The sequence below is a fragment of the Endoryza foliicola genome (assembly GCF_050589245.1).
GTDB classification, from domain to species: domain Bacteria; phylum Bacteroidota; class Bacteroidia; order Chitinophagales; family Chitinophagaceae; genus Endoryza; species Endoryza foliicola.
In genome coordinates this window covers 115,344-227,399 of record NZ_JBOBEW010000009.1, presented here as the reverse complement: position 1 = coordinate 227,399, position 112,056 = coordinate 115,344, and the positions used below count along the sequence as shown (strand labels likewise).

The window sequence follows — 112,056 nt, the reverse complement described above, 5'->3', positions numbered from 1 at the left end:
CCCCCTGTTCCTCCCCCTGTTCTTTCTTGATCTCGCCGGCTGTTCAATTATTAATTATTACTTATTAATTATTAATTACCCTGGCTGTTCAATTATTAATTATTACTTATTAATTATTAATTAACCTGGCTGTTCAATTCTTAATTCTTACTTCTTAATTCTTAATTGATTCTGCTTCACTCCCAAGTTTTCACTACTTTCACACCTCCAAGCTGCTAAATTAAATTTCTTTTATGTCGCCAGCGTTATTATTCAGTTTTGTTATTGGTTATTTTCTGATTTTATTGGTAGTTGCTTATTTCACTTCGCGAAATTCTAACAACGACTCGTTCTTCATCGGGAATAAAAGCTCCAACTGGATGCTCGTGGCCTTCGGAATGGTGGGCACCAGCCTTAGCGGCGTTACCTTCGTAAGCGTGCCCGGAGGCGTTGCCAAAGAATCTTTCGCCTATTTCCAAATTACACTCGGTTATCTCATCGGATACATCACCATCGGTTACGTACTCTTACCACTCTACTACCGATTGAACCTTACCAGTATTTACGATTATCTTTCCGGCCGACTCGGCTTCTACTCCTATAAAACCGGCGCCTCCTTTTTCATACTTAGTCGCGTGTTAGGCGCCACCGCTCGTTTATACCTCGTTGTAAAAATATTGCAAGATGTTATTCTGTCCGACTTCCACGTACCCTTCTGGGTTACCACGCTCATCATCTTACTGATGATCTTGCTCTATACCTACGAAGGTGGCGTGAAAACCATCGTATACACTGATACCTTGCAAACTTCTTGCATGCTTATTGGACTGGTGCTTTGTGTGATCTATATTCTCAATAACATGGATTTGAGTATGGGCGCGGCCATGCAACAAATGGGAGAGAAGAACTTCTCTAAAATTTTCTTCACCGAACCGGGATCCAAACTCTTTTTCATCAAACAAATATTGGCCGGGGCATTCATCACCATCACCATGACCGGCATGGATCAGGAAATGATGCAGAAAAACATCAGCGTTAAAACCTTGAAAGATGCTCAAAAAAACATCGTTACCATCGGTTTTGTATTGCTAGGTGTCATCTTACTTTTCTTATTCCTCGGTGGACTCTTACACCTCTATGCTTTCCAACAAGGTGCACAATGGCAAACCATTGTTGAAAATGGAAAAGAAGTGACCAAACTGATGCTAAATGGTGTAGATGTTACGGCCGATAAACTCTTCCCCGCCATTGCCATTGGCTACATGCCCAAGATCATGGGAGTGATATTCATCATCGCTTTGATCTCAGCATTGTTCCCTAGTGCCGATGGAGCCATTACAGCTTTAACCTCTTCTTTCTGTCTCGATATTTTAGGAATGAAACGCAACACCACTCAAACCGAGGAAGAAAAGAAAAAGATTCGTCAACGAGTGCACCTTGCTTTCGCTGCTATCTTTTTGGTTTTTGTTCTCATCTTTAAAGAAGCAAATAATCCAAGTATGATCGGTGTGATCTTGCGCGTAGCAGCCTATACCTATGGGCCCATCTTGGGTCTCTTCACCTTCGGGTTGGTTACCAAAAGAGCCGTACATGATAAATGGGTTCCCTGGATTTGCGTTGTGTCACCCATCTTGTGTTACATCTTCGATATCAACCAAGCCAAGCTTTTGCATGGCTACGAAGTAGGTCCGGAAATGCTCATCATTAACGGCGCGCTTACCTTCTTCGGTTTGTTAATTATCTCCAAAAAACAAGTAACTGCATAAACGAAACCCTGATTTTCAGCGTTTAATAGAGTAGATTGCCAAAGTTGATGCACTTGATACAGGGCATTCAACCTTATTTTCGTCTAGATAACTCGATTGCGATAACCCCCTCACCGGGCTTGGTTTTCATTACCTCTCGAAATCAAGCTGATCTAGCAAATCCCTTTAATCCTTTGTGATATGAATGATTCTATTAAATTGTCGAAACAACGCCGCTGGTCCGAATCCAAAGCTCATTCCAGCTGGCAGATCTTTAAAATTATGGCCGAATTCGTTGACGGATTTGAAGCACTCGCAAAACTCGGCCCTTGTATTTCCATCTTTGGTTCTGCACGCACACAACCCGGTCATTTATACTATGAACTCGCCACAGAAATAGCGCGCGGCCTTGCAGAGGAAGGCTTCGGTATTATCTCCGGTGGCGGCCCCGGTATCATGGAAGCCGCTAACAAAGGCGCTCAATTAGGCGGTGGAAAATCAGTTGGACTCAACATTGAACTTCCATTCGAACAACACGCCAATCCATACATTGATCGTGATGCCAATTTGAACTTCGATTACTTCTTCGTTCGAAAAACCCTGTTCACCAAATACTCTCAAGGCTTCATCATGATGCCCGGTGGCTTTGGTACCATGGACGAATTCTTCGAAGTAGCTACCCTTATTCAAACCGGAAAAATGTTGCAAGTACCGTTGATACTGGTGGGTTCTGAATATTGGGGAGGACTGATGGACTGGTTGAAAGAAACCATGCTCCAACAAAGCAACAATATTTCGAAAGAAGACCTCGACTTGCTTCAAGTGGCCGATACGCCAAAAGAAGTGGTTGAGCAAGTGCTACACTTCTATACCAAGCACCCACTTCAACCGAATTTCTAAGAATTTTAACTTGAAAGGCCTGTATATCAGGCCTTTCTTCATTTATAGGCCTTATTTTTGCAAAAATGAAAGCGCCCATGGACATGATCCACCCGCTGGCACAGGAGTATGCAGAGAAATTTACCTCGGCTCCCGATGGGGTGCTGGACGAATTGGAAGCGCAAACCCGCTCCATTCATCCCCAAGCCCATATGATCAGTGGAAAAGTTCAGGGCCGTTTCTTGGAAATGATCAGCTGCATGATGCAGCCCAAACGCATCCTCGAAATAGGAACCTTCACCGGTTACAGCGCCCTTTGCCTCGCCAAAGGACTCCGAAAAGATGGACAACTGCATACCATCGAAGTACGCGAGTCTGAAACCGTGATGGCCAAGTCTTATTTCGACCTCTCCGTATGGCGCGACCAGATAATTTTGCACCACGGAAATGCGTTATCTATCATTCCGGAACTCAATGAATTATGGGATATCGTGTTCATTGATGCCGATAAAGTGCACTACATCGATTATTACAATCTAGTACTGCCAAAATTGAGACCCGGGGGCGTGATCATCGCAGACAATGTCCTCTTTCACGGACAAGTGCTCGAAGATCCCGTAAAAGGAAAAAATGCAAAAGCCATGCAGGCTTTTAATGAATATGTTTCGAACGATGATTCAGTAGAGAAAGTGCTGTTGACGGTGAGAGATGGAATTCTGCTGATTCGCAAAAAGTGATCCTTCAATCATGAAAAAACTATCGCTCGTATTGACGCTTTGCTCAATGATGCTCTCCATTTCACTATTCGCTCAAAAAAGTGAATACGTGATGGAGTATATCAATACCTACCGCCAATTGGCGATCGAAGAAATGCTTCGCACCGGTGTGCCTGCATCTATTACACTCGCTCAAGGCATTCATGAAACTGAAGCGGGTAGGAGTGAACTGGTACTTAAATCAAACAACCATTTTGGCATCAAGTGCAAAAGCAATTGGGACGGTGGACGCGTTTACCACGATGACGACGCCGAAGGAGAATGCTTCCGCAGTTATGGCAGCCCCAAAGACTCTTATGCCGATCATTCCGATTTTTTAAAGAAGAATCAACGCTATTCGTTTCTATTTGAACTAGATCCCGAAGATTATAAAGGTTGGGCCTACGGTCTTAAAAAGGCCGGCTACGCCACCAATATCAAGTACTCTCAAATATTGATCAAATTAATTGAAGATTATAACCTTCAAGACTATACGCTCATCGCCCTCGGTAAACTAAAACCGAGCGATGATTTCTATGTTACCACAGCACCCGGCCCCGCCATGCCTGTACTAACATCTTCTTCTCCCTCCTCCGTCCTACCTCCTCCATCTTCCAACCTCCCTCCTCCCTCCTCCGCTCTCCCCCCTCTTTCCTCCATCTACCCCTCGGGAGAGTTCCAAATCAACGCCACCCGCGTTGTAGTAGCTACAGCCGGTACGGCATGGCTATCTATTGCACAGAAATACGACATTCCTTTGGCGCGCTTGTTAGATTTCAACGATGCCAAGGAAGAAGAAATTTTGATCAATGATCAACTCGTATTCTTGCAACGCAAACGTAAGAAAGGTGAAAAGCAAGAACATGTAGTAGTAGAAGGCGAAACACTTTACAGCATTGCCCAATCGGAGGGCCTTCGCCTTGAGTCACTCTTGGAGTACAATAAAATGGATGTGAGTATGCAACCTGCTCCGGGTGAAAAATTGCAATTGCAAGAAGCCGCCACCCAACGTCCCAAACTTTTAAAAGAGTGGTTGGCTCAATTCAAATCTCAAAAAGCATCCGCAGAACCGCAACAGGTAACAGCTCCAAAAGCGGCTATGAATTCAGCTTCCGAAACAAAATCGAAGGCAAGTGCAACGCGCCACACCGTTCAAACAAAAGAAACTTTGTATAGCATCGCCAAAAAATACAATGTAACCGTAGAGCAAATCAAAGATTGGAATCGGATGGAATCGAACAGTCTGAAAATTGGCCAGGAATTATTGATCTATCAAAACTAATCGCATGAAAATTCGTGTACACGACAAAGAGTTCGAACCATATTTAACTGCTGACATGATCAGCAAACGAATCAAAGAGATCGCTGCTGATTTAAGCAAAGACTACAAAGATAAAAAGCCCCTTTTCATCGCTATCTTGAACGGCTCTTTCATGTTTGCCTCCGACTTGTTCAAAGAACTGAACATCGATGCAGAAATCTGTTTCATCAAATTAGCCTCGTACAAAGGAACCAAATCAACCGGACATGTGATCACAGCTATTGGTCTTGATATGGACATCATTGGCCGTGATATTGTAATAATCGAAGACATTGTTGATACCGGTAAAACCCTCAGCGAGTTCCTTCCTCAAATTCAACACCAGCAACCGGCATCTGTAAAAATCGTTTCACTTTTACACAAACCGGAAGCTACTGTATATCCTATTACCATTAGTTATCTCGGATTCTCCATTCCTAATAAATTTGTAGTGGGCTATGGCCTCGATTACGACGGATTGGGGAGAAACATTCGCGAGATCTACCGATTGGCAGAATAAGGTGTACCTTAGGTAAGTTGTTTCGATCGTAGTCCAATAATATCAGTCCATTTGAAAACCACGCTTGTCATATTTGCTTCCTGTTTCTTGTACTTTTCAGTACAAGCCCAGTATTATTTGCGTGGAGAGGTGCAAGACGAGAAAGGCAGCCTGATCACGAATGCACGTATTATTTTACACTCCACAGGCTTTTTATACTCAAGTGGAAGTGATGGTTCTTTTGGAATTGTTTCTTCCCGACAAGTAGATAGCGTCACGGTAAGTCAAGAAGGATACCAACCTAAGGTTTTTGTGTTAACCAATGGAGTTTACCAGGTGTTGAAGCTAAAACAGCTTCAAGCGGCGGCAAACGCTACCCGCGCTCGATTGGTTTCGGTTACCAAAAACTTTCGTCCGCAAGATCGTAAAGGCTGGGTGGTAGGTGGAGAAACCTATAGCTCACTCATAGAAAACGAATTCATCCCTGCGTCTACCTATCCGGAGTCAGGTTTCGCCATTCATACCGACAAAGCCTCTTACAGCAATATTCGACGCTTTCTCAACATGAATACCATGATCCCTCCCGATGCCGTGCGCACAGAAGAGGTCTTGAATTATTTTGATTTCGATTACAAAGCGCCACCCAAAGACAGTGTGTTTGGATACGAATCGGTAGTAACCGATTGCCCTTGGAACGATCAAAGCAAATTGCTGTTGCTCAAAGTGGATGCACGCAAATTGGAACCGGAAAAAATACCTCCTAGTAACTTGGTGTTTTTAATTGATGTGTCGGGATCGATGGATCTACCCAATCGACTACCCCTATTAAAATCGGCGTTCAAATTACTAGTTAACAATCTTCGCGATAAAGACACTGTTTCTATTGTGGTATATGGAAGCGCAGTAGGCGTGTGGCTGCCACCAATAAGTGGCAAAGAAAAGGACAGTATTCGCAGATCCATTGAAGGACTCTTTCCGGTGGGTTCTACACCCGGAGAGTCGGGTATTCGAACAGCCTATCAACTGGCAAAAAATACCTTTATCAAAGGCGGAAACAACCGCGTTATTTTAGCAACAGACGGCGATTTCAATGTTGGCCAATCTACAGAAGACGAACTCGATAAACTCATCACTCAACACCAACAACTCGGTATCTATCTTACTTGTTTGGGCGTTGGAATGGGAAATTATAAAGATTCAAAATTAGAAGTGCTAGCTAAAAAGGGAAATGGAAATTTTGCCTACCTCGATAATGAAGCAGAAGCTGAAAAAGTACTGGTGAAAGAATTAACACAAACCCTTTACACCGTAGCCGACGATGCTTATTTAAACATTTCTTTCAATAGCAAGTGGGTTCAAGACTATCGACTGATCGGATACGATAATAAAACCCGCGCACTGGCCGATTCATTGAGTCAAATTGAAGGGGGAGAAGTTGGATCAGGGCATTCTTTGATGGCACTTATTGAATTGAAAACAACAGACGATATACAATCCATTACTGCTCGAGATAAACAATACCTCGGGTCTGTTTCCATATCTTATAAAAACCCCGGCGATTCAATCATTCGATATAGCGGATACGTAGTTCCGTTAGTGTACACTCCTTATTCAGAACTGCCTCAATCTTACCGATTTGCTACCTCCCTAAGCATGTTCACTGCGATGCTCAAAGAATCGGAATATGCTAAGAAAATCACTTGGTCGCAAGTAATCGATTCCTGCAACAAATCCATCGATCCCAACAACAGCCTTCAAAAAGAATTCCTTCAAATTGTAGAAAAAGCAAGGAAGATTTATTTGCGCCAGAGGAAGAGAAAAGCGGGAGCTAATTAATAATTAAGAATTAATAATTAACAATGAAACAGCCAGGGTAATTAATAATTAATAATTAACAATGAAACAGCCAGAGCACAGGAGCGAGGATAAGAGGAAACGAGGAACGAGGAACGAGGAAATACAGATAGACTGTCAGCGCTGCGTTACCGCTGCGAACTTGTCCTGAGCTTGTCGAAGGATCGCCGCGCCGCCGCGGTAAAAAACTGAATAAAATAAACTAGTCAGGCAACAATTGAGCCGGCAGTCAGGTTGATTAGAATTAGAAGGCTAATCTGTGTTAATCCATAAAAATCTGAGCTATCTGTGGTCAAAAAAACCTAAAGCCTAACACCTAAAGCCTAACACCTACCCCCTAACTAAACATCTCCCTCACCTTATCAAAAAAGCTCTTCTCCGATTTATCAGGTTTCGGTTGAAAATTCTCTGACTTCGCCAATTTCTCCAACATCGCTTTTTCGTCTGAACTTACCTGTTGTGGAGTCCACACGCTCACATAAATCAACTGATCTCCTTTTTCATAGGAGTTAATTGCAGGGAATCCTTTTCCTTTCAAACGGAAGATCTTACCACTTTGCGTTCCTGCAGGAATTTTAATTTTAGCTCTTCCATCAATTGTTGGAACCTCTACTTGAGTACCAAACACTAAATCAGTAAAACTCACATGCAATTCAAACACTACATTCAATCCATCACGGTGCAATTCCTTATGTGCTTCTTCTTCAATTAAGATAATCAAATCTCCGTTCGAACCGCCTCTTTCTCCTGCATTGCCCTTTCCGTTCACACTCAATTGCATGCCCTCTTGAACACCTGCCGGAATATCAATGCTCACTGTTTCCTCACCATACACTCTGCCTTCCCCTTTACAACTTCCACATTTTGCAGTAATGGTAGTTCCTTCTCCGTTACAAGTTGGACAAGTAGTTACGGTTTGCATTTGACCTAAAAAGGTATTGCTCACTTTACGCACTTGACCACTGCCACCACAAGTTGAACAGGTTTGTACACTACCTTTATCCTTCGNTCCGTTACAAGTTGGACAAGTAGTTACGGTTTGCATTTGACCTAAAAAGGTATTGCTCACTTTACGCACTTGACCACTGCCACCACAAGTTGAACAGGTTTGTACACTACCTTTATCCTTCGCTCCACTACCACTACAAGTAGTACAAGGAACGTATTTTTTAACCTTGATTTGCTTGGTTACGCCTTTTGCAATTTCTTCATAGGTCAATTTCAGCTTTACACGTAGGTTGCTTCCTTTCACACCTCTGGCTCGCTGACCACGGCCACCACCGCCTCTTTGACCACCACCAAAAAAGCTTCCAAAAATATCATCCCCAAATATGTCACCAAATTGGCTGAAGATATCGTCCATATTACCACTACCACCGCCAAATCCACCACGTCCGCTATTTCCCATTCCGGCATGTCCATATCGATCGTATTGCGCTTTCTTATCAGCGTCACTCAATACCTCGTAAGCCTCGGCAGCTTCTTTGAACTTCTCCTCGGCTGCTTTATCACCCGGATTTCTATCGGGGTGGTATTGCATCGCTACCTTACGGTAGGCTTTCTTAATTTCATCTGTGCTAGCGCCTTTGCTTACTCCTAATACCTCGTAATAATCTCTTTTTGTTGACATACGGTCCTAATATTATTGTGCCTTTGATTCTTATTTACCAACAATCACTTTTGCAAATCGAATGATCTTGTCATTCATATAATACCCTTTTTCTACCTGATCAATCACCTTACCCTTCATTTCTTCGGTAGGAGCAGGAATTTCAGTGATCGCTTCATGAATGTCTGCATTGAATTCGGTTCCAACCGTTTCCATAGCCTTTACACCCTTGGCTTGCATGGTGTTACGAAGCTTTTGAAATACCAACTGGATACCCTCTTTAATTTGAGTTAAATCGGTACTCGATTGCAATTGTTTTTCGGCTCTGTCGCAATCATCCAAAACTTCCAAAAGTGATACTACAACGTCTTTACCGGCTGTTTGGATCAGGTCTAAACGTTCTTTTGCGGTTCTTTTGCGAAAATTATCGAATTCCGCTACCTGTCTTAAATATTTGTCTTTCAGAGAGTTAACTTCATCTTTCAATTTTTCGATTTCCGATTCATCGGCTACCGGGTCATTCAGATGGCTGGTTCCACTCATGTTTTCATCGGTATTAATGTCCATCGGAGTCATTTCGTCTTGCTGCGTGCTCATATCACTGATTTTTTGTCTTCGTTTTGCTAAAAATAGGTGCGAAGGTAAGAAGACAATTTACTTGCCAATGGAATTTTTCAGTCAAAAAGGCAGCCTTTTATAACTTAAGTGGCAAAACAAAAAGGGGGGTAAAAAGTGAGGGGAAAGGGTGCTGAAAAAAAAATTGCAAAATCGATGCAGCATATTTGCAAATTGTTAACTCTTTACCATGGTAGCGAGATCAGTAATGTGTAAATTTTACACAACTAACTGTTAGTGAAAATTTGAGTACAAGACGATGAAAGTCAATAGGGTATTGAGTTGTGACGGGGTGTGATTTTTCATCTGACGATTGCCAAGAAAATGAGTCAAAAAAAATCTTAACAAAATCTTAATTTTTTTTGATTCAGGTTTCAAAATAGTGTTAATTTGAAACGCCATATTTTTTATATCACACAACCTTAATCAAAATTCAATCATTATGCCCTCAAAGCTAACTGTCGTTAGGTTGTGGCTAACTGCGATTGCGCTCATGTTTGCCACAGTAACTTTCGCACAACAGAAAACTATTACCGGTAAGGTAACTAGTGACAAAGACAAAACGCCCATCTTCGGGGCTACGGTAACGGTAAAAGGATCAACTACCGGTACCCAAACAAATGCGGATGGTAATTTCTCCATCCAAGTTCCCAATTCAAATGCGGTTTTAGTAGTGACTTTCGTTGGTTTTGAGACTCAAGAAGTTTCAGTAGCTAACAAAGCCGTTATGGAAATTGCTTTGAAAGAAAAATCTACAACGTTAACAGACGTTGTAGTAACCGGTTATTCTTCTCAAGCGAAGAAAGACATCACCGGTTCAGTATCAGTTGTAAAAGTTGCCGACATGGTAGCTGTTCCAAGCGGAAGCGCTGAACAACAGTTGCAAGGTCGTGCTTCTGGTGTTACCGTAACTTCTTCGGGTCAGCCTGGCGATGGAGCCAGCGTTCGTATCCGTGGTTTCGGTTCTTTCTCTAACAACAATCCTCTCTATGTAATTGACGGAGTACAAACCGACAACTTGGGTGATATCAACCCTAATGATATCGAAAGCATCCAAGTATTGAAAGATGCCTCTGCGGCATCTATCTACGGTTCTAAAGCTTCGAACGGGGTAATCATCGTTACAACTAAGAAAGGCCGCACCAATGGTGGTGTTAAAGTAAGCTACGACGCATATTATGGCGTGCAAGGTCGTGGTAAAGGATTCGACATGTTGAATCCTCAAGAAATGGCTAATTTAACTTGGTTGGCTTTGAGAAACTCTGGTCAAGTAGAAGCAAATGGTAACCCTAAGCACCCTCAGTATGGTAACGGTGCTACTCCTGTATTACCTGATTACATCCTCGCTGGTTCTTTAACCGGTGTTATGAACGGAAACCCTGCTGCTGATCCCAGCAAGTATTTCTTGAACTTGGATGATCCTAACAGTTCTTATTTGATTCACAAAGCAAATAAAGCAGGTACAAACTGGTACAATGAAGTGTTCAGCACAAAACCGTTGACCAACCATAACCTGTCTGTAACCGGTGGTGGTCAGAACAGCCGTATCTATTTTGGTTTGAACTATTTCGACCAACAGGGTACCGTAATGACTACCTACTACAAGCGTTACACTGCTCGTTTCAACTCTGAGTTTACAGTAAAAAATAAAGTTAGAATCGGTCAGAACTTCCAAATGTCTTACAGCAACAACATCAAAATCGGTAACCAATCAGAAGGTAATGAAATCTCTCTTTCTTATCGTATTCAACCGATCGTTCCTGTATACGACATCGCTGGTAACTTCGCTGGTCAAAAAGGTGCCGGTTTGGGTAACGCATTGAACCCGGTTGCTTACCGCATGCGTGCGAAAGACAACCGCAACAACGATTACAAATTCCTCGGTAACGTTTATGCTGAAGCGGATATCGCTAAGCACTTCACTGTTAGAACAAGCTTCGGTGGTGAACAATACTTGAACAACTACTGGTACTACAACTTCAAAACATACGAGAACGCTGAGAATAACTCTACCAACGATTATAACGAAGGTTCTCAAATGTATAGAAGCTGGATCTGGACAAACCAAGTGTCTTACAAACAAACTTTTGGAGAGCACAGTGTGAATGCATTGGCTGGTACAGAAGCAATTGAAGACTGGGGTCGTTCTATCTACGCTAAGCGTTTGGGTTATTTCGTAGACGATCCAAACTATCGAGCATTGAATACCGGTTCTGGTGTTCAAACCAACAGCGGTGCTCCTTACGCTCAACGCGCTCGTTTCTCAGTATTCGCAAAAGCTGATTACAACTACGCAGATAAATACTTGTTTGGTGCAACTGTACGTCGCGACGGATCTTCTGTATTCGGTCAAGACAATCGTTACGGTGTGTTCCCTTCATTCTCTGCTGGTTGGAGAGTTACACGCGAAAACTTCATGAAAGGCGTGAAATTCCTCAGCGAATTAAAAATTCGTGGTGGTTGGGGTCAAATGGGTAACCAAAACATCGATCCTTACAACGCTTATTCAACTTTCGGCGGTAGTCTTGGTTCTTCATTCTATGACCTCGGTGGTACTTCTAACAGTGCGATCCAAGGTTTCCAACAATTTAGAATTGGTAACCCCAAAGGTAAATGGGAAGCGAACGAATCTGCCAATATAGGTTTCGACGCGGTATTGAACGGCGGTTGGGAGTTAGTACTTGACCTCTATCAGAAGAAAACAATTGGTTTGTTGTATACAGTGTCCCCTGTTGTCCCAACTCAAGGTACTGCTACTGCTCCTTTCGTAAACATCGGTAGTATGAAAAACAGTGGTATCGATTTGGCTCTTACAAAACGTGGTTCTGTTTTGAACAAAAAGTTAAAATACGATGTTACTCTTACAGCGACGAAGTATAAAAACGAAATCATTGCAATTGCAGAAGGTGAATCTTTCTTCAGTTCTGGTGGTTCTCGTATCGGTGATTTCGCTCGTAACCAAATCGGTCATCCGGTTTCTGCGTTCTACGGTTACAAAGTGATCGGTATCTTCCAAGATGCTGCTGACGTTGCGAAATCTCCAACACAAACAGATGCTAAAGAAGGTCGTTACAAGTATCAAGATACCAACGGCGATGGCAAAATCGACGACAACGACCGTACTTTTTATGGTAACCCTAACCCTAAGTTAACGTATGGTTTGAACATCAACCTCCAATACGAAGGATTCGACTTAAGCGCTTTCTTCTACGGAGTACAAGGTAAAGATGTGATCAACTATACAAGATGGTGGACTGACTACTACGCGTCATTCCAAGGTGGAAAAGCTAAGGCTGCTCTTTACAACGCTTGGAGCCCAACTAACAAAGGCGGTACTTTACCAATCGTTGAAAACAGCTCAAACTTCTCTAACCAGGCAGTACCTAACTCTTCTTTAATGGAAGATGGTTCTTACCTCCGTCTGAAGTCTTTGATCCTCGGTTATACTTTACCTAAAACTACGATCGCTAGACTCGGAATCGACAAGTTCCGCATCTACGCTCAGGCTGCTAACCTCCTTACTTTCACTAAGTACAGCGGATTGGATCCTGAGTTCATCGGTGGAGATACTGCATTCGGTATCGACTACGGTAACTACCCTAACCAAAAACAATTCTTGTTCGGAGTAAACGTAACATTCTAATTTATCTAAAGATTAAAAGCATATGAAAAGAACACTCTTTAACGCCATCTTGATAACACTCACTGGAGTGGTTATCTACTCGTGCAGTAAGAGCTTTCTGGAAAGAAGTCCTTTAGGTTCGCTCGACGAAAACGTTCTTGCGAATAAAAAAGGTGTAGAAGGCCTATTGATCGGTGCTTACTCATTACTCGACGGCTACGGTGCCGGTGGTAACTGGGACGCATCTGGTAGTAACTGGGTTTACGGTTCGGTTGTAGGCGGCGACGCTCACAAAGGTTCCGATGCCGGTGACCAACAGGATATCAACCCAATGGAAAGATATTCTGCTGTATCTACCAACGGTTATTTCAACAACAAATGGAGAACAGTTTACGAAGGTGTAACCCGCGCAAACAACGTTCTGAAAATCATGGCCAAAGCAACAGATATCTCTGCTGCTGATCAAAAAAGAATCAGTGCTGAAGCACGTTTCTTGAGAGGTCATTACCATTTCGAAGCTAAAAAAATGTGGAACATGGTTCCTTATGTAGATGAGAAGAACACCACATTGAAATTAGCCAACGATAAAGACATCTGGGCAAACATCGAAGCAGATTTCCAATATGCTTACGATAACTTACCAGAAGCTCAAGACCTTATCGGTCGCGCTAACAAATGGTCTGCCGGCGCTTTCTTAGCAAAAGTTAAGATGTTCCGTAAAGACTATGCTGGTGCATTGCCAATCTTGAATGCAATCATCGCTAGCGGTAAAACTCCAAAAGGAACTAAATACGCATTGAACGCTAAATTCCACGATTCTTTCGATGCTGATACTAAGAACAGCCCTGAAGCGGTATTCTCAGTTCAGTACTCTGTAAACGATGGTGCCAACGGTGACAACGCCGGTTGGGGTGATGTATTGAACTTCCCTTACGGTGGTGGTCCTGGCGGTTGCTGCGGATTCTTCCAACCTACTCAAGACCTCGTTAACTCTTATCAAGTTGACGCTACAACTGGTCTTCCTAACCCAGATGCTTACAACAGCACTGAAGTGAAAAACGACCAAGGTGTTGGCGCTGCTGATCCTTTCGTTCCTCACACAGGTACGTTGGATGCTCGTTTAGACTGGACTGTAGGTCGTCGTGGTATTCCTTACCTCGATTGGGGTAAACACCCTGGTGTTACCTGGATCCGTGACCAAGCTTATTCTGGTCCTTATTCTCCAATCAAGAATACATACAAGAAATCTCAAGAAGGTGTGTTAACCGACAAATCTTTCTGGACTTCTGGTGTAACTGCGAATAACTACACACTCATCCGTTTCGCTGACGTATTGTTGTGGGCGGCTGAAGCTGAAGTAGAAGCAGGTTCTTTGGAAAATGCTCGCGCATTGGTAAACCAAGTACGTGCTCGTGCAGCTAACCCTGCAGGTTTCGTTAAAGATGGTGCAGTAAATGCAGCTAACTACAAAGTTGGTTTGTACACTACTCCATGGACTGACAAAGTGGTTGCTCGCAAAGCAGTACACTTCGAACGAAAATTGGAACTTGCTATGGAAGGTCACCGTTTCTTCGACCTCGTACGTTGGGGTGAAGCAGCTGCTACTTTGAACTCTTATTTGAACTATGAGAAAACAAAGCGTAGCTATTTGAATGGTGCAACATTCACTGCTGGTGTAGACGAATACTTCCCAATTCCTCAGGCGCAAATTGATCGTCATGTTGAAAACGGAACTTCTACCTTGAAGCAGAATCCTGGTTACTAATCTTAGCTAATCATTATAATAAAAGACAGCGATACTCATCGCTGCCTTTTGTTTTTTTGTAAATTGTGCAACACTATTTTGATACTTGCGTATGAGAGCCGTGAACTTCTATATTGTAGCTGCAAGCCTTACTCTGTTGACTATTTCTTGCAACAATTCAACCACCCTTTTTGAACAAATACCTGCTAATAAATCAGGCATTCAATTTGAAAATACCATTACCAAAACGGATTCCATCAATGTACTCGATTTCGAAAACGTGTACAACGGCGGCGGTGTGGGCGTAGGCGACTTTAACAACGACGGATTACTCGATCTCTACTTTACAGGCAACCTCGTTTCCAATAAGCTGTACTTAAATAAAGGCGATTTCAAATTCGAAGATATTACCGAAAAAGCACAAGTAAGCGGTGATAACAAATGGAGTAGAGGCGTTGCTGTTATTGATATCAATAACGACGGATTGTTAGATATGTATGTTTCGGCTACTCTTAAACGTAATCCCGTTCTCAGAGAACACATGCTCTTTGTGAATCAAGGAAACAATAAAGAAGGTATTCCAACATTCAAAAATTTAGCAAAGGAATACGGTCTCGCCGATACTACTCAAGGCACGCAAGCTGCTTTCTTCGACTACGATAACGATGGCGACTTGGATGTTTACATGGTTAACAATGAAATTATCAGAGGCGATTATCCCAACCGTTTCCGCCCCGCCATGAAAGATGGAAGCCATCCCAATACAGATCGCTTGTTTAGAAATGATTGGAACGAAAATCTCAAACACCCGGTGTTTACAAACGTATCAAAAGAAGCCGGTATCTTGATTGATGGTTACGGTCATTCTGTTGTGATCAACGATTTTAATAAAGATGGTTGGAAAGACATCTACGTTACCAACGACTACCTCTCGAACGACCTTCTTTGGATCAATAATAAAAACGGCACTTTTACTGAATCGCTAAACCTTTATTTCAAACATACGTCCGCCAATGCCATGGGTACCGACGTGATTGACGTAAACAACGATGGTCTCGATGATGTGGTAGCACTCGATATGAATCCGGAAGACAATTACCGGAAGAAAATGATGATGAACCCCAATAGCTACCAAACGTATCAGAACAGCGATTACTTTGGTTACGGCTATCAATACGTAAGAAATACCCTTCAAATAAATCAAGGCCCTAGAGTACTCGGAAACGACTCCATAGGTGCCCCCATTTTCAGTGAAATCGCTTTCTTCTCCGGAATCGCTGAAACTGATTGGAGCTGGACGCCTGTAGTGGCCGATTTTGATAACGATGGCAACCGCGATATCATCATTACAAATGGATTCCCCAAAGATGTTACCGATCACGATTTTGTAGCCTTTCGAAACGAAGCCTTCGCGGTAGCAAATAAACGGCAATTGCTCGATCAAATTCCTGAAGTGAAATTGCACAACTATGCCTATCGAAACAAAGGCAATTTGCAATTTGAAAACAAAACCAATGACTGGGGACTCACCATTCCAACCTTTTCTAATGGCTCTGTATATGCCGATTTAGACAACGACGGAGATTTAGACTTGGTACTCAACAACATCAATGATAAAGCAGGACTCTATAGAAATACCTTGCGAGATAAAACTCCTGAACAAGCACATTTTGTAAAAGTTGTTTTGAAAGGAGATGCACAGAATGTAAATGGAATTGGAGCCAATCTCACCTTATTTGCCAATGGCACCAAGCAAAGCTGGGAACATACACCCTATAGAGGTTATCTTTCCTCTGTTCCATTGCAAGCTTTTTTTGGATTGGGAGCTAGTTCAAAAATTGATTCGCTGTTAGTTTATTGGCCCAACGGAAAATTTCAAAAGCTCATGTCTTTGAAAGTTGACTCAATAAATGAAATCAATATTCAAAATGCTGTTGCGCTTCCTACTACAACTCCTACTATTTTTGATACAACGGCTTTGTTTAGTGATGTTACCAAAGCTAGAAATATCAATTTCATTCCGCAAGAAAGAGACTATGTTGATTTCAACGTTCAAAAACTACTTCCGCATAAACTTTCTGAATACGGTCCGGGATTAGCTGCAGGTGATTTGAATGGAGATGGTTTAGACGATTTTGTGAGTGCAGGGTCTTTTTCAAATAGCGGCGAGCTCTTTTTCCAATCTAAAAATGGCAGCTTCATTCAAAAGAAATTGCTAGAGAAAGACGGAAATGATCACAAACGTTGGGAAGAATTGGGGATGCTGCTGATTGATATTGACGGCGATAAAGACCTCGATATTTATGCTGCAAGCGGTGGATACGAAAACCCCAAACAAACCAATAGCTATCAAGATCACTTATACTTAAATGATGGAAGAGGAAACTTTTCAATGGACACCACATGGTTGCCAACTAACTATACTAGTAAGAGCTGCGCACGCGCAGTAGATTTTGATCACGATGGCGATCTCGATATAGTGGTTGCGGGTAGAGTAGAGCCTTGGTTTTATCCCAAACCCGTTTCAAGTTTTGTTTACAGAAACGATAGTAAGCCGGGTGCTATCAAACTTACCGATGTTACTTCTTCTGTTGCTGCAGACCTAAACAACGCCGGCTTGGTTTGTGATATCTTAGTTACCGATGTAGACAAAGACGGATGGGACGATCTATTATTGGCAGGTGAATGGATGCCTGTTACCCTTCTGAAAAACACCAATGGTCGTTTTCAAAAAGCCGACAACGGACTTTCGAAATATACCGGTTGGTGGAACTCAATAGTTGGAGCCGATTTCGATAACGATGGAGACATCGACTATATAGCGGGCAATATGGGGCAAAACAGTTTCTACAGAGCTACGCCTGAATTTCCAGCTCATATCACTGCAAAAGACTTTGATAACAATGGAAGCTACGATGCATTTCCTTCATTGTTTCTTCCTGATATCAATGGCGTGAAAAAGGAATTCCCTGCTCAAACACGCGATGATATTGTGAAGCAAATGATTGGTATGCGAACCAACTTCCAAAATTATAAGCAATACGCCATGTCTACAATGGACGAAGTGATCACTCCTGACATGCGCAAGAATGCCATCCGTTTAGAAGCGAATACTTCTCAAAGTGTTTTTCTTCGAAACGATGGAACGGGAAAGCTTACGATGGAGCCCTTACCAATGCAAGCGCAATGGTCGATGCTAAATGGAATGGTGGTTGACGATTTTAACAACGATGGAAATCTAGACCTTTGTATCAATACCAATGATTACGGCACAGAAGTTTCAGTTGGTAGATACGATGCACTCAATGGCTTAGTGTTCTTGGGGAATGGAAAAGGAGGCTTTGCTGTTCAATCTATTTTGCAAAGTGGCATCTTTATTCCGGGTAATGGAAAAGCACTGGTACAGCTAGCTGATTTCAATGGCAATCCTTTGTTAGCGGCATCTCAAAACAGAGGTCCGTTCAAATTGTATAAATTAAGAGCTTCGAAGAAATTAGTGCGGTTGAATGCGGATGAAACCGTAGCCGTTATAACCTTAAGAAATGGAACCAAACAAAGAAGAGAATTTCCATATGGTGCCTCTTTTCTATCTCAATCGTCTCGTATCATTTGGTACGATAACAATATCACTGCTATTGAATTGTATTCTGTAAAGGGAAAAACCAGAACGATCACACAACCTTAATCAATGAACATGAACCGCTTTACAAAATTGCTCACCGTTTTGGCTGTTGTTGGAGCAAGCTATGCATGTAACACCAATTCAGCCGTTCGACCAGATGATGCTCAATTACAACACAACAATCAGCATCAGCTCACCGAAGTTATTATCTATGATGGCTTCACGCCGCCGGTTGCGAGTAGAATTTACGTGTACTCGTCGTTGGCAGCTTATGAGGCTGTGCGATATTTGGATCCTAAATCAGTTTCCATCGCCGAAAAATTAAATGGCTTCGGAAAAATGCCTGTTCCTGAAAAAGGAATGGTGTATGATTATTCCCTTGCTTCACTCAAAGCCTTTTTTACAGTAGTTAGAAATGTAAAAGTATTTTCGGTAGACTCATTGAAGGCTTATGAAGAGAAAAACTATAAAGCTTACGAAGCACTGATGGATAAATCGGCATACGATCGATCCATTGCTTTTGGTGATACCATTGCAAAAGCAATTTTAGCCAGAGCGAAGAAAGATGGCTATGCAGCTTCTCGTGGAAAGGAAAAATTCTTGGGTAGCAATGATCCCGGCATGTGGCGACCCACACCTCCCGACTACCTCGATGGTGTAGAATGGTGCTGGAATACCATGAAATCAATGACCTTGGATTCAGCTTCACAATTTATGCCTCCACGACCACCTGCTTTTAGCAAAGATCCTAAAAGCGAATTCTATAAATACGCTAAAGAGGTATACGATATCAATAAAGGCCTAACTGAAGAACAAAAAACCATTGCGAAATATTGGGATGACAATCCATTTGTAATTGAACACAGTGGTCATATGATGTTCGCCAACAAAAAGATTACACCGGGCGGACATTGGATGGGCATAGCAGGCATTGCGAGCGCCCTCACAAAAGCCGATCCCGTAAAAACCGCTCGTGCTTATGCGCTTACAGCAATTGCTATGTTCGACGGGTTCATTGCCTGCTGGGATGAAAAATACAGAAGCAAAGTGGTACGTCCCGTAACGGTTATCAATGAATGGTTTGATCCACATTGGGCCCCTTTCTTACAAACGCCTCCTTTCCCCGAATACACCAGTGGACATAGTACTATTTCCGCTGCTGCTGCAACGGTACTGACTGATTTGTTTGGCCCGGCCATTACATTTAAAGACACCGTAGATTTGAAATACATTGGCATGCAACGCGAATTCAATTCATTTTACCAAGCTGCCGATGAAGCTTCTATCAGTCGCGTGTACGGTGGTATTCACTACAGAACCGGTGTAGATGCCGGAGGTGCTCAAGGAAGACAAGTGGGAGTGTGGGTGCTGACTAAATTAAGAATGAATAATTAATAATTATTAATTCAAAACCCGCTTTGAAAAAGAGAATTTTTTCAAAGCGGGTTTCATGTTATAACGAGATAGATAATATTTGCTATTGTTTTACTTCGTTACTTTGAACTAATTAAAAAAGTAGGCATTTAGAGCAGTGACCTCATTTGTTAAATTAAAACGAACACCAGTGCCCCAATTATTAATTATTAATTGTTAATTATTAATTACTCCTCACACTACCTGCGTAATCAAAAACTTCAAATACTTTGTATTCTCCCATTCATTTATGATTGGGTGATCGGCAGATTGAGCCTGAAAACATACTTGACGTAGTTTACGTCGAGCGTCTTTGGCGGCCATTTGAATGATCTCCATAAACAGATCAGATTGAACGAGGTTGGTACAACTGGAAGTAACGAGAAAGCCTCCGGGCTTTACCAATTTCATTCCTCTTAAATTGATCTCTTTGTAACCTGTGATGGCTTTTTGGATATTATCACGGGTTTTGGTGAAAGAAGGTGGATCGAGCATTACTACATCGTATTGGCGACCGTCTTTACCCCATTGCTTCAATACATCGAATGCGTTCACCGCTTCGAACTTGCACCTGTCTTGAACCCCGTTTAATGCAGCATTGTCATTGGCTTGTTTCACGGCCAGTTCAGAAATATCTAAACCTAACACAGATTTTGCACCATAAGCTGCTGCATGAATCTCAAAGGTTCCGGTATAGGTGAAAGCACCCAATACGTCGGCACCTTTTACTATATGTTGTATGGCGCGACGGTTGTCTTGTTGATCTAGAAAATAACCGGTTTTTTGGCCGTTCTCTATATCAACATTGAACTTCAAACCATTTTCATTGATTTGAATAAAAGTATTGAAAGGAGCACTTAAGAATCCCTTCTGTTGAGGCAATCCTTCTAATTCACGAACAGGAACATCGTTGCGCTCATAAATACCTTTGGGCTTGAAAATTTTATTGATGGCATCTACAATAGCCGGTTTCCAAACATCGATACCAAGGGCAAGCGTTTGGATAACGAAGTAATCGTTGAATTTATCGATGATCAATTGTGGTAGAAAATCTGCTTCTCCAAAAATCAATCGACAGTTTTCAACATAGCCGAGCTGTTGACGGTATTGCCAAGCTGATAGGAGGCGGTTGTAAAAGAATTGATCATCAATACTTTCTTGTTTGTTCCGAGTGAGCAAACGAACCAGAATTTGCGATTTTGGATTGATGTATCCCCGTCCTAGAAACTTTTTGTCGTAGGTTACTACCTCAACAATTGTGCCGCCTGTTGCATCGCCTTCCACACTTTGAACCTCGTTTGCAAAGATCCAAGGATGACCATTCAATACGCGATGGCCAATTTTCTTCTTTAGAATTACCGTTGTCATGGCCGCAAAGCTACTGAAATAAAAGGGTTAAGCCGAATCGGATGAGTTTTAGAGTAGCGAGTTCAATAAAATGTTACAGGGCAATAAACAACTAGGAGCAATGGGTTTCCATTGACGAATTATCAAATCAACGCATTAGCAAATTACTTAGATACTTGGAACTTACCGGAATCCACTACTTTCCCGGATTTGTCGCGAAGTTGAAAAATATACACCCCTCTGTAGAAATCACTGAGGTTTACGGTGGTCTTAGAATTAGAATTGATATTATTTACTTCGTACACTTTCTTTCCCAAGAAATTATAAATCTGGAAATTCAGGTCTTTTTCGTTGGTGTTTTGAAGTTCGAAGTTGATAAATGAAGTGGCAGGGTTAGGGTAGAACTTGATCAATTTGGGCAACACATCACCTGCAGGTGTAGAAGGGGTATTTCTATCCTGGCTTTTCGCCGCAAGTGTCGATATGAGGAAGATGGATAATGTGTAAAAAATCTTCATCAGCGATGATATTTTACATTTTGTGATCAAGATATATCCTTTTGAACAAATTTACAACCCTGATCGGTAAAAAGATAAGTCCGGTTCACCTTTTATTGTGCCCGGACTTATCTAACTATCTGATTATCAATAGTAAATTTTGTTAAAATTTACTTAATTGCTTCTAAAGTTGCATTGATAGCTTCAAAGTTGGGCAATTCACCGGCGTTTTCCAATACTTCTGCATACTGGATGGTTCCGTTACCGTCGATTACAAATGCTGATCTTTTGGATACTCCCTTCATGTCGAAAACGAAATTCTCATACAAACAATTGTATGCAGCTGATACTTCTTTGTTGAAGTCGCTTAACAAGGGGAAGTTCAATTGTTGATCCTCTTTGTATTTTCCTAGGGTAAAAACGGAATCAACACTGATCCCTAACACTTGAGCGTTCACGCCGTTGTAAAGAGCGATTCCATCTCTTACCGAGCAAAGCTCTTTGGTACATACCCCGGTGAAAGCTTGGGGGAAGAATAAAAGAAGAACTGATTTACCTTTAAAATCAGCCAAGCTTACTTTTTGCTTGTCGGTATTGAATAACTCGAAATGAGGCGCTGCTTGTCCTTTTTCTAATGCCATTTTTAAAAATTTGATTGCAAAAAAAGTGTACCCGAGCCAGATAACAAAAAATAAGTGCATTTGTTCAGGAACAAATGCACTTAAATCAATTTGAGTGTTGTAGTATTAGAACTTGGGACAGAGTACTTTGTATTTGCTGCTATTCTCTCGGTCGAGAAAGCCGGAATAAACAATGGAAAGTTCAAAACCTCCACGGCCTTGACTGGCGGTTTTCAGTGCGGAAACGTTTACATCGTAACTGATCGCAAAGGCTGTGTTCATTACATCCAGTTTTACCACCGGAATGAATGCGTCTTTCCAGCGCAAATAACCACCAACATGGATAGTATAAAGTGCCGCATCGGGATCCAAACCTAATTTGTAGCTATACATAGCACCTCCAATTATTTCTTGAGCACCTCCTTGTTTTGACACGTCTGCTTGAAGTGTTAAATAAGAATATTCGTCAACTGCTAATTTCATTCCCATGTTCACAACAAATTTTGGGTTGATTTCAACAGCCGGATCTCGATAAAAGGAATTCTTGGGTCTGTTCAAATGGTGATAGGCAAGTCCAAAAAAGTAGCTATTTGTAAGTTTCTCACCAAAAGCAGCATTGTAAGCCATCCCTACACTGGCATCCCAAGTAGTGAAATTGGGATTGGTAAAAGTTTCACCGGTGGGCAATCCCGGATTGTAAGTACCGCCGCTGTACTGATTGTCGGTGGTCATTTTACTCGCATCAATACTTTTGCGGATCATACCACCCATGAAACCTAAACTTAAATATGAGGTCTTGTAATCACTTAGTGATTTATGGTAGTTAACAGCGGGCAATAATTGAGTTGTTGTTAAGCCTGCGGTACCTGATTTATCAAAGAAGGCTTGCAAACCGGTAGTGATGTAGTCATTATCGCCTCCAACCGGCATTTTGTATTCTCCATTGAAGGAACCGGTTCTATAGGCGTTTGTAAAGCTATTCCATTGATCTCTATAAACACCTTGTATGCGGTAATCGCCGGTAAAGATACCCGCTAAGGAAGGATTCCTCAAAAGAGGTGCCTCAAAGAATTGAGAGAAATGTAAATCTTGCGCACGCGCTTCCTGCAAGCAAAAGCTTGCGATCAGCATCACCACTACTTTTAAAGAAGTGTTGATCCGCGATTTGATCTTCCAATTACCTGTGTACATTTGTTTCATGTTACCTGATTAATGTTACGTTTCCTTTATAGGGTAGGATCGCGGCGTTTTCACAAACAAATTCTACATAGTAGACATACGTGTCGATATCAGCTTTTATTCCATTGATAGTTCCATTCCAGCCTTTACTAGCATCGTTCGCGTCAAAATCCTTACGTTCAAATACCATTTGCCCCCATCTGTTAAAGATGCGCAATACTTGTACTCTTGCCAATCCAACTCCTCTAGGATAGAACACGTCGTTCACCCCATCCCCATTTGGTGAAAATGTATTGGGAACGAAATAATTCTTTTCATTGCAAAGTGCGTTTACCAATATACTTCCGGTTGCGGTACATCCATTACTGTCTACTACCGATACCGTATAAGTTATTTTACGTTTTGCTATTATGGAAGGTATTGCACAATTGGTACATGTAATATTCGTATCCGGTGACCAAGTATAACTTGCCATCGGTCCACTATAGCTTACCGGCATAGGAACGGTGGTACCAATTGGTAGGGTAATTGGGCCATTAAAAGTAATAGTAGGGTTGGGCGTTACTTTAATTGATTTGGTAGCATTACCAATACATCCCAGTTTATTCGTTGCTTTTACGCTCACTGAATACGTGCCCGCTGCAGCGTATTTCACCGTAGGGTTTATAATTGTTGAAGTATTAGTTCCTCCTAAATTCCACAAATAAGTAGCATTCGGATCCGGCGTTGGAAGGCTTACGAGCAATTGCCCTGTTTCATTGATACATAAAATAGAATCACCATTAATGGCGGGCTTTGGAGTAGCATATACATTTATGGTATCAGTAGTTGAACTGTTGCAACCGGCTTGTGTGGAAACATTTAAACTTACAATGTACCTGCCCGGTGCAACATATGTGTGGGTAGGGTTGGTGGCTGTACTGGTATTGCCATCACCAAAATCCCAAACACTTGATGTAATAGGATCGTTCTTGATAGTAAAGTTTCCAAAGTTTACCGTTCCTACATCACAAAATTCCTTTTTGTCTACACCGAAGAAAGGTAGCGCTCCCAATACTTTAACGGTAGTGTTGGCATTTCTGAAAGCAATACAACCGGAACTGTCTTTTATCTGAAGATAAGGAGCATAGGTTCCAATTGTTTTATACAAATAGGTAAAGCTCTTGGTTCCACTTGAGTCTATATAACCATCACCACTTCCAAAGTATAATTTGGCAATCGCATTTGCAGGGGCCGTTATGGTAAAGTTTGCCAACAAGGTATTACAACTTTGAGTGGGTGTAATCTGTATATCCGTTGCCGTGCTGGCATTGTAAACATTCACAGGCGTGCTGGCACTGTCTAAACAACCGCCATACCCCACTAATACCAACCTTGCATTGAAACTGCCATAGGCATTATAGAAATGGTTAGGGTTTGCCAAATTGCTACTTGTTCCGTCTCCAAAATTCCAATAGAAGGATTCATAATCTTGACCTAAGAAAGTGAACTTGGTTTCCAAAGGCGGACAAAAAGAAGAGGCATTTACAACCGATAGTGCCGGTTTGGGCTTGATTACATTTATATAATTTGTTTTCGTGATCGAATCCTTGCAGCCCAATGAATCTGTAATCACCAGCTTTACCGAGTAGGTGGCATCTGGCCCTGCATATTGATACGAAGGATTTTTTACCGTACTAGATCCTCCATCCCCAAAATTCCAATTATACGTTAAGCCATAACCCCTTGAAGAATCGGTAAACTGCATGGGCGTTGCCGGGCATATTTTTAAATATTTCGATCCAAAGTTGGCAACAGGGGCCGTTACAAACTGAGGTCCTTTTGTAATTGAATCTTTACATCCCAAGTTATCCGTAATAATAAGCTTCACTTGATAACGCCCAGTATCAGCATAAGAGTGAGAGAAAGGTGGTGCTGTGTACGTTTGAGTATTGCCATCACCCCAAACCCATTTCCATTGCACTATTGGCAAGGTTCCGCTAGAATTGTCTGTAAAATTGATAGCGGCTCCTTTACAAGGCGGTGTGCTGCCAATTGAGAAAGCTGCAGTAGGTCCTTCTACCGTTACTACATTAACTTTTGTGATGGAATCTTTACAACCACTTACGGCAGTAATCACCAATTTAATGGTATGTGGTCCAACCGTAGTGAAGGTACGAGAGATATTTCCCGGTGCCGGTTCAGCCGGTCCACCATCGAAATACCATTCAAATTTTGCAATATTAGCAATGTTGGCAGTTGTATTAATATTGATCGATTCGTTTTTACAAATCAATGTTTTACTGACGGTGAAATCGGCTACTTCAGCTACCAACCGAACCACTTTTTTGATTGTGCTGGTGCAGGATCCATTGGTTACGGTTAATGTAACCTGATAGGTTCCTAATGCCGGATAATTAAACGTTGGATTGTTTAGGGTAGAAGTGTTGTTGCCCGGATCTCCAAAATTCCAAGCATATGTTATAGGGCCATAGGCTGTTGAAGCTTTCGACGCATCTGCAAAACTTACCAGTGTTTTATTGGTACAATCTACATTGAAATTAAAGCGAGCTACCGGAGGAATAATTTGAACCACATTTGCTTTGGTCACAGCAGTAGAACACCCTTGATTGATTGCTACTAAGCTAACGCTGAAATAGCCCGTGTCTTGAAATAAGTGTTTAGGATTTTGAAGTGCAGAAGTACTTCCATCACCAAAATCCCAAAGCCATTCATCTGCTGTACCCGACAAATTCGTAAAACTCACCGAATCTTTAGCGCAGGAGCTAGGCACACTTACACTAAAGTTGGCCGTGGTAGGTGTTCCCACTTTTACTCCGTTTACATATACAACAGAATCAGTGCAACCGCCTTTGGTAGTGATGTATAATTTAACCGTGAATTTTCCGGTGGTTGTATAATTATGAGAAGGAGTTTTTGCAGTACTGGTAAACCCATCGCCAAAATCCCACAAATAGGAGATCACCGGGTCTACTGTTTGAACCGTATCAAGCGGAGAATAAAGAAACGGTACGCAACCGCCCACATTGATATTCTTTATTCCAACAATCGGCTTCTGTATCTTAATATAGGCCGGTTTAGTTAAGGTGTTAGAACAACCCTTTGAAGTAGTAACGGTCAGTGTTACATTGTAGTTGCCATTGGCCGCATAAATGTGTGATGGATTCTTAACAACCGCTGTTCCTCCATCGCCAAAGTTCCAATTCCATGCCGCTGCTCCAACGGTCGCATCTGTAAAGTTCACTGTGAGCGGAGCTTTACATGCAGCCGTATCAAGGGTTGAGAAATTGATAGTGGGAGGAGCTAATATCACGAGATTCTTTGTAATGGAATCAGCACAACTTGCGTATTGGTTTACCAATTTCACCGTGTAGGTTCCTGCAGTGCTGTACAAACTAGAATCGTTTAAATTAAATGAACTACTTCCATTGCCAAAATTCCAGATAGAAGAAACAGGCGTTGCGCTTGATGAATTTTGAAAAGAAACATAGGAATTCAAACAAGCAGTATCCGGACTGTTAATAGCAGTAGTAATAGGACTAATGGTAGTTGTTTTCTGAACAGTTGCCGAACATCCATATTCACTCGTAGCGGTTAGCTTAATTGTATAGGTACCCGCAGTTGCATAAACGGTTGATGGATTGAAAGCAGTGCTTGTTGTGGCATTCCCTAAGTCCCAATTATAGGTGATGGATCCGGGTCCACTGGTTTGATTGCTTAGTGTAACGGGAAAAGGTGCTTTACAAGACGTTGATGGAGGAACAATGAAATCAGCGGTAACTCCCGAAACCACTCGAATATAATTGTACCTGCCAATACTGTTGGAGCATCCAGTAGTACTGGTAACTGTTAAGTTAACATTATAGAATCCAAGATTGGTGTATGAGTGGGTAGGACTGGCTTGGTTCGAAGTATTGCCATCTCCAAAATCCCAAGCATAACTGGCAATGCTTCCGGCTCCGGGTGTAGATTTATCTGTAAACTTAATTACTGCAGGTTGACATGCAATCGTTTTGTCTGTAGAAAAATCGGCAACCGGTGATGGGTTCGCAACGATGTAGTTTGTTTTTGTAATGGAGGCTGTTCCGTTTGAATTACGCACCACAAGTGTGATAGTATAGGTTCCGGGTGTTGAATAAATTCCCACCGGATTTTGGGCCGTTGACAATTGCCCATTGCCTAAATCCCAGTTCCAGAAAGTTGGGTTATTGGTACTTTGATCGGTAAATTGAACGCCTAATGGTGCACAGCCCGAAACAATATTTGCAGTGAATTGAGCAACCGGTACTTGAGCATAGGCATTACTACGGCTTATTAAAAGCAGTATTGTTAGCATGATTGCTAACTTTGAAATGAATTGTTTGATACTATTTATATCCTTGCTCAATTTCATGAATCTTATCTAATTAGTGATACATTTCCGTGATACCTGATCACAGTATTGTTTTCACATACAATTTCCATCGTGTATACATATACGTCTTGGGCTGCCGCTTTTCCTTTGAAACTTCCATTCCAACCCGCACTCATATCGTTGGGTAAGAAATTCGATTTTTCAAATACAGCTTCTCCCAAACGGTTGTATATCCTCACATAACGAATGATGTACAAACCATGACCTCTGGGATAGAATACGTCATTGGCGCCATCCCCGTTGGGGCTAAATGTATTGGGTACGAAAATATTTGCGTTGTTACAAAAAACATTGATCGTTACTTCATCACTTGATGTACAAGAGCCTAAATTGGAGACTTCCAATTTATAAACAGTCGTTTGTTTTGGCTGTGCAATCGGTGTTGGGCAATCTGAGCAACTCAATCCTATGGCCGGGGTCCAGGTATATTTTGAAACATCGCTTGAATAGGTTGGCTTCAAGGTTAGTGAAGTTCCTACCGATAGTTGAAGGTCTGCTCCAAGATCTACTTTGGGATAGTTGTATACCTGAATGGGAATATACGCCGTATCCTTGAAACAACCATTACTATCTGCACCAATTACTTGGTAAACAGTGGTTAGGGTTGGCGACGCTTTTGGATTGGCAATACTCACCCCACTTAATCCGGCAGACGGCGACCAATTGTAGCGATCTGTTCCACTCGCGTTCAATTGCAACACTGACCCTACACATATCGTATCCCCTGCACTGGCACTGAGTTTTTGGGGCTGTTGAACCCTCACCAAAACCGAGTCTGTTTTCGAACACCCTACTTCGTTTGTTCCCAGCACATAATAACGTGTGGTTTGTTGCGGTATTGCAAGCGGGCCGGCACAATTTGTACACGAAAGACTGGAATTTTGCGTCCACTGATAAGTAGTAGCTCCGGAAGCCTGTAGCTGTACCGGACTGTTTAAACAGGCCGTTAAATCAGCCCCTGCTTCTACAACAGGAACGGGGAGGGCCTGAAATACTTTTAAGGTAGTATCAGCACAGCCTGAGCTGTTTACCGTGATCAGTTTTACCGAATAGGTTCCGGCAGTTCCATATACAATACCGGTGGGGTTTTGAATCGATGAGCCCAACCCGTTTCCAAAATCCCAATTCCAAGATAGTTGAGAAGTGTCGGCCACTGTAATCACACCTGAAAAAGATGCGGTGCTCGGGATACAGCCTGAACTATCGCCTACTATATCTATTTTCGGACTGTTTACTATAGAAATGGGGAACTGAATGCTAGCCGTATCACTGCATCCTCTTGCCGTATTTACAATGAGCTGAATCGGGTAATTTCCGGTTTTTTTGTAGAAGTGGCTGGGGTTTAAATCCGACGACTCGGTGCCATCTCCGAATTTCCATTTTCTACCCGTTACTAGGTCATTTGAAATGGTGGAGTCAGTAAACTGTACGAATCCCGAGTCACAAAGTACTTGACTGCTCAACCCAAATTTAGCGGCTGCCCCATAAATATGCACTGTATCTACACCAGAAACTACCACCTGACAACCGGCGGGGTCACGTAAGATCATTCTAGGCAAATAGGTACCAATTCTACTATATGTATGATTTACTAATGAGTCACTAGTTTGTATAACCGAACCGTCATTGAAGTCCCAGATAAAAGTAACCGTATCCTTTGTAAACCCTTTAAAAGGAATGGTAGTGGGTTCGCATCCTTCGTATACAGAATAGTTGAAACTACCTTGTGGTCCCCTAACAGTGATGTTTTGGAACGCAGTATCGGTACAGCCCCCAGGGCTGGTAACAATTATTTTTGATTTGAACACGCCCGGTGTATTGTAAAAATGGATTGGATTGCTGATCATAGCACCGGTAGCATCGCCAAAATCCCATTCAAACTTATTGAAGTTCAACGATTGGTTGGTAAAGTTAACTACCAAGGGCGGGCAGGTAGCCAAAGTGTCGCTTGCTTTTAGTGCTGCTACAGGATTCTTGATACTAATATAACTGATGCGCTCTAACGAGTCTTTACATCCATATACATCAGTAGCAATTACTTTAACTGTGTAGTTTCCTTCTGCATTATATCGAATAACAGGTTGTTGTTGGTTTGAACCCGACCCATTTCCGTAGCTCCACTGATAGGAGATTGGCCCGTTACCAAAACTTGCATTAAAAATGGGAACCGCGGCTCCCACGCAAGAAAGGGTATCGGCAGTGCTGAAATTGACACTGGGTTTAGAAATCAAGATTTGACCATAAACCGTTTTCACATCCAAACAACCTAATGTGTCTTCAACCATCAGCTGAACATTGTAATTGCCGGCAGTTGAATACAAATGACTGAATGGCCCGGATAAAAGGGTGTCGATTTTACCATCTCCATAATTCCAAATCCATCGTTTCAACGGGTTGGTTCCGTCCGATGTTGAAGCGTCGGTAAAATGAATGGTGGTATTGGTACAAACGGGTGGTGTGTTCACGCTAAAAGACGCTGTAGGTCCGAACACCTGCATGTATTGAGTTTTGACAGTGGTGTCTCTGCAACTGTATCGATCAATTGTAATCAGTTGAACATCGTAGGTTCCGTTAGAATAATATACGGTGGTTGGCGCACCACTGGTTGCTTCGCGCCCATCTCCAAAGCTCCAATAGTATTCGGTTACGAAAGGATTGTTTCTACTGGCAGCCTCAAAATGAACGACTCTTCCCTTGCAAACTGTTGTGTCTTCTGCTGTAAAGTCGGAGGCTTCATTTATCACAACAACTTGCTGTGTTAAGGAGTGTTCGCAAGTATCATTCTTAACGGTCAAGGTTACAAAATACTGACCCGGACTCGCATATTTGTGAGAAGGGTTAGCATCAGTAGAGCTGCTGCCATCGCCAAATTGCCAGTACCATTCTTTTGCATCAATGCTTAGGTCCTTGAACCAACGTGTCAATCGATCCGAACAATGCAGCGAATCACGGAAACGAGCAATGGGTGCTTTGATATAAATGAAATTGGGAATGCTCAATGAATCGGAGCATCCATTACTGGTAACCACAAGGCTTACCTTAAAATATCCGGTGTCTTGATAAATGTATTGTGGATTTTGAGCAGGTGAAGTACCACCTTCTCCAAAACTCCAAAGCCATTGGTCTCCCGGTGCTCCTGTGCTCAAATCCTTAAAACTGATGGGTTTGAAGGCACATCCCTGTTGGGGAGTTGCGGTAAAATTCACGATCGGCTTATTACCTACTTTTACAGCCGAATTCACTTGCAAGGTGTCGGAACAACCATCAATCGTAAAATAGATCAACCGTACAGTATAAACGCCGGCTTTTGTATAGGTATACGATGGGTTGGCTGCAGTTGAACTACCTCCATCCCCAAAGTCCCATTGGTAGCTAGCAATAGTAACAGGTGTTGTAATTTCAACACCGGCGGTTAAGGTTCTCGGTAAACATCCTTCCATTGGTACTCCCGTTATTTTTACAATCGGTTTTTCAACTCGAATATAATTGGGGAGTTTCAGCGTATCAGTACATCCATTGGCGTTGTAGGCAATCAAGACTACTGAATAGCTTCCATAATTTTGATAGATATGTGATGGGGCAGCGAGTGTTGATGAATCGCCATCACCAAAATACCATTTATATGAAATAGCGCCGGTACTTGAATTGGTAAAGTTGGCTGTGAAAGGTGGTTTACAGGCATATCGTACAGAACTGCTTGCAGCAGCGAGCGGCTTATCTAAAATGGTAATTGATTTAGTGATAGAATCTTTACATGCACCAAAGTCACTCAATAGCTTAACCGAATAAATTCCTCCGGTTTGAAACACTTTTGTTGCATGGATGCTATTGATCACCGAGCCATCACTGAAGGTCCAAATTGCTGTTCCGGGTGCCGGACTGCTGCTATTCACGAAAGCTACAGGTGCACCGGCGCAAGCTTGTGAGGGCAAACTAAAATTTGCTGATACAGATCCAATGCTGATGGCATTTGGAATCAATAATGTGTCTGCACAACCATTGTTATTAGTAGCAATCAATCTAACATTGTATGAACCGGCAGCAGTATAATTATGAGTTGGATTCACCAGTGTTGAGTTGCTGCCATCACCGAAATCCCAACGATAACTTATAGTTCCTGTTCCGCTGCTATTATTGGTAAATTGAATGGGAGTGGGGGGCGTACAAGTAGTAGCACCTCCTGCAGTAAAGGTTGCTTTTACACCGTAAGGTAGTTTGATGTAATTGTTTTTTGTTAAGCTCTTCGTACAACCGTTGATGTTTTTTACCAATAATGAAACATTGTAGTTGCCGAGAGTAGTGTATACGTGTTGAGGATTCTGTAATGAACTGGTATCACCATCGCCAAAATCCCAGAGCCAGCTGGCAATTGGAGAGCCGGCCGGATCGGTTCTATCTGTAAACTGAACTCCCAAGGGATAGCATCCAATACTGTCGCTCGCAATAAAATTGATATTCGGAATCGCAAATACAGTAATGTATTGTTGTTTAACAATTGAATCGGTTTCGGCACCTGTTTTAACCACCAGTTTAATTGTATAGCGCCCAGGTTGAAAGTAAGTAGCGGCGGGGTTTTGTAAGAAAGAGATCGTTCCGTTGCCGAGATCCCATCTCCAGCTAGTAGGTGTACCTGTAGAAGTGTCGGTGAATTGAACCAAAAGTGGGGCACAGCCCTGCGTTTTATTGGCCGTAAAACCGGCTTTTAATTGCGCATGCACTGCAGTGCTCACTAATAATAAACATATCAGGAAACACCCAATGGTAGTATTCTTTCTTTCTGCGAACATGAGGTAAACGGACAAGGCTTACATTCAAGGACCATTGGATGTGTATCAACAAACCTATTATGGTATCTTTCTTAAGTGTAACAGTGATTTACCGGAATCTGTACTCATTTCTGCTTCTACATAATCCCAGTAACTATCGGTCAATTTCCATATTCCGTTCAATTTGAATACGGGAGCACTGGCCGATTGAAAAAAACTAGTAATGGAATAATTGCTCACATTTCCCGACCAGGTGCCCACATTGGTAACACTACCGTCCGTTCCAATAACGGTTCCATCTTCATAAAACTTAAATTGAAAATCGACGAACTGATTACTGATGTCGCTGGCCCCCTCCATATAATATTCCACTTTCCATTTCCCGTCTGTAATGGCCTTCATAACAATAGATTGTTGCTGTTCCTGAATGGCTTTTTTACAGGAAGTACAGCATAAAATCAGTGCAATAAAGGGTAGAACTCGGGTCATGGTTCCTTATTCAGGGTTAAATATTATAAATATTCATGTATTTGTCAAGTAAATAGGCTGTGAAGATCGAAGGATCCAATCCTTTTCCACTGATTTTCAATGATAAACTTTCAGAATCGTACTTCCTACCCCAGATATGGACCTTCCCATTCAACCATTGAAGTAACGGTTGGAAGCTACCATTTCTTATGTATGTGGATAATAAGGGAATCTCCGTAGCTGCCTGCGTATAGAATTGAGCCCCATACATGCTTCCCAGAGAATAGGTCGGGAAATAGCCGAAACTTCCATGGCTCCAATGCACGTCTTGTAAACAGCCCCGCTTATGGTCAGGAACCGCTACCCCCAAGTAACTCTCATAATGAGCATTCCAGTATTCCGGAATATCATGTACCGAGATTGCGCCATCAAACAAAAGCTTCTCAATTTCATAGCGAATCATCACATGAAAATGATACGTCAACTCATCAGCCTCCGTTCTTATCAACGAAGGGCTTACTTTGTTGATGGCTTTGTAGAATTCCTCTGTACTAATTCCCGCAAACTGCTTTGGAAACAACTCTTTTAAAATCGGAAAATAATGCTGACAAAACTCCCAGCTTCTTCCTACTTGATTTTCCCATAACCTCGACTGCGATTCATGTACCGAAAAAGAAGCCGCTTCGCTCAATGGTAAGCCATATTCCGCTTCAGGCAATGCTTGTTCGTACAACGCATGTCCACCCTCATGAATGCAACTCCAAAGCATATTGCTAAAATCCTGCTCGTCTATTCGTGTGGTAACGCGTACGTCCTTGCTGTTGAAATTGATAGTAAAAGGGTGCTCCGAAACATCTTGACGTCCGGCTTCAAAATCGTATCCCATATCCTTTAGAACTTGTATTCCAAATTCCCATTGCTGGTTTTTAGGAAAATGTTGTCGAAGAAAGCCATCCTCAACTTCCGGCTTCGTAAGAATTTTGTCTAAAATCGATTTCAAAGCAGGTTTTAAGTTGGTGAATATTTGATCCAACAATGCTACCGATGATCCTTTGTCATGATCGTTTAAGTGTGCATCGTACGGATTCTTTTCATATCCCAACAAGGTCGATTCTTCTTTTTTTAATTGAAGGATTTCGGAAAGGTCGGGAGCAAAAACAGAAAAATCATTTTCTTGACGTCCCTTCATCCAACTGTGAAAACTCTTGTGCACAGCTACCGACATCCGTTCAACCAAATCTGTAGGGATCTTGGAATGGCGCTCGTAGTCTTGCAAACTCAAAACTACATTGGCCCGTTGGTCCTCAGTAAGACCATCCTCTTCCGAAAGGGTTTTTAAAAGTTGCCCCATTTTTTGAGAAGTGAAGAACTCATGGGCCAGACTGCTAAGTGTGGCAATTTGTTGCCCTCTAAAATCCGCTCCTTTGGCGGGTAAATAGGTTTCCTGATCCCATTGCAAAACAGCGGAAGCATACCGGATATCCGCGATTTTTCTCATTTCCGTTACATACTGTTGATAATGGGGACTTGCCTGACTCATAAAACAAAGTTTGCGCAAATCTATAACAGGAATACCATTTAAGCCCATTTCTATTCAATTTACGTACTGGCGGGTATTGGGTAGCCTCATAGATTAACGTACTTTCAGGATCTTAAAAAAGGCAACATGAAACGGTATTTGATCCTAACGCTTCTACTTTTCACAGCATATTGCGTGCAAGCGCAAACCAGTGCCAATGCAAAGTCTTTGATGGCGGCAGCATCCAAGGATTCTTCCGCCGGTACGTTTGAAAAAGCGGCGCAGAACATGGATGCGGCAATGGTAGAAGAGCGAAAGCAAGCAAAGCCCGATTTCCTTTTTTTGGCAAACACCTCCTATCGAGCCTCAGGTTTGTGGTTAAAAGCAAAAGAGTACTCCAAAGCGCACGATGATTTATACCTATCTCTTTCCCATTTTAGAAAGATCGCCAATCGTGAAATGATTGGATACATCCTTCAAGATCTTTCAAGATTGTATGACGCTACTCGCTATAAAGATGTGGTATATACTTTTCCTTCAGTAGATAAAGAAGAAACCTTCAACGTAAACTTAACCATCGAAACCATCAAAGCTGCCGGAACACCGGGAGTTTACCGCGCATCCTTAAATGCCGGTAGCAACGATGGTGTTTTCGCAGGCGCTTCAGGAAACGCAGTTGGAAAGTACATAAAGGCCGGAGATAATAGATCTAATAGGGTATTGGGAACAGCGGTTGTAGAACAAGTATTTCCGAATTATGCTATCGTACGTATTGTATTAAAAAGTGCTACCGATAGCACTTATGCCATTTATTCCAATGATATGGTATCCATTCCTGTACGTGGACCTAAAATTGAAAGAAGTGATATCTTTTCGAAAATAACCCTGTTGAATATTCGCTTTCTTGATAACAATAAAAAGCCAATTGTACATCCACGAACAGTGTTTCGTTACAATTCGAAAGAACTGGAGACTGACATCTACAATCAATTGTTGTTTTCTGTAAAGGAAATCTACGACATGTTCAAAGACGAACCCGAATATCAAAGCACTGAGAAAATAAAACGGGGTCGTTTCAGAGGAATTACTTGGATGGAAGCCATGGGAAAGTCTTCTCCTGATGATCTAAAAGCCTTTTTAGGTTTTGTTCGAAATTACCCGGGCAAATACATGGGTACAGAATGGAAGATTTCGGAAACCTATGCCACTTGGCTCTTGAACAATGCTCCTCCGGGCTCCGATGAAATTATGGATAGTTTGATTGCCGCAAAATCGGATGCCCAAATTCGCTTGATCGCCAAAACTTACGAGAAAGATATAAAAGATGTTCTTTTCGAATATTGGTTAACAGATGCTCAAAATGCCGCCATAGCCGGTGATCTTAAAACAGCCTACCTGTATGCACCCCTGATTTCTAAAGTGGCAGAAGTATTCAATGAGCCCGACTATTTAGGTTGGGCTAGCTTTAACTGGGGAAGAATATTAGAAGAAGATAAAAAGATAGACGAAGCTTTAGTGAGCTATCAAAAGGCAATCAGTTATTTTGAAAAGGGCACAGATAAAACCGGACTCACTTTTTCATTGAATAACATCGCCTCAAAATATTCTGACCAATACAAATACGAAGAAGCACAGCAAGTACATGAAAAAGCACTGGCCCTTCGCTTGAAACGATTGGAAACTGACACCTCGGATGAAGCGAGGTATATGGTTGCCCGTTCATACGACGCAATTGGCGGAACTTTTCAAAAACGCAGTAAATACAAAGAAGCCATACTTGCATATGAGAAAGGAGTGAAAGTATTAGAAGGTGCCACTGATCTTGATTGTAAAAAGCAGCGCGCGTATTTGTTTCAGCACTTAGGAAAAAGTTACGAGAAAATGGGAGAATATGCCATTGCTGCAACCTTCTATGAAAAAGAATTGACTGCTCAAAAAGCACTGGGTGATATTGAAGCACAAGGTGACGCACTCGATAATCAAGGCTTCTTGATGAGCAAATTGGGTAACTACCGCGATGCTTATCAAAAATATTCACTTGCTTACGACTACCATACAAGATCCGGAAAAACAGACGATGCAGGATTCTCCATGTCGAATATGGGGCAGGTGCTCTGGAGTTTGGGATCTTTCGATAGTGCCATTGCAGCTCATGCAAAAGCCATTGAATTGAGAACAAAAGCAGGAAACAACAAAGGTGCAGCTTATAGTTGGAAGAAAATGGCAGCCTTGTACAAAGAAAGCGGAAACGCAGCAAAAAGTATGGAGACTTATCAAAAGGCCCTCGATTTATACAAACAAATTGACGACAAACTATCTTACAGTGAATTATTAGAAGACATCGCCTCTCAATATAAATTGAATAAAGACTATACCAAAGCTTTGTCTTATTACAACGAAGTATTGAGCAACTATCGGTTGATGAAAGATAGAAACAAAGAGGCCAGCACACTTTCTGCTATTGGCGATCTTTACTACGAACAACAACAATACGAAACAGCTTCCGGGTTCTACAATCAAACAGAAAGAATTCAAACAGACATCAATGATCAAACCGGATTGATTTATACCTACTGCTCTCAAGCCGGAGTGGAACAAATGCTGCGGGAAGATTTCAAAGCTGCTTTAAACAAATACAAGAAAGCACTCTCCATGGCAGTAAATACTTCCAGTGAATCGAATATTGCTTTTGCACAACAAAAGATCGGGCTTTTGTATTCTTTCCTAAATCAGTACGATAGCGCAAAGCTTTACTACGACAACAGTTTAGCAAAATACAAAGCCCTTGGTGATCTCGAGAACCTCGCGGTGATGTACAATAATTTTGGCTATTACTATAACTATAGAGGGGATTTTGAAAATGCTAAACAACAGTTCGATTCTGTGTATGCAATTGGTACTCGTATTAAAAATGCTTACCGCATTGCAGACGGTTTGTATGGATTAAGCGGTTACTATTCCACATCGGGTGATTTCAAAATGGCGATGACTAAAATTGAAGAAGTACTCAAGATCTACAAAGAAAAAGAAAACCCATGGGGCATAGCGGCTGTCTATTCCGATCAAGCCAATATTAAGAACGATCAAGGTGAATACGAAGAAGCTTTGAACTACTATTATAAATCTGATAGTATTTACAATGTTCTGAAGCTTTCAAAGCCTAGAATCAGTTTGTTAAATAACATCGGTACCATTTATTATTTCCAACACGATTACACGCAGGCGTTGAAGAAATTTGATCAAGTAAAGTCGATGCTTGATAAAAACAACGACGACCCTGCTTTTCAAGCACTCATCAAGAGCAATATCGGTGAAGTATATGTTGATTTGAAAAAATACGATACAGCCTACAAGTGGTTGAAAGAATCTGTAGACATGGCATTTGCACAGAAGAACAATAGAGAAGTATACATTTCTTATACCATTTTGGGTCGTTTACATAGTGAGAAAGGAGAGTATGAGAAAGCTGCCGCTTGTTTCGTATCTGCTGATTCGGCTTTGAAGATAGGAGGAGAGAAGAAGCTTCAAGTGCAATTATTGGAAAGCTGGGGAAGAATGTTGTACAAGCAAAAGAAGTTCGACGATGCGAAAGCCAAATTAACTAACTCAATCGAACTTTCGAATGCCATCGGCTACAAAAAATATGCATGGAAATCACTTTCAACATTGGCTGATATCTCATTTGAAGAAAACAAGAACCAACAAGGGTTGGATTATTTGGGCAAGTCAATTTTGGAGATTGAACAGATCAAGAGTAAGTTAACGGGAAAAGATGCAACCAAAATATTCGCCAGTGATGAAAGTATAGTAGAACTATACCAGAAGATGATTTTCTACTTGAAAAAACAAGGGAAGGTTCAAGAAGCATTGGTTTATATGGAAAAAGCCAACGCCGAGAATATCAATATTCGATTAAAAGCAGAGGAAGCGAAATACGATGATGCTGCAACAGCCGCAGCAGCCGCAAAGGAGAAAGAATTGCGCAAACAACAAGCTTATTATGACGCAGCTATTGCTAAGGAAAGGTCGAAAGCCGACAACCTTCAGCACAAAGAACAATTAGCTCAATTGGAACAAATGCGTTCAGTGGCTGCAGAGCAATACCAAGCTTATGTAACCGATTTGAAAGTAAAGTATCCCAATTTGCAAGCATTCAAAAAAGTGGATCCGGCGCAATTCATGGCCGAACGGGAGGATATTCCTGAAGATGTTGCCGTGGTAAGTTACTTGGTAACAGATCAAGAACTCAGTGTGTTTGTTGTGAGTACAGATACCATTTTTGTAAAAGATATTCCATTAGATCGTAACAAATTACAAGCGAAAATCCGCCGCTTTTATGAAGTTCAGGCGAAGTCAACAAAAAGTTCTAATGATGTTCGAGGTGGTAAGGTAAGTGCCGGTGCCAATACGGTTGCACCGCCTGCACCCGGGGAAAAAGATGCTTTGGCAGCTGAGTTGTACAGTGTATTGATCGGGCCCCTGATGCAAGATTTGAAATCAAAAGAGCGCATCGCCATCGTACCTAGTGGATTCTTGTGTTTTGTTCCTTTCGACGCATTGCTGGCGTCTAATGATAATGGCAAGAAGACCTATTTCGGGGAGATGAAGCAGTTGTTTTATGTGAATAAGTTTTCAACCATCACTAGCGGAAAGTCGAAGCCCATCAACACATTCAAAGTATTAGCAGTTGGAAATGCCGATAAATCGTTACCACAAGCTGAAGAAGAAGTAAAAGGCTTGCAGTCGAAGATGCCTCAAACTGTAATTTATGTTCGTGAAGATGCCACCAAGAAAAATGTGTTGGGCAATAAAGATGGGTTTAACATTCTCCACCTTGCTACGCATGGTATATTGGACTATGCAAATGCCGATAATTCTTACTTGGTTTTAGCACCTGATCCCACTGCTAAAGACGATGGGAAACTGACCATTGCTCAGATCATGTCAATGACCGACATCAATCGTTTTCGATTGGTAACACTATCAGCCTGTGAAACAGCGGTGATTCGTGAAGTAGCAGAAGGATGGCCTATCAGCACGGCCTCAGCCTTTATTGAAATGGGTGTTCCCACTGTAATAGCAACGCTGTGGCAGGTTGATGATAAAGCAACTCGAATGTTGGTGGATCGTTTTTATGAGAATTTGAAAACAATGGACAAAGTGAAGGCATTGCAAGAGGCGCAAATCTATCTTAAGAATCAACCCGGTTACGAAGATCCTTATTATTGGGCTCCGTTTCAGTTGTTGGGATTGTGGAAGTAGGCGTTAGGCCTTAGGCTTTAGGTGGTTAGGCTTTAGGCTTCACCGCAGAGAACGCCACGAGCGCAAAGAAGTCGTAGAGAATTTCCTTGCTCTTTTGTATTGTTTTTTCCTGCTGCGGCGCAGCTAAAACGCAGCGCTGGCAGTCTCTCTGTTTTTCCTCCTTTCCCGCAACGGCTATCGCCTGCGGGACTGCTTTTGCTTCGCAAAACCAGCCTCCTCCTTCCCTCTTCCTTCCTGTATTCCGACTGTTTCATTATTAATTCTTAATTATCAATTATTAATTTACTCCCCCTGTTATTCTCCCTGTTCTTTCTCACCTTCCTCTTTCCTCGCTCCTCTCATCCTCCCTCTTGTATTCCGGCTGTTCCATTATTAATTATTACTTATTAATTATTAATTACCCCGGCTGTTCAATTCTTAATTCTTAACTCTTAATTCTTAATTCTCTCCCTCTTCCTACCTTTGCCCCATGAAAATAATCGACATCGTTCAAGAACTCGAAGCGAAAGCGCCTCCGATGTACCAGGAGTCGTACGACAACAGTGGATTGCTCACCGGAAGCTATGATTGGGATTGTAGCGGTGTACTTTGTACGCTCGATGTTACAGAAGCTGTAATGGAAGAAGCCCTTTCAAGAAACGTCAATTTAATTGTAGCACACCATCCGCTTATTTTTAAAGGATTGAAGCGATTGACGGGTGCGAATTATGTTGAACGCTTGCTCATCAAAGCCATTGAGAACAAACTGGCGATCTATGCTATTCACACCAATTTGGATAATGTAATTGAAGGTGTAAATGCAACCATTGCGAATAAACTTGGATTGGTGGAACGTTCAGTTTTGGATCCGAAGCCCAATACAGTGCGAAAACTATCGGTTTATGTACCTCAAACTCATGTTGGTGCTGTTCAAGATGCTTTGTTTGCAGCCGGTGCGGGTTCCATTGGTAATTATACCGAGTGTAGTTTTTTCGCTGCCGGTTCAGGAACCTTTAAAGCCGGGCAAGGTGCACAACCTTATGTAGGGTCGGTTGGATCACGACATGTAGAAGCGGAGGTGAAATTGGAAACGGTATACGAAGTGGGCAACGAACGATCCGTTTTGGCGGCTTTGAAGATTTCTCACCCGTATGAGGAAATCGCTTACGACCTGTATCAATTGGAAAATGCTTATTCCAAAATTGGGTCAGGAATTGTCGGAAAACTACCCAAACCGGTGAATTCCGCAGATTTTTTGCAAGTTTTGAAGAATCAGTTTGGATTGAGCCTTATTCGTCATACCCAACTGCTTCCGGGTACGGTGCAGAAAGTAGCCGTTTGTGGGGGTGCTGGTAGTTTCTTGATTAACAAGGCATTAGCGGTGAAGGCCGACGTTTTTGTAACCGCCGACTTAAAATATCACGAGTTTTTTGAAGCCGACGGGCGGATGCTTTTGTGCGATATTGGCCATTTTGAGAGCGAACAGTTTACAAGAGATTGGCTAACTGATGTTTTGCAGCAAAAATTTCCTAACTTTGCCGTCCTTAAATCGGTTCAAAACACTAACCCGGTTTATTATTATTTCTAACTATGAGTACAGTAAAAGAATACTCCGTAGAAGAAAAACTCTCTTCGGTAGTCGCACTCCAAAAAATCGAATCTAAAATTGATGAGATTCAAATTCTGAAAGGCGAACTTCCAATGGAAGTGAGTGATCTCGAAGACGAGATCCAGGGTTTGCATGCTCGTCAAACTCGTATTGAGGAAGAAATCAACGGTATTCAAGAGTTCATTGCTCAAAAGAAAAATTTGATCAAAGAAGCTGAAGCACTGGTAAAAAAATACGAAAAGCAAAGCGAGAATGTAAAGAACAGTCGCGAGTTTGAAGCCATCAATAAAGAAATGGAAATGCAACAGCTGGAAATGAAACTGGCTGAAAAGCATATCAAAGACGCGAATGAAGAAATTGCTGATAAAGTAGTAGTACTTGAAAAAGCAAAGAAAAATCTTGCTGTAAAAGAAGGTGTTCTCGGTACAAAGAAAGGAGAACTCGAAAAAATCATCGCTTCTACTGAAAAAGAAGAAAAGCACTTCGCTGAGCTTTCTGCTGAAGCAAGCAAGAAAGTAGACGAGCGTTTGTTGACTTCTTTCAACCGCATCCGCAAAAACTACCGCAATGGCTTGGCTGTTGTTCCGGTTGAGCGTGATTCTTGTGGTGGTTGCTTTAATGCTATCCCTCCTCAACGTCAAAGCGAAATCCGTCAACGCAAAAAGATCATCGTTTGCGAAAACTGTGGTCGTGTATTGGTTGACCGCGATTTGTTCGACAGCGTTGAAGTAAAATAACCGAAAAGCTGACTATCTATCTATAGAGCCGGTGCACTTGCACCGGCTTTTTTTATACTGCTGCGGTTCCAATTCTTAGGCAGTCAATTCGCGCCCCTTCCTAAACTTCCTCACCTTTGTGGTCAAAAATACCCCCCAGAGGGTATTCCCTCACTTCTCTTCTACCAATAGATTTGAAGCAAATTATTAGCTCTATGCGCAAACCTGTTAACCCCTTCCTAGGCGTCTTATGCCTCGCCTTGCTCACTCTTTTCTCCAATCAAGTTTCCGCTCAAATGGAAGTATTGGAAAAAGATCATGAAATTTCAAGAAAAGCCCGAAAAGGCTATCTCGGACAAATTGTTGTTGACGATGCCAATCAACAATTTGATCTCATTTATGTGTTGAAATCAACAAACTCTAAAGTAATTGTAGAGCATTATTTCTACGATGCAAACCTCAACCTAATAAAGAAAGAAAAAGAAGAAGACGAAATTGAAAAAGTAAAGAAGAAATACAAGTGGTTCAAGTTCAAAGGGGAGACCTATGAAACCAAGAGCCTCTATGTTCGTACGAATTTAAAAGGCGAAATGGTATTCCGTGAGAAAATCATTCGCTACAAATGGAGCTGGCTTCGCGGGGGTTATGCAAAAAGAGTCATCATGGGGAATAAAGTAAAACCCAAAGATGAAAGTACCGGTAACCGTTATATGTTCCGTGGTGGCTTCTACGAAAACGATCCGGAAGGCTATATCAATGTGGTAGCAGGAGTGAAAGATGGCAGAGATATGATCAAATCTTACCTCAATTATCAAATCATTCAAGCCGACGGCAATGTAAACATCACTAAAAAAGTAGACATTAATTTTGAAACGGCAAAAGCTCCCATTCTATCTACTCCCCTAGAAGACGAAGATCCTGAAACCCTCGACGACAAGCCCCGCGATTGGGTGGTGGTATTTGCTCCTTTTGGTGGTGCCGGATTTGGTAAAGTAGAAGGGGATCCCAAAACCTATACTTTTTGCCGATTTACCAGTACCGGAGATCTAGTAGAAAAATATGATTTCACAGTGCCTGTTGCAGGTTGGAGATTACTTGGAGCTTTCCAGAAAGACGGAGAAGTGTATTTGTATGGTCCCGGTATCGATAAGAATAAAAACAGCAATGAAATTTTCAAGGGTCCATTAATTGAAAATACGTCGAACGATGACCCTGATGAAAAAGGTGGGTTGCTTGGCGGATTCAAAGGAATAGGCGGTGAAGCTACTCAAGTTACACAAGAACAAATTGACGCACGCTTGGATGAAATGAAATACTCTAACTTCCAAGTGGGAAAATTATCAAAAGGCAAACTTGAATTCATTGATGCTCCAAGCATTGACGACATCAATAAGAAAAACATCAAACCCGAAGGACAAAAACGTGAAGTAGAGTTCGACGGAAAACGTTTCATCACTACCGGTATCGGAATCCTTTCTAACCATCATGTATTTGTACATGGACAAGACTTTAAGCTTGATCGCATTGGCGGCAACAAAGGTTCCAGACTTTACAAAGGATTGTTCATGCTTCAATTTGGAGCCGACGGTAAGTTCATTGGAAACTATGGTGTAGAGTTGGATCGTAAAAAAGGATTGGGAATGTTCAGTAGTGGATTGACACCCGATCAGTTTCCGGCCAATTCGGATGTGTACGAATCTCCGGATGGAAAGAAGATCTATTGGATGATTACCATGTGTAAGGCCATCGATAAAGATACCGATATCGATACCGACTACAACTTCTTCGCCGGTACTCGTACCACTACTGTTAGCACTACTTACACACCGCTCTATACCATTCAATACGGTGTAATTGATGCTGCTACTAAAAAAGCCAGTGATTTCAAAGTATTGGGTGAAGATGAAAACCGCAAATACTATTTGATGCCGGATAAAAACGTACTCCGCTTGGGTAAATACCTTATATACTTAAGTGAAACTTTGAAAGGAGACAAAGTACTGCTGTCAAGATTCGATTTAACGAAATAGTACATCATTCGAAAACAACTATCAAGATCTCGCCATTGGCGAGATCTTGCTGCTTTATAAGAATCCCTATCTTTGTACCATTCATGCGAAAGGTACTCCTGCTTACTGTTTCAGTGTTGTTCTGTGTGCTGAATGCTTCAGCTCAAAAGCGCTTCGAATTCAATGCCAATTGTAAAGAAGCATACACTGCTATCGTTTCTCTAAGAACGGAGTATGCCAAACTACTATTGACTAACGAGCAACGGATCAATCCCAATAACCTCATTCCCGTTTTACTCGAAAACTACATCGATTTTTACGACTTGTTTTTGAATGAAGATCCGGCAGTATATAAGAAAAGGTTCCCCTTGTTTGAAGATAGATTGGATCAATTGGAAGATGGCCCCGAAGACGATCCTTGGTATCTTTTTTCCCGTGCATTGGTACAATTTCAAACAGCCGCCGTTGAAGCGAAGTTTGATCACAATTGGAGTGCAGGGCTTTCATTTCGTGCCGCTTTTCTGAATTTCAAGGAAAATCAAAAAAGCTTCCCGGCATTTCTTCCCAACACGTTATTTAGAGGAGCCATGCAAGTGGCTGCAGGAACCATACCCGATGGCTACAAATGGTTGGCCAATCTTATGGGAATCAAAGGAACCGTATCAGACGGGATGGCTCAAATGAACAAGGTTTTAAATGCAACAGATGAATGGTCGCAACTCTTTCGGGAGGAAGGACTGTTTTATCAATTTTATTTAAAGTATTATATTCTGAATGACCGAAAAGAGATCTTTAATTCTATTCAGAGAGAACTACAGAAATACCCTTTCAACCAATTGCTGCTTTATTTAGCCGTTAACTTACACCTCAACACCCAACACGCAGATATTGCGTTAAAATTGATTCAGCAACGAAAGAACAGTCGGGAATACTTACCTACTTTGGTATGGGATTTTGAAGAAGGATATGCAAAGCTCTATCACTTAGATATAGACGCAGTAAATCATTTGGAGAAGTACGCTACCCAGTTTAAAGGGAAATACTATATTAAAGACGTGTTGTTAAAAATCAGCTGGTATTATTACTTGAATGGCAATACTGCTAAAGCAGAAAAGTATAGACTGGAAGTGTTACGAAGAGGTTCATTGGCCGCAGAGGCCGACAAACAAGCCCAAAAGCAAGCTTCCAATCCAAAATGGCCTGATCCATTGCTATTGAAAGCGCGTCTCTATTCCGATGGGGGCTATTATATGGAAGCATTGCGTTTATTGTTTGGGAAGCGATACACCGACTTCAAAAACACGGTAGATCAAATTGAATTCAATTACAGGGTAGCGAGAATTTACGACGAATTGGGGCGCACCGAAGAAGCCATCCCCTTTTACAAATTGGCCATTCAACAAGGCCGAGAAAGAACTGAATATTTTGCCGCACGTTCTGCCCTTCAATTAGGAATGCTGTTCGAGGCTAGAGGGCAACTTACAGAAGCGCTTAAATGGTATCAAGAATGCCTTGATATGGATAATCACGACTACAAAAACTCCCTCGACCAAAGAGCCAAAGCAGGCGTATTGCGTTGTGGAAAAACACCCTGATAATTTACAAGTAAGAATTGACGAATATTAGCCTTTAATCGCTAATTTGCTATAATATTTAGTACTATGCTCAAGCGACTCAGCATACAGAATTACGCCATTATCGACGCCATCGACATTGATTTCGATGCTCATTTTAATGGAATTACAGGAGAAACCGGAGCCGGTAAATCCATTCTGATGGGGGCTTTGTCCCTTATCTTAGGCGACCGTGCCGACACTTCTGTGCTGTTAAACAGTCAAAAGAAATGCATTGTAGAAGGTTTTTTCGACGTAGCAGGTAAAAAGTCTATTCAAAGATTCTTGAAAGAGGAAGATTTGGACGCAGAGAATGAATTGGTCATTCGAAGAGAGATCAATTCCGGCGGCAAATCGCGTGCCTTTATCAACGACACACCTGTAACCCTCGAACAACTTCGCAACTTAAGCAGCATGCTGGTTGACCTGCACCGGCAGTTTGACACTTTAGAACTAGGCGCTTCCGATTTTCAACGAGAAGTTTTGGATGCTTTGGCCTCGAATGATGCAGTGTTAGAACAATACCAAAACTTGTTCGCCGAATGGCAAGAAGCAAAGAATACTTTTGCTGCCTTGCAACTGCAAAAAGAGCAATTCACGAAAGAATACGACTACAATAAGTTCTTGTTCGATGAATTGGAAGAAGCTAATTTCTCGGATAGTGAATTAGAATTGGCAAACGAAGAATTAAAAATTCAAGCCAATACGGAAGAAATTAAAGAAGCGATTTCAAAAGTAGTGTTTGGATTAGGAGAGGGAGAAACGCCCATTACGCAACAGCTTAAGCAATTCGCAAATCAACTTCAACATTATAGCAGCTTAATGCCTTCTTTGGCTTCGTTGCAAGAAAGATTGCAATCGGCGTACATTGAATTGAAGGATGTGTACAATGAATTGGAGGCAGTGGGTGATCAAGTACAATTCGATCCCAAACGAATGAACCATTTGCAAGAGCGCATGGCAATTGGCTACAAACTTCAAAAGAAGCATGGGTTAAACACTACGAACGAGTTGTTGGAATTAAAAGAACAACTTTCAAATAAACTGCAAGCCGTATTAGAAATCGATGATCAAATTGCTGCTGCAGCAAAAACAGTTGCAAATGTTGAATCCAAATTAGAAGAGCTAGCGGCAAGCTTAAGTGCAAAACGTCAAAAGCAAATAAAGCCACTCTGCGATCAGGTAAATACTTTGTTAGCCCAAGTGGGCATGCCCAATGCGCGTTTGAAAGTGAATGTGGAACCCTCCCAACAACTCCATTATTTCGGGAAAGATGAGATCGCTTTCTTGTTCGATGCCAATAAGAGCAATAAGTTTGAACCCATACGAAAAGTAGCAAGTGGGGGAGAGTTGAGCCGATTGATGTTGTGTATTAAATCGCTTGTTGCGAAATCCTTGCAATTAGCTACCCTAATATTTGATGAAATTGATACCGGAATCAGCGGCGAAGCAGCCCGTCAGGTAGGTATTATTTTGAAGGGCTTGGCTGAAAAAATTCAGATCATTTGTATCACGCACCAACCGCAAATTGCAGGCAAAGCCAATGCGCATTACTTTGTTTATAAAGAAATAAAAGGCGATGCCATCAAAACCAATATTCGACAGCTCACAACCGATGAACGCATCACCGCCATTGCGAAAATGCTAAGTGGCGAAAAACCAACAGCGGCAGCGTTGGAAAATGCTCGGGAAATGGTGGGGAACTAATTAATAATTAATAATGAATAATTAATAATTGAATACCCTCTTCAGATCTACCAAAGATTCCCTTTAGATCAAGTTCTGGGTTTTGAGTTCTGTTTGTGAGGTGTTGGGCCTTAGGCCTTAGGCTTTGGTGAAAGTTGTGAATTTTTGAGTTTTGTGCAACTTCGCTGCTACCTTCGTTGCGCACCTTTGCGTTCTTTTTTACGTTGCGGTAAAGTAGACTGATTGAAGAATTTTGGTGACTGAAATGAATTAGAAAGCTAATTTTCTTTGACTACAGATAGCAGATTAAAACAGATTCGCACAAATTAGACCTTACTATACAATTAAACTGACTGCCGGTTGTTTCAATATTAATTCTTAATGAATAATTGAAACCCACTTCAGATCTACCAAAGATTCCCTTTAGATCAAGTTCTGGGTTTTGAGTTCTGTGTGCGAGGTGTTGGGCCTTAGGCCTTAGGCTTTGGTGAAAGTTGTGAATTTTTGAGTTTTTTGCAACTTCGCTGCTACCTTCGTTGCGCACCTTTGCGTTCTTTTTTACGTTGCGGTAAAGTAGACTGATTGAAGAATTTTGGTGACTGAAATGAATTAGAAAGCTAATTTTCTTTGACTACAGATAGCAGATTAAAACAGATTCGCACAAATTAGACCTTACTATACAATTAAACTGACTGCCGGCTGTTTCATTATTAATTATTAATTCTTAATTATTAATTATCCATTGTTTTCTCTCTTTTCAATACTTTTGACCCGCAAATACCAAAAAGCACAATTATGGCTAACAACATTTTGAAAGGTAAAAAGGGCATCATTTTCGGTGCATTGGATGAAAAATCAATTGCATGGCGTACTGCCATCAAATGCCACGAAGAAGGCGCTCAATTAGTACTGAGCAATGCTCCAGTTGCGCTTCGCATGGGCGAGATCAATAAATTGGCGGAGGCTGTGAATGCTCCGGTAATTGGAGCCGATGTAACCAATATGGACGACCTCAAAAACTTATTCGAGCAATCCATGGCTCATTTTGGTGGAAAGATCGATTTCGTGCTCCATTCTATTGGAATGGGTATCAACGTAAGAAAAGGCAAACACTATACTGAAATGAACTATGAGTGGAATTCGAAAACACTCGATATTTCTGCAATGAGCTTACACCGCGTACTCCGCACAGCATGGGATTTAGATGCTTTGAATGAATGGGGTAGTGTAGTGGCGCTTACCTATATTGCAGCACAACGTGTGTTCCCCGATTACAATGAAATGGCAGATGCAAAGGCCTTGTTGGAGAGCGTAACACGCAGCTTTGGTTATCACTACGGTGCTAAAAGAAAAGTACGCGTGAACACCGTTTCACAATCGCCTACCAAAACAACAGCAGGTAGCGGTGTAAAAGGCTTTGATGGATTCATCAGCTACGCAGAAAAAATGAGCCCACTCGGAAATGCAGATGCAGACCAATGTGCTGACTATTGCGTTACCTTGTTCAGCGACTATACCCGCATGGTAACCATGCAGAACCTCTTCCACGATGGAGGATTCAGCTTTACCGGCGTAACTCCGGCGGTTATTGAACAAATGGAAAAATAATTCAAATAAAAAAAAGATGCTGACTGAAAAGTCGGCATCTTTTGTATTGTAAACTACTGATTTATGGAGTGGATCGAAGCAGTTGGCTATTTTGGAGCCGTATTAAGCAGCACTACGTTTGTTCCTCAAGTTTACCAAGCTTGGAAAACCAAGTCGGTGGGTGATTTGTCCATCTGGATGATCATTATACTTTTGGGCAACGTTTCTACGTGGCTCTTCTACGGAATCTATTTGGGACTTCGTCCCATGATTGTTGCTAACTCTATTATCCTAGCCTTGGCATTGTGCATGCTTTGGTTTAAGATCAGCTTTAGCAAGGCCCCAAAGCCCTAGTATTCATCTTCGTTGAAGAAGAAATCGTCCTGACTCGGATAGTCAGGCCAGATATCATCGATACCTTCATAAATTTCGCCCTCGTCTTCCAATTCTTGAAGGTTTTCAATTACTTCAATAGGAGCGCCACTACGAATACAGTAGTCAATCAACTCGTCCTTGGTAGCAGGCCAAGGCGCATCTTCCAAATAAGAGGCTAATTCTAGTGTCCAGAACATCCTTTTTAATTTTTCGCAAAAGTAACTTTCCTTACGAAACTACCAAATCAAACTTATGAAGATTGGTGGAACAATTTTGTAAAACACCTCCCGTTTATCGGAAATGGGCGTATCTTCAAGGCGCTCATGGGTTTATATTATGTTAGAAGCTAGAAACATACAAAAGTATTACGACCAGTTTCAGGTACTAAAAGGGGTCGATTTAACCATCGAAAAAGGAGAAATTGTTAGCATTGTCGGACCCTCAGGCTCCGGAAAAAGCACCCTTTTACACATTTTAGGGACGCTCGACAAGCCCCATTCCGGCACCATCACCATCAATGGCACTCCAATAAATTTCAAAAATGACCGCCAGTTAGCCGCTTTTCGAAACAAGCAAATTGGATTTGTGTTCCAATTCCACCATTTGCTACCCGAATTTTCGGCGATCGAAAACATCTGCATTCCGGGTTGGCTAGCCCAAGGAAAGAAAAAGGCAGTGGAACTTAGAGCCTTGGAATTACTTGATTTGTTGGGATTGAAAGATCGCGCTCAAAACAAACCACAACAACTTTCCGGCGGTGAGCAACAAAGGGTAGCGGTGGCAAGAGCACTTATTAATAACCCAGCTATTATTTTCGCTGATGAGCCTTCAGGCAACCTCGACACCAACAATGCTCAAGAACTGCACAAATTATTCTTTACCCTCAGGGCAAACTTGAATCAAACCTTCTTAATTGTAACCCATAATGAGGAGTTAGCCGGGCAAAGCGATCGCCGACTGCACATGAAAGATGGATTGATTGTAGCCGGAAATTAGCTGATGCGAGGGCGCCAAGGAATGTCAGCCACACCCAATAGCAATCCAAAATAACGCGCCAACGTGAAGAGATAATCGCTTAAACGATTCAAATAGATGATCACCAGTGGCTCTACGTATTCCCCGCTTTCATGCAAGGCAACACACAAACGTTCCACCCTTCTGCACACGCAACGGGCAATTTGAGTATAAGAAATGGTGGTATGACCACCCGGTAATATAAACGATTTCATTTCCGGCAATTCCTGCGTCATTAGGTCAATCGCTTTTTCCAATTGCACCACATCCTCTTCTTTCAAATCAGGAATTTTCATTTTGGGCTCTTTTTCGGGATCGCAAGCCAAGGAAGATCCGATAGTAAACAGTCGATCTTGAATTATACGTAGTAAAGCTCCAATTGCTTCATTTCCACAAACATCTCGCACCAACCCAATATAGCAATTCAATTCGTCGATGGTTCCATACGATTCAATACGGATATGACTCTTCGGCACTTTCGTTCCTCCAATCAATGAAGTCTTACCCTGATCCCCTGTTTTTGTATATATTTTGAATGCCATAATGCTAATAGGATGAACTCAAAAAACAAAGGTAGTCTTCGAAAAGTTCAATTAAAGATAGATTATTCGATTTGGGGAAAGATGGTGGGGAATCTTGTCTAAACAAAAAATCCCGCTTGCGCGAGATTTCGAGTATCAAAAAATGGATTTGACAAATCTTTAAATTAGCTGTGAGCTGCTGCTGTAGGCTCTCTTCTCTTATCGGTTTCAATAACGCCATCTCTCAATCGCACGATGCGGTGTGCATGGTTGGCAATATCTTCTTCGTGGGTAACCAATACAACCGTATTCCCGCCTGCATGAATTTTTCCGAAGATGTCCATGATTTCATAAGAGGTTTTGGTATCCAGATTTCCGGTAGGTTCGTCGGCCAAAATCAAAGACGGATCATTGACCAATGCTCGAGCAATGGCTACACGTTGACACTGACCACCGCTCATTTCATTTGGGCGGTGATGTGAACGATCGGTCAAATTCACTTTTGCGAGCACTTCCATCGCTTTTTCAATCCTCATTTTCTTGTTCATCCCGGCATAAACCAGCGGCAATGCCACGTTTTCAGCCGCAGTTAAACGAGGAAGGAGGTTAAACTGCTGGAACACGAAGCCGATTTCTTTGTTTCTTACTTCTGCCAAGGAATCATCGGCCATTTTACTCACATCTTGACCATTCAAAATGTATTGGCCTGACGAGGGAGAGTCGAGGCATCCCAGAATATTCATCAAGGTACTTTTACCGGAACCTGAAGGTCCCATTAATGCCACGTATTCGTTTTTTAGGATATCCAAACTCACTCCTTTCAAAACTTGGAGCTCGTGTTTACCCATGATGTAACTTTTGCGAATACTTTCCAGATGAATAATACTGTTCATATGACTTGGTTAAGGTTATTTTTTAATCACTTTCGGCACTCTGAAATAGGTTCCATCTGTTTCGGGCGCATTTTGCAAGGCCTCTTCACGGCTTGCCGAGCCCCTTACTTCGTCGTCTCGAAGCCTATTCATCGCCTCGCTCATGTGAAGCAATGGAGCTACTCCGGTAGTGTCGAGTTCCTTTAGTTTGTCGACAAAACCGATCATTTGTTGCAGATCTTTCTTAATTAATTCTTTTTCTTGCTCATTGAACTCTAAACGAGCCAAATTCGCCAGATTATTTACAAGACTGTCCGTAACTTCCATAGCTCAAATATAGGCATTGTTTAATGTTTTGGGGGCGAAGTTTATGACAGGGAATTTTGACTGATAAAAGGACGGAAGAACCGGATAAAGACGCTATCTTCGCCGCCCTTGAACAACGAAAAAGTACTGATTATGGATGGGAAAAGAGAAATCGTAATGAGTGGGATAAGACCCACCGGTTTTTTGCACCTGGGTAACTATTTTGGTGCCGTTAAGAACTACGTTCGAATGCAAGAGCAATTTGATTGCTTCTTCATGGTAGCCGATTGGCATTCCCTCACAACTCACCCCGATACAGAAGCATTAAAAGGCCATGTAAAGCGTGTATTGGCTGAAAACATTGCCTGTGGTCTAGATCCCAATAAAGTGGCGCTATACTGCCAAAGTCATGTACATGAAACCGCTGAATTGTACCTCTATCTCAACATGTTGGCTTACAAAGGGGAATTGGAGAAAACAGTGACGTTTAAAGACAAAGCAAAACAACAACCCGACAACGTAAATGCAGGCTTGCTTACTTATCCGGTATTACAAGCTGCCGATATCATTTTGCACCGAGCCAAGTACGTTCCTGTGGGCAAAGACCAAGAACAACATTTGGAAATGGCCCGCAATTTTGTGAATCGTTTTAACCACCGCTATGGTGACGTATTTCCGGAGCCTTTTGCGTTCAATTTTGGAGAAGAACTGGTAAAAGTACCCAGTCTCGACGGAGCCGGTAAAATGAGTAAAAGCGAAAATCAACTCGCCACCCTTTATTTGGCAGACGACGATGATTTGATTCGCAAAAAAGTGATGAAGGCGAAAACGGATGCCGGTCCAACAGAACCCAATAGTGCCAAGCCCGATTACATCGAAAACATCTTCCTTTTGATGAAGCTAGTATGTGCCGAAGAGGTAGTAGCAAAATTCGATGCCGATTTCAATGCTTGTACCATTCGTTATGGTGATTTGAAAAAGCAATTAGCAGAAGATATGATCAAATTCATTGCTCCAATTCGTGCAAAAGCTGCTGAAATTCAACAGGATGAAGCTTATTTGAAACAAGTAATGGAGCAAGGCGCAGAAAAGGCAAGAACAAGCGCTAAAGCTACCATGGACTTGGTTCGATCTGCTATCGGCCTCAAATATTACTAGTTATACCAAAAATTACTTGTTGATTGATAGGAATTCAATACTTTTAAAGGCTTCCTATTTATTGTTGAACTTTAAATGCGGAAACGCAAGAGTGGCATGGCGAAGACTAAAAAACCAAAACATATTGCGATTGCCGGAAACATCGGTGCCGGTAAAACAACATTGACTGAATTATTGAGCAAGCACTATCGCTGGATTCCTCAATTCGAAGATGTGGATCACAATCCCTATCTCTTCGATTTTTACGAGGACATGCCCCGTTGGAGTTTCAATCTTCAAATCTACTTCCTCAACAGTCGGTTGAATCAATTGCTCGATATCCATCGCGGTACTGAAACAGTTGTACAAGACCGTACTATTTACGAGGATGCGCACATCTTCGCTCCAAACCTTCATGAAATGGGTCTGATGAGCAAACGCGATTTTGATAACTATTTCCGTTTCTTTGAAACCCTTCGTTCCATGGTTCAACCTCCCGATCTCTTGATTTATTTGAGAGCTTCGGTTCCAACCTTGGTGGCACAAATTCAAAAGCGTGGGAGAGAATACGAGGAAAACATTCGTCTTGACTATTTGAAGCGCTTGAACGACTATTATAATAAATGGATCGATGCCTACAAAGAAGGTCCTTTATTGGTTATTGATGTTGACAAAAACAATTTCCCTGAAAATGAAGAGCACTTAGGAGATATCATCAATAAAATTGATTCTCAGCTCTACGGACTCTTTTAAATATGGCTGGAACAATTACGCATAGAGTGCAGCAATTCTTCTCACAACCCTGGCATTTTATCGGTTTCATTGTTTTCTATATCATTCACAACTGGCTACTAAACTTCGATTTGGTAGCCAGTTCTTCTTTAATAGCCATCTTCGCTTTGCTTCTCAGTTTTGGATTGATTTTCTATACGCTGTTTAAAAGATTGCTGAGAGACAAAGGGAAAGCTGCCTTAATGACTACCCTTACTGAATTTACACTACTTTATTTCGGCACCCTCCAAGATTCATTTACCAATTCGGCATCCATTGCGTTCATGGGTGAAATGCAGGTCCTGTTGCCTGGACTGCTTATGATACTAGTTGTGCTGTATTTTCTGCTAAAGAAACGTGTTGGCAATATCAAAGAATCCGTGCATCAATATTTGAATGCAGCATTGTGCTTGTTTTTGGTGTTTGAGTTGATGGCTTTTGGGCTAGGTTTCGACAAAGCGCGTTTAACTGATATTACACCCGATGATTTAACGTTTTCAGTACACGGATGTGATACTTGTAAAAAGCCACCCATTTTTATCATTGTAATGGATGAATACACAGGCGCCGACGGGCAACAAAACTATTTTAATACTAGTAGCCAAGATTTTGAGAATGAATTAAAGCGTCGAAATTTTCGCGTGGTGCCTCATTCTAGAAGCAATTACATTTTTACCGTGTTCTCCATGGCCAGTTTCTTTAATATGCAATACCTGACCGATTTTGGCGAGCACAACGCGGAAAATACTTTTAGCTATCAACGAAGTCTTAGATCTATTAGAAAAAATTTATTTGTTGAATACTTACTAACGCAGGGGTATACCATCAATAACTTTTCAGCATTCGATCTTCCATCAAAAGCCGCCAGTTACCGCAATTCTTTTTTGCCCAAGGATTGGGTGCTTTTGTTGAATGAAACCTTGTACTACCGGTTCATGATGGTACTGCCCAACTTCTTGGTACGAAAAGTGGGCAACGCAACGGTACAAGGTTGGCTCAACAAAAGAGCAAGCAGTGATAATGAAAATTTATTGGGAATCCCCCTTCCAGCTAGTATTTCAGATACTTCTAAACAGTTTTATTATTTGCATTTGATGATGCCGCATGCTCCTTATTTGTTAAATGAAAATGGGCAGTACAATGCATTTGAAATCACTGATGAACGATCTCCTCAAAAAGACAGTATGTATATTCACTATTTGAAATACACCAATAAACGAATACTGGATTTGGTCGATCGGATACAACAAATAACAAATGGGAAAGGAGTAATAGTGCTGATGAGCGATCATGGATTCAGAGAGATGCACCAGCCGAGAAAGTATACTGAATTAAGTTATGCTAATTTTTTCAGTGTCTATTCCCCCAACAATGATTATCGAGGTTTTACAGATTCACTAACGGTGGTAAATGAATTGAGAGTAGTGCTGAATAATCAATTTCACGAACAAATTCCGCTATTAAAAGATAGTATGGTGCATTAATTACCGGATACGATTTCTTGATAATTCGCATAGGCCAAACTTCCGGTAAGCATGTCTGCAATTTTTAACAGCCAAATTTCTTGTTGGTCTTTATTGCGAGAGTGATCGGTTTGCTTATCGTAGAGTTGTTGCATGGCATGATGCTCTTTCATGATGGTTTCGTAAATTTTATTAACATCTGCCTTTACAGTTTTTGGATTGTAATCGTAGGCGCTCAATGCTTTTTTCAATTTACGAGCATGAATTTCAGCAATATCGAAATGCGCTTGTTCGTGCGCAAGTACGTAGTCGTTTTTGATTTTTACCCAGCTTTGCTTTTTATCGAATCTACAAGTAATGGAATATGAAAAACCATTAGAACCATAGCCGTATTCAAAGCTAATATGAGTGCTGGTTAAAGCTGCGTTACCTGAGTTGGCAACCGGTTTGCCCATGAAGTCTTTCCACGACAATTTCTGGTTTGGCCTCCAATCAATAAACTGATTCGAAACAAACGAACTCAAACCCAAAATCAAACAAACCCCTAAAAAAAACCTCATAGTAAGCCGATGTTTTTACAAAAATGAGCATTTAAAATGAAAATATTTGCAAAAAAAGTCCCGAAGCCTTTTTTAGCCTCGGGACACATGACAAGCAACCTAATGTATACACTAAAAACAAGCTTCCTAATTAAAGGAAGAAGCAAGAAACATTACAATTTTGGGCCGGCGTTCAGGATGGCTTCAGAAACACCGGAAGCAAACTTTTCAAAATTCACAACAAATCGCTTTGCGAGTGCTTTTGCAGCTTCATCATAAGCGTCGCCATTGTTCCAGGTAGCTCTAGGATTCAGCAATGACGCCGGCACATCGGGGCATGACTGAGGAATGGCAAAACCAAATACAGCGTCGTTTTCATACGGAACGCCTTCTAATTTTCCTTCCAATGCGGCGGTGATCATCGCTCTGGTGTAACTCAGTTTCATTCGATTTCCGGTACCAAAGGCACCTCCGGTCCAGCCGGTATTGATCAACCAAACCTTTGCTTTGTGTTGATTCAATTTTTCTCCCAATAAGGCTGCGTACTTTCCCGGATGCAGGGGTAGGAAAGGGGCCCCAAAACAAGCACTGAAGGTGGCTGTAGGTTCCGTAACGCCTGCTTCCGTTCCGGCTACTTTTGCTGTGTAACCGGAAATGAATTGGTACATGGCCTGTTCCGGATTGAGGCGTGAAATTGGAGGCAACACACCGTACGCATCACAGGTTAGAAAGAAAATATGTTCCGGATGTCCTCCCTCAGAAGGATGCACCGCATTGCTGATAAACTCAAGTGGATAGGAAACGCGGGTATTTTCTGTGATCGATTTATTGCTGAAATCGATGGAATGAGACCCTTTGTAGCACACTACGTTTTCTACTAAGGCCCCTTCTCTGATAGCTTGAAAAATTTCCGGCTCTTTTTCCTCGTTAAGGTCAATGCATTTTGCATAGCAACCACCTTCGAAATTGAAGACACCGTCTTTTGACCAGCCATGTTCATCGTCGCCAATCAAGAAGCGATTAGGATCTGCACTTAGGGTTGTTTTACCTGTACCGCTTAAACCAAAGAACAAAGCTGTATCACCCTTCTTGCCAATATTGGCAGAGCAGTGCATGCTCAAAACTTGGTGTTCAAGGGGTAAAATGAAATTCAAAATCGTAAAGATTCCCTTCTTCGTTTCACCGGTATAACCTGTTCCTGCAATCAACACCGTTTTGTGTTCAAAACTGATGATGGCTGCATTTGACTGACGGGTTCCGTGGATCTTAGGATCCAATTTCAAGTCGGGGGCAGAAAGAATGGTCCAATCGGGATAGAAAAGTTCCAGTTGGTCCTCGTTTGGACGAATAAACATGTTGTGTGCAAAATGAGCGATCCAAGGTTTTTCCGTAATTACACGGATGTTCATACGGAAATGCTCGTCTGCACAAGCCATCCCATCTTGCACCCATACTTCTTCTTTTTGGTTCAGATGGTTTAAGATGGTTTCTTTTACTTTTAAGAAGAACTGGGGTTCAATGGCAATATTAAAATCGTTCCAATTCACATGACAAGAGGTGAACCGGTCTTTTACAATGAATTTGTCTTTTGGGGAACGGCCTGTGAATGTTCCGGTTTTAATCATCAATGCCCCGGTATCGTTTAATGAACCTTCTCCAATTCGCAAGGTATCTTGAACCAGTTCTGCGATCGATGATTGATAGCGTACATTGGGATGGAGCAAACCTGTTTGTTCCAGTTGTTGTTTTGGTAGGGTTAATAGTGCGACAGACATAACAAGCTAATTAGTGAGGCGACAAAGGTAGATTTAAAGAATTTCTAATGCAAATGCCTAAATAGCCCCAAAAACGTCGTTTAATCCATTGTATTATACGAATTATTGAAAAATATCTAAACTAACAACCGTTAGGGGTGTTCTTGTTCAATGATCTACTGAAATTTTCAAAGGAAAAAAATATTTTAGAAAGCCGGGAACGGGTATAAGTAATTGAATCTTATTACTTTTACCCTTTACAACCCCAGTTTATGAAGTATTTACCGCTTGATCCGACTATTTTCACTTCGAATAGAAAACGCTTTGTAGCCGCCATGGAGAAAAACTCCATTGCCATTTTCAACAGTAACGACGAATTGCCTACCAATGGAGATGCGCTATACAAGTTCAAACAAAACAGCGACTTATTTTGGCTAACGGGAATAAATCAGGAAGATACCATGTTGGTGTTGTTTCCCGGTAACCCCGACCCCAAATTCAGAGAAGTGTTGGTTTTGGTACGTCCCAATGAGCTCAAAGAAAAATGGGATGGCAAGAGACTGAGAGTAGAAGAAGCCAGAGCTATTTCTGGCATTCAAACTATTGTATGGTTGGATAGCATTGATGCACCCCTTCAAACCTGGATTCACTTAGCAGAAAATATTTATCTGAACTCCAACGAAAACGACCGAAAAGCAAACTATGTAGCGGTTCGCGACAATCGTTATATCGCTTTCATGAAAGAGCGTTTTCCACTTCACAATTATAAGCGTAGTGCGCGCATTATGAAGGAACTGCGTGCCATTAAATCGCCTCAGGAAATAGCAGTGGTTCAAAAAGCGATCGACATTACGCAAGTAACGTTTGAACGTTTGATGAAATTCATCAAACCGGGTGTTTTTGAATATGAGATTGAGGCAGAAATTTATCATTCTTTCTTAATGCAGAGGGCTACCGGTCCGGCTTACGGAAGTATCATTGCCAGTGGTGATCGAGCACGCATTCTTCACTATGTTTCCAATAATCAAGAGTGCAAGGATGGTGAATTGATACTAATGGATTTTGGGGCAGAGTATGGCGGGTACTGCGCCGATTTAACCAGAACGATTCCGGTAAATGGCAAGTTTACCAAACGTCAGAAAGAAGTATACGACGCCTGTTTGCATTTACACGATTATGCAAAAAGTATTCTAAAGCCCGGCATTTCAATTGTTGCGTATACTGATAAAGTAGGAGAAGAAGCTACCAAGCAGTTCTTAAAAATTGGACTGATCTCAAAAGGCGATGTGAAGAATGAAGACAAAGAAAACAGAGCCTACCGTAAATACTTATACCATGGTATTTCACATCATTTAGGTGTGGACGTACACGATCTGGGAACCAGAACCGAACCGATCAAACCCGGCATGCTATTTACAATTGAACCGGGAATTTATATTGAAGAAGAGCAAATGGGCGTGCGCATAGAAAACAATGTTTGGATCACCAAAACGGGCAACAAAGACCTGTTCGCTAAAATCCCCATTACAACTGCTCAGATTGAAGCTTACATGAAAAAATAACCTAGACCTATAAACGCCAAATGAAACAAATACCTAATCTGTTTACGCTCTTGAATCTTGTTTTCGGTTGCTGTGCAATTGTTTATACGTTGCAACAAGGAATTACCATTGCTAACGATGAATCGGGGGCACAATGGGTAATTATGCCCGAAGCTATTTGGATAAGCTCTCTTTTTATTGGGCTTGCTGCAGTAGTTGATTTTCTCGACGGATTTGTAGCGCGTGCCTTAAAGGCAACCAGTGAAATGGGAAAGCAACTCGATTCTTTGGCTGATGTGGTAAGTTTTGGAGTAGCACCTGCTACCATCATCTATCAATTCTTGCGATTAAGCTATGCTCAACAAGAAGACGGTTTGGATATTGGGTTGATTTTTTTGGCGCCGGCCTTTGTTTTGGCCGCTGCCGGAGCTTATCGCTTGGCGCGATTCAATATTTCAACAGATCAATCGCATGGTTTTAAAGGAGTACCCATTCCTGCCATAGGAATACTGGTAGCATCATTCCCTCTTATTTTTTGGAATACGAATATCGAAGCTATCAACCCACTGTTCCAAAACAAATGGTTTTGGTATGTTGTGATCCTTGTACTCAGTTATTTAATGGTAAGCACACTGCCACTCTTAGCTTTGAAATTTTCTTCTTTTAGTGTGAAGGCCCTGATGCCTTTCATAATCATTGCTTTAGTAGCTGTTGTGAGTGCGTTGTTAGTAAATTGGTTAGCAGTTCCACTCGCATTCTTGGCATATATTATCGTATCTTTGGCCTTCAAAAATAAGCAAGCATGACATATACGGTTCAAGTGAAAGTAATGCCCTTAAAAGAATTGTTAGACCCTCAAGGGAAGGCAGTGATGGGTGGTTTATCAAATTTAGGTTTGGAAACCATCAAAGACGTGCGTATCGGCAAACACATTACTTTACAAGTTGATGCAGCCGACGAAGCTTCTGCAAAAGAACAAGCTGCTACCGCTGCAAAGAAATTACTCGCCAATCCGGTAATGGAGTATTTCGAAATCAGTGTTTCTGAATAACGTTTCATAAACGCAACTTTTTTGAGTACAGAATCCCCTCATACAGGCGGAACACTCTATATAGTACCAACGCCCATCGGTAATTTACAAGACATTACCCTGCGGGCGTTGGAAATACTGCGCTCGGTTGATTTGATTTTAGCTGAAGATACCCGCAATTCTGTTCGACTGCTCAACCACTTTCAAATCAACAAACCTATTACTCCCTATCACCAGCACAACGAGCATTCTGTTGTTAACCACCTTGTGAACCAATTGCAAGGAGGAAAGTCAATGGCCATGGTTTCAGATGCCGGCACGCCCGGAATTTCTGATCCTGCTTTTTTACTGGTTCGAGCTTGTATAAAAGAGGGCGTAAAAGTAGAATGCTTGCCTGGAGCTACTGCCTTTGTGCCGGCCTTGGTCAACAGCGGTCTTCCTACCAATCGTTTCTGTTTTGAAGGATTTTTGCCGGTGAAAAAAGGCCGTCAAACCATGCTCAAAAAGCTAGCCGTGGAAGAGCGTACCATTGTATTGTACGAATCACCCCACCGCCTTGTAAAAGCTTTGGAAGAATTGGTGCAGTTTTTTGGTGCCGATCGTAAAGCTGCGGTTTGCCGGGAATTATCCAAACTGCACGAAGAAAATGCTCGTGGAACCCTTCAAGAACTGCTCACATATTTCAGCTCCAAAGAAGTGAAAGGAGAGATCGTACTGGTGATTGCCGGTACAGAAGAGTAGTCCCCGCTTAACACATCTTCTTACTACAAAAGCGAGAATTGCAGTAAATTGCTGTTATTAAATGACAGTGAATTTATGAATAGGAAATTAGTACTTGCTTCGTTCTTGCTTTTGTCGAGTATCATCAGTATTGCTCAGCCCAATCGTTGGCAGCAGCGCGTGAAATACACGATGAATATTGACATGGATGTAAAAACCAACCGCTTCACAGGTAAACAATCCCTGCAATACACCAATAATTCTCCCGACACACTCAACAAAGTGTTTTATCACTTATACTTTAATGCGTTTCAGCCCAATAGTATGATGGATGCACGCAGCAGAGAATTGGGTAAGATTCGTGTAGGTAGAGGACAAGATTGGGACGGACGTGTGAGAGACCGTATCCTGAATCTCACACCCGAAGAAATTGGCTACCAAAAAATTCAAAGCTTGAAGTTGAACGGTGTAGCTCAGAACTTCCAAACCAAAGAAACCATTTTGGAAGTGAAATTGTCGAAACCCATTCTTCCCGGTCAAACGGTAACATTTGACATGGAATTTGAAGCACAAGTACCCTTGCAAATTCGCAGAAGCGGTCGCGATAACCCAAGTACCGGCGTTCGCTATTCAATGGCCCAATGGTATCCTAAAATGTGTGAGTACGATTATGAAGGTTGGCATCCAACTCCTTATGTGGCTAGAGAATTTTACGGGGTTTGGGGTGATTTCGATGTAACCATCAAGATTGATAAAAATTATGTGCTTGGAGGAACCGGCTATCTTCAAAATCCAAATACAATTGGATATGGTTACGAAGATCCGGGTGCAAAAGTCACCCGACCAGCAGGCGATAAGTTGAGTTGGAGATTTATTGCTCCTAATGTACACGACTTTATGTGGGCCGCCGATCCTGAATACAAACATTTGGTTCGCAGAATGCCTAATGGTACCACCATTCACGTGTTGTACAATTATAAAGAGAACGATCCAAGAAATGATACAGCTTGGAATGAAGTAGCAGACGCTGCTGTAACTGTTTTACCTTTTATCGAAAAAACCTTCGGTCCTTATCCATATAAGCAGTATTCGTTTATTCATGGTGGTGATGGAGGTATGGAATATCCGATGGGTACTTTATTGGTGGGCCCCGGGCTGGGAACTGTTTTTCATGAATGGATGCATACCTGGTATCAAATGCTGATGGGCACCAATGAAAGTTTGTATGCTTGGATGGATGAAGGATTTACTGATTGGGCTACCCACTTGGTAAGTGCCTACTACCGCGACAATGTAACGCGCAAAAGATTGGCATCGAATCCGGCCGGATTAAAACGCCTTGACTCTTTGGCCAATATCTTACCAAAAGAACAATACGGTTCTTATCAGTCGTATTTTGGACTTGTGAAAAGTGGACTGGAAGAGCCCTTGACCACTCATGCAGATCATTTTAATACCAATGCCGCTTACGGTTCTGCAGCTTATTCAAAAGGAGCTGTTTTCTTGGAGCAGTTGGGTTATGTTGTAGGAGCACAGGTGCGCGACAAAATACTGTTAGAGTACTACAAACAATGGCGGTTCAAACATCCCAATGTGAATGATTTTATGCGCATAGCCGAAAAGGTAAGTGACATGAAATTGGATTGGTATAAAGAATATTTTGTGAATACCACAAAAACTATTGACTACGGAATCGATAGTTTATGGGAAGAAAACGGCGCTACTAAAATTCGATTGAGAAGAATTGGTAAGATGCCCATGCCCATCGATTTAATGGTTGAATACCGCGATGGCACAAAAGAGCTTTTCTATATTCCTCAATTCGATATGTTTGGAGAGAAGCCGGTGGAAGACAGTACTGTTCCAAGATTTACCCAAGAGCCTTGGAAATGGACGCATCCGGAATATGTTTTTGAAGTGAAGAAAAAGATCAATCAGATAAAAGTAGTTGAAATTGACCCCAGCTACAGAATGGCCGACTTAGAAAGGCGAAACAATCGACTGGAAATTCCAGGAGCGAACTAAAACTTAAAAAACCCCGATACAATCGGGGTTTTCTAATTAGATAAGGTCTCGGTTAATGGGAACTCGAGGAGTTCTATGTAAAATCAGATGCTTTAAATGGGAAAAGGTTTAACCCCAATCGTATAATAATTTTACTAATGTAAAGGTATAAGTGAAAACAGGGCAGACCAATACCACTAAGTGGTAGTTTTCAATAGTGCAACATTGAATTATCGGCCGAAATACTTGTTTACGGCTTCAACGCGGTTGTTTACATGGAGCTTTTCGTATATATGATATACGTGTTTGCGAACTGTTTCCTGACTGATGAAAAGGGCTGCAGAAATTTCTTTATAGATCAATCCTTTCGCTAACAATTCCAGGATTTCTTTTTCTCTGTTGGAAAGTGTATTTAGGTAGGAACTGTTTCCTGTATTGAAGCTAGGCGTTTCAATGGGCCTTTGTTGGAAGGCTGTTACTACTTTTCTGGCGATTTGACTACTCATAGGAGCACCACCGTCTCTCAACTCATTTAGCGCATCTATCAATTTGGCAGGGGAGGTTTTCTTTAATATATATCCACTGGCACCCGCGCTCAATGCTTCAAAAATTTTCTCATCATCCTCATACACCGTACACATCATGAAAAGGATTTCCGGATATTCTGCTTTTAAATTTCTAACGCAATCAATTCCGGACTCACCTTCACCTAAATTAATATCCATCAAAACCAGCTGGGGTTTTACCAAGGGAATGCTTTGCATTGCCGATGACGCATCTGTATAACTGCCTAATAATTCATGTTCATCAGACATCAGAATGATTTGTTCCAACGCCTGTCTGATATCCTTATTATCTTCTACAATACAGATGGTAGTCATGGTACAAAGATGAAGAAATTTGGATCGACAACAATACCACAAAGTGGTAGTTTTGACACAATGGGAAACCTTAGACTAATGAGGAACCTGAATGATGAATTTTTCTTGAAAGAAGGGTTCCTTGAATAAGTGCGTAATTTCCATCACTTTAGGCTTGCAGCCGCTTTCAAATATTTCCTGAGCTAAGTCTCCGCCTTTTAAACAGATCAATCCGGATGCTTTGGGTAAATCGCCCTCTGAAGGGGTTGATTTGCGTAAAAGCGGTTTGCTCCAAGTCCAAAGATCTTTTAAAGGAGCGACAGCTCTTGAAATTACAACATCGAATTTTTGTCCGGCCAAGGCTTCAACACGACTGTGTTTGGTAGTAATGTTTTTCAAGCCAATGGCTTCGGCAACGCCTTCTACAACTTTTAGTTTCTTGCCAATGCTGTCAACCAAGTGAAAACGGGTTTGAGGAAAGAAGATCGCTAATGGAATACCTGGAAAACCGCCACCGGTGCCTAGATCCAGAACTTTCATATTTGGTTCAAAATCGAACACTGCTGCAATGCTCAAAGAATGCAACACGTGTTTTTCGTATAAGCTTTCAATGTCTTTTCTGGAGATCACATTGATCTTTTCATTCCATTCTTTGTACAGAGGGGCGAGTTGGCGCAATTGCTCCAACTGTACTTCAGAAAAATCTGAAAAATACTGCGTAATTATGTCCAGTGATTGTTCGGGCGTTTCCATAATGCTGGTGCAAAGATGCAATAATAAATAAACATCCAAAGGTCGAAGAACCACCACAGAGAAAATAAATCTTGTTCTTGGAGTTTCTTCATTGTTTTATTGAAGATAATGGCTTGTGAAATGAAGCGAAGGGCGAAAACACCAAGAGCCAATCTCCAATCAAATAAAAGAATACTTGCTACAAACAATGGGTAGAATAAAAAGAAACTAACATTGTACATACCCAAAAGGAATTTGTGCAAGCCTTTATAATACCTCGCGGTGGAGTAATGACGTGTTTTTTGGCGAAACCAGTTTCCGAAATTTTTCGCAGGCTCCGATAAAGTGAAAGCTTCCGGATCTATTACAATTCTGGTATTATTTTTTGTAGCTACTTTGTTAATGAAAAGATCGTCGTCTCCGCCCGGTAAATGATTGATGGATGAAAATCCTTTGTTATTAAAGAAAAGGGTCTTTTTGTAGCTGAGATTTCTTCCAACGCCCATATATGGCATCCCGGCCGCAGCATAAGAAAGGTACTGCAAGCCTGAATGAAAGGTTTCGAATCGAATTAACTTATTGAGCAAGCCCGGCTTTTTATTGTAGGAGCCGTAGCCCAACACCACTTCAATTCCTTCATCATAACCTTCTTGCATTAATTGCAGCCAATTTTCGGACGCAGGAACACAATCTGCATCAGTCAACAGCAATATTTCGTATTTGGCTTCTTTGATTCCAATTGACAAGGGGTATTTTTTCCCCGGAATGCCGATGGCTTCTTGCTCAAGATTTACAGCGTGCAATCCTTTGAAAGTTTTTTTGAACTCATCCAACAGATAACGTGTATCATCCTGGCTGTTGTGGTTTACAACAATTATTTCGTGTGTAGAGGGGTACTGTTGTACCAGCAAACCGGGTAGGTTCTTAGCTAAATTGCCGGCCTCGTCTCTTGCGCAAACAATCACAGAAACGGGATGTTGCTGCGATTTTTCCTTTTCATACTTTTTGAAGAAAGCGAGTTTGCTAAACAAGCCCCAATAGTAATAAAGTTGAATTAAAGTGATAAGAGAGAACGCTATAAAAATAAAAGAGGTCCAATCAGTAAAAAGAAGGGTTAAGTCCATATATCCACAGCTAGTTTAGGGGTCTGTACTTGCGTACCGAATCGCAAAAATACTAAGAATCAGGTGCTTGAACAGGACTAATCAACTCACATGCTGTGAATAAATGATGAAAACCCCTGATTCTTCCACCGAGGGGCCATTTTTGGTATCTTTGCTGCCTTTTATGGCAGCGTTACAATTTCAAAAACAGTTCAACGATCAACATTCTAAAGCCCGAGCAGGGATCATTACTACCGATCATGGTCAGATAGAGACCCCTATTTTTATGCCTGTAGGTACGGTTGGAAGTGTAAAGGGCGTTAGCCAGCAACAGTTGGAGTTGGATGTGAAAGCTCAGATCATTCTGGGGAATACCTATCATTTGTATTTAAGGCCCGGATTGCAAGTATTGGAGGCAGCCGGCGGTCTTCATAAGTTCAATGGATGGAATCGACCCATATTAACCGACAGTGGGGGCTATCAAGTTTTTTCACTAGCCGGCACGAGAAAGATAAAAGAGGAAGGGGTCACCTTTCAGAGTCATATTGATGGGTCAAAGCACCTGTTCACCCCGGAAGCAGTGATGGATATTCAGCGAGTAATTGGAGGTGATATCATCATGGCGTTCGATGAATGCCCGCCCGGAGGATCAGAATATGGGTATGCTCGAAAATCAATGGAGCTTACCCATCGTTGGTTGGATCGATGCTTCGAACGGTTCAATGCAACTGAGCCCAAGTACAATTATACCCAGAATCTTTTTCCAATAGTACAAGGTGGAACGTTTAAAGACTTACGTAAAATTTCCTGCGAAACCATCGCGTCGAAAGAGGCGACGGGTAATGCCATTGGTGGATTAAGTGTTGGTGAACCGGAGCCGGTGATGTACGAAATCTGTGATTGGTGTTGTGATCATTTGCCCCAAGAAAAACCTCGATACCTAATGGGAGTGGGAACACCCTGGAATATTTTAGAATGCATATCTATGGGTATTGATATGTTCGATTGCGTAATGCCCACTCGCAATGGCAGAAACGCCATGCTGTTTACCAGCAAAGGAGTCATCAATATCGACAATAAAAAATGGGAGTTCGACTTCAGTCCAATTGACGATGAAATTGGATGCGATATGAGTGCTTATTATACCAAATCGTACTTGAGGCATCTCTTGAAGTCAAAAGAATTATTAGGGCTTACCATTGCAAGTACACATAACCTGGCTTTCTATTTATGGTTGGTGAAGGAAGCCAGAAAGCACATTATAGCAGGTGATTTTAAAGCTTGGAAGGATGCCATGATTCCTCAGCTGAAGAATCGACTCTAGGAAATTTGACTTCAGCAATTTCACAAACTGTTCACGCATCTAAACTGGGGAAACCATCAATTTTCGGTACTTTCGCGAGGCTTTATGATAAAAAAGATCGACTGGTATATCATCAAGAAATTCATCACTACCACTTTGTTTATGGTGCTGGTGATTTCGGTTATTGCTGTAGTGATTGATACCAGTGAAAAAACGGATGATTTCGTAAAGTCGGGGCTATCCGGTTTTCAAATCATAACGCAGTATTTTATTGGATTTGTACCTTTTATCATTTCGATGATTTTTCCGCTGATGAGTTTCATTGCGGTCATTTTCTTCACTTCCAAAATGTCGGGCCGTTCAGAAATTGTTGCCATTTTAGCTTCGGGGGTCCCTTTTAATCGTTTTTTAAGACCCTTTTTTGTGGCAGCTTTTATTATGGGGGCCGTTTTTTGGGTTGCCACTCAATTTTGGATTCCGATTGCCAATGGAATTCGAGGTGATTTTCAGGCCAAGTACATTGATAGCAAGAGCTCTTATGAAATGAGCCAAAATGCTAAACTCTCAAGTAATTACTATTTAAGGATCGATAATAATACCTATGCAGGTTTAAGAAGTTATGATACAACTTCTAAGGCTGCTAATCAAGGGTTCTTCATGCAGCGGATTGAGGGTAATAAAGTGGTATACAGCGTAAGAGCCGATTATTTGCGATGGGACACTGCCACCAAGGGTTGGCGATTGGAAAATGCAGTGATTCGTACGATCAATGGATCCAAAGAAACCATTCGCCAAGAGTCGATCATGCAAGTTTCATTGAACGGGATAAAGCCTTCAGAAATAAGACCTGACAAGTATTTAAAAGACCGGATGACAACGCCCCAACTTCGGCATTTTATCCAGTCGGAGGAGCGCAGGGGCTCCGAAGGCTTGAATACCTATAAAGTTGAAATGTATAAAAGGGATGCAACCCCCTTTTCGCTGTTTATTTTAACCATAATAGGTGCGGTATTAGCATCGCGCAAAACAAGAGGTGGCAGTGGGCTGCACCTAGCCATCGGTATTATAATTGCCGCCCTCTATGTTGTAATGGATAAGTTCTCCGTTACTTTCTCAACCAAAGGAAATTTCCCGCCATTATTAGCTGCTTGGACACCTAACATCGTATTCAGCTTTGTAGCCTTGTACGTTTACCAGAAATCACCTAAATAGGAATAAATGGCTTGATTTTGAACCGATCGCGTGTTATTTTGTTTTATAAACGGGTGATTTTGTTTAACTTTAGCACCTCCAAAAGTCGAGAATTCAATTTTCCTTCATATAAACACTTGTCATTTTTATGGGCATTATTAAAGAGCGCTTCAAAGCTAAGTCGGATCTGGCAAATGCAGAGATTAAGCAGTTGTTGAAAGATCATGGAAACAAAGTAATTGGTGAAGTTACCCTTTCTCAGATTTATCAAGGAATGAGAGGCATTACCGGATTGGTGACGGAGACTTCTTTGCTCGACGCTCAGGAAGGTATTCGTTTCAGAGGCTATTCAATTCCCGAACTTCAAGCGAAACTCCCCAAAGCAGAGGGTGGCCAAGAACCACTACCTGAAGGATTGTTTTACCTCATGTTGATTGGTGAATTGCCAACTTCTGAAGATGTGAATCATGTTACCAGTGTTTTGCAACGCAGAAGCCACGTTCCAAGCCATGTTTTTGCAGCGATTGACGCGTTACCTGCTTATGCTCACCCGATGACCATGTTTGTTACAGGGGTAATGGCGCTTCAAACAGAGGGTTCTTTCTCGAAAGAGTACGCCAAAGGAATGAACAAGAAGGACTATTGGATTTCAACTTTTGACGATAGCTTAGATTTGATTGCACGTTTGCCACGTATTGCGGCTTATGTGTACAGAAGAAAATATAAAAACAACGAGCACATTCAACCCAATGGTTTGTTAGATTGGGCCGGAAATTTTGCTCACATGCTCGGTTATTCCGATCATGGATTTATGGAGTTGATGCGCTTGTACATGACTATTCACGCCGATCACGAAGGTGGTAACGTGAGTGCACACACTACACACTTGGTTGGCTCTGCTTTGAGTGATCCTTATTTGGCGTATGCTGCCGGTATGAACGGATTAGCGGGTCCATTGCATGGATTGGCAAACCAAGAGGTAATTAAGTGGATTTTTGAAATGCAGGAGGAATTGAAAACCGAGCTACCTACTAAAGAACAAATTGCAGAATATGTGAAACAGACCCTGTCGAGCGGTAAAGTAGTTCCCGGATATGGTCATGCGGTGTTGCGTAAAACCGATCCCCGATTCACAGCTCAAATGGAATTTGGTAAGAAGCACATGCCGGATGATAATTTGGTTCAAACCGTTTGGAATATTTACGAAACCGTGCCTCCAATTTTGCAATCGCTCGGTAAGATCAAAAATCCTTGGCCGAATGTAGATGCGCACAGCGGCGCTTTACTGGTTCACTATGGCATGGTGGAATATGAATACTATACTGTTTTGTTTGCAGTGAGTCGTGCGTTGGGTGTATTGGCCAGCTTGTGTTGGGATAGAGCGTTGGGATTTGCCTTGGAGCGTCCGAAGTCTGTAACAACAGATTTAGTGAAGCAGTGGTTAGATGGAAAAGACAATATTTGGGGAGAATAGGTTCCTCTAATAATTATATCAAAACCCCGATTTTTTCGGGGTTTTTTTGTTCATTCATTTGGGCAATGGTATATTTGCACCCCCTAGGGGAATTAGCTCAGTTGGCTAGAGCGTCCCGTTTCGTTTGAAACGATACGGGAAGGTCACCGGTTCGATTGCAGCAACAAATATTATAGGGGGAATTAGCTCAGTTGGCTAGAGCGCTTGCATGGCATGCAAGAGGTCACCGGTTCGACCCCGGTATTCTCCACTTCGAAAGATCATCAGCAATGATGGTCTTTTTTTATTTTAGGAATTAGCTCAGTTGGCTAGAGCGTCCCGAATCGTGTCTTTTTCTATCGTTCCTGTATTCTTATACTAGTACTTCTGATTAACTTTAATAACAAGCGTTTGTATTAAAAAAGGCTTACATTTAATAACTATTGCACCACATGAAAAAGCCTTCCATAAAAGACATCGCTTCCAAAGCGGGGGTGTCGCCGTCTACTGTATCCTCGGTACTGAACGGGAAGGCCAAGCATATGCGTATCAGTGATGTGGTAGCAGCAAGAGTTAAAAAAATCGCTCTCGAAGAAGGATATCAGCCCAATACTATTGCGGTGAGTTTACGCACCGGTCGTTCCAAAATTATAGGTCTCATTGTTGAAGATATTGCCAATCCATTCTTTTCTGCGTTGGCTCGAACCATTGAAGATGAAGCGCTCAAATTAGGATATCGAATTGTTTATTGCAGTACCGAAAATGACCTCGAAAGAGGCAATGACTTGTTGTATGTGTTGGGACAAACCCATGTTGATGGCTATATCATTACGCCGGTTCCGGGTATGGAGCTTAAACTCAAAGAGTTGAAAGATCAAGGGCGCCCCATGGTTTTTATGGATCGATTCATAGCCTCTTTGGAAGTACCTTGTGTGCTGATCAACAACTATGACGGTGTAAAGCAAGGCATGGACTATCTCTTAAAAAGGGGATACAATTGCATTGGTTATGTAAGCACCAATTCGAGTCAAGTTCAAATGAAAGCTCGAATGTCTGCATATATCGATAAAGTTAATACAGATCTACAAAAGGCTCCCTTACTACTTGAAATTGATTTTTTAATGGATCGGACGAAAATAAAAGCGGCCGTTAAAGAATTTGTCATTGATAATAATTTAGACGCTGTGTTCTTTGCAACAAACTATTTGGGGGTGGTTGGATTGGAAATAATAAATGAGTTGGGATGGAAAATCCCCGACCAAATAGGAATTGTTTGCTTTGATGACACTGACTTATTCAAGCTATATCCTCCCGGTATTACAGCCGTACGACAACCGGTTCAGGAAATTGCAGAACACTCGGTAAAGATGCTTATCGATCAAATTCAAGGAAAACTAGCTTCTAGTGAAAGCCAATTGTTGTTAAAGGGCGAGCTAATGGTTCGCGGTTCTGCCTAAAATTCTTTTCTATTTCTTTATAATAAGATCGTATTTGGTAAGTAAACCTGCTATATTCTGATCAGAGAAGACCGTTTTCTTTAATGTGTTTTTGTCCGGGTCTAAACTGAGATGGAAGGCCGTTTCGAAATTGGTCTTTGTTAAATTGGTTCGTTCAAAAATGCTTCTTTGCAAATCACAATTTTCGAATAGGGCTTCCGTTAAATCAGCCTCTGTAAAATCACATTCTTTGAGCTCCGACTTGGAAAAACAGATTTTTTTCAGATTCATTTTCCAGAAACTGCAATAATGGAGTTTCGAATCTGAAAAATTAGCATCGAATAGAAACTTATTGCAGTAATAGAAATCGAGGGTTCTAAATTGGCAGTTTTGAAAGGTGACTCCGTTGAAATTGGTATTGTTCAAGTTGGTTTGATCGAAGCTACATTCAATGAAACTACAGTCAACAAAGTTAATATTGCTTAAACTCGAGTTACCAAACAGACCATTCTTAAATATACAATTATCATAGGTCGCTTCTGCGAGGGGGGTAGCAACCGCATCCAATCCCAAAAACTCAAGGTCTTCTTTATAGATTCCGCTCATAACATAAAGCTACATGATTTTTTTGTGATCATTATTGGATCAGTTCTAACGCAATTCTAAAGCCTATATCAGCTTGAGGAGACTTATATATTTTTTCCGGTTTTACTTGTACGAGGTAGGCTGGATCTTTGAAACCTCCTCCCTTTGCCACACCTTTTTCTTGGGTCATCTCTGCAACATTTCCACTCATATTATACAAACCAAAACTATTAGGGTAATAGGCATTTACAGGCGCAGTTGCTTTCTTTACACCTTCAGTTTCTGGGATATCTATTTCAGTATATTTTCTGGTTACTGAATCATAAATAAAATTGGTGTGTTTGAAATTGCAGAGGTAATCTTTTCTGTTGTTTTGGATAAAGCCGGTACCCCATGGATAGGTGCGAGTTCTGTCGCCTCCCGTGGCTGCATTCATCCATTCTTCAATATTAAGCAAACGACAACGAAATTGTTGATTGGCAGAACTTGCATTTATTTTTTCCTCATACCATTTACAATAGGCCATTGCTGATTCGTACGATACGCCTACAACCGGATAATTCGAGTAGGCAGAATGACGGAGGTAGTGGTTTACAAACGCTTTGAAGTCAGGATCTATTTTTAGCCAACTTGAAGTATCGGGCAGTCGAAGCTCGTATTCTGCAGCATCACCCTTTTGTTTCAAATCTTGCAAATACTCCAAGTAATCTTTATTGGTTACTTCAAACTTTGAAACATAGAGTGTTTCCGAAACTTTGGCGAAGTTCTTTTTGAGAATCCCCTTTAAAGGGCTTGTTGTAAAGCTAACGATAAAAGATACGATGAAAGCTAAATACACTAGAGGCTTCATTTGCGTAAGTATTTCTTATTAGTTACTAGTCGAATTCAAAAATATAACGATTCTGTTGATTTGTTAGTATGAAATTGTTTGCTACCGTTTATTTCAGCACTAATTCATAGTTTTTTCTCATTTGTATATTGAAGTTTTGGTCATGGATAGCTTCCTAAGGATTTTCAACTTGCACCCATGGAATTCCCGACACAGCATTACTGAAGGTAGGGGTTAATCTAAAATCAGTTAGTTATGAAAATCCAATTTGCCTTTTTGGCCGCTATAACTGTTATTATTAGCGCATGCACCAAAGAAAAAGAATTTGTACCCAATTCATCAGAAACCGCCGAAGTGAATGCGGTACTTCCCTCCATTCAAACAGATACTGTTTTTCTAAACTTATTAGCCGATCATTTAAAGTTTCATGAAAATATCAAACAGCCTGATAGCATCATTTCAGTTTGGAGTGATAACAGATTATCCGAGCCAGAAGCAAAATCTTATCCTTCTTATTTCGGGTACTCTTCTATGCCATTACTCGATCGCTATTTTCTCAATATGGGGCAACGTATCAAATACCTCAATTCGAAATACGGGCTTAGTAAAATGAGTAAAGAAGAGCAAAAAGCACTGTTCTACAACGGGTTTAAAAAATTGTATTCGGGGAATATTGTACAATGGGGACTTGCCACCTGTGAAGAAGACAAATTGGTATGCTTGGCTACAGCGGCTGGAGAAGCTATTGCCATGCATCTAGGATGTGCGGCGCTCGATACTACTGTATTTGTTGGAATTGCCTGCCATGCATCGGCAGTCATATTCCAAATTGTTGCCAGTAGAAGTTGTATTAAGAATTATAAAAATTGCAAAGAAACCATCCCCGAACAATAAAAGTAATTCCAATGCTCTACTGGATGAACATGGCTTCAATTCTATTAATGTTGTTTGTTGTGCTCTCACTCTTGTTAACTGAGTTTATTCACCAAGAGTTCCAACTCAAATTGTTTTGGGTAGTACTTTTTCTGGTTGCAGAAATTCGTATTTGCATGGAATTATTCAAAGGGAGGAACCGACGCTTTAACGGCTGGTGGTTTTGGGGCTTTGTTTTCACTTGTATGGCTTGGGTTCTGGTCTCTTTTCTTTAAGAATTTCATCAAAAAATAATACCGGAGCCTACGGAGGGCCATGAAACAGTTGTACTTTAGGGCATGAAAAAGTTCCTAATTTACGTTTGCCTTGCCTTTGCAACTTATTCTGGGTCTGCTCAAAAATGTGTATTTGTGATCGCAGATGGCATTCCTGCTGATATGATTGAAAAGGCTCAATTGTCTGCTGTTCAGAAGATCTCAAAAACCGGCTCTTTTGTTCGAGCTCATGTTGGTGGCGACGCCGGAACTTATTCAGAAACCCCTACAATTTCAGCAGTTGGATACAATAGTCTTTTAACAGGGACTTGGGTAAATAAACACAACGTGTGGGATAATGATATCAAAGATCCCAATTATCATTATCCTACCGTTTTTCGCTTGTTTAAAGAACAGTATCCTCAAAAGAAAACGGCTATTTTCAGTACCTGGCTCGATAACCGTACTAAATTAGTGGGCGATGAGTTGCCCGCTACAGGGAACTTGAAAGTTGATATAAAATTTGATGGACTTGAACTCGATACACTTCATTTCCCTCACGATAAACAAGCGTCTTATATTCATAAAATAGATGATACCGTAGTTCAAACGGCTGCGAACAGTATTCGTAATGAGGCCGCCGACTTGAATTGGGTGTATTTAGAATATACAGATGATATGGGTCATCGACACGGCGATAGCAAAGAAATGGACCAGGCACTTCAATACCTAAATATCCAGTTGGAAAAATTGGTCGCAGCTATTGCGTTTCGTGAAAAGAATTACAAAGAAGATTGGTTGTTAATTGTAACAACGGATCATGGAAGATCGGAAGAGAATGGTCGTAATCATGGCGGACAAAGCCCCAGACAAAGGAATACTTGGATTCTAAGTAACAAGAAGCTTAACTCCTATGCCAAACGTATGAATCCCGGAATAGTAGATATCATGCCAACAATTGCCCATCATCTAAACATTAAAATGAAGGAACAAGTTTCGAGAGAAGTGGACGGGGTTTCCTTGATTAAACCTATCAGCGTATCGAATGCGAAGGCAGTATATTTTCAAAAGAAACTCGATCTTACTTGGAATTTTTATGGTGAATCCGATTCCGTAAAGATTTTTATCTCAACCACAGATCATTATAAAAAGGGTGGAGAAGATACTTATATCTATTTAGGAACGGTTGCGGGAGAGTACAGAAGAACGACTTTGGATCTATCTCTTTATCCATCTGAATTTTATAAAGTGATTGTTGTGGGAAAATACAATACTACCAATACTCAAGTATTCTTGAACAAAAAATAGTACTGTATTTTCAACCCACTACGGGCGGTTTTTCAACTTTACAAATTCGTGCGTAAGTGCACGAACCGTTTGAAGTTGAGGGATACGATTGTCGGAAATATTCACTTCGTACCTTCTCTCCAATCTGTTGATAAGTAGCGTGCGTTCCCAATCTGTCAATCCCAAATCTTCTTCCAAACGCATTTCTCCTTTTAAACGTTCCGATTTCACTTTCAATGTTCTTCCAATTGAATGCAGCAATTGTGAATAAGCGACTTTCATATTCTTCTATTTAAGCTTTACCAGAATCTCCTTCAATTCTGGGGGGAATTAATTTATACATTACCGGTGTTACAATTCTTGATAGAATAGTGGAAGAAATCAATCCTCCAATTAATACAATGGCCAGCGGCGAAACCAACGGGTTGCTATTCAATGCTATTGGGGTAAGTCCTCCAATAGCAGTTAAACTCGTTAAAACGATCGGTAAAAAGCGCAATTCTCCTGCCTCTTTAATTGCCTCATCTAAGCCCTTGCCCTGTTCTCTGAGCTGGTTGGTAAAATCAACCAAAAGAATCGAATTCTTTACTTCAATACCTGCCAGGCCAATGAAACCAATAATGGCAACGAATGACATCGGATTACCGGTAAGCCACAACATCGTAACACCACCTATAATACCCAGTGGGATAACCGACAATACAATAAGCGTACTCTTAAAGGTTTTAAACTCAAGAATCAACACCATGATGAATAAGAACACTGTGGCAATAACTACGGTGCCAAATCCGCTTCCAAACGCCTCTTTTTCTCCTTCTGCTTCTCCTGCAATTTCGTAATTGTAACCTGCAGGTAGACTCAAATTGCTTGCCTGATTAACAAACGCTTTGTTAATTGTTTGTGCCAGCACCCCTTTCTCGGTAAAGGCAGTAACGATTACATACCTCTTTTTGTTCAAGTGCTTGATAACGGGCGACGATTTTTCAAACTCAATACTGGCCAATTGATCCAAAGGAATGGCTACTCCACGGAAATTGTTGACATACACATTTTGCAATGACTCCAAGGTTGCTACTTTTCCCTTTGGGGTATTTACGAGAATCGAAACTTCATCCCCTTTATCATTGGTGTACGTTGCTACTTCTAATCCCGCAATTGCCAAACGTATGGTTTTGTCTATATCAGCCGTTTGTACGCCCAAGGTTCTTGCCTTCTCAATATGTATTCGGATCTTTAAGTCCGATTTCAGCACCTCCACTTCATTGTTTACGTAAATGGTACCGGGTATAGATTTTAAGATAGATTCTACTCCCGATGCCAAACGCCTCAAACTATCTAAGTTTTCACCGCTTACGCGAATGGCTACCGGAGCTTCTACCGGCGGGCCTTGCTCAAAATCTTTTACTTCTATCTTGGCCCCTGCCATCGTTGCAAAACTGTCTCTGAATTGTTCGATCAACTGCTTTTTGACTGTAGGCGATACCCCTTGGTTTAATTGAACAAATAACTGAGCATAGTCTGATTTTTCATTTACAGGAATTTCATTGTAATAAATTCTCGGATTACCCTTGCCCACATTGGTGGTTACATAGCTCACATTATCATTGGATAAGAGCACTTTCTCCACCTTTTTTGAGAAGTCGTTGGTGGCCTCCAAATTACTTTGAAGGGGCATGTTAATATTTACTAAAAATTGCGCTTTTTCCGAAGTTGGGAATAATTTAAACCCAATTGCTCCAAATAATCCAAGCGAACCCACAAACAAAAGCAATGCAACGATCACCGTTTTGATGGGGTGGTGTAAGCTGATGTCGAGTAGTCGTGTATAGCTTCCACTGATTAATTTCTTTAACGCTCTTAGGAAAATATTCCCCTCCGGATTTTCATGGTTTTTCAAAATTCTGCTGGATAAAAACGGGATGATGGTAAGCGATACCAACATAGAAGCTATGATGGTTGAAATAACCGCCATTGGTAAACTTCGAATGAATTCTCCGGAACCTTCAGGTAAGAAAACCAAGGGTAAGAAAGCGATCACTAGGGTAGCGGTACAACCTATAACTGCCAAACCAATTTGTTTGGTTGCCTCTATGGTGGCGTATCTTCTGGTATGACCATCTCGAAGCCAACGCTCAATGTTTTCAACCACCACTATACTATCGTCAACCAATAAACCCAATGCCACCACCAAACCAACAATACTTAATTGGTTTAGAGAGTATCCCATAAAATTTATGGATACAATACCCAGTCCTAAGCTTAAAGGGATCGATACCATCACAATTATCGCAGCTCTCCAACCTAATGGTATCAGCGTTATGAGTACCAAACCGATCGCAATCATGAAATCAAATCCCAGACCTTTCAAACGCATGCTAACATTGGTCGCTTGATCGAAATTGGTTTCAAGGACGATGTTAGCCGGAAGTGTTTTTTTGAAAGTTTCAATTACCGGTAGGTAATTGTCTTGTGTTTTGCTGATGTTCTCACCCGATTTTTGTGCAGCCGTCACCAAAACAGCTCTATGACCATTTAAACGAATAAGGTGTTTTTGCTCTGCTGGCAATTGTTTTAGAGTGGCTACATCTTTTAAGTAAACAATGGAACCATTCCCTTGATGCACAATGGTATTTTCAATTTCATCGATTGAGGTGTAGGGCCCACTGGTTTTAACATTGAAGCTCTGAGAGCCCATTCGAATACTACCGCCCGGTATATTAGCTGCCTCACTTTGAATGGCCCCTAATACTTCATTTACAGAGATCCCCAAATTCGCCAGTTTGTTTAGTTGAAGCTCAACTCGAACCTCAGGGTCATTGACACCATGATAGTTTACTTTTTTCAGTGCCGATACTTTTTCCAACGCTTCTTGAAGCTCCTTGGCCTTATCGCGTAACAAATCTTCCGATGCATTCTCACTCACCAATGCCATCTGAAGTACATTCACGTCGGTTGGCGTTACCTTCCGAACTTCAATACTGCGAATGGCTTCTGGTAAGGTTGGACGCAACGCATTGACTTCTCTCACCAGCTCCTGATACTTGCTCTCAACGTCCGACTCATATTTGTACTCTACAATAATGGATGCCACTCCATCATTGATGGTTGTAGTAATTTTTTTCAGTTGCTCCAATTCGCTTACCCGTTTTTCAATAGGTTTTACAACCAATTCCTCCATGTCTTTAGGACTGGTTCCGGGGTAAACAACAATAATTGGAAATTGAGGTGGATTGATTTCCGGATCCTCAGCTCTTGGCATATTGAACATTGTAGTTACGCTCACTACAACCACCATCAGGAATACAACTAAGGTGAACTGATAGTTTTTTACAAAAAAGGAGGTCAGTTTCATATTCTATGGTTGATGATAGTTATTGAGTTACTGTGATCTTACTATTGTCGGTCAAATAGGGGCTTCCGGAAACGATGAGGTATTTGTAACCTGCCAATCCCTCACTTACTTGCGCAAAATTGTCTTTGATCGATTCTAACTTTATGGTAACACGCTGCGCTGTTTTCATATCATTCGTTACAAATACGCTGGCTTCCATTCCATTGGCTTCCAATAGCGCACTATAAGGAATCTGATAGCTTGAATTTTTCGCGGTTACTTGGATACTCGCTTTTGCAAACATTCCAATGGCTGGTTGTATTTTCTGAATGTTTACTAGGATTTCAATTGGAAATGTTCCACTAACCGGATCGGCAAACGGTGCTTTCTTACTTACTACGCCTTCTAAGGTTAGGGTGGGGGTGGCATCCAAATTAATTGTAGCCTTATCACCTATTTTTAGAGCAGCCCAGTGTCGGTCAGAAACCCCCGCTTTTAATATCCAGCGATTGCCCGCTCCGGTTTCGGTTAGAAGTAAAACCGGTGAGCCGGGCGCTATGATTTCACCCTCACTGCCTAGTTTTTTTGCAACAATCCCATCGGCCGGAGCATATATTGATGCATATTGTTTATTGAAGTTTGCATTCGCGAATTGCTGTTTCGAAACTTCCAAAGCCGTTTTTGCATTTTGAAAATGTTCTAGAGTTGCCACACTGTCGTGGTATAAATGTTCAGCGCGCTGGAAATCGCGCTCTGCTTTTTCAAGACCCAACTTAGCCTGCTGAACTTGTGTATTTATTTCAGTCAATTGTAGAGTGGCCAATAAACTCCCTTTTTTTACAAAATCACCTTCCTTCACTTTTACACTCTCAATGATGCCTCCGATCTTGAAACCTAGTTCCGACTGATTTTCTGTGCTCAATAAGCCGGATAGCTGAATGGTATTGGAACTACTCCCGGCATTGAGTTCCATGAGCTTAACCGGTACATTATCGGTAGGTATGTTTTTTTTCTTTTGTTCGGCTGAACTGTGACAACTAGCTAGTAAGATGATACTAGTCAACGTGGTTATAATTTGTTTCATAATGCTATGGTTGAATTGACTGGCGATTGTAGTTTGATAATTGAATATAGAATAGGTATTTGTCGTTGTTTGTTTGAAGCTGTGAAAGTGTCCACTGGTTTCTCGCATCGAGAAGTTCAATAAAACTATTGACTCCTTCCTTGAACCCTTTTTCAATCAAACGATAGTATTGTGCAGCTGTATGCTCGCGTGATAGGTCTGTTTGAAATTGACGATAACTCGTTTTTAATTGCTGGCTTGTTTGAAACAATTCCAAATTCAACTGCTGGTTTACTTCTGCTTGGCGAAGCTCAATCTTCTTCAAGTCTGTTTTTGCAGTTTCAATTTGAACTTTATTTCGATTGCCGGAATAGATAGGAATGTTCAATTGGAAACCACCCAAATAAAAGAAGCTGCTGCTTTTTACTTTGAAGTCAAATCCTTGAGAACCTAGATCCAGAAAGGCATTCAATTGAGGGCGATAATACCGCTCTCTCATTTTAAGCACCGATTCTTGAATTTTTTTCGTGGTGGTTAATTGCGTTAGTTCTTCTCGATTACCTAAGTTCAAAGTATTTGAAATTACTGATTCCGGTAATTGCGGTGCAACCATATCTTCTTTTATTACCGACTCCGACAAACTTCTGTTTAAAAGAAAATTCAAATAAGCTGCCGCAGTTTCGGATCTATTTTTTGCGGAATAGATATCTTTCTCAATAGAAAGCAATTCCGTTTCACTTCTAGTTAAGTAAGCAGGTAATGATTTCCCTTCCTTTAATAATGCTTGTTGGACCCTTACTTGCTGCTGTACCACTAGTTTCGCTGACTCATAGATTGCTACTGCATTCAATGCTTGTAGGTATTGATAATAGGCTGTTTTAACTTCTTTAATCAGTTCTCTTTTGTACGACTCTACAGTCAATTCTTGAATGGCTGCTAAATCCTTTTTAACTGATTCGTTTGTACGAATGCTATTATTTAGAATGGGCATCGTCGTTTTGATCCTTGTGTCGTAGAAGTTATTGGGAAAGAATCCTTCTTTGGCATTGCTCACCGTTGGAAAAGCATTGCTGGACGTAAGCTGATTAAGTGTTTTGTAAACAGGATTCAATAGATCGCCAATTGGGATTTCAATGGCCCTCCCCCCCTGTGCCAAGGTGTATTGACCTTCAAACCAAGTGGTTGGGAGAAAGTACGAATGGGCTTCCTTTAGAGCAAGCAAACTGCTCTTCCAATCCGCTTGTTTCTGTTGAAGACTGAGATTGGTTTTTAACGCTTGTTCAATATAGCCTTCAAGAGCTGATTGCCCCCGACTTGAACTTAACAGTAGCGTTAGCAAGATCACAGATAAAAAACGTTTCATGTTACAATTAGTATGATCGGTGAATATATAATAAACAGTGTTCAGTATTGGTTCAAAAAAAAGCCTAGGCTTTTTTTAGCATTGAAATATAATACTCCATCCCATTTTTAATGAGGTCTTCCGGTTGATAGTTTTCGTATGCTTGACATCTACCTCGGCAATATAAAGCACACATGCCATGCAATGAAGACCATATCATAAACGAAAGGTATTCAACATCCAACCCCTTGAAATACCCCACCTCTTGACACTCTCTCAACACTGTTTTCAAGTAGTTCAATGTAGAGTCTCCCATTTTCCATTTCTCATGTTGTTCTTCCTGACATTCATGATCCATCGGCGCTTCCATAATAAACATTAAGTCGTAAAAGTCTTTGTTGGTAAGCGCAAATTCCATGTAAACCCTTCCCATTGCAATTAACCGGTTCATGGGGTCAGGTACATGTTGTAAAGGTTGCATCTTTTCCAACATAATCCTAAACCCTTCTTCATGAAGTGCGTGAAACAGCTCATCTTTGTCCTTAAAATAGAGATAGATTGTACCCGGGCTATATTCAATTCGCTCTGCAATGGTTCGAATGCTGGTTGCTTCATACCCTTTTTCCAAAAAAATAGACTTTGCTGCCTCCAATATCAATTGGCGCATTTCCTCTTTTTCTCTTTGTTTACGGGTGGCAATTGTCATGGTGCAAAATAAATGAACAGTGTTCAGAATAACAAAATTTATTTTCAATTTTCTAGGCTCTGCTGCCTATGATTATCTCAAAACTCTTCATTTTCATCGAATTATACAACCAAATTTAATAGGAGTTGTTATAGAGGTATGGCTGAAATTTCGCTTGTATTTCCGCATCAACTCTATGGTAAGAACCCCTCTCTTCACCCCGGCAGGCCGGTTTGGATGGTAGAAGAACATCTATTTTTCCAACTCTATAAGTTTCACAAACACAAGATTATTTTTCATAGAGCTTCTATGAAATCGTATGAAGCTCAATTAACGAAAAGCAAACTTGACGTCAATTATATCAATGCTTCGGAGCCTCAGTCCGATGTTCGGAACTTAGGTTCTTACTTGAAGAAGCAAGGAGTTCAAATCATACATACATGTTTGGTTCATGATTACTGGTTGCAACGTCGTTTAACTGCTTCTTGTGAAAAGCATGGGATTCAAATTAAATGGTACGACTGCCCCGGGTTTTTATGCAAGGAGAGTGAACTTCCGCAATTGGCCGGAAAACGTAGACCTTACTTTCAGACCGATTTCTACATTCAACAAAGAAAACGACTTCAATTATTGTTGGAAGAAAATGGGAAGCCGGTAGGTGGAAAATGGAGTTTTGATGCAGAAAATAGATTGAAATTTCCCAAAAATCAACAACCTCCCAATGTAGCACTTCCCAAGTCAAATGAGTTTTTAGAAGAAGCCATAAACTACACAAACAAGTTTTTCAAAAACAATCCGGGTAATGATGCCCCTCCTTACTTGTTTTCAATCAACAGAAAAGATGCATTGAAATGGCTCGATGATTTTATACAGCATCGATTTGAATCGTTCGGAGAATATGAAGATGCGATCGTGCAAAAGGAAACAATTCTTCATCACTCGGTTTTGACACCTATGTTAAATGTAGGCATCATCACCCCTCAAGAAGTGCTGGATACTATTTATGCAAAAGCGGCTGAAAAAAAGATTCCGCTGAACTCACTTGAAGGGTTTACCAGACAAATCATCGGGTGGCGCGAATTCATTCGAATGATTTACACCCTTGAAGGACGCAAACAACGAACGACCAATTATTGGAAATTTAATCGAAAAATACCCGCTTCTTTTTACAACGGTACAACAGGTATTGTGCCTATTGACACTACAATCAAAAAGATTTTAGAAACGGGATATTGCCATCATATTGAGCGATTAATGGTACTGGGGAATTTTATGTTGTTATGCGAATTTGATCCCAATGAAGTATACAAATGGTTTATGGAACTTTTTATTGATGCGTACGATTGGGTGATGGTACCGAATGTATATGGGATGACCCAGTTTGCAGATGGTGGTTTGATGACTACCAAACCCTATATCAGTGGCAGCAATTATCTCATGAAAATGAGTGATTATCCGAAAGGGAAGTGGCAGGAAACTTGGGATGGTTTGTTCTGGAGGTTCATGCACAAGCAACGCAGTTTTTTCTTGTCGAATCCCAGGCTTGGAATGTTAGTGAAAACCTTCGATAAAATGTCAGAGGAGAAGAAAGCTTTGCATCTCAATAATGCAGAGGACTTTTTGAAATCATTATAATAAGCGGAGTATGCAGCACAACTTAAGTCCGGAACAGATCGATAGAATCATAGAAATGGCTTGGGAGGATAGAACTCCTTTTGAAGCCATAGAATTTCAGTTTGGTTTAATAGAGAAAGAAGTAATTGAACTCATGCGTACCGAAATGAAAGCAAGCAGCTTTCAAATGTGGCGCAAACGAATGAAAGGGCGAAAAACAAAACACGGATCCATACGAAGTAATTCTGTAGATCGATTTAAATGTACCAGACAAAGAACCATCAGTTTGAATAAAATAAGCAAGAGAAAATGATTCCCGTGTTTGAAACCAATTTCGCAAAAATAGTAGAACGTATAGAGGCCATTGATCCCATCAAATATGGCAAAACAAGAAATTTCATCAATGGAGATGTTACCTATTTATCTCCCTATATATCGCGAGGAGTGATTTCAGTGAATGACGTAAAAAACAACATTCTAAAGCGAGGCTACAAACCCTATCAAGTAGAGAAGTTCATCCAAGAGCTCGCATGGCGTGAATATTTTCAAAGGGTTTGGCAAGCGAAAGGTGATTTCTTGTTTAGTGACCTGAAGAATGCGCAGGACGGCGTTTCACATTATCAAATGCCTTCAGCTATTGTGGAAGCCCAAACCGGAATTCAGACTATTGATCATTCCATCAATGAGCTTTATCGCACAGGGTACATGCACAATCATTTTAGAATGTACCTCGCGTCCATTGCTACCAATATTGGAAAAGCACATTGGAGCGCACCTGCTACTTGGATGTATTATCATTTGTTAGATGGTGACCTGGCAAGTAATACCTGTAGCTGGCAATGGGTATGCGGGGCGTTTTCAAGTAAAAAGTATTATTGCAATCAAGAGAATATTAACAAGTACACCGGTTCAACTCAAGTCAATAGTTTTCTTAGTAAGTCGTACGATGAACTGCCTGAACTTGCTGTACCGGAGGCATTGAAAGCGGCCGCCCCTAATGATTTAACAACACCACTTCCAATCGACGCTTCTTCAATCAAGCTTGATTCTGCACTTCCAATCTTGGTGTACAATCATTACAATTTGGATCCGAACTGGAGAATAAACGAAGACGCAAATCGGATACTACTTTTAGAGCCAAGTCATTTTAAAATGTTTCCTGTCAGTGAATTGGTAGTCCGGTTTATCATAAACTTATCCAAGAATATTCCCAATTGTCAAGTATTTGTGGGCGATTGGTCGGAGTTCAAAAGGCATCTTTTCAATTCCGGTGCATCTCTTCGTGAGCTGTTTTTCAAAGAGCATCCCATTACAGAACACTGGGAAGGAAACAAAGATTCAAGAGATTGGATGTTCCCAATGGTAACCGGATATTTCCCCTCTTTCTTTTCGTATTGGAAAAAATCCGAACGCTATCTCTGATGAATGTACAAATGGCTGGGATGGAAAAATGAATTATCGTATCTTCATGAAAAGACCATCATGAAAAAAATACTGATCCTATCTGTCCTTTGCTCCATCTTAGTATCTATGAAGCCTGTTGCTAAAAAACACATTGTATTTTTCGGTGATTCAATCACACAAGCCGGTGTAGGTCCGAAAGGCTATATCACCGTACTTGGGGATATATTGAAGGAAAAGAATCTTCAAGAACAGTACCAGTTAACGGGTGCAGGCATCGGCGGAAACAAAGTATATGATTTATACTTAAGAATGGAGGACGATGTATTGGCCAAAGATCCTCAAGTAGTGGTGATCTGGGTAGGAGTGAACGATGTGTGGCATAAAAGAAGTTATGGAACGGGTACAGATGCCGATAAGTTCGAAAAGTTTTACAATGCGATCATCAAGAAATTCAAATCAAAGAATATAGAAGTGCTTTTGTGTACACCCGCAGCTATTGGAGAAAAAACGGATTTCTCAAATGAACTGGATGGCGACCTTAATAAATATGCTCAAATCATTCGCAATATCGCTACTAATAACAATTGCCCGTTAATCGATCTCCGTAAAGAATTCTTGGCTTACAACCTTGCGAACAATCCAAAGAATTTGGACAGAGGTATTTTAACAACCGATGGCGTTCACTTAAACGACGCCGGAAACAAGCTGGTGGCCGAAGCCATGATGAAGGCCTTGATCCGCTAAAATCCCCTGTTTCACGCTTTTTTGTTATTTTTGCCCTTATGCTCCAAAAAGAAAAGAAACTGGTTAAAGTAGCCATCCTCGACTTGTACGAAGGTGCTGAGAATCAAGGCATGCGCTGTATTCGCGCCTTGTTGAAGGAGTTTGGCGAAAAATACGACCTGAATTTAATTGTAGAAGAATTTGATGTTAGAAGAGAGAACAAAGTTCCTAGTCTTAGTCATGACATTTATATTTCCAGCGGTGGCCCCGGCTCTCCAATCGATAGCGAAGGAAGTGAATGGGAAAAAGCTTATTTTGAATGGCTCGATAAAATTGAAACGTTCAACAATCGCCCAGGACATGTACTGAAGAAGCACGTTCTTTTTATCTGTCATAGCTTTCAATTGGCTTGTCGCTATTTCGACGTTGCTGATGTAGTAAAAAGAAAGTCCACCGCCTTTGGAGTTTTCCCGGTTCACAAACTCCAAGATGGAAAGCACGAATCGTTATTCGACGGATTACTCGATCCTTTCTATGCTGTTGATAGCCGCGATTATCAAGTGATTCGCCCACGTTATCAGAAACTCCGTGAAATGGGTGCTTCCATTTTATGTATTGAAAAAGATAGACCCCACGTGCCTCTAGAACGTGCTATTATGGCTATTCGCTTCAATGATTATATGGTAGGTACACAATTTCACCCCGAAGCAGACGCAGAAGGTATGACCATGTATTTGATGCGTGCCGATAAAAAACAAACCGTGATTGAAAACCACGGTTTTGATAAATGGAAAAGTATGTTGGAGCATCTCAATGATCCAGATAAAATTCTTTGGACCTATTCTCATCTCATTCCAAACTTCTTAAAGCAAGCTTTGGATCAAGAAGGAAAAGGATAATAAATTGCCGGAGTTATTGTAAAAATAGCTCCGGTCTTTTTTTGTGGAAAGCTGTTCTCGATTGAAATGCTTTTGCCAAAGCAAGAATATGCTCCTCGTGATACAATTGACCAATAAATGTGATACTAGTAGGCAGCCCATTGGTAGCATTGAAACCCACTGGCAAACAAACCACAGGCAGTCCTGTTAAATTGGTCATAGCAAGTTGACTTCCTCCATAAGTAGGGGTAATGATCACATCATACGATTTCATAAATGCATTCAATTCTTGTATTAAAGTGCTGCGGTGGCGATTAGCGTTGATGTATTCTACCGCCGGAACAAAGCGACCTGCTCTAAAACTGTTTGGCCAGAAGTTTTTGTCCTGCCTTCTAATCAAATCATCTTGGTTGCTTCTGGTTAGCTCGTCGAACGCAGCAGCGGATTCAGCATTCAGAATAGGGTCTACCATATTGAACCGATAGATCGAACTATCAGGAAAAATCACCTCCTGTAATTGATAACCCATCGCCTTTAATGAGTCCAATACAGCCCATTGAGGCGCATTTTTGGGTAGGTTCTTGAAATAATTCATCGCAATTCCTATGCGCAGTTTTTTGGGATCTGCTTGCCCGGTATAATTGAATGCATGTTCAATGGCTGAAGGGTCTTTGCCATCGGTTCCTTTGATGTAATAATAAACGATGGCAGCATCTTCAGCACTTCTGCAGATGGGGCCAACTTTATCCAAGCTCCAACTCAATACCATCGCACCGGAACGACTTACGGTTCCAAAGCTGGGTCGCAATCCGGTAGCGCCACAAGTATGGGAGGGGGATACAATAGAACCCAAAGTTTCAGTTCCAATTGCAAATGGCAGCAAACCTGCAACAACGGAGGAGGCACTTCCGGCCGATGAACCGCTAGAACCTGTTTTGAGATTCCAAGGATTACGCGTTCTTCCTCCAAACCATAAGTCTGCAAATGCAAGTTCTCCTAAAGTGAGTTTGGCACATAACACGGCTCCCGCTTTTGTCAACTGCTCATAAACGAATGCATTTTCATCTATGTATTGATCTTTGTAGGGAACACTTCCCCAGGTTGTTTTATAGCCTTTTACAGCAAAAAGGTCTTTCAAACCATAAGGAATGCCATGCAATGGACCTCTGTATTTTCCGGCCTTAATTTCTGCATCTGCTTGTTTTGCTTGGGCCATTGCTATAGAGTCAGTGCGTGTAATTACGCATTCCAACGTATCACCCCATTTTTTAAGCCGGCCGAGAAAGAACTCCGTCAATTCTACAGATGTAATTTTCCTCGATTTTATCAAGGATGCCAATTCTGCAACCGAATAATAAGCGAGTGCTTCTTTGTTCTTTGGCACACTTACCCCGGTTGGTAAATTCCAATTGATTTTTTGTTGATTCTTTGGAACGCTGTATCCGATTGGGGCCGGATTGAAAGCGAAGGGGTAGACGAGTGAGTTTGGAATGGGAACTGCTCGCATTCGTTGATAATTTGATTGACTGTTTTTGAGCTTGTCTACCATCGAATCTTTTTCCGCTTTTGTAAATTCAAGCCCAATGATCCGCTGTGCGGCGGAAACGACAGTTGTATCAATTTGTTGACTGAAACCAATTGAGGTAAACAGTACACATACCCAAAAAAGCAACACTCTCATAAGTAGTTTTTTTAAATGAACAGTTGATAAGAGAATCTGTTCACTAAAATAAAAAACCGCTTCAAGAATTGAAGCGGTTTTATGTAGAAGGTAAGATTTACTTATTTTCTTTTGATTACGCGTTCTGTTACCACCTTGTTGTCATAGATCAATTTAACTTGGTAGGCACCACTGGCGTATTTACTCAAGTCTACTTGAATATAGCTAGCTGCATTACCATTGAATTGTCGAGCAACAATTACTTGACCGGCAGAGTTCATAACCTGGATGCCTTTCAAGTTCGTTGGAGGAATAACATGTCGAATCGCGAATGAACCTTCAAATGGATTCGGCGCAATCATATAACCTTTTGCTTTTAACAAAGCAGGCAATGTAACTGTACTGATATTCACGTTATCGAGCAACGTATTGTTTCCTTTATTTGAAGTGTTTCTGAAAATGAATTGGAATTTACCATTCGATGTCACATATCGAGTTACATCAATAAACTCTTTTCTCCACAATAGCGGCGAACTAGGTACAAAGCCAACGGTGTCGGAAGCTGCAAAAGTTAATGGGAAATTCGGATCCACAGTAGTAAGGTCTTCACCAAATTTCTTGTAGATCGAACGGAAGGTTGCTCCGCAATCAGTAGTCAACAATACTTCTAAGGTATCTAAAGGAACACCGGTACTTCCAGGGAAGCGTGCCGTAGCATGCGATACATCAAAGCTCAAGTAAACGCTGTCGGGGCTTCCAATTTGAACCAAAGGAGAATACAGATCATCCTTCTTATTACCACTATTGAAGCGGTAGTTTCTGATCCATGCTGCAGCAGATTTATCAGATGATCCGCGGTTTGTTCGTTCCCATGTATAAGCGCTACCGCTTGATTGAACATACCAGTTAGCAGGAGGGAAGGTTCCTTGTTCAAAACTTTCCTTCACAGGATCCGGTTGCGGATCAAAAACTGTGAGTGCCAATTTCGCAGTATCATTACTTGGTACTTGATCATTCAGTCCATTTGGATCTTTTGTATACACAGTCAATTGATAAGCACCACCTGCAGCCAGTGTTGTTGCCTTTAATGTTACAGTTGCAGAACTACCAATTGGTAAGCTTCCATTAAAAGTAACAGAATCGAGCACGTTTGCAGCAGCAGAAACAAAACGATACATCACTTTAACGGTCTTTAAAGTGTCTTTACCCAAATTGGTAATTTGTACTCTCGGAGTTAAAGAACGAACGCAGAGTTTTCCAGCTGGGTCAATAATTTGACTCACTCTTGCATCCCTTCTTCCATTTTCAACAGTATAGATATTGATATTATCCAAATACAGGTTATTACCGAATTTATTTACTGCTCGGAAGGCAACTAAGAAACTAGGAGCATTGCCTACTACAGACTTCACGTCAAATCTTAAATTAGCCCATTGTGCTGCAGTTGGCGTGAATGCTGAAGTGGTAGTTCCGGTAGTTGATGCTAAACCTACACCACCCGCTTTCCAAATACTTGTAAAAGTTGTACCGCAATCTGTAGAGATCATTACATCCAAACTATCAGCAAATGTAGCACTGGTGCTATACGGTCTGTAAGCTCTATCGAATGAAAGAATGATACTATCAGCATTGGTTGCAGTTACGGCCGGTGACAATAACCAGTCGTTATGATTTGAATTACTATAATCATAGAATCGAATTCTTGCAGATGCCGCTCCTCCATTGTTAGCAGCGGTAGTGCGCTCCCAAGTAATGGAACCAGTGTTTGGATTGATGAGTTGCCAACCGGTTGGTGCAAAGGTGGTAGACTCAAATCCTTCTACAACCGGTCCGGGAATACTTCCGAAACAAACTGTTGCGCTTAAAGCAACTGAAGAATACAATGTACCATTAGCGCTCCAAATTCTGTAGTAGTTCGTACCATTAATAGGAGTGGTGTGAACAAAGTTCGCGGCAGTACCTCTGTAAATCACTGTACCTCCACCGGTAATTGCGTTTCCGGCAACAAGATTACCGCTTGGAGTTCCAAACGTATTCGAGTTATTGGTAGCTACAATTACTTCACTCGCTGTATTACAGAAGCGCGTCCAACTTAAATTGATATTCGAACCCACTGCAGCCCCTGCAAAATTTCTTACAGAGAATGGAGTTTTAATAGTTTTTACAATACCGGCTGAGTAATTATTCGTTGCGTTTACACTCCAAATTTTATAAGTGATGGTTGCAGAATCCACAGGAATAGGATGATTGAAAGTGGTAGCGCTACCTTTGTATATTACAGTACCCCCACCTGAAATGGCATCGCCTACATTATAAGCACCGGAAGGAATACCAAAATTACCGGTAGTGCTGTAAGCTATCATTACATCGTTTCCTGCACCGTTCTTCGTCCAAGCATTCACTACATTTGGACAAGTAAGTGTTAAGCTATAATTCGTAGCAGGGTCAACTAAAGGACCTGTAGCAATTTGATCAGCTAATTGAGCTGCTTTGAAAGCATTTACTCTACCCGTTCCTAACTTTCCTGCCATAGTGGGAGCGTTATCGGGATAGTGATTATCTGCAGTTGTAAGTAAAATAGAACGAACATCGTTTGCAGATAGGCGGCCCGGCGCTCTTGATACGATCAAAGAAGCTACTCCAGATACGTGCGGGCAAGCCATTGAAGTGCCTTGTAAAAATTCATAACCACCGTTGATTGATTGAGCAGTTGTGCTCAATACTCCTTTTGGATCGTTCGCAAAACTTTGTTCACCACCCGGTGCTGAAATATCAACCCATGTACCATAGTTGGAGTAATAAGAACGAACGTCTCTATTATTAGTAGCTGCTACAGACAATACCGGGTCATAAACGGCAGGATACCACAATAATTCGCTGTTGGAGTTTCCGGCAGCGAATATTACGATACCACCTTTCATTGCTGTTCCACCACCATTGGCGATAAAATAATCAATTCCATCTAAAACGGATTGTTGGTAAACGCCGGCTTGCGTATAACCCCAACTGTTTTGAGCAATCATGGCACCTCTGTCGGCCGACCAAATAAACGGCGCGCCAAAGTCGGCGGCAGTAGAGGTAGGTCCAAATACTTCAAGTGACATTAACTTCACCCCACTGTTAGCGGCACCATTACCGCCGGCAACACCACTAACACCAATATTGTTATTATTAACCGCTGCTACCGTTCCCGCCACATGTGAACCGTGTTCGTCTGCATCAATGGTTGTACTGTTATTTACGAAATTGTATCCATTGGTAGGCCACATATTACCTGCTAAATCAGGGTGAGTAACGTCTATACCTCCATCAATGATACCAATGATAATATTTGGATTACCTGTTACTATATCCCAAGCTCCAGGTAACTTAATGTCTTTACCAGCAGTACCACCTTGTTGTCCGGTATTGTTGTAATGCCATTGCTCATTGTAGCGAGGATCGTTCGGAGTCAACAACACCTTCTCTCCTTTGAATACCTTATTGGTAGTTTTAGGAAAATCTTTTACTGCTTTGTAACGGGTGATGCTATAAACCGGTTCTGATATCTCAATTAAATTGCTCAATTTCGCATATTCTTTTACGATACGCTTGATGTCAACTGATTGATCAAATTCAAGTGTATACCACAAATGAAAACCCCACTCTTTGTGACGAGCATCAAATTGTTTATCGTTTAATACTGTTGAAAATAATTGCTTCGATTCTGTTACCTTGAATTGAATATTAAGTGCATCAATTGAAGGAATGTTGAAACGGATAAAGCCATCCGATCCTTTTGAAGGCGCTGCCTTTAACAACGATTCAACCGAACCTTTGAACTTAATTGAAATGCGTCCTTTTTCCATGGCGGATGCAGGAACAGCATCTAAATTAATCGTCGGTCTTGGCCCTTTGATAAGCTTGGCTGGTTCTTGGCCAAAACCAACTACTACCATCATTAAAAGGAGAAGGGACAGTAAAATTTTTCTCATAACAGTTTTTTGTTTGTTTTAGTCACACGTTGAAAATCACTGGTTCCGAACGAGTACCTATGTTCGTTCAATTGTAGGATATTAAATTTCAACCACACAAGTTGGATTCTTGAAATAATAGGTTGATGTGGTGTTGCAGAAAACTAGCGGAGGAGATATTACTTTAAGCACATTCCAATGCACACAGCAAGGAATGCGGCAGAAGATTCCACAGTTAGTTTCACTAAAAATACTAAATTTTGAACAAAAACGGATCGAGCCCGTTCAAATATCTTTAATTTCAACGCTATTTACCCAACTACCATAAATACTAAACTATGAGATTCGTTTATCTGGCAATTAGCCTGCTGATTATGAGTTGTTTATCTTGTGGCGAACCATCAACAAATTCTGTGAAATCGAGTTCAAGTTCAGACACTACCGTGCAAACCGGTGGCATTAAAATGATTCCAATCAATACCCCGGTTGGTAAGTTTAATGTTTGGACGAAAAAATTCGGAAACAATCCAACAATTAAAGTGCTACTCCTACATGGCGGACCCGCAGGCACCCATGAATTTTTTGAATGTTTCGAAAGTTTCTTCCCTAATCAAGGGTTTGAATTTTATGAATACGATCAATTGGGGAGTTATTACTCAGATCAACCCAAAGACAGTTCGCTTTGGACCATTCCCCGCTTTGTAGAAGAAGTTGAACAAGTGCGTCAAGCGCTTAATATAGATAGTTCTAACTTTTACCTCCTTGGACACTCCTGGGGCGGAATTTTAGCGCTGGAATACGCGTTAAAATACCAGCAACATATGAAAGGGCTGATTATTTCCAATATGATGAGCAGTTGCCCCGATTATGGCGCCTATGCAGTGAATGTACTGGCCAAACAAATGGATACAGCTGTATTAAAAGAGATTCGTGATCTCGAGGCCAAGGGTGATTTCGCCAATCCTCGTTACTTTGAACTATTGATGCCCAATTTTTACAAACAACATGTTTGCCGATTGGCGGAATGGCCCGAGCCCATCAATAGAGCATTCAAGCATTTGAACAGCGAAATATATACGCTCATGCAAGGGCCCTCTGAATTTGGAATCGCCGGTCGCCTTGCCGCTTGGGATCGAAAAGCAGACCTTCCCAAAATTACCATCCCAACACTCACCATTGGCGGCCAATTCGATACCATGGATCCGGAGCACATGAAATGGATGAGTACACAAGTGAAAAACGGCGCTTATTTATACTGCCCAAAAGGCAGCCACTGCAGTATGTGGGATGATCAACAAACCTATTTCAAAGGGTTGATTCAATTTATCAAAAATGTAGACCAAGGAGCTCCACTAAAATAGTGTTTTCAAACTTGTATAAAAGAGAAAGGGTTTGTTTTGATAACAAACCCTTTCTCTTTTATAATTTTTAATTCTTAACTCTTAATTCTTAATTCTGTTCTTATCCTACTTTCGTAATTTTTATCACGTTGGTTGGTAAGTGATCAGAAACCGGTGTGCTACCTGTATTAACTACGATATCTCCCGATTGAATAAATCCTCTTTCTTTCAAAATGTCGATTTGATCTTCAATGATGGCATCCAAGCTCTCCTCTTCATCATAGAAAAACGCACGTACACCCCAACTTAAGCTTAATTGGTTTACCAATGAACGTTCTTTGGTGAAGATGTAAAGTGGACAACGAGGGCGGTAGCTACTCAACATAAACCCTGTATAACCGCTTTGCGTCATTCCAATTAAGGCATTCGCTTTTGTATCATAAGACAGTTTACAAGCATTGTAGCAAATAGCATCGCTTACAAAAGAAGGAGAGTGTGGTTGAGGCATCAAGTCTTCTTCGCGATCGTATCTGTATTCTGTTCTTTCTACTTCCAAAATGATTTTACGCATGGTTTCAACCACTAATGCCGGATGATTACCGGTTGCAGTTTCACCACTTAACATCACCGCATCCGCACCTTCCAAAACCGCATTCGCAACGTCGGTAATTTCACTTCTGTTAGGCTTTACACGGTCAATCATGCTCTCCATCATTTGAGTAGCCACAATTACAGGCTTCGCACGATGGATACATTTGCGGATAATATCGCGTTGTGCCATCGGTACTTTTTCTACCGGTAATTCAACTCCCAAATCACCACGAGCAACCATCACACCATCAGATTCAACTACAATGTTTCTCAAGTCAACCAAAGCTGAAGGCATTTCAATTTTTGCAATCACCTTGCTCTTGCAATTGGCTTCTTTGATTCTTCTTTTCAAGTCAATAATATCTTCCGCCTTTCTAACGAAGGAAAGAGCGATCCAATCTACTTGCTGACCAATGATAAAGTCTAGATCAGTCAAATCTTTTTCTGTAAGGGCCGGAAGCGAAATTTTTGTATCAGGAAGGTTAACACCTTTTTTAGGAGTCAATGCACCACCATAGGTGACTTTTACTTTTACATCGCCGTTTTCCTTGATGTCCACTACCACTACTTCTAACTTTCCATCATCGATCAAAATCTTGTTTCCAATTTCTACATCGTGATGTAGGTTAGGGTAGGAGACATAAATTTTCTCTTTGTTGCCCACTACTTTTTCAGTAGAAGTGAACGTGAGAATCTCTCCGGGTTCGATGATGATTTTGCCATTTTCAATTTCGCCTACACGTAATTTGGGTCCCTGTAAATCGGCAAGGATGGCAATGTTGTAAGGTTCTGTTTTGTTTATTTTGCGAATTAATTCAATGATCTTCGCTTTGTCTTCGTGTGTACCGTGCGAGAAATTCAAACGGAAAATATTTACACCGGCTTTAACCAGTTCCAATAGTTTCTCATATGTGTCGCAAGCAGGTCCAACAGTGGCTACAATCTTTGTTCTGTGGGTACTGTGTTCGATACCTGCAGCTTTGTTCATGTCATGATGCAAGTACTTATTCAGGTCTTTTGCCATAGTGGTATTCGTTTAAGTGTATTAGGAAGCCAGGATCTTTACAATTTTGATCCAATCGTCGCTAATTTTTTGTTTTGCTTTTACTGCTTTTTCAAGTGGTGTGTAATGCATTTTGTTATTTACAATACCAACCATCATGTTGTGTTTACCTTCAATCAAGCATTCAACGGCATGGTATCCCATTCTGCTGGCAATCAATCGATCCAAGCAAGAAGGAGAACCTCCTCTTTGAATATGTCCCAAAATACACACACGGGTATCTGCTTGTGGAATTCGCTCTTTTACTACTTTGGCAACTTCATCAGCGCCGCCAAATCCATCTCCTTCAGCTACTACTACAAGATTTACTAATTTCTTTCTTTTTTCTTTTTCAAGAAGGGAACCAATGAGTTCATCAATATCGGTTTTTCGTTCCGGTATCAAAATGTTCTCAGCTCCAGTGGCAATGCCACTGTGGAGTGCAATATAACCTGCATCACGTCCCATTACTTCAATAATGAAAAGGCGATCATGTGCATCTGCTGTATCTCTGATTTTATCGATGGCTTCAACTGCTGTGTTTACTGCAGTGTCGAAACCAATGGTAAAGTCGGTGCCTGCAATGTCTTTATCAATCGTACCGGGCAAACCGATACAAGGAATATCGTATTCTCTACTAAACTTATCTGCTCCTCTAAAAGACCCATCTCCACCAATGATCACCAACCCGTCAATCCCGTGCTTCTTTAAATTAGCATAGGCAATTTTACGTCCTTCGGGTTCATAGAATTCTTTACAGCGAGCTGTTTTTAAAATGGTTCCACCGCGTTGAATAATATTCGCCACGCTTCTTGAATGCATAGGAATGATATCGTCGTCTAACATCCCACTGTATCCACGCATTATGCCGAATACTTCCAATCCATGATATATACCGGTACGAACGGCTGCTCGAATGGCGGCATTCATACCCGGTGCATCACCTCCTGAAGTAAGAATACCAATTTTAGTTACTTTGTTAGCCATGAATAAAAATCGTTCAATTGGTTACCAAATCTGGCTTGAATCGTTTAAAAAATTATAAACTTCTTTAAAAGTGCCTCAAAATTAAGGTATTGTTTTGACTTTTTTTCTAATCGAAACCGCTTAAGTCAAATACTTAAAATTAATTAATATATAAACGAACAGTTGTTCAGTAGCTGGTTTTTGTGCGAGTTACAACGTATTTTTAGCTCATGAAGATTCTGATAACAGGCGCCAATGGGCTGCTCGGCCAACACCTTCTTTCAATTCTACAACATTCCGATCACGATGTGGTGGCTACGGGAAAAGGAGATTTTCGAATTCCCATTAAATTGAGCAACCGCCTACAGTATTTTTCTCTGGATATCACCAATGAAAACGACTGGCATTTATTAGCCACCAAAATTGATCGGCTTGATGCTGTTATTCATTGTGCCGCCCTCACACAGGTCGACTTTTGTGAACAACATCAGCAGGAAACAGATCAAGTGAATGTTCTGGGTACCGAACTTGCCGCAAGGTTTTCGCAAAGCTTTGCAGCGCATTTTATATTCATTTCTACCGATTTCGTTTTCGATGGCACCACAGGCATGTATACGGAAACCGATCCGGTAAACGCAGTAAACTATTATGGTACATCTAAAATAAAAGGAGAAAGATTGGCTTACAATTATCCCGGAAATTGGTCCATAATTCGAACTTGCTTGGTTTTTGGCAATGTATTGGTGGGTACCCGTTCCAATATCATTTCTTGGGTAAAAGAATCCTTGGAACAAAACAAACCGATAAAAGTAGTGAGCGATCAAGTGAGAACTCCTACTTATGTGAAAGACCTGGCTTTAGGTATTCTAGCCTGCGTTACTCAAAAAGCTGGCGGCGTTTTTCATGTTTCCGGCGAAGAAATTCTCACTCCATACGATATGGCCATGAAAACAGTAGACTATTTCAACTTAGATGGAAGCCTCATCACAAAAGTGAACGCGAATACCTTTACTCAACCCGGGCAAAGACCCTTAAAAACCGGATTCAACATCTCTAAAGCAAAAAACGAGCTCGGATACTCTCCAATCTCGTTTCAAGATGCCATTCGTGATATGATGAATCAGTAGCGTTTCTTAACCTCTCATCCTCTCTTCATCTATTCCTGTTCTCCTCTCATCCTCCCTTAGTTCATCAATAATATATTGACACTTCTTTGGAGAATATTGAAAGCAATTTCACTCATCAAATTTTCTTTATCCAGCGTAGGGTTCACCTCTGTTATTTCAAAGCAACAAACCTTCCTGTTTTGAACAAACTTGCTGATCAAATCCTCCGCTTCACGCTCTCTCAAACCATTGCTTACCGGAGTACCGGTACCTTTAGAAATGGATGAATCTAAACTATCTACATCGAAACTAATATAGATATCGGTGCAATCAGATAGATAACGAATAACACTTCTTACCACATTCTCGGCCCCTTTTCTTCTTACCTCATTGGTGGTAATTACTTTCATCCCGTGTTTTTCAATCAAGTGCTTTTCTTCTTTTTCAAAATCACGCAAGGAAATAAAAACAATATCCTCAGGCAAAACCTTTGGAGCAATCTTGCCAATTTGTTTGAGTTGATTCCAATAACGTTTGGTCTCTTCATCTACTTCATGCACAGCATAGTCTTCATTGTCTTCATTAATTGACGCCGCTATGGGCATTCCGTGCATGTTGCCCGAAGGAGTGGTGTAAGGAGTATGAAGATCAGCATGCGCATCAATCCAGATCACTCCTAATTTCGATTTCGGTTTGGCCATTTTTATGCCTGCAATGGTTGCACCGGCCGTACTGTGATCTCCACTCAATACAACCGGAAAGAAGTTATTCTTCAAGGTTTCACTAACAGATTTGCTTACGCGCTCATACATGGTTGCTACACCCTTAATTCTTTTCGCATAGGGGCTTTCAATGGGTTCATAAAGCATCTTGTTCTCGTGAGGTATTTTCTCCGATGGAAAATGAATAAAGAAATTACTCATAAAATCCATGGCTGCAATTTTGATGGCATCGATTCCTAAACTGGAACCTCTGGTACCGGCGCCTATTTCCGAAGGAACTTCAATTAGTTTAATGTTTTTCATATAACAGGTTTAATGTATTGGAATGGCTCCAATAAGAATCACAAATGAGTTGAAAATAAATTGGGGAGGGAGCGACTATTAGTCGAGAATGTAAAAGTTCACCGGCAGCAGTTGCTGGGCGAATGGCAATAATCTTCTTTTCTTGTTAAAAAGGAATCTCATGATATTCATGGTCTCTGAAGGCAAAGATAGAAACCTTCCTTAATTTAACGAACAATTGGTAGTATGAAAGTCTGTTAAATCTCTGTTACTACTTGTAAATCATGTGTTTAACGTCAAAAATAGCCCCGTTTTCATATCCGTCTTTCAGCAAAGTTTCAGTAATTGCTCCGGCTGTTACCAGGGGATCTATCAGCCAATTCTCTTTTTTGTAGTTTAAGAACCGCTCAATACTCGGAAACTCATCAGCAGTAGCCTTTCTTATTTGAGCCTGCATATTGGTATCCATTACTCCGGGATCGATGCTGCAAATCTTGAAATTAGAATGCTCTGCATTTTCTAAAGCAATGGTTCTAGTTAGCATATCCAATCCTGCTTTCGATGAGCAATACAAGCTCCACCCAAAATATGCTTTGGATGCTGCACCCGATGATATTTGTGCAATTCTAACTTTTCCTTGCCAAGATTTTATTTTTCGAATAAGGATTGCATTTAGTATCGCCGGAGTGGTATAATTCAATTGAATGGTTCGTGCAATGGTGTCGGTAGAATTTTGATCGATGGGGGCAACATGTCCCAAGCTAGCTGCATTGTGAATCAGATAAAGGGAAGTGTAATCGCTCAATTCGATCTTGTTAAGTAGCTCATTGAACTTGTTTTCGAGTTGCGTCACATCACTCAAATCAATGGCTACTTCCTGAAGCTTCTCACTTGATAAACCTGAGATGCCTCTTGCCAATGAAATCACCTCAAATTTTTCATTCAAAAAAGTGTGCACCAACCCTTTTCCCAATCCTTTACTTCCGCCTGTAATGATTGCTATTTTTTTCATGGTACAAAACTAAGTGATCTCAAAAAAAAAGCCCCGAATCTCTCGGGGCTTTTAGAAAACTTATTTCCAATCTATTTTCTTCGAAGGATAGTAGTCGATTTGCATGGCTTTCATTCTTGGTCCATGATAACCCAATCGAACCTTGTACTCGTCCCAACTCCTAGAAGCGGTAGGAGTCCAAGCAATCTCAGCATATCCCGGCAATCGAGGGAATACCATGTATTCGATATCGTCCATCGTTACAATGGTTTCTGTCCACAAAGGTGCTTCTACTCCCCAAATATTTTCACGTTTGATACCGGGTTCCAAATTCGCGGGATCCCAAGTATATGCAGTGTCAACTTCAATGTATCCGGCCCAATGCAAACCTAATTTAGAAGTGGAATCGTATTGCATGTCTAAATATGCTTTTCTTGCAGGCGACATAATCAGTTTTGCGCCTTTGGAAATGGCCATAACTGAGTTCGCAGAATCTGCCCAGTACTGTGCTACCGTATTCGGCTCTAATTTTGAATTGGCTACTTCATCCCAACCAATGGCCAGTTTACCATGTTTCTTCACCAATAACTGTACTTTTTCCATGAAAGGGATATAGTCTTCTTTTTTGGTAGCATGACTTTCATCGCCACCAATATGCAAGTATTTTCCCGGCGTTAATGCAGCCAATTCACGGATTACATCATCAAGGAATTTATAAGTTACCTCTTTATTAGTACACAAGGTGCTAAACCCAACTTCAATGCCGCTGTACAATTTCGTAGCTGTATCGTTGCAATTGAGTTCTGAATAAGATGCCAACGCCGCATTGGTATGACCCGGCATATCAATTTCAGGAATAATTGTGATGTATCGATCTGCTGCATATTGAACGAGGTCTTTGTATTCTTCCTGCGACAAAAATCCGCCTTTGCCTCCACCTACTTGGGTAGTGCTTCCAATTTCGGTCAACTTAGGCCACGATTTGATCTCGATCCTCCAACCTTGGTCGTCACTCAAATGCAGGTGCAGCGTATTCATTTTGTAAAATGAGATAAGATCAATGTAACGCTTGATGTCTTTAGGTCCGAAGAAGTGACGGGCTATGTCTAACATTGAACCACGATATTCATAGCTTGGTTCGTCTTCTATGGTAGCAGCAGGAATTGCCCAGTTGGCTTCGGATTTCGTAGTTGCTTCAATGGCATCGGGTAATAATTGACGAATGGTTTGGATACCATAGAAAACACCGGCACCACCTCCGGCCTTAATAGTAACTTTTTTACCATTAATACTGAGTGTGTAGGCTTCCGGAGATTTTTTAATGGTGGTATCAATTATTAAGTCAATACCGGTACTATCGTTTGCTGCAGGTTTAACTGCCAATTCAAATCCGGTAGCAGGCTTGATAAGCGTGTTGAAATAACCGGCGAGTTTCTTTAGTTCAAGATTCGCCGTATCAATATTCAAAGTGGTGTTTGCAGCCAATTGAAAACTACCCGTATCTGCTTTTACAGAACTGGGTTTGGGAATAAGATTGTCAATGGCAGCTCGTTTTTCTTTAGCCGGCTCGCTACAGGCAACTGAAAGCAGAAGCAGAACCGCCGCAGAAAATGAAATAGATGAAAAGCGCATAAAGTGGTTGATTTAGAAAGGTGAATATAACTAAAATCAGGCGGCCAACCACCGATATTGTGATGAATTGCAAGGAACATACATTGCAACCGATTGAATTCATGATTTTTTTAAAAAGCGAAAGATTTTGACCGCTTTGGCATCTAACTTTTTATAATTTTAACTGTTATTGACGTACAATTACTGTTTATGAGAAAGATACTTTCCGCTTGCTTAATTTTTTTAAGTGGATCTTTGTTTGCACAAAAGACCATCCAACGTGATCCCCAAATTGAAAAATGGGTAAAAGAAGTGAATGCCGATTCACTCAAAGCACATATCCAAAAATTGGTGAGTTTCGGCACAAGAAACACGCTTAGTTCTACTACTGATCCTAATAGAGGGATAGGAGCTGCAAGAAATTGGATCCTTCAACAATTTCAACGCTACGCTACTCAATCTAATGGCCGCTTTTATGCATACCTCGATACCACTACGTTGGCTGCTGACGGTCGACGTGTAGATCAACCCATCAATCTTGGAAATGTAATTGGCGTACTAAAAGGCACTGACACTTCAGATAAACGAATTTTCATGATCAGCGGTCACCTCGATAATATGCGCACCAATGTGATGGATCGTGTAAACGATGCCCCCGGTGCAAATGACGATGGAAGTGGCACCGCAGCAGTAATTGAATCGGCCCGTATTCTCTCTAAGCAATCGTTTCCAGCCACTATCATTTTCGTTGCTTTTAGTGGTGAAGAACAAGGTTTATTAGGGGCCAATTTTCTATCAGATAAAGCAAAAAAAGAAAACTGGATGATTGAAGCTTTGCTGAACAATGATATCATGGGCAGCAATCACTCAAATGAAACCAATATTATTAACAATACGAAAGTGCGGGTATTCAGCGAAGGTGTCAGTGGGTATGAAGTAGATAAGAATATCAACAATATTAGAAATCTCGGACTCGAAAATGATGGCGCACCCCGACAGTTGGCTCGTTATATCAAGGAAATAGGAGAGCGCTACGTCGATAATCTAGAAGTAATGCTCATTTATCGAAACGATCGTTTCCTTAGAGGTGGTGACCATACCCCATTTGCTCAAAAAGGTTTTGCCGCAATTCGCATCACAGAGATGAATGAAAATTTCACCCATCAACACCAAGACGTAAGAACGGAAAATGGCATCCAATACGGCGACTTACCGGAGTTCATGGACTTCGAATATCTACGCAAAAACACCGCTTTGAACCTGGCAAATCTAGCAAACCTCGCCAAAGCACCCGGAAAGCCACAAGACGTGAAAATTGAAGTTCGCAAACTTACCAACTTTACTATCTTAAATTGGACAGCCCCTAAGCAAGGAAAAGTAAAGGGCTACTATGTATTGTGGAGAGAAACCAACTGGCCTTATTGGCAATTCAAACAATTTACCACCGAAACGTCTATTCAATTGCCTTACTCTAAAGACAATTATTTCTTCGCAGTGCAAGCAGTAAGTACCGATGGAAATGAGAGCTTGCCGGTACTGCCTGTACCAAGTAGAAACTAAGGAGAAATTAAGAATTATAAATTAAGAATTAATAATGGGGCTTCCACTTCGGAAGTCCTTTTTGTTTCTTGGACGGCTGTCATAATCTGATATCAAAAAGAAATCGGAATATTCTTGTTATGAGGAAAACAGTTCTGGCGGTAATGGATTAAAACAAATAATTGCATATTCTAATTAAACTTATCTAATACTAGTTGATAACTATTGGTGTAACTACTCTGCGTAAGCCCAATAAAGACTGATGTTTAAGAGAATTGAATTTGAAAAAAATGTATGACTTGGTAAATCCAAGAGATGGAAATTTGTTGCTCCCTCATTAGTAATTCTTAATTATTAATTATTAATTGGTCCCCAAATACACATTATTCGTAAATGGATCTTGGTCCTTGTCTTCCTGCCAATTGTATTCCATATCACGCGCAACCTTTCGAGCGAAGGCACTACCGAATTGATCACTTAGAAATCCTAAACTCATATCGGTACCGGCACTAACTCCGGAGGAAGTATAGAACTTTCCGTCCACCACCCAACGGGCCGATTGTTGCCATGCAACATCAGGTGTAGTAGCCGTTACCCAGTGATAAGCTTTCTTATTAGTTGTTGCTTTTTTGTTTTTAAGCAATCCTGTTTTTGCTAAAAGTGCAGAACCGGTGCAAACAGTTAGTAAGTATTCACTTAGAATGGAAATATGTCGCAAGGCATCAATAAATTCCGCGTTTTCAATCATTTTACGCGTTCCATGGCCGCCCGGTATAACGAGTACGTCTACTCCTTCTTCTGTAATTGCAGAAAGTGGTTCTGTGTATATTAAAATGCCATGGTCATTGCTGATGGCCTCTCCGTGTATAGAATAGAAACGAACTTGATAGACCGATTGATTTCGGCCAAATACTTCTACAGGTCCAAAAACGTCCAAGGTTTGAAATTGATCAAATAAGAGTACACCAACACTAAACATGGTGCGAAGTTACAGATTTATCCAATTTTCACCGAAGTCATGCTGAGTGAGCCTGCCACTAACTTATCGTTGAATAATGAAATTGCATCCTTTTCTTCTTTCAACCCTAAAGTATAGATCAACGGAAGGTAGTGGTCGGGACTCGGTATCGATAACAGCGCGGGCTTCCCCAAACTTTGATACTGAAGTAAGGGTTTGGTATCTCCACTTAACAGATGTTTGTTGAACAGCGCTCTGGCTTCTATTGCCCAGTCGTAACCGTAATTATCGCGGTAGAAATTCTGAAAGTCAACCATTCCCAAATTGTGAATGATATTACCACTTCCAATAATCAGTATGCCTTTTTTTCGCAACAAGGCCAATTCTTTTGCCAAGTTGAAATGCCATTCTGCATTTCGAGTATAGTCGATGCTAAATTGAATTACAGGAACAGAAGCGTCGGGGTAGAGGTGCTTGATCACGCTCCAAGCACCATGATCTAATCCCCAAGTTTCATCGAGTTGAACAGTGGTGCTCTTTACCAATTCTTTGGTAGTTTGAGCTAAGCCGGGACTTCCCGGAGCCGGATACTGAACCTCATACAATTCTCTCGGAAAGCCTCCAAAATCGTGAATAGTACGGGGCATTTGCATGGCAGTTACAAACGTACCTCTCGTGAACCAATGAGCAGAAACACAAAGAATGGCTGCGGGCTTTTGGATGTTTTTAGCTACTTCTTTAAATGCTCTGGTGAATTCGTTGTCTTCAAGTGCATTCATCGGGCTTCCATGGCCCAAGAATAATACAGGCATGGGGTCTGTAGATGGTAATTGATCTGCGAAATTGCGCAGCTCATGCAAATTCATATCCATAGTAAAAAGGGAGCTTATACCTAATGTTTGTAAAAAAACACTTCTTTTCATTAGAATACAAAACTACAACCCATTCGATGTAACAACATTGACCTAGGATAACAAATCCTTTACTTTCCCAATTGAAGACTTCCCACAATTTGTTCTGCTATGGGTTCCCACTCCTTTTGAAGTTTTTCTACGCAATTAAATGAACCGAGGAGCAATTGACCATTGTAACTCGCGAAAAAATAATAGTTGAAGATTTTCTGATCGATGGCCTTTGCGCTAAATTTTATGAATCCGATTTCTTTTCCATTTACTTTTCGAGTGCCTTTAGAAAGAATTTTGATATCGGTCCTTGCCTTAGTGAGTTGCTCGGCTTGAAATCCGGTGAATGCGGCAATTTGTGCCTCGTTCACTTTTTGCTCCGAGTAGTCAAGAATGATATTTACTGTGCCTTCCTCATTGGTAAGTACCAACTCAGGTCTTTGTTTCATTTTATACTTTAGTTCCCACATTTCAGGTGTCATTTCCAAAAGTGAGGCAGGTGCTTTTATGCGTATGGCACCTTTGAGAATGCTGTTGGTAGTCATTGAGTCTTGCTGTCCAAACCCAAGAAGCGTACCTACGCCGGTTAACAATAATAAAGTGAAAATGAATTGTTTCATGGTATCTGAGGTATTTTAGTACCTTTAAGTAGCTATAAAATTACACTTTATGAAGCAAGTTTTTAAATTAGGATGGATTACATTCTTATTATGCACCGTTTTAACAATTAGTAGCCAAGCTCAATCGAAAGATACCGTGCCGGTAAATCCAAGAACGGCTATGATGCAAAAGCGTGCATCAGAGTTGATTTTTCCCGTAATTAAAGGCTCTGTAGCTTCCGGTGTATTTCCAATTTCTAATCCAAAGTCGAAGATCGATTCTAACATGGATTATAAACTCCTGTTCGATTTTACAGTTGGTATCAATGCACAGTACCAAAATGGAATGATCAATGAGGGGTTAGACGAAATTGGACGTATGATCAACCTGCACCGAGCAGCCGGTGTTTCTGCAAAGCATCTTAAAGTTGTAATTGTAACACACAGTGCTGCAGTACTTAGCTTGCTGAATGACGCTGCTTATCAAGCAAAATTCAAAATCAACAATCCAAATGCCGACATCATAAAGCAACTTCAATCTATCGGAGCAACAATAGTAGCCTGTGGGCAAACCATGCAATTCCGCGACATCAAAGAAGAACAACTGATTGATGGAGTTCAAAAAGCATTTTCTGCGCGTACAGCTTTGTCAACTTACCTAAGCAAAGGATACGTTCCCTTTCAAATTGCTGAACAACATTAATTATTCTTCAATAATGGGAGTGCACTCGTGATCTAGGATCTCGAGTGTTTTCTCGTAAAAGTAGCGGGCGCGCTCAGGGCTTGTTCCAACACACAATACACCCAGTTTACCATGTTCCGACAGAGCGCCTACCAAATGAAACATCACCCCTTCCTGAGAAGCGGAGTCATAGATTAATCCATGGTAAATGGAAATGTGCATCAAATCATCAGGAGTGAGTCCTTTGTAGTGTTCGCTAAATACATTGTCTGAGGCAAAGTAATAGCGTTTGTTTCCACTAGAGGTTAAATACAATCCGGTTTCATCATTGTATTTCCCATCGGTTAAAAATTGAAGTAGCAAGAGTGGATGAGTAGTTCCCCCTTTTCGCAGATTGATTTCAATGGCGTAATGTTTCCAACTTTGATCTGCCTGTTGAACTGAAATAAAATCAATGGCAAATCGGCCCAATGCGCCTTTCTTAGAAAGTGTTTCAGCAATTTTTCGACCTTCTTTCGCTAATGTTACATTGTAGGCGGCATCAGCAGGAAAGATCGCACCAATAAAGATTTGACCATCATCGCCCCCCAACACTTGATCATGTGTACTTACAATTTCTACTTCACCATGAGTGCCAATTACGCACTGAACAGAAGGAGAGGTTTTGATTTCACCGTCTAAAAATTCTTCAACAATTCCTCCCATAAATACGATCTTTTCAAAAAATAATGCATTCGATACATCGTGCGCTACCGTTTTGAAATTGGATTCAAAACTGCTTTCTATAGCAGCTCTTAAATCAGTGCCTAGTTCGGGGGGGTATTTGTACATGGCATTACCATCGCCACTGAAACCATCGTTTAGTTTTACTACGGCCTTGCGAAGCGAAGGATATTTCTCTTTTAATTTTACCAATGCATCAATTACATCTTCTTTTGAATGCAAATCTTCAAACCCGTCTGGAAGCAATACACCGCTTTCTCGAAAAGTCTTTCTGCCACCTGATTTAGAACCTTCGTATTGTTTATCGGGATCAGTTCCAAACAAAGGAATACCCAATTGAACAGCCAAGGTTTTTTCCAGTGGGGTAATATTGTAACAGGTTAAATGCGCCGATGCGGCATCCGGAATCAAACTCTTAATTCTATCAATTAAACGTGGACGCTCCAAAACTTTCTCCGTTAAAGATCGTACCGATGCATCGTGGCAACTGATCATATGAAGTCGTTGTCTGGCATGGTGATCTGTAATGCCCGGAAGCATATGTAAGTAATAATCTACAATACTATCGGGAACGGGTACACTCGTTATGTAAATGACCTTAGTTAAAGGCATGCGGAGTAGCATCAATAAACAAAGCATTCGCTCTTCATAATGGATGGCACCTTTTACCTTCGACAAGATGTCTTGGTCCAAGGTTAAAGACGGAAGAATCACCACGGTTCTTGGAGCAAGCTTATCAGGAAACACCTCTTTATATTGCTTCTCGAATCCTTTTTGTAATTCCATAAAGCGAAGACGCTCGGCTTCTGAACCTGAGGGATACAAATTAGCTTTTGGTTCGAAGGTTTTACGGGCAATAGGGGTCCCTGTAGGCATAAAACAGTTTTTACCTAAATTACGAAGAATCTTACTTAAAAAATCGGGGATTAAAGCTTTACAACGTTTCCGGTTCTTACCGATTCGTCGCATGCAAATGCAATTCGCAAACTGTTAACCGCATCGTCCATATGATCTGTGAGATCAATATCTTCTCGAATAGCTGTTACAAAATAACGTTGTTCTCTATTACACAATTCCTGATGGTCGGGCTCGTCGGTTAAATTGATCCATTCATCCGGTTGCGTGAACTCATTTTTATCATTAATAGTGGCATGGTGCACCCGTAGACTTTCGGTTTTGGTATGTGCTTCCACCGAATCAGATTTGCCTTTTCCACCCGCATCTTGCGCAACTATTGAAACAGAGCCTTTGGGTCCAAACACGTCTTTTACAAAAAAAGCTGTTTCACTCACCATCGGCCCCCAACCTGCTTCATACCAACCTACTGATCCGTCTTCGAAACGAATTTGTAATTGTCCATAATTGTAGTTTCCGGCGGGTATGTCTTCTGTAAGTCTTGCACCTATTGCAGAAACCGATACCGGCTTTGAACGAACCATTTGGCACATCACGTCAATATAGTGTACGCCACAATCTACAATAGGGCTGAGGCTTTTCATTAAGTTTCTGTGAACATCCCACATATAACCATGACTCTGCTGATTCAAATTCATGCGCATAACCAACGGTTTTCCCATGGTTTGAGCCAACTCAATAAATCGAATCCATGAAGGATGATGACGAAGAATATAGCCTACCACCAGTTTCTTATTGGCTGCTTTGGCAGCATCAACAACGCGTTGTGCTCCTGCCACTGTAGCAGCAACCGGTTTTTCAATAAATACATGACAGCCTCTCTCAAAAGCTGCTATAGCAAAAGACTCGTGAGTATCGGGGTAAGTTGAAATACAAACCGCATCGGGTTTTGTAGCTTCCAAAGCTTCAAAATAGTCGGAAAAAAGGGGATAGCCACCACCTAATTTTTCATTCAAAACTTCTTTGCTTTTGCCGGTCGATACAATACCGCATATCTCAATTCCTTCCGTGAGGGTGTACGCAATGGCATGAGAAGCTCCCATATTGCCACAGCCCACTACCAATACTCTTATGTTTGACATTCTTTGATTTGTTTAAGAGTGCCAAAAATAAGAAAGGAATTTGATTATCGCTTACGGTCTAACAAAGCATCTCGCTCTTCGGTGAGTACTTTCACCTGACGACGCAGTTGATTGTTCTGAATAAATAGAAAGGCTGCTACTACTAAAAGGCCAAGGCCTATAACGATTTCTGTAAGGGAATCGGGACCCACTACTAAGCCAAAAATCATACAATAAAAGGGTTGGTTTAAGAACAGATACAAATATAATAAAAACTTCTATGTTTTTTTCAAGAACGAACCCTTTTAAAACCAGTATTTCACAAACGATTCTATGAAAAATTAAACCAAACAACCGTTAGTTTTTATCAAAAAAACGGTTATTTTTGCAACTCAAATCAATTGATATGCATTTCCAGTTATCAGAAGAACATCTCATGATTCAAAAAGCGGCACGCGATTTTGCACAACAAGAATGCTTGCCCGGCGTAATTGAGCGCGATGAACATCAAAAAGTGCCAAAAGAACAATTGATGAAATTGGCTGAATTGGGATTCATGGGAATGATGGTAGACCCCGCTTACGGTGGCTCCGGTATGGATACAATCAGTTACGTATTAGCCATGGAAGAGATATCAAAAGTTGACGCATCTGTAAGTGTTGCCATGAGCGTTAACAATAGTTTGGTTTGTTGGGGACTAGAGGCTTTTGGTTCTGAGGATCAAAAAATTAAATACCTAACGCCTTTAGCACAAGGAAGGAAAGACGGTGAACTGTATTTGGGAGCATTTTTATTGAGCGAACCGGAAGCCGGAAGTGACGCCACTTCTCAGCGAACCACAGCCGAAGATAAAGGGGATTACTACTTGCTCAACGGTACCAAAAACTGGATAACCAATGGCTCTACAGCCAGTGTATATTTGGTGATTGCCCAAACCGACCCAGCCAAAGGAAGCAAAGGTATCAATGCTTTTATCGTAGAAAAGAACAGTCCGGGCGTTACTGTTGGAGCCAAAGAAAACAAACTTGGAATTCGCGGCAGCGATACACATAGCATTTTGTTCAACGATGTGAAAGTGCCTAAAGAAAATAGGATCGGTGCCGATGGTTTTGGATTCACATTCGCAATGAAGACCTTAGCAGGAGGTAGAATCGGAATTGCAGCTCAAGCACTTGGAATAGCCAGCGGTGCCTACGAATTAGCACTGGCGTATTCAAAACAACGCAAAGCTTTTGGAAAAGAAATTATGCATCACCAAGCCATTCAATTTAAGTTAGCCGACATGGCCACCAGAATTGAAGCATCTCGATTGCTCTGCATGAAAGCTGCTTGGGAAAAAGATCAACACCTCGATTATACCTTGAGTTCGTCAATGGCCAAAGTATATGCATCAGAAACAGCCATGTGGACCACCACAGAAGCCGTACAAGTTCACGGAGGATATGGCTTTGTAAAAGAATTCCACGTAGAACGTTTGATGAGAGATGCAAAAATTACGCAGATTTATGAAGGAACCAGTGAAGTACAAAGAATTGTGATTTCACGTTCCATATTAAAATAGTCCAATACTGATTGCTTGCTAGTTTCCTGCACCAATGATTCGATCATAGCGGTGCAGGATTTTTTTTACAGCACCAACCGGAATAAATTTTCTAGACAAAGTAAACCGATAGTTTCCGGTATTTACAGAATAAGAACTTGTTCTATGAATGCCTCGAATGCCGTTGGTATTCGAAACCCAAGAGAAGCTCAATCCCCAGTCGGCACTATTGTAACCCGCAACCAATCGAATCAAAAGATCCGGTGCCAATCGCCAAGTATGATATTTTACTTGATTGGTTCTTTCATTTACAGTTCCTAAATCAATGCTAATGGTTCCTGAGCCTGTTGCATACCAATGCTCTTTGTATACCCATGTATAGGAGTACCCAATTCCTGGTCCGGCCTGAACATAACTCAGATACCGAATGGCAGCCTGCTCATACAAAGAAGCCCTCGATGAAGGAACAAAGGCACTGTCTCCTTTAACTCTTCCGGCTACAAATACGCCTCCTACCAATAAACTTCCGGAAGATTTCTTTTGCCACTCGTCTTGTATGAATGCTGCACGGTAGCTGTATTTTCGATGATTCAAAATATAGTAAGCACTAACACCAAGTTCATTTACAGCTATATCAGGTCGTATGTAATAACTGTTTACTGAACTAGCAGCAGTTCCTTTGGGAAACAAGAAGTAGCCCTTATAAAATTGTCCAAAGCCATCGATCCGCCATTTTTTACCGTATAAATGCGATTGCAAATCCAAATATTTTGTGGTGCCTTTATCTGAATCTTTGTTCAAAAATTTTAAGCCGTATCCTAAGTTGATAGTAAGCCCTCGGTAAGTGGCTCCTAATCCCAAGTTCAAATTGGTGTTAGGTCTGTATTGCAAGAAATATTGATTGCCTTTCCCATTTACATTAAAAATGGTGTACTTCTGCGATAAATAAGTTCGTAGGGTCAATTGATCATCGAATGATTCTACATAACTCGAATCTCTTTCAGCGCCCGTTTGCGCCAGCATCGAGTTATTTAAAGAAAACACCGCAATAATCAGAACAAAAATGAAACGGTTCAAAGGAGGGATTTTATTGGGTGTTTTGAGGATAATTTCTTGCGCCAAACAACATGCTACCGATCCGAATCATTGTACTGCCGCATTCAACAGCAATTTTATAATCACCACTCATGCCCATACTCAAAATGGCAGGTGATTCTTTAAAATGATCCCGATAAGTTTCGGCCAGTTTAGCAAGTGTTGTGAATTCCTGTCTTACTTTTTCCAAGTCATCAGTGAATGAAGCCATTCCCATTAATCCACCTATTTGTACATGGTTTAAATCTTGCTCTAAAAACACCGCAGCAAGTTCTGACTCATCCATTCCGAATTTCGTTTCTTCTGTTGCAATATGTACTTGTAATAATACTCGAATGGTTCGATTTAGTTTAGCGGCTTGTTTATTGATTTCTTTCAATAGTTTTAAACTGTCTACACCATGAATCAAATAAACAAATGGTGCAATGTATTTAACCTTGTTCGATTGGAGGTGACCGATAAAATGCCATCTAATGTCTTCCGGAAGTAGTGGTTGCTTTTCTACTAATTCTTGAACATAGTTTTCTCCAAAATCGCGTTGCCCCAAATCGTATAATTCTTGAATGGCTTCAACGGGTTTGGTTTTTGAAACAGCGATTAATGTAGTGCCGGTTGATGCGAGTTCAGATTTTAATTGTTCAAAAGCCGGTTGGTTGATTAACATGTATCTCTTCAGTTTTTTAATGATCTTCTTTAAGCGGTCGCTTTTTAATCATGCCACCCTTGGTGTCTTTTATTGAATTCATGATTACAAAAGCATTGGGATCAATCAAGCCAATTTCATTTTTCAAACGAGAGATCTCTAAACGAGTAATAACTGTATAAAGAATACTCATATCTGTAGAATGATAGCCTTTCTTACCATAACCACCTTTACCGGCATACACCGTTATTCCTCGTCCCATTTTCTCAGTAATCATCATACTGATCTCTTCGCTCTTAGGAGATATAATAGTTACTCCGGTGTATTCTTCAATACCTTCAATTAAAAAATCGATAGTTTTTGAAGCCGCTAAATAAGTAAGCATGGAATACAAAGCCGCATCAATACCCAAAATCTTCGCCGCTACGGCAAAGATAATAACGTTCACAATGATAATAATGTCTCCAATGCTAGTGCTGGTTTTTCTACTCAAATAAATTGCCAGTACTTCTGTTCCGTCGAGTACCGCGCCTCCTCTCATGGCAAATCCAATTCCTGCTCCTAAAAAGAACCCACCAAACACACTCACGAGGAGCTTGTCGTTGGTTACTATGGGGTACTGAACAAACGCAATACACAAGGCCAAGCCCGATATCGCTAAAATTGTTTTTATGGTGAAAACACTTCCTATTTGTTTATAAGCTAGTATCACGAAAGGAATATTCACCACCAATATGATGATGGCCAGTGATATATTCGTTACCTCTGTGATCAATAAGGAAATACCGGTTGCACCACCGTCGATGAAATTATTCGGTAACAAGAAGCTCTTAAGTCCAAATCCGGCTGCAAATATGCCAATCACCATGAGAAAAGCATCTTTTAGGTAGAACTTCACCAACTGCTTGAATCGATATACCGCTTTGGCAATTTGATACTTATTGGGTTCAGGTTGGTTGGGCGATTTTTTCGTACTTCCTAGCGTTGCATCTATGATGATTTGTTGGAACTGTGGATTCATGTTGCAAAAGTACTTTATTCTACCCCCTATAGGTATTAAAAGTACCTTAAACAGCCCATTCCGGCCACATTTAACTATTCACTGTAAAGTAGTACCTTTGCAGCCGCTTTTAGGTTTAAGTACCTGAAAGCCAATAGTTATGAAGTATTTAAACGAAATCAACCGTCGACGCACATTCGCAATTATCAGTCACCCCGATGCCGGTAAAACTACC

General features: G+C 41.2%; 86 protein-coding genes and 1 tRNA gene (1 of these 87 cut by a window edge). 45 read left to right on the top strand and 42 right to left on the bottom strand.

What is annotated here, in order from left to right; translation table 11 throughout:
- Nucleotides 1–233 precede the first annotated feature (233 nt).
- The 6 genes from ACQ2HE_RS18940 (at nucleotide 234) to ACQ2HE_RS18915 (ending at nucleotide 6,993) form a co-directional block, all read left to right on the top strand.
- Nucleotides 234–1,745, top strand: coding sequence for a sodium:solute symporter (locus ACQ2HE_RS18940; RefSeq protein WP_430900760.1), 1,512 nt, complete (start codon nucleotides 234–236; stop codon nucleotides 1,743–1,745).
- Between the two features lie 180 nt (nucleotides 1,746–1,925).
- On the top strand, nucleotides 1,926–2,624 hold the full coding sequence (locus ACQ2HE_RS18935; RefSeq protein WP_430900758.1) for an LOG family protein: 699 nt from the start codon (nucleotides 1,926–1,928) through the stop codon (nucleotides 2,622–2,624).
- A 65-nt stretch (nucleotides 2,625–2,689) separates the two neighbouring features.
- The gene (locus ACQ2HE_RS18930) at nucleotides 2,690–3,340 is read left to right on the top strand and encodes an O-methyltransferase (RefSeq protein ID WP_430900756.1); all 651 of its coding nucleotides are present in this window, start codon (nucleotides 2,690–2,692) and stop codon (nucleotides 3,338–3,340) included.
- 10 nt (nucleotides 3,341–3,350) lie between these two features.
- Complete coding sequence (locus ACQ2HE_RS18925) at nucleotides 3,351–4,640, top strand: glucosaminidase domain-containing protein (protein WP_430900754.1); 1,290 nt, start codon at nucleotides 3,351–3,353, stop codon at nucleotides 4,638–4,640.
- A 4-nt stretch (nucleotides 4,641–4,644) separates the two neighbouring features.
- On the top strand, nucleotides 4,645–5,178 hold the full coding sequence (gene hpt / locus ACQ2HE_RS18920) for a hypoxanthine phosphoribosyltransferase (RefSeq protein ID WP_430900752.1): 534 nt from the start codon (nucleotides 4,645–4,647) through the stop codon (nucleotides 5,176–5,178).
- A gap of 51 nt (nucleotides 5,179–5,229) precedes the next feature.
- Nucleotides 5,230–6,993, top strand: a complete 1,764-nt coding sequence (locus tag ACQ2HE_RS18915; protein ID WP_430900750.1) for a vWA domain-containing protein — start codon at nucleotides 5,230–5,232, stop codon at nucleotides 6,991–6,993.
- A gap of 355 nt (nucleotides 6,994–7,348) precedes the next feature.
- On the opposite strand, the gene ACQ2HE_RS18910 is transcribed toward ACQ2HE_RS18915, so the two are convergent.
- Both ACQ2HE_RS18910 and ACQ2HE_RS18905 read right to left on the bottom strand, forming a co-directional pair.
- On the bottom strand, nucleotides 7,349–8,641 hold the full coding sequence (locus tag ACQ2HE_RS18910) for a DnaJ C-terminal domain-containing protein (RefSeq protein ID WP_430902483.1): 1,293 nt from the start codon (nucleotides 8,639–8,641) through the stop codon (nucleotides 7,349–7,351).
- A gap of 30 nt (nucleotides 8,642–8,671) precedes the next feature.
- Nucleotides 8,672–9,217 (bottom strand): nucleotide exchange factor GrpE, encoded by a 546-nt coding sequence (locus ACQ2HE_RS18905; RefSeq protein WP_430900746.1) that lies wholly within the window; start codon nucleotides 9,215–9,217, stop codon nucleotides 8,672–8,674.
- 511 nt (nucleotides 9,218–9,728) lie between these two features.
- Between ACQ2HE_RS18905 and ACQ2HE_RS18900 the strand changes: the two genes are divergently transcribed.
- The 4 genes from ACQ2HE_RS18900 to ACQ2HE_RS18885 all read left to right on the top strand — a co-directional run bounded on the left by ACQ2HE_RS18900 (nucleotide 9,729) and on the right by ACQ2HE_RS18885 (nucleotide 19,618).
- A complete protein-coding gene (locus ACQ2HE_RS18900; RefSeq protein WP_430900743.1) occupies nucleotides 9,729–12,878 on the top strand; it encodes a SusC/RagA family TonB-linked outer membrane protein in 3,150 nt (1,049 codons plus the stop codon).
- Between the two features lie 22 nt (nucleotides 12,879–12,900).
- Nucleotides 12,901–14,622 carry a RagB/SusD family nutrient uptake outer membrane protein gene (locus tag ACQ2HE_RS18895; RefSeq protein WP_430900741.1) on the top strand — a complete coding sequence of 574 codons (1,722 nt, stop codon included), beginning with the start codon at nucleotides 12,901–12,903 and terminating at the stop codon, nucleotides 14,620–14,622.
- Between the two features lie 91 nt (nucleotides 14,623–14,713).
- Entirely contained in the window at nucleotides 14,714–18,286 is a 3,573-nt protein-coding gene (locus ACQ2HE_RS18890; protein WP_430900739.1) for a VCBS repeat-containing protein, read from the top strand.
- A gap of 9 nt (nucleotides 18,287–18,295) precedes the next feature.
- Nucleotides 18,296–19,618, top strand: a complete 1,323-nt coding sequence (locus tag ACQ2HE_RS18885; protein WP_430900737.1) for a vanadium-dependent haloperoxidase — start codon at nucleotides 18,296–18,298, stop codon at nucleotides 19,616–19,618.
- Nucleotides 19,619–19,831: 213 nt separating this feature from the next.
- Here ACQ2HE_RS18885 and ACQ2HE_RS18880 read toward each other — a convergent pair whose 3' ends face one another.
- The 8 genes from ACQ2HE_RS18880 to ACQ2HE_RS18845 form a co-directional block, all read right to left on the bottom strand.
- On the bottom strand, nucleotides 19,832–21,004 hold the full coding sequence (locus ACQ2HE_RS18880) for a class I SAM-dependent rRNA methyltransferase (RefSeq protein WP_430900735.1): 1,173 nt from the start codon (nucleotides 21,002–21,004) through the stop codon (nucleotides 19,832–19,834).
- A 143-nt stretch (nucleotides 21,005–21,147) separates the two neighbouring features.
- Entirely contained in the window at nucleotides 21,148–21,501 is a 354-nt protein-coding gene (locus ACQ2HE_RS18875) for a T9SS type A sorting domain-containing protein (RefSeq protein ID WP_430900733.1), read from the bottom strand.
- 149 nt (nucleotides 21,502–21,650) lie between these two features.
- Nucleotides 21,651–22,121, bottom strand: a complete 471-nt coding sequence (locus ACQ2HE_RS18870) for a redoxin domain-containing protein (RefSeq protein WP_430900731.1) — start codon at nucleotides 22,119–22,121, stop codon at nucleotides 21,651–21,653.
- 105 nt (nucleotides 22,122–22,226) lie between these two features.
- Nucleotides 22,227–23,300: a PorP/SprF family type IX secretion system membrane protein gene (locus tag ACQ2HE_RS18865; protein ID WP_430900729.1), complete on the bottom strand. Its 1,074-nt coding sequence runs from the start codon at nucleotides 23,298–23,300 to the stop codon at nucleotides 22,227–22,229.
- Between the two features lies 1 nt (nucleotide 23,301).
- Nucleotides 23,302–27,615, bottom strand: coding sequence for a gliding motility-associated C-terminal domain-containing protein (locus ACQ2HE_RS18860; protein WP_430900727.1), 4,314 nt, complete (start codon nucleotides 27,613–27,615; stop codon nucleotides 23,302–23,304).
- Nucleotides 27,616–27,677: 62 nt separating this feature from the next.
- Entirely contained in the window at nucleotides 27,678–32,480 is a 4,803-nt protein-coding gene (locus ACQ2HE_RS18855; protein ID WP_430900725.1) for a PKD domain-containing protein, read from the bottom strand.
- Between the two features lie 57 nt (nucleotides 32,481–32,537).
- The gene (locus ACQ2HE_RS18850) at nucleotides 32,538–32,948 is read right to left on the bottom strand and encodes a hypothetical protein (RefSeq protein ID WP_430900723.1); all 411 of its coding nucleotides are present in this window, start codon (nucleotides 32,946–32,948) and stop codon (nucleotides 32,538–32,540) included.
- A gap of 16 nt (nucleotides 32,949–32,964) precedes the next feature.
- Entirely contained in the window at nucleotides 32,965–34,467 is a 1,503-nt protein-coding gene (locus ACQ2HE_RS18845; protein ID WP_430900721.1) for a carboxypeptidase M32, read from the bottom strand.
- Between the two features lie 126 nt (nucleotides 34,468–34,593).
- Between ACQ2HE_RS18845 and ACQ2HE_RS18840 the strand changes: the two genes are divergently transcribed.
- The 8 genes from ACQ2HE_RS18840 to ACQ2HE_RS18805 all read left to right on the top strand — a co-directional run bounded on the left by ACQ2HE_RS18840 (nucleotide 34,594) and on the right by ACQ2HE_RS18805 (nucleotide 49,261).
- Complete coding sequence (locus ACQ2HE_RS18840) at nucleotides 34,594–39,708, top strand: CHAT domain-containing protein (protein WP_430900719.1); 5,115 nt, start codon at nucleotides 34,594–34,596, stop codon at nucleotides 39,706–39,708.
- A 469-nt stretch (nucleotides 39,709–40,177) separates the two neighbouring features.
- On the top strand, nucleotides 40,178–41,275 hold the full coding sequence (locus tag ACQ2HE_RS18835; protein WP_430900717.1) for a Nif3-like dinuclear metal center hexameric protein: 1,098 nt from the start codon (nucleotides 40,178–40,180) through the stop codon (nucleotides 41,273–41,275).
- A 2-nt stretch (nucleotides 41,276–41,277) separates the two neighbouring features.
- Nucleotides 41,278–42,033 (top strand): zinc ribbon domain-containing protein, encoded by a 756-nt coding sequence (locus ACQ2HE_RS18830; RefSeq protein WP_430900715.1) that lies wholly within the window; start codon nucleotides 41,278–41,280, stop codon nucleotides 42,031–42,033.
- 194 nt (nucleotides 42,034–42,227) lie between these two features.
- Nucleotides 42,228–44,042, top strand: a complete 1,815-nt coding sequence (locus tag ACQ2HE_RS18825) for a hypothetical protein (protein WP_430900713.1) — start codon at nucleotides 42,228–42,230, stop codon at nucleotides 44,040–44,042.
- A gap of 83 nt (nucleotides 44,043–44,125) precedes the next feature.
- Nucleotides 44,126–45,616 (top strand): tetratricopeptide repeat protein, encoded by a 1,491-nt coding sequence (locus ACQ2HE_RS18820; protein ID WP_430900711.1) that lies wholly within the window; start codon nucleotides 44,126–44,128, stop codon nucleotides 45,614–45,616.
- A 66-nt stretch (nucleotides 45,617–45,682) separates the two neighbouring features.
- Nucleotides 45,683–47,341: a DNA repair protein RecN gene (recN, locus tag ACQ2HE_RS18815; protein WP_430900709.1), complete on the top strand. Its 1,659-nt coding sequence runs from the start codon at nucleotides 45,683–45,685 to the stop codon at nucleotides 47,339–47,341.
- 774 nt (nucleotides 47,342–48,115) lie between these two features.
- A complete protein-coding gene (locus tag ACQ2HE_RS18810) occupies nucleotides 48,116–48,928 on the top strand; it encodes an enoyl-ACP reductase FabI (protein WP_430900707.1) in 813 nt (270 codons plus the stop codon).
- A 63-nt stretch (nucleotides 48,929–48,991) separates the two neighbouring features.
- Nucleotides 48,992–49,261 carry a SemiSWEET family sugar transporter gene (locus ACQ2HE_RS18805; protein ID WP_430900705.1) on the top strand — a complete coding sequence of 90 codons (270 nt, stop codon included), beginning with the start codon at nucleotides 48,992–48,994 and terminating at the stop codon, nucleotides 49,259–49,261.
- Here the strand turns inward: ACQ2HE_RS18805 and ACQ2HE_RS18800 are convergent.
- Entirely contained in the window at nucleotides 49,258–49,479 is a 222-nt protein-coding gene (locus ACQ2HE_RS18800; protein ID WP_038108692.1) for a DUF2795 domain-containing protein, read from the bottom strand. The two genes, ACQ2HE_RS18805 and ACQ2HE_RS18800, sit on opposite strands and share 4 nt — an antisense overlap.
- Nucleotides 49,480–49,618: 139 nt before the next feature.
- On the opposite strand from ACQ2HE_RS18800, the gene ACQ2HE_RS18795 reads away from it, so the two are divergent.
- Nucleotides 49,619–50,278: an ABC transporter ATP-binding protein gene (locus ACQ2HE_RS18795; RefSeq protein WP_430900703.1), complete on the top strand. Its 660-nt coding sequence runs from the start codon at nucleotides 49,619–49,621 to the stop codon at nucleotides 50,276–50,278.
- On the opposite strand, the gene ACQ2HE_RS18790 is transcribed toward ACQ2HE_RS18795, so the two are convergent.
- The 3 genes from ACQ2HE_RS18790 to gatC all read right to left on the bottom strand — a co-directional run bounded on the left by ACQ2HE_RS18790 (nucleotide 50,275) and on the right by gatC (nucleotide 52,016).
- Entirely contained in the window at nucleotides 50,275–50,838 is a 564-nt protein-coding gene (locus tag ACQ2HE_RS18790; protein WP_430900701.1) for a cob(I)yrinic acid a,c-diamide adenosyltransferase, read from the bottom strand. The two genes, ACQ2HE_RS18795 and ACQ2HE_RS18790, sit on opposite strands and share 4 nt — an antisense overlap.
- Before the next feature lie 164 nt (nucleotides 50,839–51,002).
- Entirely contained in the window at nucleotides 51,003–51,710 is a 708-nt protein-coding gene (locus tag ACQ2HE_RS18785) for an ABC transporter ATP-binding protein (RefSeq protein ID WP_430900699.1), read from the bottom strand.
- 15 nt (nucleotides 51,711–51,725) lie between these two features.
- A complete protein-coding gene (gene gatC / locus ACQ2HE_RS18780; RefSeq protein ID WP_430900698.1) occupies nucleotides 51,726–52,016 on the bottom strand; it encodes an Asp-tRNA(Asn)/Glu-tRNA(Gln) amidotransferase subunit GatC in 291 nt (96 codons plus the stop codon).
- Nucleotides 52,017–52,148: 132 nt separating this feature from the next.
- On the opposite strand from gatC, the gene trpS reads away from it, so the two are divergent.
- From trpS to ACQ2HE_RS18765, 3 genes are all read left to right on the top strand, one after another.
- Nucleotides 52,149–53,153: a tryptophan--tRNA ligase gene (gene trpS / locus ACQ2HE_RS18775; RefSeq protein ID WP_430900696.1), complete on the top strand. Its 1,005-nt coding sequence runs from the start codon at nucleotides 52,149–52,151 to the stop codon at nucleotides 53,151–53,153.
- 96 nt (nucleotides 53,154–53,249) lie between these two features.
- Nucleotides 53,250–53,885 (top strand): deoxynucleoside kinase, encoded by a 636-nt coding sequence (locus ACQ2HE_RS18770; RefSeq protein WP_430900694.1) that lies wholly within the window; start codon nucleotides 53,250–53,252, stop codon nucleotides 53,883–53,885.
- A 2-nt stretch (nucleotides 53,886–53,887) separates the two neighbouring features.
- Nucleotides 53,888–55,387 (top strand): hypothetical protein, encoded by a 1,500-nt coding sequence (locus tag ACQ2HE_RS18765; protein WP_430900692.1) that lies wholly within the window; start codon nucleotides 53,888–53,890, stop codon nucleotides 55,385–55,387.
- Here ACQ2HE_RS18765 and ACQ2HE_RS18760 read toward each other — a convergent pair.
- Entirely contained in the window at nucleotides 55,384–55,926 is a 543-nt protein-coding gene (locus ACQ2HE_RS18760; protein WP_430900691.1) for a DUF922 domain-containing protein, read from the bottom strand. The two genes, ACQ2HE_RS18765 and ACQ2HE_RS18760, sit on opposite strands and share 4 nt — an antisense overlap.
- Nucleotides 55,927–56,078: 152 nt before the next feature.
- Nucleotides 56,079–57,680: a phosphoenolpyruvate carboxykinase (ATP) gene (gene pckA, locus ACQ2HE_RS18755; protein WP_430900689.1), complete on the bottom strand. Its 1,602-nt coding sequence runs from the start codon at nucleotides 57,678–57,680 to the stop codon at nucleotides 56,079–56,081.
- Nucleotides 57,681–57,931: 251 nt separating this feature from the next.
- Between pckA and ACQ2HE_RS18750 the strand changes: the two genes are divergently transcribed.
- From ACQ2HE_RS18750 to ACQ2HE_RS18730, 5 genes are all read left to right on the top strand, one after another.
- Nucleotides 57,932–59,221: an aminopeptidase P N-terminal domain-containing protein gene (locus ACQ2HE_RS18750; protein WP_430900687.1), complete on the top strand. Its 1,290-nt coding sequence runs from the start codon at nucleotides 57,932–57,934 to the stop codon at nucleotides 59,219–59,221.
- A gap of 20 nt (nucleotides 59,222–59,241) precedes the next feature.
- Nucleotides 59,242–60,006 (top strand): CDP-diacylglycerol--serine O-phosphatidyltransferase, encoded by a 765-nt coding sequence (gene pssA, locus ACQ2HE_RS18745; RefSeq protein WP_430900685.1) that lies wholly within the window; start codon nucleotides 59,242–59,244, stop codon nucleotides 60,004–60,006.
- Nucleotides 60,003–60,251 (top strand): phosphoribosylformylglycinamidine synthase subunit PurS, encoded by a 249-nt coding sequence (gene purS / locus ACQ2HE_RS18740; RefSeq protein ID WP_430900683.1) that lies wholly within the window; start codon nucleotides 60,003–60,005, stop codon nucleotides 60,249–60,251. Before pssA ends, purS begins: the two co-directional genes overlap by 4 nt.
- Nucleotides 60,252–60,272: 21 nt before the next feature.
- Complete coding sequence (gene rsmI, locus ACQ2HE_RS18735) at nucleotides 60,273–60,971, top strand: 16S rRNA (cytidine(1402)-2'-O)-methyltransferase (RefSeq protein WP_430900681.1); 699 nt, start codon at nucleotides 60,273–60,275, stop codon at nucleotides 60,969–60,971.
- 75 nt (nucleotides 60,972–61,046) lie between these two features.
- Nucleotides 61,047–62,975 carry a M1 family metallopeptidase gene (locus tag ACQ2HE_RS18730; RefSeq protein WP_430900679.1) on the top strand — a complete coding sequence of 643 codons (1,929 nt, stop codon included), beginning with the start codon at nucleotides 61,047–61,049 and terminating at the stop codon, nucleotides 62,973–62,975.
- Between the two features lie 209 nt (nucleotides 62,976–63,184).
- On the opposite strand, the gene ACQ2HE_RS18725 is transcribed toward ACQ2HE_RS18730, so the two are convergent.
- The 3 genes from ACQ2HE_RS18725 to ACQ2HE_RS18715 all read right to left on the bottom strand — a co-directional run bounded on the left by ACQ2HE_RS18725 (nucleotide 63,185) and on the right by ACQ2HE_RS18715 (nucleotide 65,670).
- Nucleotides 63,185–63,835 carry a response regulator gene (locus tag ACQ2HE_RS18725; protein ID WP_430900677.1) on the bottom strand — a complete coding sequence of 217 codons (651 nt, stop codon included), beginning with the start codon at nucleotides 63,833–63,835 and terminating at the stop codon, nucleotides 63,185–63,187.
- 75 nt (nucleotides 63,836–63,910) lie between these two features.
- Complete coding sequence (gene rsmG, locus ACQ2HE_RS18720) at nucleotides 63,911–64,567, bottom strand: 16S rRNA (guanine(527)-N(7))-methyltransferase RsmG (RefSeq protein WP_430900675.1); 657 nt, start codon at nucleotides 64,565–64,567, stop codon at nucleotides 63,911–63,913.
- Nucleotides 64,537–65,670 carry a glycosyltransferase gene (locus ACQ2HE_RS18715; protein ID WP_430900673.1) on the bottom strand — a complete coding sequence of 378 codons (1,134 nt, stop codon included), beginning with the start codon at nucleotides 65,668–65,670 and terminating at the stop codon, nucleotides 64,537–64,539. The genes rsmG and ACQ2HE_RS18715 overlap by 31 nt, the downstream gene beginning before the upstream one ends.
- Before the next feature lie 163 nt (nucleotides 65,671–65,833).
- Between ACQ2HE_RS18715 and tgt the strand changes: the two genes are divergently transcribed.
- The 5 genes from tgt to ACQ2HE_RS18690 all read left to right on the top strand — a co-directional run bounded on the left by tgt (nucleotide 65,834) and on the right by ACQ2HE_RS18690 (nucleotide 71,053).
- Complete coding sequence (tgt, locus tag ACQ2HE_RS18710) at nucleotides 65,834–66,973, top strand: tRNA guanosine(34) transglycosylase Tgt (protein WP_430900671.1); 1,140 nt, start codon at nucleotides 65,834–65,836, stop codon at nucleotides 66,971–66,973.
- 84 nt (nucleotides 66,974–67,057) lie between these two features.
- A complete protein-coding gene (locus tag ACQ2HE_RS18705; protein WP_430900669.1) occupies nucleotides 67,058–68,164 on the top strand; it encodes an LptF/LptG family permease in 1,107 nt (368 codons plus the stop codon).
- A gap of 127 nt (nucleotides 68,165–68,291) precedes the next feature.
- On the top strand, nucleotides 68,292–69,617 hold the full coding sequence (locus ACQ2HE_RS18700) for a citrate (Si)-synthase, eukaryotic (protein ID WP_430900667.1): 1,326 nt from the start codon (nucleotides 68,292–68,294) through the stop codon (nucleotides 69,615–69,617).
- A 176-nt stretch (nucleotides 69,618–69,793) separates the two neighbouring features.
- Nucleotides 69,794–69,867: transfer RNA gene (locus ACQ2HE_RS18695), tRNA-Ala, on the top strand.
- 181 nt (nucleotides 69,868–70,048) lie between these two features.
- A complete protein-coding gene (locus ACQ2HE_RS18690) occupies nucleotides 70,049–71,053 on the top strand; it encodes a LacI family DNA-binding transcriptional regulator (protein WP_430900665.1) in 1,005 nt (334 codons plus the stop codon).
- 9 nt (nucleotides 71,054–71,062) lie between these two features.
- On the opposite strand, the gene ACQ2HE_RS18685 is transcribed toward ACQ2HE_RS18690, so the two are convergent.
- Together ACQ2HE_RS18685 and ACQ2HE_RS18680 are read right to left on the bottom strand one after the other, a co-directional pair.
- The gene (locus ACQ2HE_RS18685; protein WP_430900663.1) at nucleotides 71,063–71,638 is read right to left on the bottom strand and encodes a pentapeptide repeat-containing protein; all 576 of its coding nucleotides are present in this window, start codon (nucleotides 71,636–71,638) and stop codon (nucleotides 71,063–71,065) included.
- A gap of 31 nt (nucleotides 71,639–71,669) precedes the next feature.
- A complete protein-coding gene (locus ACQ2HE_RS18680; protein ID WP_430900661.1) occupies nucleotides 71,670–72,467 on the bottom strand; it encodes an SUMF1/EgtB/PvdO family nonheme iron enzyme in 798 nt (265 codons plus the stop codon).
- 234 nt (nucleotides 72,468–72,701) lie between these two features.
- On the opposite strand from ACQ2HE_RS18680, the gene ACQ2HE_RS18675 reads away from it, so the two are divergent.
- Nucleotides 72,702–73,340, top strand: a complete 639-nt coding sequence (locus ACQ2HE_RS18675) for a hypothetical protein (protein ID WP_430900659.1) — start codon at nucleotides 72,702–72,704, stop codon at nucleotides 73,338–73,340.
- Between the two features lie 317 nt (nucleotides 73,341–73,657).
- Nucleotides 73,658–74,881, top strand: a complete 1,224-nt coding sequence (locus ACQ2HE_RS18670; RefSeq protein ID WP_430900657.1) for an alkaline phosphatase family protein — start codon at nucleotides 73,658–73,660, stop codon at nucleotides 74,879–74,881.
- Nucleotides 74,882–74,899: 18 nt separating this feature from the next.
- Here ACQ2HE_RS18670 and ACQ2HE_RS18665 read toward each other — a convergent pair whose 3' ends face one another.
- The 5 genes from ACQ2HE_RS18665 to ACQ2HE_RS18645 all read right to left on the bottom strand — a co-directional run bounded on the left by ACQ2HE_RS18665 (nucleotide 74,900) and on the right by ACQ2HE_RS18645 (nucleotide 81,302).
- The gene (locus ACQ2HE_RS18665; protein ID WP_430900654.1) at nucleotides 74,900–75,142 is read right to left on the bottom strand and encodes an acyl carrier protein; all 243 of its coding nucleotides are present in this window, start codon (nucleotides 75,140–75,142) and stop codon (nucleotides 74,900–74,902) included.
- A 10-nt stretch (nucleotides 75,143–75,152) separates the two neighbouring features.
- The gene (locus tag ACQ2HE_RS18660) at nucleotides 75,153–78,212 is read right to left on the bottom strand and encodes an efflux RND transporter permease subunit (protein ID WP_430900652.1); all 3,060 of its coding nucleotides are present in this window, start codon (nucleotides 78,210–78,212) and stop codon (nucleotides 75,153–75,155) included.
- Between the two features lie 19 nt (nucleotides 78,213–78,231).
- Nucleotides 78,232–79,275, bottom strand: a complete 1,044-nt coding sequence (locus tag ACQ2HE_RS18655) for an efflux RND transporter periplasmic adaptor subunit (protein ID WP_430900650.1) — start codon at nucleotides 79,273–79,275, stop codon at nucleotides 78,232–78,234.
- Nucleotides 79,276–79,279: 4 nt separating this feature from the next.
- Nucleotides 79,280–80,617 (bottom strand): TolC family protein, encoded by a 1,338-nt coding sequence (locus ACQ2HE_RS18650; RefSeq protein ID WP_430900648.1) that lies wholly within the window; start codon nucleotides 80,615–80,617, stop codon nucleotides 79,280–79,282.
- A gap of 64 nt (nucleotides 80,618–80,681) precedes the next feature.
- Nucleotides 80,682–81,302 carry a TetR/AcrR family transcriptional regulator gene (locus ACQ2HE_RS18645; protein WP_430900646.1) on the bottom strand — a complete coding sequence of 207 codons (621 nt, stop codon included), beginning with the start codon at nucleotides 81,300–81,302 and terminating at the stop codon, nucleotides 80,682–80,684.
- Between the two features lie 138 nt (nucleotides 81,303–81,440).
- Here ACQ2HE_RS18645 and ACQ2HE_RS18640 point away from each other — a divergent pair, with 138 nt between their 5' ends.
- The 5 genes from ACQ2HE_RS18640 to ACQ2HE_RS18620 are packed head-to-tail and all read left to right on the top strand — an operon-like array spanning nucleotide 81,441 to nucleotide 85,921.
- Nucleotides 81,441–82,916 (top strand): cryptochrome/photolyase family protein, encoded by a 1,476-nt coding sequence (locus ACQ2HE_RS18640; protein ID WP_430900644.1) that lies wholly within the window; start codon nucleotides 81,441–81,443, stop codon nucleotides 82,914–82,916.
- A 10-nt stretch (nucleotides 82,917–82,926) separates the two neighbouring features.
- On the top strand, nucleotides 82,927–83,208 hold the full coding sequence (locus tag ACQ2HE_RS18635; RefSeq protein ID WP_430900642.1) for a TIGR03643 family protein: 282 nt from the start codon (nucleotides 82,927–82,929) through the stop codon (nucleotides 83,206–83,208).
- Entirely contained in the window at nucleotides 83,205–84,317 is a 1,113-nt protein-coding gene (locus tag ACQ2HE_RS18630; protein WP_430900640.1) for an FAD-binding domain-containing protein, read from the top strand. Before ACQ2HE_RS18635 ends, ACQ2HE_RS18630 begins: the two co-directional genes overlap by 4 nt.
- A 3-nt stretch (nucleotides 84,318–84,320) precedes the next feature.
- Nucleotides 84,321–85,043, top strand: a complete 723-nt coding sequence (locus ACQ2HE_RS18625; RefSeq protein ID WP_430900638.1) for an SGNH/GDSL hydrolase family protein — start codon at nucleotides 84,321–84,323, stop codon at nucleotides 85,041–85,043.
- A 38-nt stretch (nucleotides 85,044–85,081) separates the two neighbouring features.
- Nucleotides 85,082–85,921, top strand: coding sequence for a type 1 glutamine amidotransferase (locus ACQ2HE_RS18620; RefSeq protein ID WP_430900636.1), 840 nt, complete (start codon nucleotides 85,082–85,084; stop codon nucleotides 85,919–85,921).
- Between the two features lie 13 nt (nucleotides 85,922–85,934).
- Here the strand turns inward: ACQ2HE_RS18620 and ACQ2HE_RS18615 are convergent, their stop codons facing one another.
- Entirely contained in the window at nucleotides 85,935–87,581 is a 1,647-nt protein-coding gene (locus ACQ2HE_RS18615; RefSeq protein ID WP_430900634.1) for an amidase, read from the bottom strand.
- A gap of 101 nt (nucleotides 87,582–87,682) precedes the next feature.
- Nucleotides 87,683–91,534 carry a S8 family serine peptidase gene (locus tag ACQ2HE_RS18610; RefSeq protein WP_430900632.1) on the bottom strand — a complete coding sequence of 1,284 codons (3,852 nt, stop codon included), beginning with the start codon at nucleotides 91,532–91,534 and terminating at the stop codon, nucleotides 87,683–87,685.
- A 317-nt stretch (nucleotides 91,535–91,851) separates the two neighbouring features.
- Here ACQ2HE_RS18610 and ACQ2HE_RS18605 point away from each other — a divergent pair, with 317 nt between their 5' ends.
- Nucleotides 91,852–92,874, top strand: coding sequence for a proline iminopeptidase-family hydrolase (locus ACQ2HE_RS18605; protein ID WP_430900630.1), 1,023 nt, complete (start codon nucleotides 91,852–91,854; stop codon nucleotides 92,872–92,874).
- A 100-nt stretch (nucleotides 92,875–92,974) separates the two neighbouring features.
- Here the strand turns inward: ACQ2HE_RS18605 and pyk are convergent, their stop codons facing one another.
- Both pyk and pfkA read right to left on the bottom strand, forming a co-directional pair.
- Nucleotides 92,975–94,468 carry a pyruvate kinase gene (pyk, locus tag ACQ2HE_RS18600; RefSeq protein ID WP_430900628.1) on the bottom strand — a complete coding sequence of 498 codons (1,494 nt, stop codon included), beginning with the start codon at nucleotides 94,466–94,468 and terminating at the stop codon, nucleotides 92,975–92,977.
- 21 nt (nucleotides 94,469–94,489) lie between these two features.
- Nucleotides 94,490–95,473 carry a 6-phosphofructokinase gene (gene pfkA, locus ACQ2HE_RS18595; protein ID WP_430900626.1) on the bottom strand — a complete coding sequence of 328 codons (984 nt, stop codon included), beginning with the start codon at nucleotides 95,471–95,473 and terminating at the stop codon, nucleotides 94,490–94,492.
- A 209-nt stretch (nucleotides 95,474–95,682) separates the two neighbouring features.
- On the opposite strand from pfkA, the gene ACQ2HE_RS18590 reads away from it, so the two are divergent.
- Complete coding sequence (locus ACQ2HE_RS18590; protein WP_430900624.1) at nucleotides 95,683–96,579, top strand: SDR family oxidoreductase; 897 nt, start codon at nucleotides 95,683–95,685, stop codon at nucleotides 96,577–96,579.
- 56 nt (nucleotides 96,580–96,635) lie between these two features.
- Here the strand turns inward: ACQ2HE_RS18590 and ACQ2HE_RS18585 are convergent, their stop codons facing one another.
- The 3 genes from ACQ2HE_RS18585 to ACQ2HE_RS18575 all read right to left on the bottom strand — a co-directional run bounded on the left by ACQ2HE_RS18585 (nucleotide 96,636) and on the right by ACQ2HE_RS18575 (nucleotide 100,185).
- Entirely contained in the window at nucleotides 96,636–97,583 is a 948-nt protein-coding gene (locus ACQ2HE_RS18585; protein WP_430900622.1) for an arginase, read from the bottom strand.
- 250 nt (nucleotides 97,584–97,833) lie between these two features.
- The gene (locus tag ACQ2HE_RS18580; RefSeq protein WP_430900620.1) at nucleotides 97,834–98,574 is read right to left on the bottom strand and encodes an SDR family NAD(P)-dependent oxidoreductase; all 741 of its coding nucleotides are present in this window, start codon (nucleotides 98,572–98,574) and stop codon (nucleotides 97,834–97,836) included.
- A gap of 60 nt (nucleotides 98,575–98,634) precedes the next feature.
- Nucleotides 98,635–100,185, bottom strand: a complete 1,551-nt coding sequence (locus ACQ2HE_RS18575; protein ID WP_430900618.1) for a beta-N-acetylhexosaminidase — start codon at nucleotides 100,183–100,185, stop codon at nucleotides 98,635–98,637.
- Between the two features lie 189 nt (nucleotides 100,186–100,374).
- Here ACQ2HE_RS18575 and ACQ2HE_RS18570 point away from each other — a divergent pair, with 189 nt between their 5' ends.
- The gene (locus tag ACQ2HE_RS18570) at nucleotides 100,375–101,724 is read left to right on the top strand and encodes a M28 family metallopeptidase (protein ID WP_430900616.1); all 1,350 of its coding nucleotides are present in this window, start codon (nucleotides 100,375–100,377) and stop codon (nucleotides 101,722–101,724) included.
- A 340-nt stretch (nucleotides 101,725–102,064) separates the two neighbouring features.
- Here the strand turns inward: ACQ2HE_RS18570 and ACQ2HE_RS18565 are convergent, their stop codons facing one another.
- The 3 genes from ACQ2HE_RS18565 to ACQ2HE_RS18555 form a co-directional block, all read right to left on the bottom strand.
- Nucleotides 102,065–102,682: a DJ-1/PfpI family protein gene (locus ACQ2HE_RS18565; protein ID WP_430900614.1), complete on the bottom strand. Its 618-nt coding sequence runs from the start codon at nucleotides 102,680–102,682 to the stop codon at nucleotides 102,065–102,067.
- Between the two features lie 17 nt (nucleotides 102,683–102,699).
- Nucleotides 102,700–103,533, bottom strand: coding sequence for a 4,5-DOPA-extradiol-dioxygenase (ygiD, locus tag ACQ2HE_RS18560; RefSeq protein WP_430900612.1), 834 nt, complete (start codon nucleotides 103,531–103,533; stop codon nucleotides 102,700–102,702).
- A 110-nt stretch (nucleotides 103,534–103,643) separates the two neighbouring features.
- Nucleotides 103,644–104,183, bottom strand: a complete 540-nt coding sequence (locus ACQ2HE_RS18555; protein WP_430900610.1) for a hypothetical protein — start codon at nucleotides 104,181–104,183, stop codon at nucleotides 103,644–103,646.
- A gap of 49 nt (nucleotides 104,184–104,232) precedes the next feature.
- Here ACQ2HE_RS18555 and ACQ2HE_RS18550 point away from each other — a divergent pair, with 49 nt between their 5' ends.
- A complete protein-coding gene (locus tag ACQ2HE_RS18550; protein WP_430900608.1) occupies nucleotides 104,233–104,865 on the top strand; it encodes a DsrE family protein in 633 nt (210 codons plus the stop codon).
- Here ACQ2HE_RS18550 and ACQ2HE_RS18545 read toward each other — a convergent pair whose 3' ends face one another.
- The 3 genes from ACQ2HE_RS18545 to ACQ2HE_RS18535 are packed head-to-tail and all read right to left on the bottom strand — an operon-like array spanning nucleotide 104,866 to nucleotide 107,773.
- Nucleotides 104,866–106,443 (bottom strand): peptide ligase PGM1-related protein, encoded by a 1,578-nt coding sequence (locus ACQ2HE_RS18545; RefSeq protein WP_430900606.1) that lies wholly within the window; start codon nucleotides 106,441–106,443, stop codon nucleotides 104,866–104,868.
- Between the two features lie 50 nt (nucleotides 106,444–106,493).
- Nucleotides 106,494–107,564, bottom strand: coding sequence for a Gfo/Idh/MocA family protein (locus tag ACQ2HE_RS18540; protein ID WP_430900604.1), 1,071 nt, complete (start codon nucleotides 107,562–107,564; stop codon nucleotides 106,494–106,496).
- 44 nt (nucleotides 107,565–107,608) lie between these two features.
- Complete coding sequence (locus tag ACQ2HE_RS18535) at nucleotides 107,609–107,773, bottom strand: hypothetical protein (protein ID WP_430900602.1); 165 nt, start codon at nucleotides 107,771–107,773, stop codon at nucleotides 107,609–107,611.
- 176 nt (nucleotides 107,774–107,949) lie between these two features.
- Here ACQ2HE_RS18535 and ACQ2HE_RS18530 point away from each other — a divergent pair, with 176 nt between their 5' ends.
- Complete coding sequence (locus ACQ2HE_RS18530) at nucleotides 107,950–109,104, top strand: acyl-CoA dehydrogenase family protein (RefSeq protein ID WP_430900601.1); 1,155 nt, start codon at nucleotides 107,950–107,952, stop codon at nucleotides 109,102–109,104.
- Nucleotides 109,105–109,122: 18 nt separating this feature from the next.
- On the opposite strand, the gene ACQ2HE_RS18525 is transcribed toward ACQ2HE_RS18530, so the two are convergent.
- The 3 genes from ACQ2HE_RS18525 to ACQ2HE_RS18515 are packed head-to-tail and all read right to left on the bottom strand — an operon-like array spanning nucleotide 109,123 to nucleotide 111,842.
- A complete protein-coding gene (locus tag ACQ2HE_RS18525; RefSeq protein WP_430900600.1) occupies nucleotides 109,123–110,160 on the bottom strand; it encodes a DUF4421 domain-containing protein in 1,038 nt (345 codons plus the stop codon).
- Between the two features lie 10 nt (nucleotides 110,161–110,170).
- The gene (locus ACQ2HE_RS18520; RefSeq protein ID WP_430900598.1) at nucleotides 110,171–110,842 is read right to left on the bottom strand and encodes a YggS family pyridoxal phosphate-dependent enzyme; all 672 of its coding nucleotides are present in this window, start codon (nucleotides 110,840–110,842) and stop codon (nucleotides 110,171–110,173) included.
- A gap of 16 nt (nucleotides 110,843–110,858) precedes the next feature.
- Nucleotides 110,859–111,842, bottom strand: coding sequence for a YitT family protein (locus tag ACQ2HE_RS18515; RefSeq protein WP_430900596.1), 984 nt, complete (start codon nucleotides 111,840–111,842; stop codon nucleotides 110,859–110,861).
- A 139-nt stretch (nucleotides 111,843–111,981) separates the two neighbouring features.
- Between ACQ2HE_RS18515 and ACQ2HE_RS18510 the strand changes: the two genes are divergently transcribed.
- Nucleotides 111,982–112,056: the 5' end (the start) of a peptide chain release factor 3 gene (locus ACQ2HE_RS18510; RefSeq protein ID WP_430900594.1), read on the top strand. Its footprint extends 1,515 nt past the window's final position; the window shows 75 of its 1,590 coding nt (coding positions 1–75); its start codon is at nucleotides 111,982–111,984; the stop codon falls past the right edge of the window.

Excerpts from the sequence above, each read along its gene's own strand:
- ACQ2HE_RS18870 (WP_430900731.1), bottom strand. The coding sequence starts at position 22,121 with ATGGCATTAGAAAAAGGACAAGCAGCGCCTCATTTCGAGTTATTCAAT.
- ACQ2HE_RS18765 (WP_430900692.1), top strand. The coding sequence starts at position 53,888 with ATGGCTGGAACAATTACGCATAGAGTGCAGCAATTCTTCTCACAACCC.
- ACQ2HE_RS18620 (WP_430900636.1), top strand. The coding sequence starts at position 85,082 with ATGCTCCAAAAAGAAAAGAAACTGGTTAAAGTAGCCATCCTCGACTTG.
- ACQ2HE_RS18865 (WP_430900729.1), bottom strand. The coding sequence starts at position 23,300 with ATGAAACAAATGTACACAGGTAATTGGAAGATCAAATCGCGGATCAAC.
- ACQ2HE_RS18830 (WP_430900715.1), top strand. The coding sequence starts at position 41,278 with ATGAGTACAGTAAAAGAATACTCCGTAGAAGAAAAACTCTCTTCGGTA.
- recN (WP_430900709.1), top strand. The coding sequence starts at position 45,683 with ATGCTCAAGCGACTCAGCATACAGAATTACGCCATTATCGACGCCATC.
- trpS (WP_430900696.1), top strand. The coding sequence starts at position 52,149 with ATGGATGGGAAAAGAGAAATCGTAATGAGTGGGATAAGACCCACCGGT.
- ACQ2HE_RS18750 (WP_430900687.1), top strand. The coding sequence starts at position 57,932 with ATGAAGTATTTACCGCTTGATCCGACTATTTTCACTTCGAATAGAAAA.
- gatC (WP_430900698.1), bottom strand. The coding sequence starts at position 52,016 with ATGGAAGTTACGGACAGTCTTGTAAATAATCTGGCGAATTTGGCTCGT.
- ACQ2HE_RS18605 (WP_430900630.1), top strand. The coding sequence starts at position 91,852 with ATGAGATTCGTTTATCTGGCAATTAGCCTGCTGATTATGAGTTGTTTA.
- ACQ2HE_RS18615 (WP_430900634.1), bottom strand. The coding sequence starts at position 87,581 with ATGAGAGTGTTGCTTTTTTGGGTATGTGTACTGTTTACCTCAATTGGT.
- ACQ2HE_RS18790 (WP_430900701.1), bottom strand. The coding sequence starts at position 50,838 with ATGGCATTCAAAATATATACAAAAACAGGGGATCAGGGTAAGACTTCA.
- ACQ2HE_RS18655 (WP_430900650.1), bottom strand. The coding sequence starts at position 79,275 with ATGAAACAAATTATAACCACGTTGACTAGTATCATCTTACTAGCTAGT.
- ACQ2HE_RS18760 (WP_430900691.1), bottom strand. The coding sequence starts at position 55,926 with ATGAGGTTTTTTTTAGGGGTTTGTTTGATTTTGGGTTTGAGTTCGTTT.
- ACQ2HE_RS18850 (WP_430900723.1), bottom strand. The coding sequence starts at position 32,948 with ATGACCCGAGTTCTACCCTTTATTGCACTGATTTTATGCTGTACTTCC.
- ACQ2HE_RS18680 (WP_430900661.1), bottom strand. The coding sequence starts at position 72,467 with ATGAAGCCTCTAGTGTATTTAGCTTTCATCGTATCTTTTATCGTTAGC.
- ACQ2HE_RS18650 (WP_430900648.1), bottom strand. The coding sequence starts at position 80,617 with ATGAAACGTTTTTTATCTGTGATCTTGCTAACGCTACTGTTAAGTTCA.
- ACQ2HE_RS18880 (WP_430900735.1), bottom strand. The coding sequence starts at position 21,004 with ATGACAACGGTAATTCTAAAGAAGAAAATTGGCCATCGCGTATTGAAT.
- ACQ2HE_RS18925 (WP_430900754.1), top strand. The coding sequence starts at position 3,351 with ATGAAAAAACTATCGCTCGTATTGACGCTTTGCTCAATGATGCTCTCC.
- ACQ2HE_RS18660 (WP_430900652.1), bottom strand. The coding sequence starts at position 78,212 with ATGAAACTGACCTCCTTTTTTGTAAAAAACTATCAGTTCACCTTAGTT.
- ACQ2HE_RS18875 (WP_430900733.1), bottom strand. The coding sequence starts at position 21,501 with ATGAAGATTTTTTACACATTATCCATCTTCCTCATATCGACACTTGCG.
- ACQ2HE_RS18725 (WP_430900677.1), bottom strand. The coding sequence starts at position 63,835 with ATGACTACCATCTGTATTGTAGAAGATAATAAGGATATCAGACAGGCG.
- ACQ2HE_RS18520 (WP_430900598.1), bottom strand. The coding sequence starts at position 110,842 with ATGTTAATCAACCAACCGGCTTTTGAACAATTAAAATCTGAACTCGCA.
- ACQ2HE_RS18545 (WP_430900606.1), bottom strand. The coding sequence starts at position 106,443 with ATGCCTACAGGGACCCCTATTGCCCGTAAAACCTTCGAACCAAAAGCT.
- ACQ2HE_RS18550 (WP_430900608.1), top strand. The coding sequence starts at position 104,233 with ATGAAGCAAGTTTTTAAATTAGGATGGATTACATTCTTATTATGCACC.
- ACQ2HE_RS18555 (WP_430900610.1), bottom strand. The coding sequence starts at position 104,183 with ATGAAACAATTCATTTTCACTTTATTATTGTTAACCGGCGTAGGTACG.
- ACQ2HE_RS18905 (WP_430900746.1), bottom strand. The coding sequence starts at position 9,217 with ATGAGCACGCAGCAAGACGAAATGACTCCGATGGACATTAATACCGAT.
- ACQ2HE_RS18895 (WP_430900741.1), top strand. The coding sequence starts at position 12,901 with ATGAAAAGAACACTCTTTAACGCCATCTTGATAACACTCACTGGAGTG.
- ACQ2HE_RS18935 (WP_430900758.1), top strand. The coding sequence starts at position 1,926 with ATGAATGATTCTATTAAATTGTCGAAACAACGCCGCTGGTCCGAATCC.
- ACQ2HE_RS18630 (WP_430900640.1), top strand. The coding sequence starts at position 83,205 with ATGATTCCCGTGTTTGAAACCAATTTCGCAAAAATAGTAGAACGTATA.
- hpt (WP_430900752.1), top strand. The coding sequence starts at position 4,645 with ATGAAAATTCGTGTACACGACAAAGAGTTCGAACCATATTTAACTGCT.
- purS (WP_430900683.1), top strand. The coding sequence starts at position 60,003 with ATGACATATACGGTTCAAGTGAAAGTAATGCCCTTAAAAGAATTGTTA.
- ACQ2HE_RS18580 (WP_430900620.1), bottom strand. The coding sequence starts at position 98,574 with ATGAAAAAAATAGCAATCATTACAGGCGGAAGTAAAGGATTGGGAAAA.
- ACQ2HE_RS18715 (WP_430900673.1), bottom strand. The coding sequence starts at position 65,670 with ATGGACTTAACCCTTCTTTTTACTGATTGGACCTCTTTTATTTTTATA.
- ACQ2HE_RS18700 (WP_430900667.1), top strand. The coding sequence starts at position 68,292 with ATGGGCATTATTAAAGAGCGCTTCAAAGCTAAGTCGGATCTGGCAAAT.
- ACQ2HE_RS18530 (WP_430900601.1), top strand. The coding sequence starts at position 107,950 with ATGCATTTCCAGTTATCAGAAGAACATCTCATGATTCAAAAAGCGGCA.
- ACQ2HE_RS18685 (WP_430900663.1), bottom strand. The coding sequence starts at position 71,638 with ATGAGCGGAATCTATAAAGAAGACCTTGAGTTTTTGGGATTGGATGCG.
- ACQ2HE_RS18890 (WP_430900739.1), top strand. The coding sequence starts at position 14,714 with ATGAGAGCCGTGAACTTCTATATTGTAGCTGCAAGCCTTACTCTGTTG.
- ACQ2HE_RS18645 (WP_430900646.1), bottom strand. The coding sequence starts at position 81,302 with ATGACAATTGCCACCCGTAAACAAAGAGAAAAAGAGGAAATGCGCCAA.
- ACQ2HE_RS18565 (WP_430900614.1), bottom strand. The coding sequence starts at position 102,682 with ATGTTTAGTGTTGGTGTACTCTTATTTGATCAATTTCAAACCTTGGAC.
- ACQ2HE_RS18665 (WP_430900654.1), bottom strand. The coding sequence starts at position 75,142 with ATGAAAGTCGCTTATTCACAATTGCTGCATTCAATTGGAAGAACATTG.
- ACQ2HE_RS18885 (WP_430900737.1), top strand. The coding sequence starts at position 18,296 with ATGAACCGCTTTACAAAATTGCTCACCGTTTTGGCTGTTGTTGGAGCA.
- ACQ2HE_RS18860 (WP_430900727.1), bottom strand. The coding sequence starts at position 27,615 with ATGCTAACAATACTGCTTTTAATAAGCCGTAGTAATGCCTATGCTCAA.
- ACQ2HE_RS18585 (WP_430900622.1), bottom strand. The coding sequence starts at position 97,583 with ATGAAAAACATTAAACTAATTGAAGTTCCTTCGGAAATAGGCGCCGGT.
- ACQ2HE_RS18770 (WP_430900694.1), top strand. The coding sequence starts at position 53,250 with ATGGCGAAGACTAAAAAACCAAAACATATTGCGATTGCCGGAAACATC.
- ACQ2HE_RS18625 (WP_430900638.1), top strand. The coding sequence starts at position 84,321 with ATGTACAAATGGCTGGGATGGAAAAATGAATTATCGTATCTTCATGAA.
- ACQ2HE_RS18930 (WP_430900756.1), top strand. The coding sequence starts at position 2,690 with ATGAAAGCGCCCATGGACATGATCCACCCGCTGGCACAGGAGTATGCA.
- ACQ2HE_RS18610 (WP_430900632.1), bottom strand. The coding sequence starts at position 91,534 with ATGAGAAAAATTTTACTGTCCCTTCTCCTTTTAATGATGGTAGTAGTT.
- ACQ2HE_RS18810 (WP_430900707.1), top strand. The coding sequence starts at position 48,116 with ATGGCTAACAACATTTTGAAAGGTAAAAAGGGCATCATTTTCGGTGCA.
- ACQ2HE_RS18845 (WP_430900721.1), bottom strand. The coding sequence starts at position 34,467 with ATGAGTCAGGCAAGTCCCCATTATCAACAGTATGTAACGGAAATGAGA.
- ACQ2HE_RS18575 (WP_430900618.1), bottom strand. The coding sequence starts at position 100,185 with ATGCGCTTTTCATCTATTTCATTTTCTGCGGCGGTTCTGCTTCTGCTT.
- ACQ2HE_RS18730 (WP_430900679.1), top strand. The coding sequence starts at position 61,047 with ATGAATAGGAAATTAGTACTTGCTTCGTTCTTGCTTTTGTCGAGTATC.
- ACQ2HE_RS18835 (WP_430900717.1), top strand. The coding sequence starts at position 40,178 with ATGAAAATAATCGACATCGTTCAAGAACTCGAAGCGAAAGCGCCTCCG.
- ACQ2HE_RS18670 (WP_430900657.1), top strand. The coding sequence starts at position 73,658 with ATGAAAAAGTTCCTAATTTACGTTTGCCTTGCCTTTGCAACTTATTCT.
- ACQ2HE_RS18690 (WP_430900665.1), top strand. The coding sequence starts at position 70,049 with ATGAAAAAGCCTTCCATAAAAGACATCGCTTCCAAAGCGGGGGTGTCG.
- tgt (WP_430900671.1), top strand. The coding sequence starts at position 65,834 with ATGGCAGCGTTACAATTTCAAAAACAGTTCAACGATCAACATTCTAAA.
- ygiD (WP_430900612.1), bottom strand. The coding sequence starts at position 103,533 with ATGGATATGAATTTGCATGAGCTGCGCAATTTCGCAGATCAATTACCA.
- ACQ2HE_RS18825 (WP_430900713.1), top strand. The coding sequence starts at position 42,228 with ATGCGCAAACCTGTTAACCCCTTCCTAGGCGTCTTATGCCTCGCCTTG.
- ACQ2HE_RS18795 (WP_430900703.1), top strand. The coding sequence starts at position 49,619 with ATGTTAGAAGCTAGAAACATACAAAAGTATTACGACCAGTTTCAGGTA.
- ACQ2HE_RS18515 (WP_430900596.1), bottom strand. The coding sequence starts at position 111,842 with ATGAATCCACAGTTCCAACAAATCATCATAGATGCAACGCTAGGAAGT.
- ACQ2HE_RS18785 (WP_430900699.1), bottom strand. The coding sequence starts at position 51,710 with ATGAACAGTATTATTCATCTGGAAAGTATTCGCAAAAGTTACATCATG.
- ACQ2HE_RS18635 (WP_430900642.1), top strand. The coding sequence starts at position 82,927 with ATGCAGCACAACTTAAGTCCGGAACAGATCGATAGAATCATAGAAATG.
- ACQ2HE_RS18820 (WP_430900711.1), top strand. The coding sequence starts at position 44,126 with ATGCGAAAGGTACTCCTGCTTACTGTTTCAGTGTTGTTCTGTGTGCTG.
- ACQ2HE_RS18705 (WP_430900669.1), top strand. The coding sequence starts at position 67,058 with ATGATAAAAAAGATCGACTGGTATATCATCAAGAAATTCATCACTACC.
- ACQ2HE_RS18675 (WP_430900659.1), top strand. The coding sequence starts at position 72,702 with ATGAAAATCCAATTTGCCTTTTTGGCCGCTATAACTGTTATTATTAGC.
- ACQ2HE_RS18590 (WP_430900624.1), top strand. The coding sequence starts at position 95,683 with ATGAAGATTCTGATAACAGGCGCCAATGGGCTGCTCGGCCAACACCTT.
- rsmG (WP_430900675.1), bottom strand. The coding sequence starts at position 64,567 with ATGGAAACGCCCGAACAATCACTGGACATAATTACGCAGTATTTTTCA.
- ACQ2HE_RS18570 (WP_430900616.1), top strand. The coding sequence starts at position 100,375 with ATGAGAAAGATACTTTCCGCTTGCTTAATTTTTTTAAGTGGATCTTTG.
- ACQ2HE_RS18855 (WP_430900725.1), bottom strand. The coding sequence starts at position 32,480 with ATGTTCGCAGAAAGAAAGAATACTACCATTGGGTGTTTCCTGATATGT.
- ACQ2HE_RS18900 (WP_430900743.1), top strand. The coding sequence starts at position 9,729 with ATGTTTGCCACAGTAACTTTCGCACAACAGAAAACTATTACCGGTAAG.
- ACQ2HE_RS18940 (WP_430900760.1), top strand. The coding sequence starts at position 234 with ATGTCGCCAGCGTTATTATTCAGTTTTGTTATTGGTTATTTTCTGATT.
- ACQ2HE_RS18540 (WP_430900604.1), bottom strand. The coding sequence starts at position 107,564 with ATGTCAAACATAAGAGTATTGGTAGTGGGCTGTGGCAATATGGGAGCT.
- pckA (WP_430900689.1), bottom strand. The coding sequence starts at position 57,680 with ATGTCTGTCGCACTATTAACCCTACCAAAACAACAACTGGAACAAACA.
- ACQ2HE_RS18640 (WP_430900644.1), top strand. The coding sequence starts at position 81,441 with ATGGCTGAAATTTCGCTTGTATTTCCGCATCAACTCTATGGTAAGAAC.
- ACQ2HE_RS18805 (WP_430900705.1), top strand. The coding sequence starts at position 48,992 with ATGGAGTGGATCGAAGCAGTTGGCTATTTTGGAGCCGTATTAAGCAGC.
- pssA (WP_430900685.1), top strand. The coding sequence starts at position 59,242 with ATGAAACAAATACCTAATCTGTTTACGCTCTTGAATCTTGTTTTCGGT.
- ACQ2HE_RS18800 (WP_038108692.1), bottom strand. The coding sequence starts at position 49,479 with ATGTTCTGGACACTAGAATTAGCCTCTTATTTGGAAGATGCGCCTTGG.
- pfkA (WP_430900626.1), bottom strand. The coding sequence starts at position 95,473 with ATGGCTAACAAAGTAACTAAAATTGGTATTCTTACTTCAGGAGGTGAT.
- ACQ2HE_RS18840 (WP_430900719.1), top strand. The coding sequence starts at position 34,594 with ATGAAACGGTATTTGATCCTAACGCTTCTACTTTTCACAGCATATTGC.
- pyk (WP_430900628.1), bottom strand. The coding sequence starts at position 94,468 with ATGGCAAAAGACCTGAATAAGTACTTGCATCATGACATGAACAAAGCT.
- ACQ2HE_RS18535 (WP_430900602.1), bottom strand. The coding sequence starts at position 107,773 with ATGATTTTTGGCTTAGTAGTGGGTCCCGATTCCCTTACAGAAATCGTT.